This is a genomic window from Delftia acidovorans SPH-1 (assembly GCF_000018665.1).
In the GTDB taxonomy this organism is placed as follows: Bacteria; Pseudomonadota; Gammaproteobacteria; order Burkholderiales; family Burkholderiaceae_C; genus Comamonas; species Comamonas acidovorans.
In genome coordinates this window covers 167449-280050 of record NC_010002.1, presented here as the reverse complement: position 1 = coordinate 280050, position 112602 = coordinate 167449, and the positions used below count along the sequence as shown (strand labels likewise).

Here is a 112602-nt window from a genome sequence, read left to right as displayed (position 1 = left end):
AAGACCAAAGCGGCACCGACGACTGGACGCAGGTGCGCCACATGACCGCCATGGACCCGGCCGCCATCGTGCGCCAGGCCGAGGCGGCGCACGCGCGCTACGGCTTCAACGACTTCAAGCTCAAGGGCGGCGTGCTGGCCGGCGAGCAGGAGGTGGAGGCCGTCACCGCGCTGGCCAGGCGCTTCCCGCAGGCGCGCGTCACGCTGGACCCCAACGGTGGCTGGCTGCTCAAGGACGCCATCCGCCTCATGCGCGACATGCACGGCGTGCTCGCCTATGCCGAAGATCCCTGCGGCGCCGAGAACGGCTTCTCGGGCCGCGAAGTCATGGCCGAATTCCGCCGCGCCACCGGCCTGCCCACGGCCACCAACATGATCGCCACCGACTGGCGCCAGATGGTGCATGCGCTGTCGCTGCAGTCCGTGGACATCCCCCTTGCCGACCCGCATTTCTGGACCATGGCCGGCTCCGTGCGCGTGGGCCAGACCTGCCGCGACTGGGGCCTGACCTGGGGCTCGCACTCCAACAACCACTTCGACATCTCGCTGGCCATGTTCACCCACGTGGCCGCCGCCGTGCCCGGCAAGGTCACGGCCATCGACACGCACTGGATCTGGCAGGACGGCCAGTACCTCACCCAGAACCCGCTGCAGATCAAGGGCGGCTTCGTCGAGGTGCCCAAGACCCCGGGCCTGGGCGTCACCGTGGACCGCGCCGCGCTGCAGCGCGCCAACGCCCTGTACCTGGAGCACGGCCTGGGCGCGCGCAATGACGCCATGGCCATGCAGTACCTGATTCCCGGCTGGACCTTCGACAACAAGCGCCCCTGCATGGTCCGCTGACCCCTTCCTTCCGTTACCCCTTTCCCGGAGCACCTCATGTCCCGCTACGACAACCTCATCAACGGCCAATGGAAGGCCGCCGACGGCTACAGCGCCAACACCAACCCCAGCGACCTGTCCGATGTGATCGGCGAGTACGCCCAGGGCAATGCCGCCGATGTGGAAGCCGCCATCGCCGCGGCAGCCGCGGCCTTTCCCGCCTGGAGCACCTCGGGCATCCAGGCCCGCCACGACGCCCTGGACAGGATCGGCAACGAAATCCTGGCCCGCAAGGAAGAGCTGGGCGACCTGCTGGCGCGCGAGGAAGGCAAGACCCGCCCCGAAGCCATTGGCGAAGTCGGCCGCGCAGGCCAGATCTTCAAGTTCTTCGCGGGTGAATGCCTGCGCCTGGCCGGCGAGACCCTGCCATCCGTGCGCCCCGGCATCGGCGTGGAAATCACGCGCGAGCCCGTCGGCGTGGTGGGCCTGATCACGCCGTGGAACTTCCCCATCGCCATTCCCGCCTGGAAGATCGCCCCGGCCCTGGCCTTCGGCAACTGCGTGGTCCTGAAGCCCGCCGACCTCGTGCCCGGCAGCGCCTGGGCGCTGGCCGACATCATTCACCGCTCGGGCATTCCGGCCGGCGTCTTCAACCTCGTCATGGGCCCGGGCCGCGTCATCGGTGATGCCCTGGTGCGCCACAGCGACGTGGCCGCCATCAGCTTCACCGGCTCCGTCGGCGTGGGCCGCGGCATTGCCCGCGCCTGCGTGGAAAGCGGCAAGAAGGTGCAGCTGGAGATGGGCGGCAAGAACCCGCAGATCGTGCTGGACGACGCCGACCTCACCCAGGCCGTGGAGCTGTCCGCGCAAAGCGGCTTCTACTCCACGGGCCAGCGCTGCACGGCATCGAGCCGCCTCATCGTCACCGACAGGATCTACCCCGCCTTCATCGAGGCCCTGCAGGCCCGCATGGCCAGGATCAAGGTGGGCGACGCCCGCGCCGCAGGCACCGACATGGGCCCCGTGGTCAGCCAGGCCCAGCTGGAGCAGGACCTGAGCTACGTGGAAATCGCCAAGGCCGAAGGCGCCGTGCTGGCTGCCGGCGGCGCTGCCGCCGCCTGCCACACCGGCAGCGGCAACAAGGGCTACTACATGGCGCCCACCCTGTTCGTGGACACCGCCGCCGCCATGCGCATCAACCGCGAGGAAGTCTTCGGCCCCGTGGCCAGCGTCATCCGCGTCAAGGACTACGAGGAAGCCCTGGCCGTGGCCAACGACACGCCCTTCGGCCTGGCCGCAGGCATTGCCACCACCAGCCTCAAGCACGCCACCCACTTCAAGCGCCACAGCCAGGCCGGCATGGTCATGGTCAACCTGCCCACGGCCGGCGTGGACTACCACGTGCCCTTCGGCGGCCGCAAGGGCAGCAGCTACGGCCCGCGCGAACAGGGCCGCTATGCGCAGGAGTTCTATACGACGGTGAAGACCGCCTACACGCTGGCCTGAACAGCATCCGGCTGACGAGAAAAAAGCACCTTTCGAGGTGCTTTTTCATTGGGCGGATTCCGGGTGTCAGCAGCCCGGGGCGCCCTGGCAAGCGGACCAGCGAATCAGCGCTGGAACGCCGCCGCAGCAGCCGCCATTCGCCGCAGATACGCCGGGTCTTCCTGCAGGCAATGCACGTGGTTGACCTCATCCTCCACCAGTTCCTCCATCCGCTGCGCAGCCCCGCAAATGGCCTGCAGCGCATTGGCCACCACCTCCAGATTGCGGTAGCCCTCGGGCCGCTCCAGCCAGGCCAGCGCCAGCTGGCCCAGCGAGTACACCTCGCTGCTGCCCTGCAGCGTCAGCCGGCCGATTTCGGTCACGGCATGGCTCAACTGCTGCGGCGTGGGCTGGGTCAGGGTTGTGGAAGCGGTACTCATGGCGCGACCCCTCCCATGGCAGGGACGCCTGGACGGCGCGCACACTGGATGGAGAAGGCCGAGAGAAAAACGGCGTACATGGTTTCGTGCTCCTTGCTGAGATCGAACCCACCGACCCGTGTTCTTACGCACAGACAGGTGGACGGGATGTTAAGAACACAGAGCAAGCCGTGCGGACGCCCTTGCGGGTAGCCCCATCCCGCCCAAAACCGCATGGACGAGCGGGCGCTATGCCCACTCTTTCCGAGTGATCAGACGTGACAAGGCCTCGCTAACGGGGAGGCAGCGCCGCTTACTCTAAAGGTGTTCTTACGCACCAGCCCCTGAACAGGGGGCCGCCGCAATGATAGAGGCATTCAGGACCGCAAGCGCCCCGAAGCCCCAGGCCGAGCGCAGCGAAGGCCCGCACCCACTCCCCGTATGTCCGCGCCTGCGCCGTGGCGGTTGCGGGGTTGCAGTCCTGCCGAAGGACAGGACTGCTTCGTCATCTGACTCGCCGTGATTGTTTGAACGTAGCGCGCAGCGCGAAGTGAGTTTCACGGCGAACCCCGCAACCGCCACGGCGCAGGTGGCCCCGCAGCGAAGCGAAGGGGTCGCGGACATCCGGGTCGCCTTCTTTGATCTGACCTTTCTTGGCGAATCAAGAAAGGGCAGTCGGCTGCCGGGCCGAGACCCGGCCTCGAAAAACAACCACCCGGCAGGGGCAAAAAATGCACCTAAGCCAAAAGCAAACAAGGTGGGCGGGAGTCAAGACCATGTGCAAGGCATGCGGACGCCCTCACGGGCAGCCCCATCCCGCCCCAAACCCAAAGACAGCCAGGCCCCCAAAAGCCCCAGCCATCAAACCCCGGCCAAGGATGGCAGCTCCCGCATCACTTCAGAAAATCACTTCAGAAAAACAGCACCCTCACCCAAGGCGCCACCACCACATTCAACGCCCCCGCAATCATCATCACCAACGAAGCAACCACCGCCTGCACATCCCCGAACTGCCGCGCCTTCGCCACCCCGCTGCCATGCGCGGCACCCCCCAGAATGGCGCCCGCAGCCAGCTTGCTGCGCACGTGCGGCAGCAGCCGCAGGATGGTCTCGCCCATGAGCATGCCGCTGACGCCCGTGAGCAGCACGAACAGCGCGGCCAGGTCGGTGGGCCCGCCCAGCACGCGCTCGGCCTCGATGGCGAAGGGGGTGGTCACCGAGCGCACGGCCAGGCCCTTTTGCAGGTCCACGGGCAGTCCGAAGGCCTGTGCGAACCAGATGGTGGTGGCAATGGACACGCCACTGGCCACGAGCACGCCGGTGGCGATCGACATCCAGTGCTTGCGCAGCAAGTGGCGGTTTTCGTGCAGGGGCAGCGCAAAGGCCACCGTGGTGGGGCCCAGCAGCCAGACCAGCCAGTGCGTCTGGGCGATGTACTGCGGGTAGCGCACATGGGTCGGCAGCGCCAGCGCGATCAGCACCATGGGCGTGGCGACGATGGGCATGAGCAGCGGATGCGGATGGCGGCGGTACACGCGCTTGTTGGCCGCATAGCAGGCCAGCGTGGCCAGCAGCGACAGCAGGCCGATGGCCTGGTCGGACATGGCGTTCACTCCTGCTCCCTGTGCAGCCCGGCGCGCGTGGAGCGGCGCCGGGCCAGCCACAGCTCCAGCCGGTAGACGCGGTCCACGGCCAGCGCCGTGGCGGCCATCACGCAGGCCGTGCTGGCCACGATGACGCCCAGGATGCGCAGGCCCTGGTGCTGGATCAGGTCGGTGTATTCGGTGACGACCAGCATGGCGGGCACGAAGAACAGCAGCATCTCGGCCAGCAGCCAGTTGGTGCCGCCCTGCAGCCAGCGCGCCTTGACCAGCCCGCTGAACAGGCCCGTGGCCAGCAGCGCGAAGCCGATCAGCCCGGCCGGCATGCCCCAGCCGAAATGGGCGCGCACGGCCTCCATGGCCACCCACAGCGCACTGAGCAGCCCCACCTGCAGCACGCCGCGCAGCAGCGGCCAGCAGCGGTGCAGCAGACCCTGAAACACCTGCGGCCGCAGGACGGGCATGGCGGAAATCTTTGACATGGGGCAATCCTAGGGTTTGCACTCAGATTCGTAAAATGAATAATCTCCATTTTTCCCATGCATAAAAGGAATCCTCATGGACCTGCGCGCGCTGCGCTACTTTGTCGAGGTGGTGCGCTGCAACAGCTTCACGCGTGCGGCCGAGGCGCTGCATGTGACCCAGCCCACCATCAGCAAGATGGTGCGGGCGCTGGAGGAGGAGCTGGGCGGCCCGCTGCTGCTGCGCGAGGGGCGCGGTGTGCAACTGACCGACGCGGGCCAGGTGGTCCATGCGCGCGGCCTGCAGGTGCTGGAGCAGTCACGCCAGCTGCTGCAGGAAGTGGCCGAGGTGGACGGCATTGCGCGCGGCAGCCTGAGCGTGGGCATCATGCCCACGGCCGGGCACTACATGGCGCCCGTGATCGCGCGCTTTCAGCAACTGCATCCGGGCGTGGAACTGCATGTGCAGGAGCAGGGCGCACGCGCCCAGCGCCAGCTGCTGCTGGACGGCAAGCTGGACATGGCGCTGGGCCTGCACGGCGCGGGCGAGGCGGGTGGCGACCTGGCCGGAGAGGGCCTGGAGTACTGCACCATCGCCCACCAGAAGACACGCGTGGCCTTTGCCGCGCACGAGGTGCCCGACCCGGACGCCCCCGTGCACTGGAGCGAGCTGGCCCGGCGGCCCTTTGTGTTCTACACCTCGGACTTCGCCCTGCACCAGGCCGTGCTGGAGCATTGCGCGGCGGCAGGCTTCAGCCCACAGGTGCGGCTGCAGACGCGCTACTGGGACTTCATCGGCGACCTGGTGGCAGAAGGCGTGGGCGTGGCCGTGATGTTCGAGCATGTGATCGCGCGGTTCGACCCCCGGCGCGTGTCCAGCCGCCCGCTGGTGGGGCCTGAACTGCACTGGGACGTGGTGCAGCTGTGGCGCAGCGGCTATCTGTCACGCGCGGCGAGGGCCTGGCTGGAGTGCGTGCGCGCGGTCTATCCCGACGACAATCGCTGAGTCCATGCAACCCAGAAAACGCCCTCCCTCGCGCTCCTTTGCGGGCCCATCCCGGCGCCTGCAGACCGCCTTCGCCGACAGGCCCGACACCGGCCCCTCACGCCTGCTGTGCTTCAACAAGCCCTACGGCGTACTCAGCCAGTTCACCCCCGAGGGCCGCTGGCGTGGCCTCAAGGAATACATCGACGTGCCGGGCGTGCATGCGGCAGGCCGGCTCGACGCCGACAGCGAAGGACTGCTGCTGCTGACCAATGACGGCCCGCTGCAGGCGCGCATCGCCGATCCGCGCTTCAAGATGGAGAAGACCTACTGGGTACAGGTCGAGGGCCTGCCCGACGAGGCCGCGCTGCAGGCCCTGCGCCAGGGCGTGCAGCTCAACGACGGCATGACGCTGCCCGCGCAGGCGCGCCGGCTGGAGCCGCCGCCCGTGCTGTGGCAGCGCGACCCGCCCATCCGCGTGCGCCAGAACATTCCCGATTGCTGGATCGAACTGGTCATCCGCGAAGGCCGCAACCGCCAGGTGCGCCGCATGACGGCGGCCATTGGCCACCCCACGCTGCGGCTGGTGCGCGCAGCCATCGGGCCCTACACGCTGGACGGCCTGGAGCCCGGCCAGTGGAAGGACGTGGAGCCCGCCTAAGGCTCCGGATTGTCGGTAGGTGCCACAGCCTGCCAGCGCTGCAGGCCGAGCCACGGACGAAAGCGCCGCGCCTCGCCCACTTCCACCCGCTCCACACTGCCGGCCAGCAGCGGCCACAGGCGCTGCAATTGCGCCGAGCGCTGCTGCGTGCAGCGCCGCGCGCGGGCCAGCAGCTCGCTGCCCTGGCCCAGCAGGCGCGACAGCTCGCGCAGGCGTGGCGGCGGCAGGCATTGGGCGCTGGCCAGCATCAGCCAGGACGGTGCCTGGCCCGCCTGGGCGGGGCCGCTGGCGGCGAACTGCTCCAGCAAAGCGACATGGGCACTGAGCAGGGGCGCGGGCGGCTTCTCGGCCAGCATGATCTCCAGCAGCCTGCCCTCGATGCGCCAGCGGGCGGGCACCACGGCATGCTCTACCGAGTTGCCGAAGCGCGTGGACTGGCGATGGCGGACGGCACGGCTGCCCTGCTCCAGCAAGGGCTGCAGCAGTTCGGCCAGGGCCTGCTCGCGCTGCGCCGTGGGCGCTTCGGCCAGCGTGATGCGCAGCGGCACGGCCTCGTAGCCGCGCAGCTGGTCGCGCCAGGCCATCCAGCCCGCCGTGTCGGGGCCGCCCAGCAGCAGGGCGAGGAAGGCGCCCAGGCCGGCCATGGCCGAGCCGGTCCACCAGGACACCGGCACAGGCTGCCGCCCGGCGATCAGCCAGCCCGTCAACCAGACCAGCGCCCCCGCGCAGGTGGCCGCCAGCAGGCCCATGCCGAAGGCGAGGAAGGGCGCGCCGTCGAGCCGGTCGGGCAGCAGCACCAGCATGGCCACGCAGGCCGCGCCGGCGCACAGCGCAACGGCCCACCAGCCCGCCACGGGCAGGGTGCGCGCGGTGCGGCCCATGAGACCCGAGAGACCCGTACGGCCAGCCAGTGTCAGTAGCAGCAGGGCCACCACCGCGCCAGCGGTCAGCGCAATGAACAGGGGCGCAAACACCCACAGCGCCAGCAGCCCGAGGACCGCCGATACCGCAAGCGACAGCGCCAGCATGCTCAGGCCTTCTTGAGGAACTCCGACTTGAGCAGCATGGAGCCCAGTTCGGTCTTGCAGTCCACGTTGTGGCCGTCGGCGCCATCGACCAGGCGGATGCCCTTGATCTTGCTGCCCTTCTTGAGCACGGTGGACGAGCCCTTGACCTTGAGGTCCTTGACCAGGATCACGGCATCGCCGTCGGCCAGCGCATTGCCGTTGGCGTCGCGCACGATGCCGTCGCCAGCGGCGGCTTCGCCGGCCTCTTCTTCGGCCTGCATGGGCCATTCGAAGGCGCAGTCGGGGCAGATGTAGCTGGTGGCGTCGGGATAGGTGTTTTCAAGGCCGCACTGGGGGCAGGCGGGAGTAGTCTGGGGCATGGGATGGACAGATTCGGTGAAGACAAAGGGGCGCGGCGGGCGCGCCGTACCTGGCAATTGTCGCCCCTGCCCCCACGCGCTGGCCTTGGCAAACCCGAGCGGGTTGCTGCGCCGAGCGCTGCGCGCCCAGCCCTGGTTCAGAGCGACGTGCCCATCTTGCGCAGGAAGCGTTCGCAGGCATCGAGCTGGGCCAGCTCGACGAACTCGTCGGGCTTGTGCGCCTGCTCGATGGAGCCGGGGCCGCAAACCACGGTGGGGATGCCGGCGTTGTGGAACAGGCCGGCCTCGGTGCCGTAGGCCACCTTGCGCTTTTCCTGGTCGGCGGTCAGCGCGCGCACCAGCTGGGTGATGGCGGCTTCTTCCGAGGCTTCCAGCGCGGGCGCGCTGGCGCCGGTCTCGATCTCGATGCGCGCGTCGGCGAACTCGGCGCGCATGCGCGGCAGCAGTTCGTCGCGCACATAGGACTCGACCTGGGCCTGGATGCCATCCACCGACATGCCGGGCAGGTTGCGGAATTCATAGGCGAATTCGCACAGCTCGGGGATGGTGTTGACCGCGATGCCACCCTGGATCTGGTTGGTGGTCATGGTGGTGAACGGCACGTCGAAGAATTCGTCGTAGGGGCCGTGCGCCTTGAAGTGGTCGGCGATGTCGCGGATGCGGCAGATCAGCCGCGCCGCGTATTCGATGGCATTGCTACCGCGCGGCGTGAGCGACGAGTGCGCTGCCTTGCCGTGCACGCGGCAGCGGTAGAGGTTGATGCCCTTGTGCGCCACCACCACCTGCATGCTGGTGGGCTCGCCGACCACGCAGCCGTCGAAGCGCGCGCCCTCGGCCTTGAGCTGGTTGATCATCACGGGTGCGCCCGCGCAGCCGATTTCCTCGTCGTACGAGAAGGCCAGGTGCACGGGCCTGGCGCGCTGCGTGGCCAGGAATTCGGGCACCAGCGCCAGCGAGGCGGCGATGAAGCCCTTCATGTCGCAGCTGCCGCGACCATACAGGCGCCCGCCCTTTTCGGTGAGCGCAAAGGGGTTGGTGCTCCACTGCTGGCCATCGACCGGGACCACGTCGGTATGGCCGGACAGCACGATGCCACCCTGCGTTTCGCCGTTGTGGGCCGGCAAAGTGGCGAAGAGATTGGCCTTGGCGCCGTCCGGAGAGTGGAACAATCGGGCACTCACGCCCAGCGTGGCCAACTCATCGCGTACACACTCGATCAGCGCCAGGTTGGAGTTGCGGCTGGTGGTGTCGAATGCGACCAGTGTTTCCAGCCAGTCGCGGGTGTTTTTCCAGGTAGTCATGTGGTTCCATCTGCGCCATGGCCTGCGCCGCCCTTCGTGGACGACGCAGGCCATGGCATAGGCATTGCATATGGCGAAGCAGTGTACGCCCGGGTTGCGGCCCGGGCAGGCACGCCGACCCATGCCCCGGGCGTGACTGCCGTCTTTTCAATCCCTTTTCGGAAATGGACCCTGCTTTGACCAAGCAAACCGTCTCGACCCGCAACATCGTGGCTGCCGTCATCGGCAACGCGCTGGAGTGGTATGACTTCCTGGTGTTCGCCTTCATGACACCCATCGTCGCCAAGCTGTTCTTTCCCAGCAATCCCGACAATCCGGACGACAACATCAACCGCATCCTGATGACCACGGCCGTGTTCGGCGTGGGCTTCTTCATGCGGCCCGTGGGCGGCATCCTGCTGGGCCTGTACGGGGACCGCAAGGGCCGCAAGGCGGCCATGGTGATGGTGACGGGCCTGATGGCGGTGGCGATCGCGCTGATCACGCTGGCGCCCACCTATGCAGCGGTGGGCATCCTGGCGCCGCTGTTCATCGTGCTGGCACGGCTGCTGCAGGGCTTTGCGGCCGGCGGCGAGTTCGGCACGTCCACGGCACTGCTGATCGAGCTGGCACCGCCCGGCAAGCGCGGCTTCTATGGCTCCTGGCAGATGGCCGGCCAGATGCTGGCCCTGCTGATCGGCGCGGCCACGGGCACGCTGATCACCGAGATCTTCACCGAGGAGGAGCTGATGGCCTGGGCCTGGCGCGTGCCCTTCGCCGTGGGCCTGCTGATCGTTCCCGTGGCGCTGTACATCCGCCGCCATGTGGAGGAGCCCGAGGTCTTCAAGGAAATGCAGGCCGCTCAGGCCAGCGGCAAGGCGCGCCAGATCGGCATCATGGAGATGCTGCGCACGCATGCGCGCGAGACGCTGGTGGGCATGGGCCTGGTGGTCACGGCCACGGTGTCCATCTACATCACCTTCACCTATCTGGTGACCTATGCCACGGTGACGCTGAAGCTGCCCATGCGCGATGCCTTCATGGTGCAGATGGCCGGCGCCGCGCTGATGGTGGTGATCATGCCGTTCTTCGGCGCCCTGTCGGACCGCGTGGGCCGCCGCATGCTGACCATCGGCTCGCTGATCGGCTACCTGGTGGTGCTCTACCCGCTGTATGCCTGGCTGACGGACGGCCCCACGGTGCAGAAGCTGCTGATCACCCAGCTGGTGGTCTGCGTGTTCGTGGCCGTGTTCTTCGGCGTGTTCAGCACGGTGATGGCCGAGCTGTTCCCGCCCCAGGTGCGTTCGGCCGGCATGTCCATGGCCTACAACGTGGCGGTGATGATCTTCGGCGGCTTCGCGCAGTTCATCGTGACCTGGCTGATCCGCTCCACGGGCTCGCCCATGGCGCCGGCCTTCTATGTGATGTTCGGCGTGACGCTGGGCCTGTTCGCGGCCTTCTTCATCAAGGACCGCGCGATGGAGCGCAACCTGCGCTGATCCCGGTGCGGTGCGCAAGGCACCGCGCCCGCGCATGCCGCGCATACCCCGCATGCCCCGCCACGGGGCCTGCGCCCCGCACGCGCACCCGCCTGCGCACCATGCGCGGGCATGACGGCCACCCGCCCTGCACCACGGCGGGGAGGCCCGCCCGCATCGGCGGATTTCATGCAGAAAAAGTCAGGGCTGATGCTCTCTGGAGTGCCGCAAATCTGCAGGGAATACCCTCTGCTGGCACGCGTTTCGCTTGTCTACATTCTTGCATGCAAGTTGTAAATCCACTTGCATACAAGATTCCACAACTTGCGAAAGACGACTATGCGCCGCTTTGCCAGATCACTGTTCGGACAGGTGGTGATCGCACTCATCCTGGGTGTGCTCGCCGGAATATTGGCCCCTGAATGGGCCGTGAAGCTCAAGCCCCTGGGCGATGGCTTCATCAAGCTCATCAAGATGATCATTCCCGTGCTGGTGTTCTGCGTGGTGGTGCACGGCATCGCGGGCGCAGGCGACCTCAAGCGCGTGGGCCGGGTCGGCGTCAAGTCGCTGATCTACTTCGAGGTGCTGACCACCATCGCCCTGGTGCTGGGCCTGGTGCTGGCCTTCGTGTTCCAGCCCGGCGCGGGCATGAACGTGGACCCGAGCAAGCTCGACGCCTCGGCCATGAGCGCCTACGCCAGCAACGCCGACAAGCTGACCAGTGGCGGCACGGTGGACTTCCTGATGAAGCTCATCCCCACCACCGTGGTGCAGGCCTTTGCCACGGGCGACGTGCTGCAGGTGCTGCTGTTCGCCGTGCTGTTCGGCTGCGCGCTGACCATGCTGGGCGAGCGCGGCGCGCCCGTGCATGCGCTGATCGACACGCTGTCGAACGTGCTGTTCAAGATCATGGGCATCCTCATCAAGCTGGCGCCGCTGGGCGTGCTGGGTGCGATCTCGTTCACCGTGGGCCAGTACGGCATAGGCTCGCTCAAGCAGCTGGGCATGCTGGTGCTGCTGTTCTACGTGGCGGTGATCTTCTTCGTCTTCGTGGTGCTGGGGCTGGTGATGCGCTTTTCGGGCTTCAGCCTGATCAAGCTGCTGCGCTACCTGCGCGAGGAGCTGATGGTGGTCTTCGCCACCACCTCCTCGGACAGCGTGCTGCCCCAGATCATGGCCAAGCTGCGCAACATGGGCGTGCGCGACTCCACCGTGGGCCTGGTGATTCCCACGGGCTACTCGTTCAACCTGGACGCCTTTTCCATCTACATCACGCTGGCGGCCGTGTTCATCGCCCAGGCCACGAACACGCCCATCGGCATGGCCGACCTGCTGACCATCCTGGCGATTGCGCTGGTGACCTCCAAGGGCGCCCACGGCGTGCCGGGCTCGGCCATCGTGGTGCTGGCGGCCACGCTGCATGCGATTCCGGCCATCCCCGCCATCGGCCTGGTGCTGGTGCTGTCGGTGGACTGGTTCATGGGCATTGCCCGCGCGCTGGGCAACCTGATCGGCAACTGCGTGGCCACCGTGGCCATCGCCGCCTGGGAAGGTGACATCGACCGCGAGCGCGCCCATGCCGTGCTCAACGGCCTGGCCGACAATCAGGGGCCCGACGCCGAGCCCTCCGGCGCCGCCGCCGTCCCCGCAACCGTGACTTCTGCCCACCCTGCAACGCAATGACACCTGTAAGCCCCCAGCACATTGCCGAGCGCGTCGTCGAAGCCATCCTGGCCCAGAAACTGGCGCCCGGCGAACGGCTGGGGGAGCAGGAGCTGGCCGACAACTTCGCGGTCAGCCGCACCATGGTGCGCGAGGCGCTGATGCAGCTGCAGGCGCGCGGCTTCGTGCAGGTGCAGCCCCGGCGCGGCTGGTACGTGGTCCAGCCCTCGGCCGAGGAGGCGCAGGACGCCTTCGCGGCGCGCCGCATCATCGAGACCGGCATCCTGGGCGAGGCCGGCCGCCCGATGCAAAGCGTGATCGGCCAGCTGCGCCGCCACATCGCCCAGGAGCAGGACGCCATTGCCGGCGCCGACGCGGCCACGCGCGCCTTCCTGCTGGCCGACTTCCACGTCTGCCTGGCCGAGCAGATGGGCCACCGCCTGCTGGCGCTCACCCTGCGCGACCTCACGGCGCGCACCACGCTGGCGGCCACATTGTTCCAGTCCACGCACAGCGCCAGCCAGTCCTGCGCCGAGCACGAGCGCATCGTCGAGGCGCTGGAGCGCGGCGACACCGAGGGCGCCAAGGCCCTGCTGCTGGAGCACATCGGCACGGTGGAGCGCTCGCTGGAGATCCGCCCGCCCGAGGCGCCCGACGCCAGCGACCGCCTGCGCGCCACGCTGGCGCCCCTGTTCGGGGGATAACCCTGTGTCGGAGGGTCGGCAAATTTCCACCGACCGTCGCTAAAACGCCAATCTGGGTCATACGGGACGCACTGTCATGGTGCCGACACGGCTGACTGCATACGCTGCTGAGTTGGCGCATTGCGCGCCGTTCATCAACCCACCACTGCTTCGGATATGACCCAACGTCCTATGTCCTTTTCCCGCACTCCCCTGCTCGCGTCCCTGTGCGCGGCTGCAGTCCTCACGGCCTGCGGCGGTGACGGCGGCTCGTTCTACCTCACGCTCGACGGAAAGCAGCCCCAGGTGATCGCCCACCGCGGCTTCTCGGGCAAGTTCCCGGAGCAGACGCGCATGGCCTACGAGGCCGCCGCCGATGCAGGCGCGGACATGCTTGAACTCGACATGCACATGACGAAGGACTGCCAGCTGGTCGCCCGCCACAACGCCTGGCTCAGCGACAGCACCAACGTGGCCGACGTGGCCAAGACCAATGCCGAAGTGGCACGCCGCCAGCGCACTGCGGCCGGCGTGCTGGTCAACGTGAAGTACCCGGCCATCCCAGCCAACGGCCCGGCCCAGTACCTGAGCGACCAGTTGGACGCCAACGATCCCAAGTCCGTGCTCAAGGCCCTGGTGGTCGATGGCGAGGACCACCGCAACGACTGGTCCATCAGCGACTTCACGCTGCAGGAGCTGCGCAGCTGGCTGACCGGCACCATCCTGGACAACCGCAGCGAGCGCCCCACCGAGTGGAACGGCAAGCTGCCCCTGATCAGCGCCCAGGACGTGCTGGACATCGCCGCCGCCAAGAGCAAGGCCCTGGGCCGCACCATCCCCGTCTACGCCGAGACCAAGAACCCCTACTGGAACAACCAGCAGGCGATCGCCAACGGCTGCGGCGCGCCCGGTTCGCGCCCGTTTGAAGACGCGGTGATCAAGCTGCTGGACCAGAACAAGCTCAACGCCAAGGATTCGCCCATCTACATCCAGAGCTTCGACCCGGCCAGCCTCAAGTACCTGCGCCAGGCCGGCATGAAGGCCAAGGGCGTGCAGCTGATCGACGGCAACGACTTCAGCCTGCGCGACGGCTCCATGGTCTACATCACCAACGATGAGTGGACCTTCATCAGCGGCCGCCCCTACAGCTGGACCCTGGCCGGCGACGCCCGCACCTTCGCCGCCATGCTCACGCCCGCAGGCCTGGCCGACATCAAGACCTATGCCGACGGCATCGGCCCCTGGAAGCCCCAGGTCCTGGCCCACTCCGTCGTGCCCTACAAGGACGGCGCCGGCCTCAAGGACGTGAACACCGTCAAGGACACGGGCCTGATCCGCGACGCCCACAAGGCCGGCCTGATCGTGCACAGCTTCACCTTCCGCAACGAGCCGGGCCGCCTGGCCGGCCTGTACAAGGGCGACCCCGTGCAGGAATACCTGACCTACTACCGCCTGGGCATCGACGGCGTGTTCACCGACTTCACGGACACGGCCGTTGCGGCGCGCAAGGCGTACAACAAGGAAATCGGGCTCTGAAACTCCCATCCCGCTGACCCATGACAAGGCGCCTCGTGCGCCTTGTTTTTTTGGACTCTGGCAGTGGGCATATTCAGGCGATCTCATCCATGGCAATCAGGTATACCTGAATGCGATTGCAGCGAATTGGTATACAAGATCGTTACAGCATGTCGCAAAAACACTTTCCCTCCAACTTGCCTCCGAGGCAATAAGCGCATTAAGCTGCCCCGATCTCTGATCCAGATGAAGCTTATGAATCTGGATGGCATCAAACCGTGGCTACCGAGAAACTCGATTGATGCGACTTTAGAAAATTGGAGGGACCGTTTGTGATACCAGATATGGAGTTTGATGGGCAGAAGCTGACATGGAATGGCTCCGGTAGCTTCAAGGCAACAACAGGACTTCCAGGTTTTCAGATGCCAGAAAATCAGTGCATCAAAGACAGCGGACCAATTCCGGAGGGGGTGTACAAGGTGCTCGTCACCGATCGTGGGGCGGCGAAGGACGACGGTGCGGGAAGATGCAACCTGTCTCCCGGATGGGGAGTCCAGACGATTCCACGCGGAGCTGCCGCCGGAAGCTGCGAAGCCTATTGGGCAAACTGGGGGCAGAACCGGGCGCGGATGGAGCCCGCCGACACTCAAACGCGCATCGCTTGCAACCCCGTCCGCAGCGGCTTTTATCTGCATGATTCAACCAAAGGCTTCAGCCACGGATGTATTGAGGTTGAGCATAGATTCTTCCCGATTCTTCGGTCGAAGGCGAAGTCCAGTTCACGTAGCTATTTCATCCTGAAAGTCAATTACGTCCCGGCAAGAGTGACAAACGGAGGCACACGTGCATAGCATGGCTCGATTTTTAATATGGTCTGCCTTGTTTGGCGGATCCGCCTTTGCCGCCCATGCCGACCAGATAACGTTTCAGAACGATCTTTCAGCCTGCGTGTCGATCACGGCGACGAAGACTTCCACAGAGTCCAATGTGGTGTGGGCGAACACCCGTGTTCAACTGCGCAAATCGATTGGCGAGTGCGGATGCCTTTCGGCTCTGGCGACCTACACGAGCAGCGTGAACCGAGGGGGCGTCCGGCAGGTACTGCAGGAAGGCCTGATCGACCTGGGCAGCGGGGGAGAGAGAAAACTCGTCCTTGCGACCGATCCGGCCCTGGTCGCCAACAAGGAGGTGCGGGTTCGGCTGGCGTGCACCGGGCCCTTGTAGGGCATCCTGGCTCCTGCAGCATCGGCGCGCTTGAACGCTCAGCCGGATCACATCTTCTGATCGACTGCCTGCGCCGCTGGCGCGCCCTGTCCGCTATTCCAGTCAAAGATGAATGCCTTTGTCCAAAATAGCGAAAAATCGCACGCCTGACCGGCGTAGCCAAGCCAGCGGTCAACCCAATATCAGGCGAGATTCGGCGCCAACAGCCTGCGCAGCTCCTCGATGTCCATGCCCCGGCGCGCGGCCATGTCGGCGAGCTGGTCCTCGCCGATCTCGCCGACGTTGAAGTAGACGGAGTCGGGGTGGCCGATGTAGAAGCCGCTGACGCTGGAGGCCGGGTTCATGGCCAGGCTTTCGGTCAGCGTCATGCCGATCTCGTCGGCCTTGAGCACGGCGAACAGGTCGGTCTTGGCGCTGTGGTCGGGGCAGGCCGGGTAGCCGGGCGCGGGGCGCACGCCCTTGTACTGTTCCTTGATCAGCGCTTCGTTGCTGAGGTCCTCGTCGGGCGCATAGCCCCATAGGTCCTTGCGCACGCGCTGGTGCAGGCATTCGGCGAAGGCCTCGGCCAGGCGGTCGGCCAGGGCCTTGAACATGATGCCGGAGTAGTCGTCCAGCGCGTCTTCGAACTCCTTGTCCTTCTTCTCGGCGCCGATGCCGGCCGTGACGGCGAACAGGCCCGCGTAGTCCTGGATGCCCGATTCCTTGGTGGCCACGAAGTCGGACAGGCAGCGGCTGGGGCGCATCACGGGCTGGCCATCCGGGCCTTCCACCATCTGCTTTTCGGTCTGCTGGCGCATGCCGTACCAGGTCATCAGCACCTGGCTGCGGGACTCGTCGGCATAGAACTCGATGTCATCGCCCACGCGGTTGGCAGGGAACAGGCCGATGGCGCCGTTGGCCTGCAGCCAGCGGCCTTCGATGATCTTCTTGAGCATGGCCTGGCCGTCGGCCAGCACCTGGCGGGCCTGCACGCCCACGATCTCGTCGTCGAGGATGGCCGGGTAGGGGCCTGCCAGGTCCCAGGTCTGGAAGAACGGGCCCCAGTCGATGTATTCGGCGATCTCGGCCAGGTCGAAGTTGCGGAACACGCGGCGGCCCAGGGCGCGCGGCGCCACGGGAGCCTGGGAAAAGTCCACGGGCGTGGCGTTGGCGCGGGCCTTTGCCAGAGGCCACAGCGGTGTCTTCTTCTTGTTGGCGTGCTGGGTGCGGACCTTGTCGTAGTCGGCCTGGATCTCGGCCAGGTAGTTGCCCTTGTTCTCGCCCAGCAGGCTCTGGGCCACGCTGACGCTGCGCGAGGCATCGGGCACGTAGACCACGGGGCCTTCGTACTTGGGCGCGATCTTGACGGCGGTGTGCACGCGCGAGCAGGTGGCACCGCCGATCAGCAGCGGAATCTTCTTGATGCGGAAGTAGTCGTCCTTGTGCATCTCGCCGGCGACGTATTGCATCTCTTCGAGGCTGGGCGTGATCAGGCCCGACAGGCCGATGATGTCCGCGCCCTCGGCCTTGGCCCGGGCCAGGATCTCATGGCAGGGCACCATCACGCCCATGTTGATGACCTCGAAGTTGTTGCACTGCAGGACCACGGTGACGATGTTCTTGCCGATGTCGTGCACGTCGCCCTTGACGGTGGCGATGACGATCTTGCCCTTGCTGGACACGTCCAGACCCGCCGCTTCCTGCTGGCGCTTTTCCTCTTCGATGTAGGGCACGAGGTGGGCCACGGCCTGCTTCATCACGCGCGCCGACTTGACCACCTGGGGCAGGAACATCTTGCCGGCGCCGAACAGGTCGCCCACGATGTTCATGCCGTCCATGAGCGGGCCTTCGATCACGTGCAGCGGGCGACCACCGCCCTGCACCACGATCTGCTGGTAGGCCTCTTCGGTGTCGGTGACGATGAAGTCGGTGATGCCGTGCACCAGGGCGTGCGACAGGCGCTCGCCCACGGTCTTCGGGTTCTCGGGCGTGCCGCGCCATTCGAGCTTCTTGCTGTCGTCCTTGGCAGCGCCCTTGGCGGCGTCGGCAATCTCCAGCAGGCGCTCGGCGGCGTCAGGGCGGCGGTTGAGCACCACGTCTTCCACGCGCTCGCGCAGCTGGGGCTCCAGGTCGTCATAGACGCCGACCATGCCGGCGTTGACGATGCCCATGTCCATGCCCGCCGAGATGGCGTGGTACAGGAACACGGTGTGGATGGCCTCGCGCACAGGGTCGTTGCCGCGGAAGCTGAAGCTCACGTTGGAGACACCGCCCGAGACCTTGGCGCCGGGCAGATTCTTCTTGATCCAGCGCACGGCCTCGATGAAGTCCACGGCGTAGTTGTCGTGCTCCTCGATGCCGGTGGCCACGGCGAAGATGTTGGGGTCGAAGACGATGTCCTCGGGCGGGAAGCCCACCTCGTCCACCAGGATGCGGTAGGCGCGCTCGCAGATCTCGATCTTGCGCTGGTAGGTGTCGGCCTGGCCCTTCTCGTCGAAGGCCATGACCACGGCGGCCGCGCCGTAGCGCCTGATCAGCCGGGCCTGGCGCTTGAATTCATCCAGGCCTTCCTTCATGGAGATGGAGTTGACGATGCCCTTGCCCTGCAGGCAGCGCAGTCCGGCCTCGATAACTTCCCACTTGGAGCTGTCCACCATGACCGGCACCTTGGCGATGTCGGGCTCGGAGGCGATGAGGTTCAGGAAGCGCACCATGGCGGCCTTGCTGTCCAGCATGGCCTCGTCCATGTTCACGTCGATGACCTGGGCGCCGTTTTCCACCTGCTGGCGTGCCACGGACAGCGCTTCCTCGTACTGCTCGTTGAGGATCATGCGCGCAAAGGCCTTGGAGCCCGTGACGTTGGTGCGCTCGCCCACGTTGACGAACAGCGTGCCCTCGCCGATGGAGACAGGCTCCAGGCCCGACAGACGCATGGGAGGGGGAGTGAAAGAGGACGACATCAAGCTCACCTGCAAAAACGGCATGGCAACAGGTGAGCGTCGTTGGCACCGTGGGCGCGGTCCGGCCGGGAACCTGCACCTGGCCCAAGCCTGACGCGGCACGCGATCCGGTGTACGGATGGGCGGGTGCCGCGCTGCAACGCTCCTCGGGCCAAAGCCCGGGATTCTACGGCGGCTGGCGGCGGCCTGCAGTGCGGGTTTTACGCCCGCATTCGGGGCAGGCCTGCACAAAGCCATGCGGCACTGCACCAAAGCGCGGCAGCGCGGGCCGCCGGCGCTGCCTTCGGGGCGGATTGTCGATACCCCATCGCCCCGGATTCTTTGCAGCGCCTGAGGACAACGCTCCTTTTTTTGCATCTGGCACGCAATTCGCTATCTGCTGGATACGTGGTCTGACCAGTCAGGCCAAAACCCTCCACCCGCGCCAGCCCATGCAAAGCATTCCGATCTCGATGGCCCAGACGCTGCAGCAGCACATCCTGAGCGGCCACTATCCCGGCGGCAGCCAGCTGCCGCCGCAGCGCGAGCTGGCCCGGCAGCTGGGCATCAGCCGCGCTTCGCTGCGCGAGGCGCTGTCCATGCTGGAGGCCCTGGGCCTGGTCGAGATCCAGCCGGGCAAGGGCGTGCGCATCAACGGCCCGCACAGCGGCCGTGCACGCATGCACCGCGCCTACGCCACCCCGGCGCTGGGCACGCTTTCGCCGCGCCAGCTGATCGAGCTGCGCCTGGTGCTGGAGCCGGGCTGGGCCGCGCTGGCGGCCGTGCGCGCCGACGACAGCGGCCTGCGCCAGCTGCAATGGACCCAGTCCCAGCTGGCCCACGCCCTCGCCCGCAGCGACCTGCTGGCCGCCGCCGACGCCGACCTGCAGTTCCACCTGCTGCTGGCCCAGCTGTCGGGCAACCCGGGCCTGGTGGCCATGGCGCGTCAGCTGGAGCTGGCCATCAGCCACAGCCTGCGCCTGCCCTTTGCCTGGAGCGGCGCCGACGACCAGCCCGTGCGCGAGCACGACGCCATCGTGCAGGCCGTCTGCGCGGGCGATGCGCCGGGTGCCGCGGGCGCCATGCGCGCCCACCTGCTGTCGGCCGCCAGGCGCAGCGGCATCGATCTCGACACGCCGGACAACGCGGCGGCGTCCGACGCGACGGCGCCCGACGCAACGGCGCCCGATACATCTGCGCCCGACCCTGACCCGCTTTCCTTTCGCCTCACCCCACCTTCCGAAGGAGCTTTCGCATGACTTCCCCCCTGACAACCCGCCGCGCATTCATCCGCACCGCCCTGGCGGCCGCCACCCTGGCCGCTGCCGGCCTGGGCGGCGCAGCCCATGCCGACATGCTGGCCAACATCCAGAAGGCCGGCGTGCTGCGCGTGGCGATTCCGCAGGACTTCCCGCCCTTCGGCTCGCTGGGCACCGACCTGAAGCTGCAGGGCTATGACATCGACATGGCGGCCCTGGTCGCCCAGGAGTTGGGCGTGAAGGTGGAGCTGGTGCCCGTGACCAGCACCAACCGCATTCCCTTCCTGACCACGGGCAAGGCCGACATCGTCATCTCCAGCCTGGGCAAGAACGCCGAGCGCGCCAAGGTGATCGACTTCACCCAGGCCTATGCGCCCTTCCCCAAGAGCGTCTACGGCCCCAAGGACGTGAGCATCAAGGCCCCTGCCGACCTGGCCGGCAAGACCGTGGGCGTGACGCGCGGCTCCACCGAGGACCTGGCCCTCACGCAGGTGGCGCCGGCCTCGGCCACCATCAAGCGCTACGAGGACAACAACGCCACCGCGCAAAGCTATCTGACGGGCCAGGTGCAGTTGGTGACGCTGGGCAACATCGTGGCCAACGCCGTCAACGAGCGCACCAGGCTGCGCCAGCTGGACGTGAAGTTCGCGGTCGAGGACACGCCCTGCTACATCGGCGTGGCCAAGGGCGAGCCGGCGCTGCTGCAGAAGGTGGACGCCATCATCACCAAGCTCAAGGCCGACGGCCGCCTGACCGGCCTGTCCCAGCGCTGGATGAAGATGCCGCTGCCCGCCACCCTGTAACCGCTGCGCCCCTGTTCCCGGAAATCCTTCCATGGCCTATCAATTCGACTTCGGCGCCGTGTTCGACTACAGCGGCCTGCTGGCACAGGGCGCAGGCTTCACGCTGGCGCTGACGGCGGCGGGCGCCGTGCTGGGCGGCGCCATCGGCGTGGCCGGCGGCGTCAGCCGCGCCTGGCGCATTGCGCCGCTGCACTGGCTGTTCAAGGTGTACGTGGAGGGCATACGCAACACGCCCTTCCTGGTGCAGCTGATGTTCGTGTTCTTCGGCCTGCCTTCGCTGGGCGTGCAGATCAACGAATGGCAGGCCTGCCTGCTGACCACGGTGATCAACCTGGGCGCCTACATCACAGAGATCGTGCGCGCCGGCATCCAGGAGACGCAGCGCGGCCAGCTGGAAGCCGCTGGCGCGCTGGGCATGGGCCGCTGGGCGCTCTTCCGCCATGTGGTGCTGCGCCCTGCGCTGCAGCGGGTCTGGCCCTCGCTGAGCAGCCAGATCGTGATCGTGATGCTGGGCACCTCGGTGGTCTCGCAGATCGCCGCCCAGGACCTGACGTTTGCGGCCAACTTCATCCAGTCGCGCAACTTCCGCGCGTTCGAGACCTACCTGGTGGTGACGGCGGCGTACTTCGTGTTGGCCCTGGCACTGCGCCAGTTGCTGGCCTGGATAGGCCAGCGCTTCGTGGTGGGCCGCCGCACGCCACGTGCAGCCCGGCCCGCTGCACCCGCTGCACCTGCGACCACTGCCGGAGACGCCGCATGATTGCCGACATTCCCCTGCTGCCCATCCTGGCCAAGCTGGCCGAGGGCCTGCTGGCCACGCTGGCGCTGTCGCTGCTGGCCTTCGTGCTGGGCGGCGCCACCGGATTGCTGGTGCTGTTCGCCCGCGTGGGCCGCAGCCAGAACCTGCGCCGCCTGGCCAAGGCCTATATCCAGGCCTTCCAGAACACGCCGCTGCTGATGCAGATGTTCATCGTGTTCTTCGGCTCGTCCATGGCCGGCCTGGACATCTCGCCCTGGACGGCGGCCGCCATCGGCCTGACGCTGTACACCAGCGCCTACCTGGCCGAGGTCTGGCGCGGCTGCGTGGAGTCCATCCCCAGCGGCCAGTGGGAAGCCTCGTCCAGCCTGGCCATGGGCTACCTGCAGCAGATGCGCCATGTGGTGCTGCCGCAGGCGCTGCGCCTGTCGATAGCGCCCACGGTCGGCTTCTCGGTACAGATCATCAAGGGCACGGCGGTGGCCTCGATCATCGGCTTCAGCGAGCTGACCAAGCTCGGCTCCATGCTGGCCAACGCCACCTTCCAGCCCTTCCTCATCTACGGCCTGGTCGCCGCAGGCTACTTCCTGCTGTGCTGGCCCCTGTCCCTCTACGCATCCCATCTGGAGAAGAAACTCTATGCCGCTCGTTGATGTGCGCGCCGTTCACAAGCATTACGGCAACAACCATGTGCTCAAGGGCGTGGACCTGAGCGTGGACAGCGGCCAGGTGGTCGCCATCATCGGCCGCAGCGGCTCGGGCAAGAGCACGCTGCTGCGCTCCATCAACGGGCTGGAGGCCATCCAGTCCGGCCAGATCGTGGTGGACGACGCCGTGCTCAAGGGCTCGGAGGGCAGCGCGCCCTCGCCCGCCCAGCTGCGCGCGCTGCGCCTGAACGTGGGCATGGTGTTCCAGCAGTTCAACCTGTTCCCCCACCTGACGGCGGGCGAGAACGTGGCCCTGTCGCCCACCGTGGTCAAGGGCGTGAAAAAACCCGAGGCGGCGGCGCTGGCGCGCCAGATGCTGGCCAAGGTCGGCCTGGGCGACAAGTACGACAGCTACCCCGACCAGCTCAGCGGCGGCCAGCAGCAGCGCGTGGCGATTGCTCGCGCGCTGGCCATGCAGCCCAAGGTGCTGCTGTGCGACGAGATCACCTCGGCCCTGGACCCGGAGCTGGTCAACGAGGTGCTGGCCGTGGTCAAGCAGCTCGCCGCCGAGGGCATGACGCTGATCATGGTCACGCACGAGATGCGCTTTGCCCGCGACGTGGGCGACCAGCTGGTGTTCATGCACCAGGGCCTGATCCACGAAAGCGGCCCGGCCAAGCAGCTGTTCGCCAACCCGCAGACGCCGGAGCTGGCCGGCTTCATCGGCGCCGTGCACTGAGCGGTACGCCCAGGCAGGACAAAGGCCCGCATCGCGGGCCTTTGTCATTGGTGCGGCGCAGGGTCCGCTGTCAGTGGCTGATCATCCAGGGCCGCTTGGTCGGGAAGGTCTTGGCGCCGTTGGGCGCCGTGACCGTGGAGCCGCGCTTGCTGGCGCCGCTGCAGCAGCCGCAGCCCGAAGGGTGGCGCATGCGCGCGTAGCTGCCCTCGGCCACATCGCGTGAGCGCCTGGGCTCGTGCCGGGCGCGCTCGTTGGTGTCATGGGCGCGGCGCTGTTCGGGGCTGGTGCAGGCCAGGCGCGGCGCGCTGACGAAGACGCGGGGCGAGGCCGCCTCGCAGCTGGGGCAGGGCGCGGGCTCGTTGCGCTGCGAGAGGCTGCGCAGCGCGTCGAAGCCGCCGCATGCGGTGCAGTGGTAGTCATAGGTGGGCATGGGCGGCCTCTGGCGGATGGTGGATGGCGGGTGTCGTATGCCGGGCTTACTTGTCCTGGGCGATGGGCAGATCCACCCCGCCCGTGATGATCTTCTGTGGTCCCTCGGCCGTGGGATTGATGTCGAAGTCGAAGATCTCCGTGGGCAGCCACAGCGTGGCGCAGGCATTGGGCACGTCCACCACGCCGCTGATGTGGCCCTGCACGGGCGCCGTGCCCAGCAGCGAGTAGGCCTGGGCGCCGCTGTAGCCGAATTTCTTCAGGTACTCGATGGCGTTCAGGCAGGCCTGGCGGTAGGCCACGGTCACGTCCAGGTAGTGCTGCTTGCCCTTTTCGTCCACCGAGATGCCTTCGAAGATCAGGTAGTCCTTGTAGTTGGGCGTCATGGGGCTGGGCTTGAAGATGGGGTTCTTGATGCCGTACTTGGCCATGCCGCCCTTGATCAGCGAGACCTTCATGTGCACCCAGCCGGCCATCTCGATGGCGCCGCAGAAGGTGATCTCGCCATCGCCCTGGCTGAAGTGCAGGTCGCCCACGCTCAGGCCCGCGCCGTCCACGTAGACGGGGAAGAACACGCGCGAGCCGCGCGAGAGGTCCTTGATGTCGCAGTTGCCGCCGTGCTCGCGCGGCGGCACGGTGCGTGCGCCTTCGGCGGCGGCCTTGTCGCGGGCCTCGCCCTGCATCTGGCCCATGTGGGCGGTGGTGGCGTTGGGCGGGTTGGCCAGGCCGGGAATGCGGTCGGGGTCGGTGGCGATGAGGCCGGTCTCGCGCTCGTTCCAGCTGGCCAGCATCTTGGGGTCGGGCAGGCAGCCGATCAGGCCCGGGTGGATGAGGCCTGCGAAGTTGACGCCGGGGATGTGGCGGCTCTTGGTGAACATGCCGTGGAAGTCCCAGATGGACTTCTGGGCCAGCGGGAAATGCTCGTCCAGGAAGCCGCCGCCATTTTGCTTGGAGAAAAAGCCGTTGAAGCCCCAGAGGCTGTCGTCGCGCGCGCCGATGTCCAGCAGGTCCACCACCAGCAGGTCGCCGGGCTCGGCGCCCTTGACGCCCACGGGGCCGGACAGGAAGTGGACGGTGGACAGGTCCACGTCGCGCACGTCTTCGGCGCTGTCGTCGTTCTTGATGGCGCCGCCGGTCCAGTCATAGGTCTCCAGCTTGAACTCCGCGCCCGGCTCCACCCAGACCGCCATGGGGATGTCGGGATGCCAGCGGTTGTGCACCTGCGGGTTGTCGTAGGGGGACTGGTTGAGATCGACCTTGATCAGGGTTTCGGCCATGGTGTGCTCCTTGCGATGGCAGTGGGAAAAAATGGATCAGACGGAGAGGTAGGACTTGATGCGCTGCTCGTCGGTATCGGCACGCGCGGTTTCATGTACCAATCTCCCGCCCTCGATGACGAACAGCCGGTCGGCCACATCCATGGCGAAGGAAAGCACCTGCTCGCTGACCACGATGGTGATGCGGCGCAGCTTGCGGATCTCGTTGAGCGCCTTGGCGATGTCCTTGATGATGGAAGGCTGGATGCCCTCGGTGGGCTCGTCCAGCAGCAGCACCTTGGGGTCGGTGACCAGGGCGCGCGCAATGGCCAGCTGCTGCTGCTGCCCGCCCGAAAGGTTGCCGCCCTTGCGCCGGCGCATGTCCCAGAGCACGGGGAACAGGGCGTAGATGTCGTCGGGCACCTGGCGCGTCTTCGCGTTCTCCAGGCCCGTCTGTATGTTCTCTTCCACGGTCAGCGTGGGGAAGATCATGCGGCCCTGGGGCACGTAGGCAATGCCCTTGGCCACGCGCCGGAAGCTCTCGTCCTTCGTGACGTCCTGGCCGGCCACGGTGATCTGGCCGCTCTTGGCGGGCATGACGCCCATCAGGCTTTTGAACAGCGTGGTCTTGCCCATGCCGTTGCGGCCCATGATGGCCACGGTTTCGTTCTCGCGGCCCTCGAAGCTGATGCCGTGCAGCGCCTCGCTCTGGCCATAGGCCACGTACAGATCCTTGACTTGCAGCATGTGAATTCCTTGTGCGTGCCTCAGTGGCCGAGGTAGACGTCGATGACCTTGGGGTCGGCCTGCACCTTGTCCATGGGACCCTCGGCGAGGATCTTTCCCTGGTGCATGACGGTGACCTTGTGCGCGATGCGTGCCACGAACTCCATGTCGTGCTCGATGACGATGACGGAGCGGTTCTTGCAGATGCGCTGCAGCAGCTCGGCCGTCAGTTCGCGCTCGCGGGCGCTCATGCCGGCGATGGGCTCGTCCAGCATCAGCAACTCGGGCTCCTGCATGAGCAGCATGCCGATCTCCAGCCACTGCTTCTGGCCGTGGCTGAGCAGGCCGGCCTCGGTGTCCAGGCGCTCGTCCAGGCCGATGTCGGCGGCCACGGCCTGCACGCGATCGCGCACCGCCTCCGTGCACTTGAAGGCCAGCGCGCCGAAGACCGAGCGGCCTTGCGGGTAGGAGACCTCCAGGTTCTGGAAGACCGACAGGTTCTCGTAGATGGACGGTGTCTGGAACTTGCGCCCGATCCCCAGGCGCACGCGCTTGTGCTCGGCCATGCGCGTGAGTTCCTCGTTCTTGAACTTGATGCTGCCGGCCGTGGCGCGGGTCTTGCCGCAGATCAGGTCCAGCAGCGTGGTCTTGCCCGCGCCGTTGGGACCGATGATGACGCGCAGCTCGTTCTTGTCGATGTACAGGTTCAGCGCGTCGATGGCCTTGAAGCCGTCGAAGGAGACCGTCAGGTCTTCCACGGCCAGCGTGAAGTCGGTATTGCTCATGGTGTGCTCCCGCTGTGGTTCAGGCGCCCTGGCGGCCCATGCCTTCGGACAGGGCGGACGTGGGCTTGGTGGCGGCCGGGGCCGGGGCAGGTGCTGCCTGGGCTCCCTGCGCTGCGGCAGGTGCCGTGCCCTTGCGGCGGCTGTTCCACCACGGAACGATGCGGCTTTCCCACAGGCCGGCCAGCCCCATCGGGAAGGCCATGGTCACGCCGATGAACAGGCCCGCCATGAGGAACAGCCACAGGTCCGGGAAGCTCTCCGAGAAATAGGTCTTGCCCGCGTTGACCAGCAGCGTGCCGTACACGGCGCCCACCAGGCTCATGCGCCCGCCCACGGCGGCGTAGATGACCATCTCGATGGAGGGCACGATACCCACGAAGCTGGGCGACATGAAGCCCACCTGCAGCGTGAACATGGCGCCGCCTATGCCCGACAGCGCAGCGGCCAGGCAGAACACGAAGACCTTGAAGTTGGCCACGTCGTAGCCGGAAAAGCGCACGCGGTCTTCCTTGTCGCGCATGGCCAGCAGCAGGGTGCCCACCTTGCCCGTCTGTATCCAGCGGCACAGCACGATGGCGCCGATCAGCAGGGCCACGCAGACGTAGTAGAGGATGTACTTGGCGCTGTCCGTGCGCGTGTCCCAGCCCCACAGGGTCTTGAGGTCGGTCATGCCGTTGACGCCGCCCGTGTAGCCCTGCTGGCCGATGATGAGCACGGTGACGATCAGCGCCACGGCCTGCGTGATGATGGCGAAGTACACCCCGCCCACGCGGCGCTTGAACATGGCGAAGCTGATGAGCCAGGCCAGCAGCGTGGGCACGGCGATGACGGCGGCCAGCGAGAACGGCAGGCTCTTGAAGGGCAGCCAGAACGAGGGCAGCTCGGTCAGCTGGTTCCAGTCCATGAAGTCGGGGATGCCGGGCGTGGACTGGATCTTGGTGCTGATGGGGTCGGACGCCTCCAGCTTCAGGAACATGGCCATGGCGTAGCCGCCCAGGCCGAAGAACACGCCCTGGCCCAGGCTGAGCACGCCGCCATAGCCCCAGACCATGACCAGGCCGATGGCGACGAAGGCATAGGTCAGGTACTTGCCGACCAGGTTGAGGCGGAAGATGTCCAGCGCCAGGGGCAGCACCACCGCCAGCAGGACGGTGAGCAGCACCAGGCTGGCGAGCTGGTAGCGCTGTATCCAGGCTTTGAGGGCTTGCATGGAATGACTCCGGTGAACTCAGGGGAAATCGGGGGAACGCGGGGAATTCGTGGACAGGGCCGGCGCCGGGATCAGCGCCGCACCTTGGAAGCGAACAGGCCCTGGGGACGCAGCATCAGGATGAAGACGATCAGCGACAGCGTGATCACCTTGGCCATGGAGCCCGCGAGGAAGAACTCGGTGATGGACTGCGTCTGCGCAATGCCGAAGGCCGAGACCACGGTGCCCAGCAGGCTGGCCGCGCCGCCGAAGGTGACCACCAGGAAGGCGTCCACGATGTACAGCGAGCCCGAGGTGGGGCCGGTGGATCCGATGGTGGTGAAGGCCGCGCCCGCCACGCCTGCGATGCCGCAGCCGATGGCAAAGGTCAGGCGGTCGGTCTTCTTGGTGTCGATGCCGATGGCATTGGCCATCACGCGGTTGCTGACCGTGGCACGCACGCGCAGGCCCCAGCGGCTCTTGTGCAGCGCGATCAGCACGCCGGCCGTGACCACTGCGGTCAGCGCCAGCACGAACAGGCCGTTGATGGGAATGTCCAGCCCCTCGGCCGGCGCCCACGAGCCCATCAGCCAGTCAGGCAGGGTGGGGCTGACTTCCTTGGGGCCGATGAAGGTGCGAAAGCACTGCTGCAGCGCCAGGCTCACGCCCCAGGTGGCCAGCAGCGTGTCCAGCGGGCGCTTGTAGAGGTGGCGGATCAGCCCCCACTCCACCAGCCAGCCGGCCGCGAAGGCGAACAAGAAGGCGGCCACGATGGCCAGCGGGAAGTAGTAGGGCATGAGCTCGGGCGCGTGCTGCGCCGTGAGCGTGGAGCCCAGGTAGATGGTATAGGCGCCAATGGTCATGAACTCGCCATGCGCCATGTTGATCACGCCCATCTGGCCAAAGATGATGGCCAGGCCCAGGCCCATCAGCAGCAGCACGGCGAACAGGCTCAGCCCCGCGAAGCCCTGCATCAGGCCGATGTTCATCATGTCGGAAAAACTCATGGTGCTGCTCCTGCGCGCAAGCCAATCGGGAGAGGGGGAAACGGTTCACGCGGCGGCCCGCCCACCAGGCCGCAGGCCGCCACGCATCACCTGCCTGAACGGATCAGGACTTACTGGTAACCCTTGGGGAAGGGATCGGGTTTGATCAATTCCGGAGATTCCGAGACCACCTTGAACGTGCCGTCCGGCTGCCCCACGGCAATGCGCGACTTGCTCCACAGGTGGTGGTTGGCGTCCACCTTCACGTAGCCTTCGGGCGCGGTCTTGAGCTCCAGCCCCGGCGATGCGGCCACCACCTTGTCCACGTCGAAGCTCTTGGCCTTTTCCACGGCGGCCTTCCACAGCCAGGGGCCCAGGTAGCCGGCCTGGGTGACGTCGCCGATGACGGCATTGGGGCCGTACTTGGCCTTGAAGGCGGCCACGAACTTCTTGTTGTTCTCGTTGTCCAGCGTCTGGAAGTACTTCATCGAGGAGTAGAAACCCGTGAAGTTCTCGCCGCCCACGCCGGTCATCTCGTCCTCGGTCACCGACAGCGTGACCAGCAATTGCTTGTCACCCGTGATGCCCGCGGCTTTGAGCGCCTTGTAGAAGGCCACGTTGGAGCCGCCCACCACGGCCACGAAGATGCAGTCCGGCTTTTGCAGCTTGATCTTGTTGACCAGCGAGCCGAAGTTGGTGCTGCCCAGCGGGTAGTACTCCTCGCCGACGACCTTGCCCTTCTGGAAGTTCTCGATGTGCTTGCGCGCGATCTTCATGGAGGTGCGCGGCCAGATGTAGTCCGAGCCGATCAGGAAGAAGGTCTTGGCCTTCTTCTCGGCCTTGGCCCAGTCCAGGCTGTACAGGATCTGCTGCGTGGCTTCCTGGCCCGTGTAGATCACGTTCTTGGACTGCTCCAGGCCTTCGTAGAAGGTGGGGTAGTACAGCAGGCCGTTTTCCTTCTCGAACACGGGCAGCACGGCCTTGCGCGAGGCGCTGGTCCAGCAGCCGAAGACGGCGGCGCAGCGGTCGTTGATGAGCAGTTTCTTGGACTTCTCGGCGAAGGTGGGCCAGTCGGAGGCGCCGTCTTCCTTGATCACGCGGATCTTGCGGCCCAGGATGCCGCCCATGGCGTTGATCTGGTCGATGGCCAGTTGCTCGGCCTGGATGGAGCCGGTCTCGGAGATCGCCATGGTGCCCGTGGCCGAGTGCAGCTGGCCCACGACGACTTCGGTGTCGGTCACGGCCAGCTTGGTGGTGTTGACCTGGGCCGTGGGCTGGGCGAAGGACCAGGCCGGCAGCCCGGCCACCGAGGCGGCGCCAAGCGCCTGCAGGACGCGGCGGCGGCCCATTTCCGTGCCGGGGGAACCAGGTGTGCGGGGGTCGGAGGGGTGGCTCATGGTGACTCTCCTGTAAGGATCGGTTGGGTGATCTGCAAGTGGCTGAAAACTGGCGTTGCGGTTACGGCTTGTTTCCGCGCTGGGTCCAAGATTAGGAAGAACCCTTGAAACCGCCCATACGTCAATTGACGTAGCCATCTGCGTACGCACCCCGCGCACTCCTCTTGAAAGCCGCGCCAGCATTGGCCCCGCACGTTTCTTGCTAGACCTGGGAATGCACTCCGCACCCCCGCCCGACAGCCCCGCCAGCACCTCGCCCGCGCCGCAGACCATCTTCCGGTTCCGGCGCGAATACAACGCCTGGGTGGCCGACGAGACCATGGAGGACTACGCGCTGCGCTACACGCCGCGCAGCTTCCGGCGCTGGAGCGAGTTCCGCGTGGCCAACACGGCCTTCGGCTCGCTGTCCTTCCTGGCGCTGGAGGCGATCGGCGGCGCCATTGCGCTGAACTACGGCTTTGCCAACGCCATGTGGGCCATCGTCACCGTGGGCCTGGTGATCTTCCTGACGGGGCTGCCCATCGCCGTCTGCGCCGCGCGCTACGGGCTGGACATGGACCTGCTGACGCGGGGCGCGGGCTTCGGCTACCTGGGCTCGACCATCACCTCGCTGATCTACGCCGTCTTCACCTTCATCTTCTTCGCGCTGGAGGCGGCCATCATGGCGCTGGCCCTGCAGCTGGTGGTGGACTGGCCGCTGCAGTGGTGCTATGCGCTGTCGGCCCTGGTGGTGCTGCCGCTGGCCATGCGCGGCATCACGCTGATCTCGCGCCTGCAGGCCTGGACGCAGCCGCTGTGGCTGTTCCTGCTGGTGCTGCCCTTCGTGTGGATGGCGCTGTCCCAGCCCCAGCTGTACCGCGACTTCGCCAGCCTCACCGGCCTGCGCTCGGGCAGCAGCCAGTTCGATCCGCTGATGTTCGGCGCGGCGGCGGCCGTGATCTTCGCGCTGGTGGTGCAGATCGGCGAGCAGGTGGACTTCCTGCGCTTTCTGCCGCCGCGCACCCGGGCCAACCGCCTGCGCTGGTGGGGCGCGGTGCTGGTGGCCGGGCCGGGCTGGGCCGTGATGGGCATGCTCAAGATGGCGGGCGGCGCGTTTCTCGCCTTCGCGGCCATGCAGCTGGAGGGGGTGGACGCCTCGCGCGCGGCCGAGCCCACGCAGATGTTCCTGGTGGGCTTCCAGCAGGTGCTGCAGGCCCTGGGCCTGCCGGGGCTGGCCGTGGCGGTGACCGTGGTCTTCGTGGTCATCTCGCAGGTCAAGATCAACGTGACCAATGCCTACGCGGGGTCGCTTGCCTGGTCCAACTTCTTCGCGCGCATCACGCGCAGCCATCCGGGGCGCGTGGTCTGGATGGTGTTCAACGTGGTCATCGCCACCTTGCTGATGACGCTGGGCGTGTTCGGCGCGCTGGAGAAGGTGCTGACCATCTACAGCAACGTGGCCATCGCCTGGGTGGGCGCGCTGGTGGCCGACCTGGTCATCAACAAGCCGCTGGGACTGAGCCCGCCGGGCATCGAGTTCCGCCGCGCCCATCTGTACGACTTCAATCCCGTGGGCCCGGGCGCCATGCTGCTGGCCGCCGCCGTGGCCTGCTGCGCCTATGCGGGCCTGCTGGGCGAGACGGCGGCCGCGTTCTCGCCCTTCATCGCGCTGGCGCTGTCCATGCTGCTGTCGCCGCTGCTGGCCTGGCTGACGGGCGGGCGCTACTACCTGGCGCGGCCCGCAGGCAACCTGTGGAAGCCCGGCGAGACCGTGCGCTGCGCCGTCTGCCAGAAGCATTTCGAATCCGAGGACATGGCGCACTGCCCCGCCTACGGCGCGCCCATCTGCTCGCTGTGCTGCTCGCTGGAGTCGCGCTGCCATGACCGCTGCAAGACCGGATCGCGCGCGGGCGAGCAATTGCATGCGCTGGCCTCGGCCCTGCTGCCGCCGCGCTGGGCGACCAAGGTGAACTTCCGCGCGGGCCAGTACCTGGTGGTGATGCTGTCGCTGTGCGCGGTGACGGCCTTCATGGTGGGCGTGGTCTACATGCAGGAAAGCCTGCAGGCAGGCAGCGTCGATGGCGGCGCGCTGCGCATCCCCTTCCTCAAGGTCTTCGCGCTGCTGGCCCTGCTGTGCGCCGTGGCCGCCTGGTGGGTGGTGCTGAGCACGGACAGCCGGCGCATGGCCCAGGACGAGTCCGAGCGCCAGAACCAGCTGCTGCTGCAGGAGATCGCCGCCCACAAGCGCACCGATGCCGAGCTGCAGGCCGCCAAGGACCATGCCGAGCAGGCCAGCCAGGCCAAGACGCGCTATGTGGCCGGCATGACGCACGAGCTGCGCTCGCCGCTCAACAGCCTGCTGGGCTATACGCAGATCCTGCTCAAGAGCCCGCAGGTCGACGGCTGGGTGCGCGAGACCCTGTCCACCATGCAGCACAGCGGCCAGCACCTGCGCGCGCTGATCGACGAATCGCTGGAGCTGGCCAGCATCGAGGCCGGCCGCCTGCGCCTGGACCTCGCCCCCCTGCCCCTGCCCGCGCTGATCGACGGCATCGAGGCCATGATGCGGCCCCAGGCACAGGCCAGGGGGCTGCAGTTCTCGGTCGAGACGCTGGGCACCATGCCGCGCTGGGTGCGGGCCGACGCCAAGCGGCTGCGCCAGATCCTGATCAACCTGCTGTCCAACGCCGTGCGCTTCACCCAACGCGGCGAGGTGCGGCTGCGCATGGACTTCAGGCCCCATGTCTCGCGCATCGAGGTCATCGATACCGGCATCGGGATCGAACCGCAGGACATGGAGCGCATCTTCGTGCCTTTCGAGCGCGGCAGCGCGGGGCGGCGCGTCAGCGAGGCGGGCACGGGCCTGGGGCTGACCATCACCCACCTGCTGACCGAGCTGATGGGCGGGCAGCTCACCCTGAGCAGCACGCCCGGCGAGGGCAGCTGCTTCACCGTGCGCCTGTACCTGCCCGAGATGGCGCCCGACGCGTCCTGGGTCCCTCCGGGCGCCGCCGCCACGCTGCACACCGTCATCGGCTATCTGCCGCCCCGGCGCACCCTGCTGGTGGTGGACGACCAGCCGCTGCAGCGCCAGCTGCTGGCCGGCCTGCTGCTGCCGCTGGGCTTCGAGATCCGCGAGGCCGCCAGCGGCCGGGAGTGCCTGGAGATCGTGGAGCAAAGCCCGCCCGACCTGGTGCTGCTGGACATCAGCATGGACGACCTGGACGGCTGGCAGACCGCCGCCCTGCTGCGCGCGCGCTGGGATGCGCAGCAGCTGCCCGTGGTCTTCGTCTCGGCCAACCTGTTCGACAACGACCCGCCGCGCCTGGCCGATGCGCGCTGCCAGGGCTTCGTCGCCAAGCCCGTGACCGAGTCCGAGCTGCTGCAGGTGCTCGAGCGCGTGCTGCGGCTGGAATGGGTGCATGACAACCGCCCGCTGCTGCTGCCGGCGCCGCGTGCAGAGCAGGCAGAGGCCAAGGCAGAGGAGGCGCCGTCAGCCGCCCCCTTCCCGCCCGACCTTCGTGAAGACCTGGCCCGGCTGGCGCGCTCGGGCCAGGCCACGGCCCTGCGCGAGCGCCTGCGCCAGGCGCGCCAGCAGGCGCCCGCGCATGCCGCGCTGCTCGATGCGCTGCAGGCCTGCGCGAACCGCTTCGACTTCGATGCGCTGGCGCGCATGCTGCCGCGGCCCGAGCAAGAGGATGAAGAAGACGAAGAAAGAGAGGAGACCGATGAATGAGAACCCGCAAAGGCCACAGATGACGACCGCCGACAGCAGCAGACACCCCAGCCACCCCCCTCACAACGCCCACGTCATCCTTGTGGTGGACGACGCGCTGGACAGCCTGCGCATGCTGTGCGACGCGCTGGCCGCCGAAGGCTACGTGGTGCTCGCCGCCCGCGACGCCGACGAGGCCCTGCAGCGCTTCGCCCTCACCGTGCCCGACGGCGTGCTGCTGGACGCCGTCATGCCCGGCATGGACGGCTTCACGCTGTGCCGCACGCTCAAGGCCACGCCGGCCTGGGCCCATGTGCCCGTGGTGTTCATGACCGGCCTGTCGGACACGGACCAGATCATCCGCGGCTTTGCCAGCGGTGGCGTGGACTACGTGGTCAAGCCGCTGCGCATCCCCGAGGTGCTGGTGCGCCTGGCCACCCATGTGCGCAACGCCCGCGCCACGCGCCAGGCGCAGGAGGCCGTGGACGTGGCGGGGCTGGGCGTGGTGGTGCTCGACGGCCAGGGCCGCGTGGCCTGGCGCTCGCCCCAGGCATCGCGCTGGCTGGAGGAGGCCTTTGCGGACCAGCCCTTCCCGCTGGAGGCGGCCGGGGACTGGCTGGCCGGCGCCCGCCAGCCGGATCAGCACGGCAAAGCGGATCAGCCCGGCCAGGCGGATCAGGAGGGCCAGCCCGCCCCCCAGGATCTGGCGCTGGCCCTGGCCGATGGCCGCCAGCTGCTGGCGCGCCACATGGGCGCCAGCGGCCTGGGGGAGTCGATGGTGCTGCTCAGCCACGAGGCGCCGCAGACGCCTGCCGCGCGCCGGCTGCAGCAGGTGGCGCTCACCCCGCGCGAGACCGAGGTGCTGTCATGGCTGAGCAAGGGCAAGACCAACCGTGACATCGCCGACATCCTGGGCATGAGCCCGCGCACGGTGAACAAGCACCTGGAGCACATCTTCGAGAAACTCGGCGTGGAGACCCGCACGGCCGCCGCCGCCGTGGCCGGTCAGTTGCTGCAGGCCGGCTCGCCCTGAGCACGCGGGGCCACCGCAGCGGACGCCGAGGCCGAGGCCGGCAGGCCGAACACATGGTCGAAGCACCAGTTGAAGACATAGGTGTAGACCAGGAAGAAGACCAGCAGGCCAGCCTCCATCACCGTGGCCTCCCACAGCGTGACGCCGAACCACCAGGCCATCAGCGGGATCAGCACCATGGCCAGCCCGCCCTCGAAGCCCAGGGCGTGCACCACGCGGCGCATCACCGAGCGGCCCTTGACGCTCTGGCGCGCCTCCCATTGCTCGAACAGGTGGTTGAAGGTCAGGTTCCAGACGATGGCCAGCGTGGAGGCGGCAATCGCCATGCCGCCCGAATGCCCGGCGCTCTGGCCGATGGCCATGAACAGCAGGCTGGAGGCCGCGATGGCGATCAGTTCATACAGGGTCACGAAGACCACTTTGCGCTTGGGCCCCTGGAGGCCCTTTTTGTGTGTCTGCAAGGTCATAGGGGGCGCAGTTTATTTGTCCGGAATTGAACGTTAAAGTCAGATTCTTTCAATAAAACTGACAGGTTCCCGCCATGTCCTTCCCCGCTGACCAGGTGCCGCTGTTCCTTGCCGTGCTGGACCACGGCTCCTTTTCTGCCGCCGCACGCCGGCTGGGGCGGGTGCCCTCGGCCGTGAGCATGGCCATCGCCCAGCTGGAGGCGGAGCTGGACCTGCAGCTGTTCGACCGCAGCGGCCGCGAGCCCCGGCCCACGGCGGCGGCGCGCGCACTGGAGCCCCAGGCCCGGCTGCTGGCCGCCCAGCTGCAGCAGCTCAACCACCAGGCGCTGGCCCTGCACCAGGGACTGGAGGAGCGGCTGACCCTGGTGATCGCGCCCGAGCTGCTGTCCACGGCCTGGGCCGCGCCGCTGCAGCCGCTGGTCGAGGAATTCCCGGGGCTGGAGGTGGAGGTGCTGGTGGCCGCCCAGGTCGATGCGCTCAAGGAACTGCATTCGGGCCGCGCGCATCTGGCCCTGGTCTTCGAGCGCCCGGCCATCGACGGCCGCGAGGATTTCCAGGAGATGGGCCAGGAAACCATGGTCGCCGTGATGGCGGCCAGGCACCCGCTGGCCCGGCAACTGGGCGTGGACGGTCAGCAGCGCCTGGACGTGGGCCAGTTGGCCGGCGCGCGCCAGATCCTGCTGGCCAGCCGCGACCTGGCCCACACCGATCCGCGCTTCGTGTTCTCGCACCAGCTGTGGCGCACGGACAGCCACCTGGCAGCCCTGTCCCTGGTCTCGGCCGGCCTGGGCTGGGGGTGGCTGCCCTTCAGCGTCGCCGAGCCCCTGCTGCAAACGGGCGCGCTGCTGCGCATCCCGCTGTGCAACATCAGCAACGGCACCCAGCTGTTCGTCGACTGGGTGTGGTCCAAGGAGCGCCCGCTGGGGCTGGCGGCGCGGCGGTTCGTGGAGCAGCTGCAGGTGCCGGTGCAGTTGGAGCCCAGGTGAGGCCTGCGGCTTTCGACCTGCAGGCAAGCCCTGCGCCTACACGCGGGAAACCGGCCGGTGCTTGCCGCCTGCAGGCAGGCCTGGGATAGTTGCGCAAGCGTCCGGCCGCCTCCTTCTTCTTCTGGCTGGACATGGACCATCGAGAGGAACCCATGTTTCAAGATCACTTTGGGGGCAAGGCCCTTGTTGCACTGGCACTGGGTGCGGGACTGGCAGGCTGCGGCGGCGGGGGCGGCGGCTCCACGCCGGGCGACTCCATCACGACACAGCTGAGCCCCGCCTGCACGGGCGCCTCGTGCGGCGCGACCGACGCCACCACCTATTCCGGCCAGGGCGTCGGCGTCTGGAGCTACACCAACGCCACCGCCGCAGAGCAGCCCGTTGCCGTAGGCCTGCGCAATCTGGGCACCCGGCCCGTGACGCTGATCTATACCAACACCGGCGATGCCGCCGTGGCCCTGCCGCCCATCACGCTCACGCCGCCAGCCGCAGCGGCGCAGGGCATTGCGGCGCAACAGTCGCTGAGCGCTGCGCAGCTGGTCAACCAGATCCCCCAGCGCGTACGTGACTTCAAGCCGAGCCTGCCCGCCCCGGTTGCAGGGCAAAGCGTGCAGCCCTCGCGCGCGGTGTCGGCGGCCGTGCTGCCTGTGGGCAGCCAGCGCAGCTGGTTCGTCAACACGGAAAGCCCCACGGTCGAGACGCGCAGCGCCACGCTGCGGCGCCAGACCACCGCGCCCACGCCCACGGGCACCCGCACCATCAATCTGTGGCTGGAAGACAGCGAGTACGGCGGCGCCAAGGTCAGCGACGCCCTGCTGGACACCGTGATACAGCGCTTCGCCAGCGGGCCGGATTCCGTGCACGCCCTGGTCACGGGGCTGGCGGGCCAGCCCTGGGGACCCCAGGCCCACAGCGAGCTGATCGCGGCCGACCAGCCGATCGACATCGTGTTCGTGAACTTCACGCCCGACAGCCAGCCCTACGGCTTGCTGGGCTACTTCTGGGCCGTGAACAACTTCAAGCGCACGGCCGGCAACTCGCAGTTCCAGTACAGCAACGAATCGCTGTCGTTCTACATGGATACGGAAACGCTGTACCTGGGCGGCGCCAACGGGCTGACCACGCAGATCAGCACGCTGTCGCACGAGTTCATCCACATGATCAACTTCTACCAGCGCGGCGCGCTCAAGGGTTCGGACTACATGTTCGACACCTTCCTGGAAGAGATGTCGGCCCTGATGTCCGAGGACATCCTGGCCGAAAGACTCACACCCGGCACCAATCCCATGCGTGACGGCCGCATTACCGGCTGGATGTCCAAGCCCGGCTTCAACTGCGACCTGGCCAGTTGGGCCTCGGATGTCAACGCCACCTGCTTCGGCTACAACGTCACGGGCAGCCTGGGCGCCTATCTGCTGCGCCAGCACGGCGTGGGCTTCTACCAGCAGATGCTGAGGAACACCTCCTCGCCCGACTCGCTGCAGGTGCTCGGCAACGCCATTGCACAGGCCGGTGGCCCCTCTTTGCCCGTCACGCTGCAGCGATGGGGTGCCAACATCGCCCTGCTGCCTTCCAGCGGCCCGGCCGGCTACGGCTGGCCCGCACGCACGGACCAGGGCTTCACCCTGGTGGGCATCGACGGCCAGCGCTATGCGGCTGCACGCCGCCTGCCCGCCACCGTGCCCGCCCAGCTCGCGGCGCGCGGCCACTTCCCCTTCGTACGCCAGCCGGACGCCCAGGGCCTGTACCAGGAGCAGTTGCGCGTTCCCGCCGGCACCACCCTCACCGCCATCGTGCAATGACCGCCATGACCCAGACATCCCATACCGCAGTCGCCCGGGCCCTGCCCCTGCTGCTGGCCGGCAGCCTGTCGCTGCTGGCCACGGCCTGCGCCGCGCCACCTCCACCTCCTGCAACCGCACCGGCGCCCGCTTCGGCATCGGCCGCGCCCGCCGCGCCGGATGCCGGCCAGCCCCTGACCCTGCAAGGCCGTCTGGTGCTGCGTGGCAATGCGCCCCATGAGCAGCCCGTGCTGCAGACCGCCTCCGGCGAGACCTGGCAGCTCAAGGGCCTGAGCGCCGAGCAGGTCACGCAGTGGCAGCGGCAGAACGTGGAGGTCCGGGGCCAGCCCGGCCCCAGGCCCGCCGCTGGCGCCGCGCCTTCGATGGTGCCGCCGCAACTGCAGGTGCAGTCCATTCGCGCCCAGCCCTGACCTTCCCCGCTCACCCACCGCTCAAGCCATGGACGCCTTCAACCCTTTCTCCAGCCGCGATGCGGCCGTGCAAAAGCTCTGGGAGCAGTGGCAGCCGCGCTCCGCCAAGTCCGACAAGGACAAGCCGATCGCCCTGGCCGACTTCGACCCGGGCGCCAAGCCCTTTTCCAACGGCAACGGCAAGACCGAGGACAAGGCCGCCGTCGAGGCCCTGGCCGAAGAGATCGACGCGCTGCAGAACCTGCTGTACGCCGACCGCCGCTACAAGCTGCTGGTCGTGCTGCAGGGCACGGACACGGCGGGCAAGGACGGCACCATCCGTGGCGTCTTCGGCCGCACCAGCGCCCTGGGCGTGAACGCCGTGGGCTGGAAGGCGCCAACCGATGCGGAGCGCGCGCACGACTACCTGTGGCGCATCCACCAGCGCGTGCCGGGCGCAGGCGAGATCACGGTCTTCAACCGCAGCCACTATGAGGATGTGCTGGTGCCCGTGGTCAACGGCTGGATCACGCCCGAGCAGCAGCGCCAGCGCTTTGCCCACATCAACGACTTCGAGCGCATGCTCAGCGAGACGGGCACCGTGGTCGTCAAGTTCCTGCTGCACATCAGCGCCGACGAGCAGCGCGCGCGCCTGCAGGAGCGCCTGGACGACCCGGCCAAGCACTGGAAGTTCGACGAGAACGACATGAAGGTGCGCACGCAGTGGAAGGACTACCAGCAGGCCTACGGCCAGCTGCTGGGCGCCACGCACACGCCCTGGGCGCCCTGGACCATCGTGCCCGCGGATTCCAAGACGCACCGCAACCTCATGATCGCCACCTTGCTGCGCGAGGTGATGCGCAACCTGGACCTGCGCTTTCCCGAGGGCGATCCGGCCCTCAAGGACTACAAGATCACCTGATCACTCGATGGCCTGCCTGAAGCCTCACAGCTGCAGGCGGGCCTCGGCGATGCCGTCCAGCTCGGCCACCACCAGGTCACCGGCCTGCGCAAAGGCCAGGCCATTCCACGTGCCCGTAGTCACCACCGTGCCTGCGGGCACGCTGCCATAGCGGCGCACCAGTTCCTGCAGCCAGCCGGCCAGCAGCCACAGCGGGTCGCCCAGCGGATGCGTTCCGGTGAACGCCTGCAGAGGCGCCGCGCCCACGCGCAGCCGGCAGACCTGGGCAGACCAGTCCCGCGGCGACTCGCGTGGCAGCAGCCGCGAAGCGTCCTGCCAAGGTCCCAGCACCAGGGCGCCATGGCACAGGCCGTCGGCGGCCAGCAGCAGCGGCGGTGCCTTCAGGTGCTGGCGCCAGCGCGTATCCACCACCTCGATGGCGGCGGTGATGCCGTCGATCAGCTCCAGGCCCTCGCCGGGCTGCAGGGCGGCGGCCATCTCGGCCGTGACATCGCGGCCCAGGCGCAGGGCGATCTCGGCTTCGATGCCGCGCAGGTGCAGCGGCGCGCCGCCAGCGACCGAGGGGCTGGCCCAGACGCCTTCTTCGGGCAGCGGCGCATGGGTCAGCGGGGCATCGCGGCGCGGCGCGCCAGACTTCCAATAGCCCGGAACGCGGCCCGGTCCCTGCTGGCTGCCGGCCACGCGCCAGCCCAGGGCGGGCGCCATGGCGGCCTGCACGGCCTGTGCATCTGCGGGCGTGCGCACCACGTCGGCCCAATCGTCGGCGTCCAGCAATTCGCCGCTGTGGCGTGCCTGGAGCAGCGCATGGGCCAAGGCTGTGGGAGTGCGGGGCGTGTTCATCATGGAGCGGCTTTCCTGGAGTGCGTCGGTGGGTCTCAAGCGGCCCCGATTGTCCGCTGGACAAGGCGCTCCCAGGGTTATGCATTAAATGCATAAGGCTCTCGCTCATAAGGCGTTGGACAGCGCATAGCCCCGGGAATAAGCTCAAAACCCTCAGACAACTCTTGTGTGGAACCACCATGCAGCAACCCGCTTCGGCCGGCGTTACCAACCACGCCATCCCTTCCTACCTGCAGGCCGATCACCTCGGCCCCTGGGGCAACTACCTGCAGCAGGTCGATCGCGTCACGCCCTACCTGGGCCATCTCGCCCGCTGGGTCGAAACCCTCAAGCGCCCCAAGCGCATCCTGATCGTCGATGTGCCGATCGAGCTGGACAACGGCACCATCGCCCACTACGAAGGCTACCGCGTGCAGCACAACCTGAGCCGCGGTCCCGGCAAGGGCGGCGTGCGTTTCCACCAGGACGTGACCCTGTCCGAAGTCATGGCCCTGTCGGCCTGGATGTCGGTCAAGAACGCGGCCGTCAACGTGCCCTATGGTGGCGCCAAGGGCGGCATCCGTGTCGATCCCAAGACGCTGTCGCGCGGTGAGCTGGAGCGCCTGACGCGCCGCTACACCAGCGAGATCGGCCTGCTGATCGGCCCCTCCAAGGACATCCCCGCGCCTGACGTCAACACCAATGGCCAGATCATGGCCTGGATGATGGACACGTACTCCATGAACACCGGCGCCACCGCCACCGGCGTGGTCACGGGCAAGCCCGTGGACCTGGGCGGCTCGCTGGGCCGCGTCGAGGCCACCGGCCGCGGCGTGTTCACCGTGGGCGTGGAAGCGGCCAAGCTGACCGGCCTGTCGGTCCAGGGCGCGCGCATCGCCGTGCAGGGCTTCGGCAACGTGGGCGGCACGGCGGGCAAGCTGTTCGCCGACGTGGGCGCCAAGGTCGTGGCCGTGCAGGACCACACCGGCACCATCCACAACGCCAATGGCCTGGACGTGCCGGCCCTGCTGGCCCACGTGGCTGCCAAGGGCGGCGTGGGCGGCTTTGACGGCGCCGAGGCCATGGACGCTGCCGACTTCTGGAGCGTGGACTGCGACATCCTGATCCCCGCCGCACTGGAAGGCCAGATCACCAAGGAAAACGCCGGCAAGATCAAGGCCAAGATGGTGATCGAGGGCGCCAACGGCCCCACCACCACCGAGGCCGACGACATCCTGACCGAAAAGGGCGTGCTGGTGCTGCCCGATGTGCTGGCCAATGCCGGCGGCGTGACGGTGAGCTACTTCGAATGGGTGCAGGACTTCTCCAGCTTCTTCTGGAGCGAGGACGAGATCAACGCCCGCCTGGTGCGCATCATGCAGGACGCCTTCGCGGCCATCTGGCAGGTCGCCCAGCAGCACGGCGTGACGCTGCGCACCGCCACCTTCATCGTGGCCTGCCAGCGCATCCTGCATGCGCGCGAGATGCGGGGACTGTATCCCTGATCACCCCCTGAGGCGCTGACGCGCCTTCCCCCTCTCTGCTTGCTTCGCAAGGGAGGGGGACGACACCCTCGCTGCGGGGCGGCCCTTGCTCGGTGTCCCTGACTTGGGCCGCGCCAGTTTCATGCGCTGTGCATTCTGCGAAAAAGAAAAGGCGCTTCGGCGCCTTTTTTCTTGTGGCCGCCTTTTCGGCAACGGGTTAGCACGCGTTCCAGTGGGCCTAAGCGCGGGTTTCCGAATGGCGAAGCGGATCTCCAGTCAAACCCTGGTGCCCTGGGGCCCAGGGTTTTCTATCGTTGCGGGCAGTGAACTGGAGACTGCCCATGACCGTCCGCCGCAGCCTGCTGGCCTTGCTGGCCGCTTTGCCTTTTTTCTCCCTGGCTCCTGCCGCCGCGCTGGCGGCGGCCTGGCCTGAACGCCCCATCACCATCGTGGTGCCGGCCGCCGCAGGCGGCACCACGGACATTGCCGCGCGCGTGCTGGCCGAGAAGATGGGCAAGGACCTGGGCACCTCGGTGGTGGTGGAGAACAAGGGCGGGGGCGGCGGCAGCATCGGCACGGCCCAGGTGGCGCGCGCCAGGCCCGATGGCTACACGCTGCTCATGGGCAACATCGGCCCGGTGGCCATCAATTTCAGCCTGTACAAGCAGCTCAGCTACAAGGAAAGCGATCTGCGCGGCATCACCAATGTGATCTCCGTGCCCAACATCCTCGTGGTCCATGCCGATTCGCCCGTGCGCAGCGTGCGCGAGCTGGTGGAGCTGGCCAGGACCCGGCGCCTGAACGTGTCCACCTCGGGCGTGGGCCAGTCGCCGCACATGTCCTCGGAGATGTTCCGCCAGAAGGCCGGCATCGAGGTCACGCTCGTGCCCTTTCCCGGGGCCGCGCCTGCGGTCACGGCGCTGCTGGGCCAGCAGGTGGACTACATGATCGACAACCTGCCCAGCTCCATGCCGCACATCAGGAGCGGCAAGTTCCGCGCGCTGGCCATCACCAGCGCCACGCGCTCGGCCCAGTTGCCCGAGGTGCCCACCATGACCGAGGCCGGCGTGCCCATGCAGGTCACGGCCTGGTTCGGGCTGCTGGCCCCTGCCGGCACGCCCGATGCCGTGGTCGAGCGCATCCAGCAGTCGGCCCGGCGCGCCATGCAGACGGCCGAAGTGCGCCAGCGCTTTGCCGACCTGGGCGGCGTGCCCGGTGGCGAGACACCGGCCGAGTACGACGCCTTCATCGCCCAGGAACGCAAGAGCTGGGCCCAGATCGTCAAGGCCGCAGGCCTGTCGCTGGAATAGTTCTCCCCTCCCGTCCGTCCCCCCCTCCCATGCAAGAAGACATCGCCGCCCTGCTGCGCCAGCCCTTTGGCTCGCTGCCCGAACTCGTCGCGCTGCAGGCCAGCCAGCGCCCCCGCCACACCGCCCTGGCCATGGACGGCCGCAGCCTCGACTACGCCGCGCTGCGCCTGGGCATGGACCGCGTGGCCCTGCGCCTGCAACGCCAGGGCCTGGGCCCCGGCGACGTGGTGGCCATCTGCGCGGGCAGCTCGCCCGAGTACGTGCTGGCCTTCCTGGGCGCGCTGCGCGCGGGCGTGGCCGTGGCGCCGCTGGCCCCGTCGGCCACGGCCGGCCACCTGAGCGCCATGCTGGACAACTGCGGCGCCCGGCTGGTGCTGCGCGACGCGGACACCGCCGCGCAATGGCCGCTGCAGGGCGGACAGGATCTGCAATGCGTGGCCCTGGACGGCGCTGTCGAAGCCGGCATGCCGTGGTCGCAATGGCTGGCTGCGGACGAAGCGGACCATGGCACGGCACCCACGCCCATCCACCCCCAGCCCGACTGGCCCTTCAACGTCATCTACTCCTCGGGCACCACGGGTGTGCCCAAGGGCATCGTCCAGTCCTGGGCCATGCGCTGGGCCCACGTGCAGCGCGCCATCCACAACGGCTACGGGCCCGATGCCGTCTCGCTGTGCGCCACGCCGCTGTACTCCAACACCACCCTGGTCGCGGCCCTGCCCACCCTGGGGCTGGGCGGCACCCTGGTGCTGATGCGCAAGTTCGACGCGGCGCACTACCTGGAACTGGCCGAGCGCCACCATGCCACCCACACCATGCTCGTGCCCGTGCAGTACCAGCGGCTGATGCAGTGCCCGGGGTTCGACGGCGCCGACCTGAGCCGCCTGCAGCACAAGTTCTGCACCAGCGCGCCGTTCCATCCCGCGCTCAAGGCCGAGGTGCTGCGCCGCTGGCCTGGACGGCTCATCGAGTACTACGGCATGACCGAAGGCGGCGTGCGCTGCGAGCTGCACTGCCATGACTTCCCCGACAAGCTGCACACCGTGGGCAGGCCGGGGCCGGGCGCCGACATCCGCTTCATCGACGAGCAGGGCCGCGAACTGCCGCCCGGCGAGCAGGGCGAGATCGTGGGCCGCTCGGCCGGGATGATGAGCGGCTACCACCGCCTGCCCGACAAGACGCAGGAGGCCGAATGGTTCGATGCCCAGGGCCTGCGCTTCATCCGCAGCGGCGACGTGGGCCGCCTGGACGAGGACGGCTTCATCGTGCTGGGTGACCGCAAGAAGGACATGATCATCACGGGCGGCTTCAACGTCTACCCGAGCGACATCGAGTCCGTGCTGCTGCAGCACCCGCAGGTGGCCGAATGCGCGGTGATCGGCGTGCCCTCCGATGCATGGGGCGAGACTCCCGTGGCCTACGCCGTGGCGCGCCCCGATGCCACGCCCTCGGCCGCCGAGCTGCGCGAATGGCTGAACGCCCGCGTGGGAAAGACCCAGCGCGTGGCCGAGCTGCGGCTGGCCGCCAGCCTGCCGCGCAGCGAGATCGGCAAAGTGCTCAAGCGCGCGCTGCGCGAGCAGTACCAGGCCGGCGCCCTGTCCTCTTCATGAAACGGAGTCCTCCCATGCCCATGCACCCACTCCCGCGCCGCCGCCTGCTGTCCTGCCTGGCCCTGGCGACCTGCGCCCTGCTGGCCCCGGCCGCCCATGCTGCCGAGGCCTGGCCTGCCAAGCCCATACAGCTGGTCATTCCCTACCCGCCCGGCGGCAGTGCCGACCTGCTGGGCCGCCCGCTGGCCGTGCAACTGCAGCAGCAGCTGGGCCAGCCCGTGGTGCTGGAATACAAGCCCGGTGCGGGCGGCACGCTGGCCTCGCAATACGTGGCGCGCGCCAGGCCCGATGGCTACACCGTGCTCATGGTGCTGGCTGCCCATGCCATCAACGACAGCCTCTATCCCAAGCTGCCCTACGACACCCGCCGCGACTTCGCGCCCGTGTCTTTGGTGGCCAACCTGCCCATGGTGGTTGCGGCCAGCAGCAAGCTGCCGGCAAAGAACATCCAGGAACTCATCCAGGCCGCCAAGGCCAACCCCGGCAAGCTCACCTTCGGCTCGGCGGGCAACGGCAACACGGGGCATCTTGCGGCCGAGTACTTCGGCTCCATGGCAGGCGTGCGCATGACCCATGTGCCCTACAAGGGCAGCGCGGGCGTGGTCAACGCCATGCTGGCCGGCGACATCGACCTGACCTTCGACAGCATCTCCACCTCCATGCCCCACATCCGCAGCGGGCGCATGCACGCGCTGGCCGTCACCAGCCCGCAGCGCTCGGCGCTGGCGCCCGAGGTGGCCACCATCCAGGAGCAGGGCATCGCAGGCTTCGACGTGACCGGCTGGTACGCCGTCATCGCGCCGGCCGGCACGCCCGCCGAAGCCACCCAGCGCCTGAGCCGCGAGATCGCCTCCGCCCTGCGCCAGCCCGCGCTGCAGGCCCAGCTGGCCGCCGGCGGCTACGAGCCCGTGGGCTCCACGCCCGAGGCGCTGCAGGCGCATATCGACAAGGAAATCACGCGCTGGGCCACTGTCGTCAAATCGACAGGTGCACGTGTGGATTGAGTCATGCCGATGCGATGATTGCCCGCATGAACACACCCATCAAAGACCACCCGGCCAACCCCTTCGAAGGCGAGGCGCCCGGCATCCTCTTCGGCCTGCCCATGCCCATGGCCCGCGCCATGAAGCTCAGCGGTGAACGCATCGGCGAGGACCGCGCCCAGATCCGCATGGGCTTTCAACCGGATCAGGCCAACAGCCGCGGCGACGTGCACGGCGGCGCCATCGCCTCGCTGCTGGACTGCGCCCTGGCCTCGGCCTGCCGCTCGCATGACCCCACGGCCTTCGGCGTGGCCACCATCGATCTCACGCTGCACTACGTCTCGGCCGGCAGCGGTGATCTCATCGCCACCGCCCACTGCGAGCGGCGCGGCCGCTCCATCAGCTTCGCGCGCGGCGAAGTTCGTTCCGAGGATGGCACCCTGGTGGCCCTGGCCACCGGCACCTTCAAGCTGATGGCGCGTGGCGGGGCTCAGGCCTGAGGCGCAAGGTGTCAGTCCCTGACCAGAGCGTTTTGGCCATGACCTGCATCCGTGCCATGGTCTTGCGGCCCATTTCCGTGCTTTGTTTGGCATGGGGTCTCGGCACATCGGTCTGTGCGCACGCCGACACCCGGTTGACACGCCCGACGGCAGACTCTCAGCGGTTGATCATCGAGAACAACAACCTGACGGCGCAGGCATTCTTTTCGGCTTACATGAGCAAGGAAGTGCCGGAAAGAAGGTATGCAGAGATGTACCTGCTCGGCGTTCTCGACGCCACGGAAGGCCGGGCCTGGTGTGACTACCGGCACCTCAAGACCATCACTCTGGCAGAGGTGCTGCACAGCAGTTTGCGAAGCATGGATGCCAGACAGCGCGCAACTCGGGCTGCCCACGTCATCACCGATATTCTTGCCAAACAGTTTCCCTGCCAAGCTGGGCCTCAATGAAACCCTCCCGCGTGAGGCCGAAAATCCGGCGCTTGGTGCTGACCATCGGCCTGACAGGCGCAGCACTGGCGCAGGCAGCCGCTGACGCAGGGCTTGTGGGCCTGCTGGATGCACGCCGACCCGATTCCGCCAACCTGTCATCGGAAGAACCACGGCCATCAACAGCCCCACGGCCTTACATCCGTCTCTTGCCCGAGCCCAGCCAGACACCCGAATGCTGCGTCACCGCAGGCCAACCGGCGGAAAGCGGCATCCTGCGCTACCAGGGCAAAAAGGACACGGAGGCCGTTGCAGCGGCTGCACGTGCGGCGTTGTTCATGCCGCCCGTCGCCGAGGGATTCATTGGCCTGCAACTGGCCGAGGGTGCGAGAGTCCGGGTGCTGGGTCCGCAGCGCCTGCTTGTCTGGTGGCCGGATCGGCCGAGGCTGACGCGGGTGGATCACTGCCTATCCCGCGAAGGCCTGCATGTGCAGTGGCGTGAGCAGGTGGCGAGTGGAAGATGGGCAAGCGCGCAGCACTACTACCTGCCGCTGGGCATGGACGTGGAGCCCAACTGCTCCCCATCTGCCCAATAGCGCGCGCCGGGTCTTGCCCCCAGATCGCGGCGCGCACAAGGAAAGCGCATGCCGCGCTTTCCTTTTCACTCAAGCGGTCAGAGCCGCTTTTCCTTGGCCTCGATCAGCTTTTGCATCAGTTCGCAGACCTGCCTGGCCTGCTCCTGCGTGATGTCGATGTTCTCGATCACCGAGCGCTTGAACTGGATGCCGTTGACTGCGCCGCTGTTCTCGATGAAGCCCAGCGTCAGGGTGCGGTTCAGGAAGTAGATGACGGCGGCGATGCCCCAGCCGATCAGCATGACCACCAGGCCTGCAAAGAAGCTCTGGGCCATCATGGACCCGCCCATGAACAGGGACAGGGCACCGATGCCCAGCGCCGTCTTCCAGGGCTTGTGATAGCCGTAGTAGGTGGAGCAGATGCCCTGCAGCGGGATCAGGCGCGACTGGGTGCCCGACAGCGAGGCGCTGCTGAACTCCAGGCGCTCGCTGCCCACGCGGATGGTGGTGGTGGGATCGATGTTGACCTTGGACAGGATCCAGGCGACCAGGCCGCCTTCGCGGCCTGTGATGGCAATGTGGTTGCCCTTGTCGTCTATGGGTTGCTCGCTGGCCTTCCAGGCCTTGATGACCAATGCACTCACGGTAATACCCTCTCTTGAATGTTTGAGAAACCACGGGCTGTCCCGTCATGGCATTGCACCACCGGGGCCGCCTGAGGAGGGGCGATTACAGCACAGGGCATGAGTGCAGCCTTGGGCAACCAAGGCCGCTGTGCGCCATCAACCGGGTTGCACCCCCGCCGCCTGCAGCAGCCGCCCCCAGACCGGAGCCTCTTGCGCCCAGGCCTTGCCGAAGCGCTGAGGGCTGTCGTCATCGACAGGGACGAAACCGGCGGCGATGATGCGGGCCGTGCCTTCGCGGCTGGCCACGGCGCGGTTGGAGATCTCGCCCCATTGCCGCGTGAGGTCGGCCGGCAGGCCCCTGGGGCCGGCGATGGCCAGCCAGCCGGACAGTTCCATGGCCTCGTGGCGGTAGCCGGCCTCGGCAAAGGTGGGCACCTCGGGCAGCAGGGGCACGCGGCGCGTGCCGGTGACGGCCAGGGCGCGCAGCTTGCCTGCATCGATGTGGGGCTTGAGCGTGAGCAGGCTGCCCATGCCGATGGGGATGCGTCCGCCCAGCATGTCCTGCACCATCAGCGCCTCGCCCCGGTAGGCCGCATGCGCCATGCCGGCACCGGCCATGTCGCTGAGCACGGCGCAGGCCAGGTGGCCGTGCGAGCCTATGCCGTAGGAGCCATATGAGAGCTTGCCCGCGTTGGCCTGGGCCCAGGCCATGAATTCGCGCAGGTTGGTGGCGGGCACGTCGGCCGTGACCACCAGGGCGATGGGCGCCATGCACACGCGCGACAGGGGCGTGAGGTCGGTCAGCGGGTCGTAGGCGGTCTTCTTGTAGAGGTATTTGTTGGTGAGCATGGTGGAGGTGGTGCCCAGCAGCAGGGTGAGCCCGTCGGGCGCGGAGCGGACCACCATCTCGCCGCCGATCAGTCCAGCCGCGCCGGGCTTGTTGTCCACCACCACGGTCTGGCCCAGCTGCTGGGCCATGCGCTCGCCCAGGATGCGCGCAATCACGTCGGTGGCGCCGCCCGCCGCAAAGGGCACGACGATGCGCACGGGCCGCGTGGCAAAGCCGGCCTGCGCCAGCACGCTGGCGGGCCCTGCCGCCGCGGCGCCGGCCGCCAGGGCCAGCGCCTGGCGCCGATTCAATCGGTTGTTCAGTCTGTCATTCAGTCGGTCATTCAATTGGCCGTTGAATCCGCTGTTCGATGCCGTCCCCGAGATCACTGCCATCACACGCTCCTTTGCCTGGGTGCCTCCATGGGTGGAGACACCGGATCAAGAAACCGCCGTCTCGAAATCAATCGAGTTGGCCAAGCGTATTCGAGGCGAATGGATTCACCATCAGGGAAATCATTGGACTGCTTGCACAATAATCAGAAAACTCCGAGTGCAAAACGGACTTTTCGTCTCATTTTATCAAGATCGTGCTGCAGATCTCTGTTGCGCCCAGGCATGGCGCAGCAGCACCTGTTCGGCCTGCTTGAGCACAGGCGCATCGACCATGCGGCCGTCCAGCACGCAGACGCCGCCTCCGGCCTCGGCCAGGGCCTGGCGCAGGCGCTGCGCGTGGGCCACGGCCGCTGCATCGGGGTCGAATACGGCGTGCAGGGGCTGGACCTGGGCCGGGTGGATGCACAGCTTGCCGCCAAAGCCCATGCGCCGCGCGCGTGCCGCGTCCTGGGCCAGGCGTTCAGGGTTGCGCGTGTCCACCGTCACGCCGTCCACGGCCGCGCCGATGCCGGCGCGGCGCGAGGCCAGGACCAGGGCCATGCGCATGGGTAGCAGCTCTTCCTCGCCCTGCTCGCAGGCCATGCCCGCATCGACCTGGAAGTCCAGGTGGCCGAAGGCCAGGCGCACCACCTGGGGCGCGGCAGCCAGGGCGTCGGCCGCGTCCAGGCCGGCTACGCTTTCGATGAGGGGCAGCACGGCTGCCCGTGCGCCGGCAGCCTGGGCCACCGCATGCAGGGTCTGGGCGCGCTCGGCCTTGGAGACCATGGCGCCGGCCACGCCCTGCTCCACCAGCTGCGCCAGCGCGCGCAGGTCATCCGCATGCCAGGGCGTGCCTTCGGCGTTGATGCGCACCAGCAGGCGGGCACGGGCCGGGCCTTCCAGCGCACCCACGGCCTGGGCCAGCGCCTGGCGGGCGCCGTCCTTGTCGGCCGGGGCCACGGCGTCCTCCCAGTCGGCGATGACCATGTCGGCGCCGCTGTCCAGGGCCTTGCCCAGGCGCTCGGGCCGCGTGGCGGGGACGAAGAGAAAGGAAGTGGCCTGTCGCGCCAGATCGTGCATGCGGATGTCCTTGGGAGAGCGGTTTATTCGGCCGAGACGCCTGCGGCCTTGATGACCTTGTCCCAGCGCGCCACCTCGGCCTGCAGGTGGGTGCGCAGGCCTTCCGGCGTGGCCTTGTCGGGCGTGACCAGGTCGGAGCTGAGTTCGGCGATGCGTTTCTTGACGTTCTCGTCCTTGATGGCCACGTTCAGCGCCTTGTTGATGGCCATGACCACGTCCTTGGGCGTGCCCTTGGGCGCGTACATGCCGTGCCAGACCTTGACGTCGAAGCCCTTGAGGCCCTGCTCGTCCAGCGTGGGGATGTCGGGCAGCGAGGACAGGCGCTTGGGCGTGGTCACGCCGAAGACCTTGGCGCGCTGGCCGTCCTTGATCACGGGCACGGTCTGCGTGGTCTGGTCGCACAGCAGGTCCACCTGGCCGCCCATGAGGTCGTTCATGGCCGGGCCTGCGCCCTTGTAGGGCACGGTGGTGAGCTTGACGCCCGCCTGGTGCATGAACAGCATGCCGCACAGCTGGGAGACGGCGCCGATGCCGGCATTGGCCAGCGAGACCTTCTCCTGGTTCTTCTTCACGTAGTCCAGCAGCTCGGCGAAGTTGTTGGCCGGGAAGTCCTTGCGCGACAGCAGGGTCATGGGCACGTCCAGCACCTGGCCGATGTACTCGAAGTCCTTGAGCGGGTCATAGGGCAGCTTCTTGTACAGCGCAGGCGCCGTGGCCATGCCCATGTGGTGGATGAGGATGGTGTAGCCGTCGGCCTTGGCCTTGGCCACGCGGTTGGGCGCAATGGTGCCGCCCGCTCCCACGGTGTTCTCGACCAGCACGCTCTGGCCCAGCACCTGGCCCATGGGCACGGCCAGCAGGCGCGCCACCACATCGGTGGGGCCGCCAGCGCTGTAGGGCACGACAAGGACGACGGGCTTCTCGGGCCAGGCCGCGGCCAGGGCGCCGGTGGTCGCCCCGCCGGCGGCAAGGGCGCAGGCGGCGGCCGCTGCGTAAACGAGGCGGCGGCGGAAAGAAGTGGTGCGTTGCATGGTTTGTCTCCTGTGCACTTTGGTGGAAGCGGGAGGCGCTCTGTGGCGGCGCCTTTCCCATGGATTCGCCGGCCGGGGCCGGCGCGAAAACTCAGTCAAGAACTCAGTCAAGCAGGCGCTGCACGCGCGGCCAGTGCGCGATCTGCCACAGCCGCGCTACGGCGGCCTGTGCGGGGTCGTCCTGCAGGGCACCGCCATAGGCGATCAGGCGCAGCGCCTTGGCCGTGATCTCCTCGCGCGACAGCGTGTTGCCCGGATCGCCCTTGGGCTCTTCCACGCGGCCGTGCAGCGTGCGGCCATCGGTGGTGAGCACGGTGACCTTGCCGATCCAGCGCTGCGGGTAGGCGGCATCGACCTCGGGGTCCAGCACCATGCCCACCTTCTCGCGCAGGGCCACGGTGGTGGCGGCCAGGTATTCGTTGTCGAACTCGTCCAGGCCCGCATGGCCGTGGCGCGCGGCCAGCGCCAGCACCGTGCCCATGGAGAACTTGCTCTGGTGCACCGTGCCGGGATCGACCACGGGGCCCAGCACGTCGATGGCGCCCTGGTGCACGTGGCAGGTGACCTGCGCCAGGTCGGCGGGGGCCAGGCCGTGGTCCTGCATGACCTGCAGCAGCGCGTCGGCGGCCGGGTGCGTGTGGCGGCAGGAGGCATGCCATTTGAACGAGGTCTCGGCCGTGGCCCAGCGCGTGCCGATGCCGTCCGTGAGGCGCGTGGGATCGGCGTCCGTGGACATGCCTGCCGCCAGGCCCTGCGGCCCGGTGAAGATGTCCTGCGCACCGGTGAATCCGTCCCGGGCCAGGTAGGCCGACATCAGGCCCGCAGCGGCCGCATGCGCCGTGTGCAGCTGCTTGCTGTCGGCGCCCGTGCGCAGGAACTCCCACAGCCCTGCCGACTGCGTGCCGGCCGAGCCGAAGGCATGCTGCATCTGCGCAGGCGTGAGGCCCAGCAGCCGGCCCACGGCGGCCGCAGCGGCCAGGGTGCCGGCCGTGGCCGTGGTGTGGAAGATGCGGTAGTGGCTGCGGCCCAGGAACTCGCCCACGCGGATGCCGACCTCATAGCCGGCCACGCAGGCGGCCATGAGCTCGGCGCCGCTGGCGCCGATGCTCTGTGCCACGGCCAGCGCGGGCGGGAAGACCACGGCGGCGGGGTGGAAGACCGAGCCGTTGTGCACATCGTCCTGCTCGGCCACATGCGAGGCCGCGGCATTGGCCAGGGCCGCCATCATGGGCGAGGTGGTGTCGGCACTGCCCAGGATCTCGCTAGGCCCCTGCGCCGGTCCCTGGGACAGCGCAAAGCGCGTGATGCTCTGCACGGGGCGCGCGCCCTGGCCTGCCAGCACGGAGCCGAACCAGTCCACCCAGAGGTCTTCGGCGCGCTGCTGAACGGCGGCGGGAACGTCGTCCCAGCGCAGCGAGGCAGCGAATTGGGCCAGCGGATGGATGCTCACTTGGGTGTCGTTTTTCATGGGTTGGGTCTCCGGCGCATTCTTGGGCATGCGCCCTGGTTTCAGGGGGCGGTTTTTCCCGGGGTCGGGCACAGGGCGGCTATGCGCTCGGCGCTCCAGCCCAGCTCGGCCAGGATGGCGGCGCTGTGCTCGCCCACGGCGGGCACGGCCTCCATGCGGTAGTCGAAGGCGCTGTTGGCGCCGGGCGGCAGCAGGGCCTGCACCGGACCGGCCGGCGTGTCCACGCTGCACCAACGCTGGCGTGCGGCCAGCTGGGGATGGGCCCACAGGCCGGCCATGTCGTTGACGCGCGCATTGGCAATGCCGGCCGCATCCAGCCGCTGCACCACCTGTGCGGCATCGAGCGCGTTGAACACGCCCAGGATCAGCGCGCGCAGCTCCTCGCGGTTGGCGTTGCGGCGCGCGTTGCTGTCGAAGCGCGCGTCTGCAGCCAGCGCGGGCTGCAGCAGCACCTGTTCACAAAAGAGCTTCCACTCGCGTTCGTTTTGCAGGCCCAGCATCACCGTCCCACCGTCACCGGCCTCGAAAGGCCCGTAGGGATAGATGCTGGCGTGCGAGGCGCCGGTGCGCGGCGGCGGCGGCGCGCCGTCGAAGGCGTAGTACATGGGGTAACCCATCCACTCGCCCAGCGCCTCCAGCATGGACACGTCGATGTGGCTGCCCTCGCCCGTGCGCCCGCGCAGCAGCAGGGCCGACAGGATGTTGGTGTAGGCGTACATTCCGGCCGCGATGTCGGCCACCGAGATGCCGGCCTTGGACGGCACCTCGGGCGTGCCCGTGACCGAGAGAAAGCCCGCCTCGCTCTGGATCAGCAGGTCGTAGGCCTTCTTGTCGCGGTAGGGGCCGTCAGCGCCGTAGCCGCTGATGTCGCAGACGATGAGGCGCGGAAAGCGCTCGCGCAGCGCCGCGTAGGACAGGCCCATGCGCGCGGCCGCGCCGGGCGCCAGGTTCTGCACCAGCACGTCGGCACCCTCCAGCAGCTGCAGCAGCGCCTGCATGGCCTCGTCCTGCTTAAGGTCCAGAGCCAGGCTCTGCTTGCTGCGGTTGATCCAGGTGAAGTGCGAGGACTGGCCCTGCACGCGCTGGTCATAGCCGCGCGCAAAGTCGCCGCTGCCGGGCCGCTCGACCTTGATCACGCGCGCGCCCAGGTCGGCCAGCTGGCGCGTGCAAAACGGTGCGGCCACCGCATGTTCCAGCGAGACGACGGTGGTGCCGTCCAGGGGCCTCAGGCGTTGCTGTGTCATGCGCGAGCCTTCAGAAAGAACGCGGCAGACCAAGGATGTGCTCGGCCACGTAGGAATAGATCAGGTTCGTGGAGATCGGCGCCACCTGGTACAGGCGCGTCTCGCGGAACTTGCGCTCCACGTCGTATTCGCAGGCAAAGCCGAAGCCGCCGTGGAACTGGATGCAGGCATTGGCCGCCTCCCAGCTGGCCTTGGCCGCCAGGTACTTGGCCATGTTGGCCTGGGCGCCCATGGCCTGGTTGGCGTCGAACATCTCGCAGGCCTTCCAGCGCATGAGGTTGGCGGCCTCGACCTCGATGAAGGCATCGGCAATCGGGAACTGCACGCCCTGGTTCTGGCCGATGGGGCGGCCGAACACATTGCGGTCGCGCACGTAGTTGGTCACGCGGTCCAGGAACCAGTAGCCGTCGCCAATGCATTCGGCCGCAATCAGCGTGCGCTCGGCATTGAGGCCGTCCAGGATGTACTTGAAGCCCTTGCCTTCCTCGCCGATCAGGTTCTCCTCGGGGATTTCCAGGTTCTCGAAGAACAGCTCGTTGGTCTCGTGGTTGACCATGTTGGGGATGGGGCGTACGGTCAGGCCGCTCTTCTGGGCCTCGGCCAGGTCCACCATGAAGATGGACATGCCCTCGCTCTTTTTCTTCACCTCGGCCAGCGGCGTGGTGCGCGCCAGCAGGATCATCCAGTCACTGTGCTGCACGCGGCTGATCCAGACCTTCTGGCCGTTGACCACGTAGCGGCCATCCTTCTTGACGGCGCTGGTCTTGATCTTGGTGGTGTCCGTGCCCGTGGTGGGCTCGGTCACGCCCATGGACTGCAGGCGCCATTCGCCCGAGGCGATGCGCGGCAGGTACTTCTCCTTTTGCGCCTGCGAGCCGTGGCGCAGCAGCGTGCCCATGTTGTACATCTGGCCGTGGCAGGCGCCCGAGTTGCCGCCGCAGCGGTTGATCTCTTCCATGATCACGCTGGCCTCGGTCAGGCCCAGGCCCGAGCCGCCGTACTCCTGCGGGATCAGCGCGGCCAGCCAGCCGGCCTTGGTCAGCGCGTCCACGAAGGTCTCGGGATAGGCGCGCTGCTCGTCGATCTTGCGGAAATACTCGTCAGGGAACTCGGCGCACAGCGCACGGATGGCGTCGCGGATTTCGGGGAAATTGTTGGAAAGCGTGTGTTCGATCATGGTGGTCTCAAGGCTCGGTGTTCAGGGGTCTCAGGCCAGGGTGGCTTTTCCGGTCATGGTCAGCCAGCCTTCGTGGTCCTGGGCCCAGAGTTCAATGGTCTTGCCGTCCGCAGAAGGCTTGCCGTGCACGCTGAAGGCATGCAGGTCGAAGGTGGGGCGCACGGCCTTGAACTCGAAGGACAGCACCTGCGCCTGGGGCAGCTCGCGGCGCAGCAGGTCCAGCAGCAGCGTGGCGATCAGCGGGCCGTGCACGATCAGGCCCGGATAGCCCTCCACGCCCGTGACGTAGCGGCGGTCGTAGTGGATGCGGTGGCCGTTGAAGGTCAGGGCCGAGTAGCGGAACAGCAGCACGTCGTCGGGAACGATGGTGCGCGACCAGGTTTGCTGGCCGTCCAGCGGCGGCTTCTGGGGCGTGGGCGCGGGATCGCCGGGCTGGGCAGCGGCGCGGTAGACGATGTCGTGCTCCTCGGTCAGCGCCAGGCCCTGGTCGTTGCTGTAGGCATGCTCGACCAGCACGAACAGCAGCTCGCCCGAGCGGCCGCTCTTGTGGCTGACCGAGCCGATGGTGGAGCGGCGCTGCACCTTCTGGCCCACCTGCAGCGCGTTGCCTGCCTCCCAGCGCAGGCGCCCGCCGGCCCACATGCGGCGCGGCAGCGGCACGGGCGGCAGAAAGCCGCCACGGCGCGGGTGGCCGTCGGGGCCGAGCTCGCTTTGGCGTGCATGGGGCAGGAAGTACATCCAGTGCCACAGCGGCGGCAGCGCCGTGCCGTCGGCGGGCTCAGGGTCTTCCCGGTCCAGCGTGGCCGACAGCGCGGCCACGGGCGCGGCCGTGATGCTGTCTGCCAGGGTTTCGCTGCGGCCCTGCCAGGACTGAAGGTGCGCCAGCGCGGCGGCGTCGAGGGTGTCGGTAGCTTGCTTGTCTGTCATGGCCGCCATGGTCGGTGCAAGCGCGGCGGCCCGCAATCCGCGTTTTCTTAAGCAAGCCTTTGGCCGCGCTGAAGGCTGGGCCGGCGCGGCCTGCCCGCCCCTGCTTTCATTCCCGCGAAGTCCGCCCTTGTGATTGGCGAATGGCGCGGTGCGGCGTTTGCCGGCATCCTTGGTCCCGACTTCTTTCCAACGAACACTGAACGGGGACGACAGGCCATGGCGCAGAAAATGATGCAGGACAAGGTAGTGGTGGTGACGGGTGCCGGCGGCGGCATCGGGCGCGACATGGCGCTGGCCATGGCGGCCGAGGGCGCCAAGGTGGTGGTCAACGACATAGGCACCTCCACCACGGGCGAGGGCACGGACGCCGGCCCGGCGCAGAAGGTGGTCGATGAGATCAAGGCCGCAGGCGGCCAGGCCGTGGCCAACACCGACAGCGTGGCCGAGGCCGCCAGCGCGGGCCGCATCGTGCAGTGCGCCGTGGACAGCTTCGGCCGCATCGACGGCGTGGTCAACAACGCCGGCATCCTGCGCGACCGGTTCTTCCACAAGATGAGCCTGGACGAGTGGGACGCCGTCATCAAGGTCCACCTGTACGGCAGCTACTACATGAGCCGCGCGGCCGCCAACCATTTCAAGGAGCAGGAAAGCGGCGCCTTCGTGCACATGACCTCGACCTCGGGCCTGATCGGCAACCTGGGCCAGGCCAACTACAGCGCGGCCAAGCTGGGGCTGACGGCCCTGTCCAAGTCCATTGCGCTGGACATGCAGAAGTTCAACGTGCGCTCCAACTGCATCGCGCCGTTCGCCTGGAGCCGCATGATCGGCTCCATCCCCACCGACACGCCCGAGCAGCAGGCGCGCGTGGCCAAGATCCAGCAGATGACGCCCAACAAGATCGCCCCGCTGGCCGTCTACCTGCTGTCCGACGCGGCCCGCGACGTGAACGCCCAGGTCTTCGCCGTGCGCAACAACGAGATCTTCGTCATGAGCCAGCCGCGCCCGCTGCGCTCGGTGCACCGCAGCGAGGGCTGGTCGCCCCAGTTCATTGCCGAGCACGGCATGCCTGCGCTCAAGGCATCGTTCGTCCCCCTGGACCGCTCGGCAGATGTCTTCAGCTGGGATCCTGTCTAGAAAAGCACCCCCTGAGCGGCTGCGCCGCTTCCCCCTCTCTCGCTTCGCGGGAGGGGGACGGCGCCCTCGCCGCGAGGCGGCTCTTGCTCGGCGCCCCTGGGTTGGGGTGCGCCGGTTTTGAAGGCTGTTGGTATTGCGCCAGCGCAATCAATTACCGAGATGACCCGTTCCATGACCATTCGCTATGACCACCTGAAACAGCGCCCCTTCGAGCCCGTGCGCCAGCACTATGGCGAGCGCGACACCATGCTCTATGCATTGAGCCTGGGCCTGGGCAGCGATCCGCTGTGCGCCGACGCCCTGCCCTTTTTCTACGAAGGGGCGCCCGGCGGGCTGCGCGCCCTGCCCTCGCAGGCCGTGGTGCTGGGCTACCCGGGCTTCTGGGCGCGCGAGGCCGATACGGGCATCGACTGGGTGAAGCTGCTGCATGGCGAGCAGCGCATGCGGCTGCACCGCCCGCTGCCGGCCAGCGCCGACGTGGTGGGCCACAACCGCATCACGCACCTGACGGACAAGGGTGAGGGCAAGGGCGCCATCATGGTCACCGAGCGGCGCCTGGAGACCGCCGGCGGCGAGCTGCTGGCCACCGTGCAGCAGGTCAGCTTTCTGCGCGGCGATGGCGGCTACAGCCTGCTGGACGGCGGCCAGCCAAGCGACGCGCCCCTGGCGCCGCTGCGCCCCACGCCGGAGGACCGCGCGCCCGACTTCACCGACACCCAGGCCATACGCCCTGAGGCCGCGCTGCTGTACCGCCTGATGGGCGACTACAACCCGCTGCATGCCGACCCGGCCGTGGCGCGCAAGGCCGGCTTCGAGCGGCCCATCCTGCATGGCCTGGCCAGCTACGGTCTGGTGGCCCATGCCGTGCTGCGCCAATGCGGCGACCGCAATCCCGCGCGCCTGAAGGCGCTGGATGTGCGCTTCACCGCGCCCGTCTATCCTGGCGAAACCCTGGTCACCGAGATCTGGCGCACGCCCGATCAGCCCTGCCAGCTGCAACTGCGCGCCCGCGTGCTCGAACGTGACAAGGTCGTTCTGAGCCACGGCTACGCCGAACTCGCCTGATGCACGGCGGCCTCGCAAGAGGCCGCTCCTTCCCCCTGCCCTGGAGTTCCCATGAACACCTCCCCCGTATTGACCTCCGTCCAGGACGGCATAGGCACGATCACGCTGAACCGGCCCGAGGCCCGCAACGCGCTCAACCAGGCCATGCGCCCGGCCCTGGCCGCCGCCGTGGCGCAGATGCGCGATGACGCGCAGGTGCACACCGTCATCCTCACGGGCGCGGGCGGCGCCTTCTGCTCGGGCGGCGACATCAGCCAGATGATGGATGCCAGCCAGGCCGGCCTGCCCTGGCGCCAGCGCATGCGCAGCCTGCACCAGTGGTTCCCCGAGCTGGTCAACCTCGAAAAACCCGTGATCGCCGCCGTGGACGGCCCGGCCTTCGGCGCGGGCCTGAGCCTGGCGCTGGCCGCCGACTTCGTGCTGTGCACGCGGCGCGCGAAGTTCTGCGCCGTGTTCGGCCGCATCGGCCTGGTGCCCGACCTGGGCGCCATGCACATGCTGCCGCGCATCGTGGGCCTGCAAAAGGCCAAGGAGCTGGTCTTCACCGCGCGCACCGTGCAGGCCGAGGAAGCCAGGTCGCTGGGCATGGTCTACGAGATCGTGGAAGACGGCGAGGCCCTGCAGGCCGCCGCCGTGGCGCTGGCGCGGCGCTTCGGCGAGGCATCCACGGCCGCCATCGGCATGGCCAAGACGGCCATGAACCAGGCCTTCGAGCTGGACGCACGCGCCATGGCCGAGCTGGAAGCCTATGCCCAGACGATGTGCCGTGGCTCCGACTACCACCAGGAGGCGGTGCAGCGCTTCAAGGACAAGCAGCCCACGCGCTTCGACTGGGACCGCGCGCCATGAGCGTGCTGTCGCCGGACGCCCTGCAAGAAAGGCTGCAGGCCCTGATCCGCCCCGGCGACACCCTGTGGTGGGGCCAGGCCACGGCCGAGCCGCTGACGCTCACGCGCGCCGTGGTCGCGCACCGCCATGCACTGGCCCGGCACGGTGGCCAGGGCCGGCTGCGCGTCTTCGTGGGCATGGGCGCATCGGACACGCTGCAACCGGCGCATGCCGACGCCATCGACTTCTTCGGCTACGCGGCCGGCGGCCCCCACCGCGCGCTAGCCCAGGCCGGCGTGCTGGACATCCTGCCCAGTCACTACTCCCACCTGCCCGGCCTGATCGACGAGGGCCTGCTGCCTGCCGACGTGGTGCTGCTCCAGGTCTCGCCACCCGATGCACAAGGCCGCTACAGCCTGGGCCTGGTCCATGAATACCTGCCGGCCGCCATACGCAAGGCGCGCGTGCTGATCGGCGAGGTCAACCCCGCCATTCCGTGGACGCACGGCAGCCTGCACCTGCAGGCCGGCGACTTCGCCCTGCTGGTCGATGCCGAACACCCTCCGCTGGACCAGGCGCGCAGCGCGCCCGGCCCTGCCGAGCAGGCCATTGCCGGCCATGTGGCCGCCCTCATCGAAGACGGCGCCACGCTGCAGGTGGGCGTGGGCAACCTGCCCGAGGCCGTGCTCGCCGCCCTGCACGGCCACCGCGACCTGGGCCTGCACAGCGGCGCCGTGGGCGACGGCATTGCAGCCCTGGCCGAAGCCGGCGTGCTGACCCACGCGCGCAAGAGCCAGGACCGCGGCGTGGGCATCGGCGGCATCCTCATGGGCGGCGAATCGCTCAGGCGCTGGGCACACCGCAACCCCGCCCTGCAACTGCGCGAGACGCGCTACACGCACGATCCCGAGGTGCTGGCCGCCAGCCACAGGCTGGCCGCCATCAATTCGGCGGTGGAGGTGGACCTCACGGGCCAGATCAACTCCGAGGTGGCGGGCGGCGTCTACGTGGGCGCCGTGGGGGGCGCCGTGGACTTTCTGCGCGGCGCGGCACGCAGCCGCGGCGGCCTGCCCATCATCGCCCTGTCCGCCACGGCCAGGGGGGCCACGCGCATCGTTGCGCGGCTGTCCGGCCCCGTCAGCACGCCGCGCAGCGATGCCGGCCTCATCGTCACCGAACACGGCGTGGCCGACCTGCGCGGCCAGACGCTGTCGCGCCGCGTGAAACGGCTGATCGACATCGCGGCGCCGGAGCACCGCGCCGACCTGGAACAACAGGCACACACCCTGCTGCGCCAATGCGGCGCAGCCTTTTCCTGATCCACTGATCCACTGATTCCCAAGGAGACAACACCATGCGCAGAGCCGCCATCGTCACCCCCCTTCGCACGCCCGTGGGCACCTTCGGCGGCAGCCTGCGGCCGGTATCGGTCGAGGAGCTGGCCGCCACCACGGTGCGCGCCGTGGTCGAGAAAAGCGGCATCGACCCCGCACGCATCGACGACGTGGTCTTCGCCCAGTCCTACGCCAGCAGCGAGACGCCCTGCGTGGGCCGCTGGGCCGCGCTGCAGGCCGGCCTGCCGGTGACGGTGCCGGGCATGCAGCTGGACCGGCGCTGCGGCGGCGGCCTGCAGGCCGTGGCCACGGCGGCCATGATGGTGCAAAGCGGCGCCGCCGACGTGGTGATCGCAGGCGGCGTGGAGAGCATGAGCAACATCGAGTACTACAGCACCGACATGCGCTGGGGTGCGCGCTCGGGCAATGTGCGCTTCTACGACCGCCTGGACCGCGGCCGCGAGCGCTCCCAGCCCGTGGAGCGCTTCGGCAAGATCTCGGGAATGATCGAGACCGCCGAGAACCTGGCGCGCGACTACGGCATCAGCCGCGAGGCAGCCGACGCCTATGCCGTGCGCAGCCACCAGCGCGCCGCCGCCGCCTGGGAGGCGGGCCGCTTCGCCGACGAGATCGTCCCCGTCAAGGTGCCCCAGCGCAAGGGCGACCCCGTGCTGTTCACGCGCGACGAGGGCTTTCGCGCCGACGCCACCACCGACAGCATGGGCAAGCTGCGCGTGCTCATGCCCAATGGAACGGTCACGGCCGGCAACGCCAGCCAGCAGAACGACGCCAGCGCCGCCTGCCTGATCGTGGCCGAGGACAAGCTGGCCGAACTGGGCCTCACCCCCATGGCCACCCTGGTGGGCTGGGCCGCCGCAGGCTGCGAGCCCTCGCACATGGGCATAGGCCCCGTGCCCGCCGTCAAGAAACTGCTGGCACGCCTGAACCTCACGCTGGACCAGATGGACCTGGTCGAACTCAACGAAGCCTTTGCCTGCCAGGTGCTGTCCGTGCTCAAGGGCTGGGAGTGGAACGACCAGGGCGCCATCGACCACAAGCTCAACGTCAACGGCTCTGGCATCTCCCTGGGCCACCCCATCGGCGCCACCGGCGTGCGCATCCTGGCCACCCTGCTGCACGAACTGGAGCGCCGCAAGGGCCGCTATGGGCTGGAGACCATGTGCATAGGCGGCGGCCAGGGGATTGCGGCGGTGTTCGAGCGGGTGTGAGGAACCAGTCATGTCGACACGTCCAGTGAATCTGAGCCAGCAACAACATCGAATCGTTGAAGCTCAGACCCAAGCGACCAAGCTGGAAGCGCTACGGCAAGCGGCTATGCGGGGGTGGGCGGATGTCGCCTCGGGTCACTACGTTGACGTGCCGCATGAAGACTTTGACCTCTTTATCGCGGATCTGGGAAGGCAGGCAGCCAGCCGAATCAAGGCTGGTGCCTGACGGCGGTCTCCTCAATCCGCCCGCGCCCCCGAAGCCTTCACGATCTCTTCCCACTTGCGGGCTTCGGCCTGGATGTAGCGCGCGAACTCGGCGGGCGTGGAGCCCACGGGCTCGGCGCCCAGGCGGCGGTATTGCGCGGCGATCTGGGGTTCGGCAAGCACGCGGCGGGACTCGGTCCACAGTTTCTGCACCACGTCCTGGGGCGTGTTCTTCGGCGCCCACAGTCCGTACCAGGTGCTGGTGCGAAAGCCCGGCATGCCGGCCTCTTCCATGGTGGGCACATCGGGCAGGGAGGACGAGCGACTGGCCGAGGTGACGGCCAGCGCACGCAGCCGGCCCGAGGCGATGAAGGGCATGGCCGAGGGCATGGAGTCGAACATGAGCTGGATCTGCCCGCCCATCAGGTCGGTCAGGGCCGGCGAGCTGCCCTTGTAGGGCACATGCTGCATCTGCGCGCCGGTCTTCAGGCGGAACAGCTCGCCCGACAGGTGCTGTGACGACGCATTGCCGGCCGAGCCGAAGTTCACCTGCCCGGGATGGGCCTTGGCCCAGGCGATCAGCTCCTGCACATTGCGCACCGGAAGCTGGCTGCCCACGACCAGCACCAGGGGCACATCGACCAGCTGCGTGACCGGCTCGAAATCGCGGAAGGCGTCGTAGGGCGCGCTGGCATAGACGTAGGGGTTGATGACGTGGATGGAGGCGTTGACCAGCAGCGTGTAGCCGTCGGCCGGCGCCTTGGCCACCAGGGCCGCGCCGACCATGCCGCTGGCGCCGGCCTTGTTGTCCACGACCAGCGGCTGGCCCAGCGCCTCGCCCAGCCGCGTGGTGACCACGCGCCCGACCACGTCGGTAGGCCCGCCCGGTGGATAGGGCACGACGACGCGGATGGGCGCCTTGGGATAGCCCTGGGCCCCGGCGGATGGCTGCGCGCCTGCGGTTCTCCATGCGGCCAGCGCCGCCGCGGCGCCCAGCAGGGTGCGGCGGGAAAGCGCGGGGCCTGTGCGTTGCGTTGTCATACCTTGTCTCCTTGAATGGCGAGTGCGAGCTTGCCGGTCACGTTGCGGCCGTGCAGCGCATCCAGCGCAGCCGGCAGTTCATGCATTTCATAGACCTGGCTGACCTGGGGATGGATGCATCCCCGGGCAGCCCAGTCGAGCAGCGTGGCAATGACGGGCTGCAGCTGCGCCGCGAAGGCCTGGCGCTCATCGGCCGGCGTCCAGCCGATGTAGCGGCCGTAGAAGAAGCCGTGCAGCGTGAGGTTCTTGACCAGGGCCAGGTTCATGGGCACGGCGGGAATGGCGCCGCTGGCAAAGCCCACGCTCAGCAGTTGCGCGTTCTGCGCGGCCGCGCGCAGTGCCTGCAGCAAGAGATCGCCCCCCACGGGGTCGAAGACCAGGGAGGCGCCCCGGCCCTGGGTTGCCTGCTTGACCTGGGCGGCCAGGTCCTGCGGGGTGACTGCCTGGTGCGCGCCACGGCGCAGCGCATCGGCGCGCTTGGCCTCGGTGCTGGCGCAGGCGATGACCTGCACGCCGGGCGTCTGCCGGGCCACTTCCACCGCCGCGGCGCCCACGCCGGACCCGGCGCCCAGCACCAGCACCACATCGCCTTCCTGCAGGCGCGCGCGCCAGTGCAGGGCCGTGTAGGCCGTGCCGTAGGACAGGGGAATGGGCAGGGCCTGCAGCCAGGGCGTGCCCGCAGGCAGGCGGTAGACGGTGGATGCATGCACCACCGTCTCCTGCGCAAAGGCACCCCAGTCGGCAATGAAGGCCACGGCATCGCCGGGCTGCAGGTGCTGCACCGCGCTGCCGCATTCCAGCACGCGCCCCACGCCTTCGGTGCCGGGCACGAAGGGCAGCGGCGGGCGCCGCTGGTAGCGGCCCTCGATCAGCAGGCCCGTGGCGTGGCTGACGTTGGCGTAGGCCACGGCAATCCGCGCCTGGTGCGCGCCCAGGGGCTGGCCGGGCCGGTCCATGGACTGCAGGCTGACCACCTCGTGCGGCGCGCCGAATTGATGGCAGACCAGGGCCTGCATGGAGGTGTCCAGGGATGTGTCCGGAGAGGGGGGTGTGAACGTGGATGTGGAAGCGCTCATGCCATGACCTCCTGCGCGCACTGGTGAACCACGCCGCTGGCCATCCATTGCTCCATCTCCTGCGGCGTGCAGCCGGCCTCGGCCAGGATCTGGCGCGTGTGCTCGCCCGTGCGCGGCGCGGCGCCAAGGGATGCACCGCAGGCTGCTGCGTCTGCCGGCCAGGGTGATGCCGCATACAGCAGCGGCCCGAACCCGGGCTGCGCCAGCGTGGCGAACGATGCGCGGTGCACGGCCTGGGGATGCGCCACCACGTCGGCCAGCGTGCGCACGCCCGCATGCAGGGCGCCCTGCGCCGCCAGGCGCTGCTCCCAGTGGGCGCGCGGCTGCTGCGCCAGCAAGGCCTGCAGCCCGGCATGCAGGACATGGCGGTGGGCCATGCGGCCCGCATTGGAGGCAAAGCGCTCGTCCTGCAGCCAGTGCGGCAGGTCCAGCGCGCGGCACAGCCGCTCGAACTGGTCGTTGTTCAGGGCCAGCACGGTGATGAAGCCATCGGCCGTGGCGAACACGCCGTTGGGGGCGCTCACGCCTTCGGCGGGCAGGCCGCCGCGCAGCGTGTCTTCGGCCAGCACCGTGGATTGCAGGGCACAGCAGACCTCGAACAGGTTCAGCTCCACATGGCGTCCGCGCCCGCTGCGCGCCTTGCCCAGCAGGGCCGCCGTGCAGGCCTGTGCGGCGTAGACGCCGGCCGCGATGTCGGCCAGCAGCAGGCCCACGCGCTGGGGCTGGCCCTGCGCGTCGCGGTTGCTGGTCATCAGCCCCGTGTCCGCCTGCATGACGGAGTCGGTGGCGGGCCGGTCCGCATACGGCCCCGTGGGTCCGTAGCCGCTGATGGAGACGTACACCGGGTCCAGGCCGGCCGCGCGCAGGCTGTCGTAGTCCACGCCCATGCGCTGCACGACCTGGGGGCGGAAGTTCTGCACCACGATGTCGGCCTCGCGCGCCAGCCGCAGCAGCAGCGCGCGCCCCTGGGCCTGGCGCGCATCGACGGCAATGCTGCGCTTGCCCGCGTTGTAGGTGGCAGACAGGCTGCTGTGCCCGTTTCGCGAGATGCCCACGTGGCGCGCCCAGTCGCCTTCGGGCGGATCGACCTTGATCACCTCGGCGCCCTGGCGCGACAGCAGGTGGGTGCAGTAGGGGCCGGCCACGCCCTGGCTCAGATCGAGCACACGGTAGTGCGCCAGGGGCGCCGGCGGCGCGGTTTGCAAAGCTTCTTGGTTCACGGTCTGCGGCCTTTCGCCATGGTTTCCTCCATGCTAGGGAGGCAGGGCAGGCGCCACAATCCTCGCCAGCAGGCCAGGCCTGGTGACTCCCGATCAACAATGGCCGGCCCCGGCCCCGCAAAGAATGCCGAGATGGACCTGAACCTGTGCCGCGTCTTCATCGACATCGCCGAGGCCAAGAGCCTCACGCGGGCGGCCGAGCGCGGCGGCATGACGCGCTCCAACGTCTCGCGCCGGCTGCGTGCGCTGGAGACCGAGATGGGTGCGCAGCTGCTGCGCCGCACCACGCGCAATGTGGAGCTCACCCAGGCCGGCCAGCTGCTGTACCGGCGCTGCCTGGCCATGATGGAGGAGCTGCAGCGCGCCCGCGATGCCATCCACCAGTTGCGCTCCACCGTGAGCGGCGAGGTGGGCGTGCGCGTGCCCACCGGCTTCGGGCATTTCTATCTCAAGCCGCTGATCCTGGGCTTTTGCCGGGAGCATCCCGACATCCGCCTGCGCCTGCTGATCAACGACCAGATGGCCGACCTCGTGGCCTCCAAGGTCGATCTGGCGGTGCAGATCACCTCCGCGCCGCTGGACGATCTGGTGGCCACGCGGCTGTGCGATGTGCGCTGGAACTTCGTGGCCACGCCCGCCTGCCTGCAGGCGCTGGAGCAGTCGCTGGGCCGGCCCCTGCGCGCGCCTGCCGACCTGCTGCAGGCCCGCCTCATCCTGCCGCTGGCCATGGGCGGCAGGCTGGCCTGGCTTACAGGCAGCGGCGACGATGGCGTCTCCGCTGCCCTCGATGTGCTGCCCTCGCTGCAATCGGGCGACTACCGCCTGCTGTACGACGCCGTGCTGGACGGCCTGGGCCTGGCCCTGCTCCCGGACTACGTGACCTCGGCCGCACTGGCCGGCGGCACCCTGGTGGCCGTGCTGGACCAGGTGGTGTTCTCCGGCCTGGGCAATGCCATGTACCTGGTGCGCATGCCCGACCGCCAGCCCACCATGGCGGCCCGCGCCTTCCAGCAGTTCCTGCGCGAGGCCATCGTCACCGCCGCGCCCAGCTGGCAGGCGGGCGCCGAAGAGGCGGGCGCGGACCTGTCTTCCTAGGACGTCCTAACAGCCGGCAAACCCCGGCTTAGGCAAAAGCAGATTCCCAAGAAGCGCCTGCGTGCGCACCATTGCCTGCATGTCCGGCGCAGACCGGGCGCGCCGCCGTGCAGGCCACGGCAGCGCTTCATTCATTTTTTGCAGGAGACATGCACATGCCCGCCCAACACCGCCGCAAGGCCCTGGCCACCCTGGCCCATGCCCCGCTTCTGGCGTCCCTGGTGGCCGCCCTAGCCACCCTCCCCGCCGCCGCGCAGGACGCGCAGCCCGTGCGCCTCATCGTGGGCTACTCGGCCGGCGGCCCCGTGGACCAGGGCGCCCGCCTGCTCAGCGTGGCGCTGACCAAGGAGCTGGGCGCCTCGGTGGTGGTGGAGAACAAGCCCGGCGCCAACGCCACCATGGCCGGCAGCGAGGTCGTGCGCGCCAGGCCCGATGGCCTCACGCTGTGGTTCGCGGCCAGCCCCACCATCACCATCAGCCCCAACGTGATGAGCAAGATGTCCTTCGACCCGGCCCGTGACCTCACGCCCGTGGCGCCCGTGCTCAGCTACTACAACGTGCTGGTGGTCAACAACAACGAGCCCTACAAGACCACGGCCGAGCTCGTGGCCTATGCCAAGGCCCATCCGCAAAAGCTCAACTACGGCTCGGCCGGCGTGGGCGGCTCCAACCACCTGGGCGCGCTGCTGTTCGCGCGGCGCAGCGGCATCGAGATGAACCACATCCCCTACAAGGGCAACGCACCGGCCATGACCGACGTGATCGGCGGCCAGCTGAGCATGATGCTGGACATCATCAGCACCGCCAGCACCTACATCCAGAGCGGCAAGGTGCGCGCCGTGGCCGTGACCTCGCCGCAGCGCAATGCCTCGCTGCCCGATGTGCCCACCTTTGCCGAGTCCGGCATCGAAGGCCTCAAGGGCTTCGACGTGGGCGGCTGGTATGGCGTCTACGGCCCCAAGGGCATGTCGCCCGAACTCGTGGCCCGCCTGAACAAGTCCATCAACGCCGCCCTGGCCCAGCCGGAGCTGCGCAAGCGCCTCAAGGAACTGGGCTACGAAGAGTGGACCGGCGCCCCCCAGAAACTGGCCGAGCGCGGTGCCAAGGAGCGCGCGATGTGGGCCACCGTCACGCAAGGCATTGTGGTGGACTGAGGGATACGCGGAGCATGAATCAACGAATACACCATCTGCTGGACCGCTGGCTGGCCGAAGCGCCGCAGCGTCCCTTCATCCACCTGCCCGACGGCAGCAGCCTGAGCTTTGCCGACCTGGGCGCGCTGGCGGACACGGCCGAGGCCGAGTTGCGCGCGCTGCAGGTGCGGCCCGGCGACCGCGTGCTGGTCGTGGCCGAGAACTGCCCCGAGCATGCGGCGCTGATCCTGGCCTGCAGCCGCGTGGGCGCCTGGTCCTGCGGCGTGAACGCGCGCATGGCGCCTGGCGAGATCGATGCCTTTGCGGCCAAGGCCGATGCGCGCGTGGTGTATTTCACCTCGGCCGCATCGGACAGCGCCAGCGGCCACGCACGGCGCTTTGGCGCAGGCGACTCGGCCCTGGCCGGCATGCAGCACAGCCCCGTGCGCGCGCAGGCCGTGGCCGAATCCGGCGCGCTGCAGGACGAGGTGGCAGCGCTGATCTTCACCTCGGGCACCACGGGCACGCCCAAGGGCGTGATGGTGGGGCATGACGCGCTGACGCTGTTCGCGCGCGTCTCGGCCGCATCGCGCGGCCTGGGTCCGCAGGACCGCAGCTACGCCTTCGTGCCCATGACCCACATCTTCGGGCTGGGCACGGTGCTGCTGGCCTCGCTGCATGCGGGCGCGCAGATGGTGATGCGCCCGCAGTTCGACCCCGCCGATCTTCTGGGAGCGCTGGCCCGCCACGGCATCTCCCAGCTGCAGGGGCCGCCTGCGCTGTACGCGCGCCTGCTGGCCTATCTGCAGGAGCAGGGCATTGCCCACCCGCAGGCGCCTGCGCTGCGCTATGTCTATACCGGCGCCGGCCCGCTGGACCTGACGCTGAAAAAGCGCGTGGAGGCCGCCTTCGGCCGGGCGCTGCACCATGGCTACGGCCTGTCGGAATACGCAGGGTCGGTCCACCTCACACGACAGGGCGAGCAGCGGCCCGACACCAGCGCGGGCTACGTGGTGGAAGGCGCCGAGGTGCGCGCCGTGGACCCGGCCACGGGCCGCAGCCTGCCGGTGGGCGAGCGCGGCGAGCTGTGGATACGCGGGCGCGGCCTGATGCACGGCTACTTCCGCGATGACCAGGCCACGGCCGCCGTGATGCGCGAGGGCGGCTGGTACGCCAGCGGCGACCTGGGCGAGCTGCATGCCGACGGCGCGCTCTTCGTGGTGGGGCGGCTCAAGGAAATGATCATCCGCTCGGGCTTCAACGTCTATCCGGCAGAGGTGGAACTGGCGCTCAACGAGCTGCCCGGCGTGCAGCGCAGCGCCGTGGTCGGGCGGCCCGAGGGCGATGGCAACGAGGAGGTCATCGCCTTTGTCGAGCTGCAGCCCGGCGCCACGCTGGACAGCGCCGCAGCACGCTCCCACCTGCGCGAACGGCTGGCGCCCTACAAGCTGCCCGCCCGCATCGTGCCCCTGTCCGAGCTGCCCACCAGCCCCAACGGCAAGGTGCTCAAGCGCCTGCTGCAGGAACAGGCGCTGCGCGTTTCCTGAGCCCGGGCCGCCCAGCAGTTGCGCCGGCCACCGCTGCCGGTGCAACCTTTGCCTTGCCCTGCCCCTTCCCTGCCCCAAGCCCGGATGTGCGCACGCGCCACTGCCTTCCGGAACCGGCCTCTGCAGCATGGATGCAACACCCCTACATTGCGCATCCGCAGGCCTTGCACCCCATTCATCATGATGTAAAACTATGGCACTCAATGTTTCAATAGTTTTGACAAATTCCGTATTTTTTCGCCTGCCTTGGCCTTGGCTGCAGTTACCGGATCCATCGTGAGATGCATCCCGGCGTGTCGGCCCGGATCTGCACAGGGCATGCATCCTCTCCCCCGCAACCCTATGAATCAAGCCCATGAAAAGAATCCTCAGCCTGTTTCTCGGAGGTATTTTCCTGGTCGCTGCCAGCCTGGTTCATGCGGCCTGGCCAGACCGGCAGATCACGCTGGTTGTACCTTTCCCGGCAGGCGGTGGCACTGATGTCGTGGGGCGCATCATCGCCAAGGAGCTTGCACAACGCCTGCGCGTCAACGTGGTGGTGGAAAACCGCCCTGGCGCCTCGGGCAACATCGGCGCGCGCCAGGTCTCCAAGGCCCGTCCCGATGGATATACGCTGCTGATCTGCACCACGGCCCAGACCATCTCGGGCGCGCTGTACACGCAGGCCGGGTATGACGTGGTCAACGACCTGGAAGCCATCTCCACCATCAACGACAGTCCCCTGGTGCTCATCACACGCCCGGGCCTGCAGCTGTCGTCGGTGCAGGACCTGATCGAGCTGGCGCGGCGCAGCCCCGGCAAGCTGACCTATGCCACGCCGGGCTATGGCAGCGCGGGCCACATGGCGGCCGAGGCCCTGAGCCTGGCCGCCGACATACGCATGCTGCACATCCCCTACCAGGGCGCCGCGCCCATGATGGCCGACCTGGTCAGCGGCCAGGTCGATATCGCCTTCGACCTGCTGATCACGGCCAAGCAGTATGTGAGCCAGGGCAAGGTCAATCGCGTGGGCGTGGCCACGCGCGAGCGCTCGCCCCTCATGCCCGACTGGCAGACGCTCAGCGAGCAAAGCCCGGCCCGGCTCGGCAATTTCAACGAGACCGCATGGAATGTGCTCATGGCACCCAAGGGCACGCCGGCCGCGATAGTGAACGCCATCAATGCACAGATGAAAAATATCCTGGCCGATGAAAAGGTGCAGCGCAAATTCATGGAGCTTGGCAGCATTCCCCTTTGGAAATCCGTGGGCGGCACCAAGGCATTCGTATCCGACGACGCCAGAAAATGGAGAAAGGTGGTCAGTGATGCCGGCATCGCGAAAATCTGAAATACCCCCTTCGCCGCAGAAACTGGCAGGGCCCGATGTCAATGCGCTGCACGAATTGCTCAATGCGCTGAAAAAGCACGGCATCGACATCCCCTTCGAGCGGCTGGGCCCCATCCTGGCGGAGCACCAGCTGCTGATGGAGCACCGCGGCCTCGTCAACGAACTGGCGCATGAGGCGGGTCCCTCGCACATCCACACCACCATTTCCCGTCAGAGCAACCATGCGCGGCAGTCCTGAACTTTCCATACGGCAGATGGCCAGCGCGCTGCGCGCCGGCAAGACCACCTCGGAGCTGCTGACCCGGTCGGCGCTGGGACGCATCCGCGCCATGGACATCGACATCCATGCCTTCACCAATCTCGATGCCAGCGGTGCCATGGAGGCTGCGCGCAGCGCAGACATGGCACGCGCCGAAAGCGCCGACCTGCCGCTGCTCCACGGCATTGCCGTGGCCATCAAGGACGTCTACGACGTGGCCGGCCTGCCGACCACCTGCCAGTCCTGGCTGAGCCTGGACTATGTGCCCGAGGAGGATTCCACGCCGGTGCGGCGCCTGCGCGATGCCGGCGCCGTCATCCTGGGCAAGCTGGCAACGCACGAGTTCGCCATCGGCGCGCCCAGCCCCGACCTGCCCTTTCCCGCGGCCCGCAATCCCTGGGACCTGGCCCATATCCCGGGCGGATCGTCATCGGGCTCGGGCGCCGCCATTGCGGCGGGCTTCACGCGGCTGGCCCTGGGCACCTGCACGGGCGGCTCCATCCTCATACCGGCCGCATGGTGCGGCGCCGTGGGGCTGAAACCCACCTACGGCCGCGTCTCCAAGCACGGCGTGTTTCCGCTGGCCTGGACGCTGGACCACTGCGGCCCGCTGTCGCGCAGCGTGGAGGATGCGGCCATCGCGCTGCAGGTGCTGGCCGGTCACGACCCGCTGGACCCGGCCAGCTCCACCGAACCCGTGGACGACTACTGCACGGGGCTTGAGCAGGGCGTGAAGGGCCTGACCATCGGCGTGCCGCAGGACCACTTCCAGTCGTCGCCCCAGGCGTCGCCCACGTTCCTGTCGGCCTTCGACCGCACGGCCGCGCTGCTGGCCGAGGCCGGCGCCCGTCCCATCCACGTGAGCCTGCCCCACAGCCAGCAGTTCCTGGCGGCCGGCCGCGTCATCCTCAGTGCCGAGATGTTCACCATCCATGCGCAGGACCTGCGCTCGCGCCCGCTGGACTATGGCGAGCTCACGGCGGCGCGGCTGCTGCTGGGCGCCACCGTGTCCTCGGAGGACTACCTGAACGCCCTGCGCGTGCGCCGCATGCTGGCGGCCCGCGTGGACGCGGCACTGGACCGCTGCGACGTGCTGCTGACCGCCATCACCCTGGATACGGCGCCGCGCTTCGATCCCATGCCGCATTTCCGCCACTGGCCGGTGCAGACCCATGCCTTCAACGTGACCGGGCACCCGGCCATCAGCGTGCCGGTCGGCCTGTCGCCGCAAGGCCTGCCGCTGGCCGTGCAGGTGGTGGGTCGCTACTTCGACGAGGCCCGCATCCTGCAGGTGGCCCGTGCCATCGAGCGGCTGACCGGCTGGGAAAACCAGCTGCTGCCCGACGGCACCTGACCGCCGTGCTTGGCTTGGACACAGCCGCAGCAGCAGCCCCGGTCCGCGCTGATCAGCCTGACCTCAGGCATCCATGCGGATGATCTGGCGTATGGCCTCGCCACGCGCCAGGCGGTCGAAGCCCTCGTTGATCTGGTCCAGCGTCAGGTGGCCGGTGACCAGGCGGTCCACGGGCAGCCTGCCGGCCGCATGCAGGGCCAGGTAGCGGTCGATGTCGCGGCGCGGCACGCAGCTGCCCATGTAGCAGCCCTTGAGCGTGCGCTCCTCGGCCACCAGGTGCCAGACCGGCAGGCTGATCGCCTGGGCGCTGGAAGGCAGGCCCGCCGTCACGGTCTGGCCGCCGCGCCGCGTGATGCGGTAGGCCATCTCCAGTGCCTTGGCCGATCCCACCATCTCGAAGGCATGGTCCACGCCGCCGCCTGTCAGCTCGCGCACCTGCTTGACGGCATCCTCGTCGCCAGCGTTGACGATATCGGTGGCGCCGAATTCGCGCGCCATGGCCAGCTTGTCGGCATTGAGGTCCACGGCCACCACGCGGGCCGCGCCCGCCGCCGCCGCGCCCATCACCGAGGACAGGCCCACGCCGCCCAGCCCCACCACGGCCACGCTCTGGCCGGGGCTCACTCTGGCGGTATTGGCCACCGCGCCCACGCCGGTCATCACGGCGCAGCCGAACAGCGCGGCCAGCTCCAGCGGCACCGACTTGTCGATGCGGTGCACGCCGCGGCGCGAGAGCACGGCATGCTCGGCAAAGGCCGAGACGCCGACGAAGTGCGAGATGGGCTGGCCATTGCGCGACAGCCGCCTGGCGCCCGACAGCAGGGTGCCCGCCACGCCGGCCTGGCCTGCGGGCTCGCACAGCACGGGCCGGCCTTCGGCGCAGGGCTGGCAGTTGCCGCAGCCGGGCACGAAGAGCATGACCACGTGGTCGCCCACCTCCAGGTCGGTCACACCCTCGCCCAGCGCCTGGATCACGCCTGCGGCCTCGTGGCCGAGCACGATGGGCGTGTCGCGCGGACGGTCGCCGTTGATGATGGACAGGTCGGAGTGGCACACGCCTGCGGCGGCCACCTTGACCAGCACCTCGCCGGGGCCGGGCGGCGCCAGGTCCACCTCCCAGATCTCCAGCGGGCGGCTGTCGGCATAGGGCGCGGCTGCGCCCGTTCTCGTGAGTACGGCGGCGCGTGTCTTCATGATGTCTTCACCAGCTTGCAGCTGCTCTTGGACAGCGGGCGGAAGGCCTCGTCACCGGGGATGGTGGAGAGCACCTTGTAGTAGTCCCAGGGGTATCTGGATTCCTCGGGCTTCTTGATATGCACAAGGTACATGTCGTGCACCATGCGGCCGTCCTCGCGCACCTTGCCGTTCTGGGCGAAGAAGTCCTCGATGGGCATCTGCTTGAGCTGGCGCGCCACCGCGTTGCCGTCGTCGCCCCTGGTGGCCTGCACGGCCTTGAGGTAGTTGGTGACGGCCGAGTAGGCGCCCGCATGGATCATGGAGGGCATCTTCTTCATCTTCTCGAAGAAGCGCCGCGACCAGGCGCGCGTGGCCTCGGTGCGGTCCCAGTAAAAGCCCGTGGTCAGCACCATGCCCTGGCCGTAGCGCAGGCCCAGCGCATGCACGTCGTTGATGAACAGCAGGCTGGGCACCAGGGTCTGCCTGGGCGCGATGCCGAACTCGTGCGCGGCCTTGATCGCGTTGACCGTGTCGCTGGTGGCATTGGCCAGGTTGATCACCGAGGCCTTGGACGCCTGGGCCTGCAGCAGGAAGGACGAGAAATCACTGGCGTTGAGCGGATGGAAGGTGGTGCCCACCAGCTTGCCACCGCCTTCCTTGAGGAAGTCGGTCACGTTGGCCGTCATGGCCTTGCCGAAGGCATAGTCCACGCCCAGGATGAACCAGTCCTTCTTGCCCTGGGCCAGGATGCCGCGCACCGCGCCATTGGCCAGCGCATAGCTGTCGTAGGTGTAGTGGATGGCCGTGGGCGCGCAGTGCTCGTTGGTGAGGATGTCCGAGGCGCCGCCGGTGTTGATCACCATCTTGCCGCGCTCGCGCGCCAGGTTGTTGACGGCGATGGCGACGGCCGTGTTGTTGATGTCCACGATCAGGTCCACGCCGTCGCGGTCGAACCAGGTGCGCGCATGGGTGGCGCCCACGTCGGCCTTGTTCTGGTGGTCGGCCCAGACCACCTCGATCTTCTTGCCCAGCACCTGGCCGCCGAAGTCGGCCACGGCCATCTTCGCGGCCTCGACGGAGCCGCGCCCCGCCGTGTCCGCGTACAGGCCCGACATGTCGCTGAGCACTCCGATGCGCACCACATCGTCCGATATCTGCTGCGCCTGCGCCGCCGCCGTCCACAGCAGGCCGGCGCCCAGCGCGCAGCCGGCAGCGCGCGCCTTGGTCAAGCCGCCTCGCATCAAGCCTTTCCGCATATCCGTCTCCTTGTCTCGGGGTTGTTTTTCTGGATACCGGAGGCAAGCCTAAGCAGGCCATAGCGGCCCGGCTATGCGCGATTGCGAAAGGCGGGGTTGCAGCGCTGCGAAGCCGGGTTTGTCCCGACTCCGGCCCGCCGCCGCGCTCAGTCCGCCTGGATGCCGGCCACCTTGACCACCTGGGCCCATTTGCGCAGCTCGCTGCTCAGGCGCTCGCGCATCTGCTGCTGGGTGCCGGGGTCGGCCTCGGCGCCCGCCGTCAGCAGGCGCTGGCGCACGGCGGCATCGCGCAGCGCGGTGTTGAAGTCGGCGTTGATGCGCGCCAGCACGGCGGGCGGTGTGCGGGCCGGCGCAAACAGCGCGGCCCAGGAATAGGCCTCGTACTCGGGCAGGCCCGACTCGGCAATGGTGGGCACCTCGGGCAGCATGGCCGAGCGCTGGCGGCTGGCCACGCCCAGCACCTTGATGCGGCCGGACTTGATGTGCTGCAGCGCGCTGGGCGCATCGGCAAACATCAGCTGCACCTGGCCGCCCAGCAGGTCGTTCATGGCCGGCGCGCTGCCCTTGTAGGGAATGTGCTGCAGCTTGATGCCTGCATGCATGTTGAAAAGCTCGCCAGCCAGGTGCGTGCCGCCGCCATTGCCCGAGGAGCCGAAGCTCAGGCCATTGCCGGACTTGGCCAGCGCGATCAGCTCGCGCACATTGCTGGCGGGCACCGAGGGATGGGCCACCAGGAAGACCGGGAACATGGCCGCAAAGCTCACGGGCGCGAAGTCGCGCTCTATGTCGTAGGTCATCTTCGGCTGCAGCGCCGGGTTCACCGCATGGTGGATGGAGCCCACGAACAGCGTGTAGCCGTCGGCAGGCTCCTTGGCCGCAAGGGCCGCGCCCACCATGCCGCCGGCGCCCGCACGGTTGTCCACCAGGTTGGGCTGCTGCCAGATCTCGCCCAGCTTCTGGGTGAAGGCGCGCGCCGTGGTGTCCACGGGACCGCCGGGCGGAAAGGGCACGATGAAGCGCACGGGCCGCGTGGGCCAGGCATCGGCCGCATGGGCCACCCGGGCTGCGGGAAGCAGGCTGCTGGCAGCCAGCGCGCCGCCGGCGGACAGCAGGCGGCGGCGCTGCGACGAAAAGGAAGACGGGCAAGAGGATGGGAGGGAAGACGGGGGCATGGCGAAACTCCGGGCAACGGGCGGCGGCTTGCCGCGCGGCCCATTCTGGGCAAGCCGGCCTGCGCCGTGTTTCGCGAATGTGGAAGGCGCGCTTCCAGGGCTCCCAAGCGGTGGAAACCCTGGGAAGCGGCCCACTCCGATGCAGCCTAGTGGCTGATCATCCAGGGCCGCCGCGAGGGCGCGGACTTTGCGCCGTTGGGTGCCGTCACCGTGGCGCTGCGCCGCCCCGATCCGCAGCAGCCGCAGCCTGCCGGGTGCTTGAAGCGCGCATAGCCATGGTCATAGTCGCGCGAGCTGGCGGGCTCGTGGCGCGCGCGCTCGTTGGTGTCCATGGCGCGGCGCGTGCCGTCGGCCATCAGCGCCAGCCGGGGCGCGGCGGCCAGCACGCGCGCGGACGCCGTGCCGCAGCCGGGGCAGGCCGCGGGCTCGTCGCGCAGGCGCAGCGGCCGCAGGGCCTCGAAGCCGCCGCATTGCACGCAGTCATAGTCGTAGGTGGGCATGGGCGGACTCCTTGGCGTCAGCGCAGGTCGGGGGACAGGGGCATGTCGATGCTGCCGTCGAACTGGACGACCGGCCCTGCGGCGTTGGGGTTGATGTCGAAGTCGAAGATGCCCGTGGGCAGCCACAGCGTGGCGCAGGAGTTGGGCACGTCCACCACGCCGCTGATATGGCCCTGCACGGGCGCCGTGCCCAGGATGGAATACGCCTGGGCGCCGCTGTAGCCGAATTTCTTCAGGTATTCGATGGCGTTCAGGCAGGCCTGGCGGTAGGCCACGTTGACATCCAGGTAGTGCTGCCTGCCGCTCTCGTCCACCGAGATGCCCTCGAAGATCAGGTAGTCGTCATAGCGCGGCGTGATGGGGCTGGGCTTGAAGATGGGGTTCTTGATGCCGTACTTGGCCATGCCGCCCTTGATCAGCGAGACCTTCATGTGCACCCAGCCCGCCATCTCGATGGCGCCGCAGAAGGTGATCTCGCCATCGCCCTGGCTGAAGTGCAGGTCGCCCACGCTCAGGCCGGCGCCATCCACATAGACGGGGAAGAACACCTTGGCGCCGCGCGACAGATCCTTGATGTCGCAGTTGCCGCCGTGCTCGCGCGGCGGCACGGTGCGCGCGCCTTCGGCGGCGGCCTTGTCGCGGGCCTCGCCGCGCATCTGGCCCATGTGGGCCGTGCCGGCCGACGGCGGGTTGGCCAGGCCGGGCACGCGGTCGGGGTCGGTGGCGATGAGGGCGCGCTCGCGCTCGTTCCACATCTCCAGCATGGGCCGGTCAGGCAGGCAGCCGATGAGGCCGGGATGGATGAGGCCGGGGAAGTTCACGCCCGGGATATGGCGCGAGCTGGTGAACATGCCCTTGAAGTCCCAGATCGATTTCTGGGCCGAGGGGAAATGGTCGGTCAGGAAGCCGCCGCCATTGTTTTTGGAGAAAAAGCCGTTGAAGCCCCAGAGGCTGTCGGGCTTGGCGCCTATGTCCAGCAGGTCCACCACCAGCAGGTCGCCGGGCTGGGCGCCCTTCACGCCCACGGGTCCGGACAGGTAGTGCACCGTGGTCAGGTCGATGTCGCGCACATCGTCGGCGCTGTCGTTGTTCTTGATGAAGCCGCCGGTCCAGTCGTAGGTCTCCAGGATGAAGTCGTCGCCGGGCTGGACCCAGCAGGCCATGGGAATGTCCGGGTGCCAGCGGTTGTGGACTCTTTCGTTGTCGGTGGGCGGGCGGTTCAGGTCCACCTTGATCAGCGTATCCGTCATGTGCAAAAACCTCCTGGGTGGGTGGGGATCGACAGCGGAGAACGGGCCGGGGTGCGGCGCGCCATTGCCGGCCTTCCTGTGGCGCCACGCTGTGCCAAAGCAGCGGCGCGCCCTCGGTGCGCCGGCAGGCGGCGCAGGGCGGGTATGAAGAAAAGGCCGGGAATGCATAAACACCATAGCAGCCGTGCCCGCCGGCCCGCCTAGGCAGCAACCCTGGGTTGACAGCCGGGCGCCGGCACTGGTGAAGCCACCCTTCCAGATTGGCGAATTGAAGCGGCCCCGCGATGCGGGCATGCTGGCGGACAGCCGCTGCGCCCGCGTGCCGGGTGCAGCGCCAAGAACACCGAGAACGGAGACACCGCCCATGCACCTGAGCGCACAGACCCACTACCAGGCCGAACTCGATGCCGGCCGCTTCTGCATACAGCAGTGCACGCAATGCACGCGCCATGTCTTCACCCCGCGCGAGCTGTGCCCGCACTGCGGCGCCAGCCCGCTGCGCTGGGTGCGCGCCAGCGGCCAGGGCACGGTCTACTCCACCAGCACCGTCGCGCGCAAGAGCGATGCCGGTGGCGACTACAACGTGGCCCTGATCGACCTGGACGAAGGCGTGCGCATGATGGGCCGCGTCGAAGGCATTGCGCCGGCCGACGTGCGCATAGGCCAGCGCGTGAGCGCCCATGTGGCGAGCAAGGACGGACGCGGCCTGGTGCTGTTCCAGCCCGCGCTCGGACAGGCGGCACAGGGATCGCAGGGAGGTGCAGCATGAGCGCCCGCATCCCCCAATCCACCCTGGACGCCGCCGCCGTGAACCGCCCGCTGCGCGGGCGCGTGGCCATTGCCGGCGCCGCCACCTATGGCTGCGGCGAGGCACCCGGCATGGACGACATGACCCTGCTGGTGCGCGCCGCCCATGCGGCCGTGGCCGATGCGGGCCTGACCATGCAGGACATCGACGGCCTGGCCACCTGCAGCGTCAACGCCAGCATGTGGACCATGCCCGTGATCGAGCACCTGGGCATCAACCCCACCTATGTGGACGGCACGATGATCGGCGGCAGCAGCTTCATCGCCCACCTGCTGCCCGCCATCCGCGCGCTGGAGGCCGGCCAGTGCAAGGCCGTGCTGGTGTGCTACGGCAGCGCCCAGCGCTCGGCCACCTTCGGCCGCAAGGAAGGCCAGGCGGCGCGGCGTTTCCTGGACCCGCAGCCCTACGAGTTCCCCTACGAGCCCGTGCTGCCCGTGACCGCCTATGCGCTGGCGGCCGCGCGCCACATGCACGAGTTCGGCACCACGCGCGAGCAACTGGCCGAGGTGGCCGTGGCCGCGCGTGCCTGGGCCCAGCTCAACCCCGAAGCCTTCATGCGCGACCCGCTGACCATCGAGGACGTGCTCTCGGCCCGCCCCATCGCCAGCCCCTTGAGCGTGCGCGACTGCTGCCTGGTGACGGACGGCGCGGGCGCCATCGTGCTGGTGCGCGGCGAGCGCGCCCGCGACCTGCCGCGCCCCCCCGTCTACGTGCTGGGCAATGCCACCGCCATCTGGAACCGCCAGATCTCCTGCATGCCCGACCTGACCACCACGGCCGCCGCGCAGTCTGGCGCCCAGGCCTTTGCCATGGCCGGGCTCACCGCTGCCGACATGGACATGGCCCAGGTCTACGACGCCTTCACCATCAACACCCTGCTGTTCCTGGAGGACCTGGGCTTTTGCGCCAAGGGCGAGGGCGGCGCCTTCGTGTCCAAGGGCGGCATCGCGCCCGGCGGGCGGCTGGCCGTCAACACCAACGGCGGCGGCCTGTCCTGCGTGCACCCGGGCATGTACGGCATCTTTGCGCTGATCGAGGCCGTGCGCCAGCTGCGCGGCGAGGCCGGCCAGCGCCAGCTGGGACGCCACCGCACGGCCGTGGTCCATGGCAATGGCGGCACGCTATCCAGCCAATCCACGGCGGTGCTGGGAACCGCCGAAACCCTCTGAACCGCACAGGAAGCACACCGCAATGATCCGCGACCAAGAAACCCTCGAAGCCCTGCTGGACAGCGTGCGCCGATTTGTGCGCGAGCGCCTGGTGCCCGCCGAGAACGAAGTGGCCGAGACCGACGAAATTCCCGAGTCCATCGTGCAGGAGATGCGCAACCTGGGCCTGTTCGGCATGACCATCCCCGAGCAGTTCGGCGGGCTGGAGCTGACCATGGAGGAAGAGGTGCGCGTGCTCTTCGAGCTGTGCCAGACCGCGCCGGCCTTCCGCTCGGTGATCGGCACGACCGTGGGCATAGGCTCGCAGGGCATCCTCATCGACGGCACGCCCGAGCAGCAGGCGGCCTGGCTGCCCAAGCTGGCCACGGGCGAGATCATGGCCTCGTTCGCGCTGACCGAGCCCGAGGCGGGCTCGGACGCGGCCTCGCTGCGCACCACCGCCATCAGGGATGGGGACCACTACGTGGTCAACGGCAACAAGCGCTTCATCACCAACGCGCCGCATGCGGGCATGTTCACGCTGATGGCGCGCACCGACCCGGCCAACAAGGGCGCGGGCGGCGTCTCGGCCTTCATCGTGGATGCGAAGTCGCCAGGCATCAGCTTCGGCAAGAACGACGTGAAGATGGGCCAGAAGGGCGCTCACACCTGCGACGTGTTCTTCGACAACGTGCGCGTGCCGGCGGCCAACCTCATCGGCCTGAAGGAAGGCCAGGGCTTCAAGACCGCCATGAAGGTGCTGGACAAGGGCCGCATCCACATCGCGGCCGTGAGCGTGGGCGTGGCGCAGCGCATCCTGCGCGACGCGCTGAACTATGCGCTGGAGCGCAAGCAGTTCGGCCAGCCCATCTGCGAGTTCCAGCTGGTGCAGGCCATGCTGGCCGACAGCCAGGCCGAGCTGTATGCGGCCGAGTGCATGGTGATCGACGCCGCGCGCCGCCGCGACGAGGGCCGCAACGTCTCCACCGAGGCCTCGTGCTGCAAGATGTTCGCCACCGAGATGGTGGGCCGCGTGGCCGACCGCGCCGTGCAGATCCTGGGCGGCTCGGGCTACCTGGCCGAGTTCGGCATCGAGCGCTTCTACCGCGACGTGCGGCTGTTCCGCCTGTACGAAGGCACGACACGGATCCAGCAGGTCATCATCGCGCGCAACATGGTGCGCGAGGCGCGCGCCGCATGAGCGCACCGGCCCCCGACCGCAATGCCTTCATGCGGCTGATCGGCGCCTCGCAGGTGCCCGCGCCGCCCGGCAAGGTCCATGTGCGCCTGCCCCACATGCGCGAGGAACTGCTCAACCAGCTGCCCGCCGCGCATGGCGGCGTGCTCATGACGCTGCTGGACTCCGTGATGTCGCGCGCCGCGGGCGAGCTGCCCGGTGCGCCATCGCAGACCGCCGTGACGGTGGAGATGAGCAGCCGCTTCCACCGCCCGGGCAAGGGCGCGCTGCTGGCCGAAGGCTGGGTGGTGCACGCCAGCCGCAGCCTGTGCAGCTGCGCGGCGCAATTGCTGGACGAGGACGGCAAGCTGGTGGCCACGGCCACCGGCACCTTCAAATACTGGCTGGCACCGACCACGCTGGACCGGGACACGGCCCAGGCCGACTGAACGGGCGGCTGTCGGCGGGCTGCTGTTGGCCGGCCGCTACTCCAGCGTGAGCCGGCCCTGTGCGTCGGCCACCAGCAGCTCCACCAGCTCCTGGGCGAAGGACGGCAGGGCCTCCAGGCTGCGCACGCAGATCTGCATCTCGCGCACCGACCAGGCATCGGACAGCGGCACGATGGCGATGTCCATGGAATGCGCATGGCGGCTGGCGGCCGATTCGGGCAGCACGCCCACGCCCACGCCGGACTCGATCATGCGGCAGGCCGTCTCGAAGTTGCCCACCTGGATGCGCTGCTTGATGGGCCGGTGCAACTGGTCGCTGGCCTGGCGCAGGAAGGCATGGATGGCGCTGGATTCGTGCAGGCCCACATGGTCCAGGTCCAGCGTGTCGGCAAAGGCCATCTGCATCTCGCCATCGAGCGCATGGCCGCGCGGCACGACCAGCACCAGGCGGTCGCGGCGGTAGGGCAGGGTCTCCAGGTTCTCGGTGCGCACCAGGCCGGCGACGATGCCGATGTCGGTCTGCCCCTCGGTCACGGCACGCACGATGTCGTGCGACAGGCGCTCGCGCAGGTCGATGTTCACGTCGGGATTGCGGCGCAGGTAGTGGCGCAGCACGGGCGGCAGGAACTCGCCCAGCGAGGTGGTGTTGGCAAACACCCGCACATGGCCCTTGATGCCGCGCACGTACTCCTGCATGTCGCCGCGCAGGTGCTCGATCTGGCCCAGCACCATGCGCGCATGGGTGACGAAGGCCTGGCCCGGCGGCGTCAGCGTCACGCCCTGGCTGGTGCGGTACAGCAGCTTGGTGCCGATGCTCTCTTCCAGGTTCTTGATGCGGGTGCTGGCCGCCGGCAGGGAGATGAAGGAAAGTTCCGCGCCACGCGTCATGCTGTTGGCGTCGGCGATGTGCACCATAAGGCGCAGATCCACAAGATCGAAATGCATGGCCATCCGGCATTGTAGAAAGCCGCAGGCTCCGGCACTGAGCCGCGCGCGTCAGTACAAACCGCAGTGCCGGCCCGTGCGCGAACGCGCGCTTTCACAAATGCGAAGCCGCAGCAGGCCCGCGCGCCGTAGCATGGGCCCATCTGCCCGGGATAGCCGCCTCAGTCCATGAACCACACAGAAACCCCCTCCCCCAGCCCCATCCACAACACGGCCACCCAGACCGCAGGAGCGCTGGGCCATCTGCGCGTGCTCGACCTCTCGCGCGTGCTGGCCGGCCCCTGGTGCACCCAGAACCTGGCCGACATGGGGGCCGACGTGATCAAGATCGAAAAGCCCGGCGAGGGCGACGACACGCGCCACTGGGGCCCGCCCTTCTTCCCCGATGCGCAAGGCAATCCCTCGGACAACGCCGTGTACTTCGCGGCCTGCAACCGTAACAAGCGATCGATCACCGTGGACATGTCCACGGCCGAGGGCCAGCAGCTGATCCGCGAGCTGGCCATGCAAAGCGATGTGGTGGTGGAGAACTTCAAGACCGGAGGCCTCAAGCGCTACGGCCTGGACTACGCCTCGCTGAGCGCGCTGAACCCGCGCCTGATCTACTGCTCGGTCACGGGCTTCGGACAGACCGGGCCCTATGCGCCGCGCGCCGGCTACGACCTGCTGGTGCAGGCCATGAGCGGCCTCATGAGCATCACGGGCCGCGCCGACAGCGAGCCCGGCGGCGGCCCGCTGCGCGTGGGCGTGGCCGTGATCGACCTGTTCACCGGCATGTATGCGACCACGGCCATCCTGGGCGCCGTGGAGGCGCGCCACCACACGGGGCGGGGCCAGCACATCGACATGGCCTTGCTGGACGTAGCCATGGCCGTGCTGGCCAACCAGGGCGCGGGCTTCCTGAACACCGGCCATGTGCCGGGCCGCCAGGGCAACACCCACCCCAGCGTCGTGCCCTACCAGGACTTCCCCACGGCCGACGGCCGCATGCTGCTGGCCATCGGCAACGACGGCCAGTTCGCGCGCTTTTGCGGGGCGGCCGGCGTGGACTGGGCGCGCGACGAGCGCTTTGCCACCAATGCCGGCCGCGTCATCCACCGCGACGCGCTGATCCCGCTGATGTCCGATCTCACGCGCGGCCGGCCCACGGCCGAGTGGATCGCGCTGCTGGAGGACAAGGCCGTGCCCTGCGGCCCCATCAACCACATCGGCCAGGCCTTCGACGATGCCCAGGTGCGCGCGCGCGGCCTGCGCGTGGAGCAGGAGCGCTATCCGGGCGCCACGCCGCCTGCGGGCGAGACCATCAACCGCGTGGTGACCACGGCCAGCCCGCTGCGCCTGTCGGACACGCCCACCACGCTGCGCCATGCGCCGCCGGCCCTGGGCCAGCACACGGACGAGGTGCTGCGCGAGCGCCTGGGCCTGGATGCGCAGCAGCTGCAGGCCCTGCGCGTCAAGGGCGTGGTCTGAGCGACTGGCGACAGGCCCAGGGCGCCTTGGTGCGCTGAAGTTTCCGATGCCTTGAAACCGGCCGTCCGCAGACGCGGATGGCTGGGCTGCGGGCCTGCAAACGGCTTTTAGGACACGTCCTATCCAAAATCAGATGGCGGGCATCCTCATCCTCAGACGGTGCGGAAATAATTCCCACCACAGATGCAGATAGCCACTTTTTCCCTGTCCGAAGTCCCTAGGACAACTACCCGCAATGCCCGCCCCCAGCGCGCGGCAGCCGCCGCCGAACGCCTGGCTGCAGCGGGTATCCGCGTGCCAAACGGTGCAGGCGGACGGTTCGCAATCCCCTGCATCTTCCCCGCTGCTGCGGCATGCCCGCGAAGCGCCCGCCGCAGCGCAGGCGCACGGACAGGGCCTGCGCCATGAGGCCCCGCATCAAGGGCCGCATCTGCCGGACCTCGGGCTGGTTCCCCCCCTGAGCGGGCACTGCGGGCCTCGTTTTCTCTTTCGCTGATACCCGTTCCACCTTGCTCTGCACGGCAGGCAAGGTGCGCCCTGCTGCACGCCTTTTTCCCCCTTGCCGTTCAAGGGACACGCCTACAGGACTTCGCCATGCAAGCCTTTCGCAATCTCAAGATCTCCTCCAAGCTGCTGCTGGCCTTCGTGGCCGTCCTGGCGCTGACCACCTTCGTGGGCCTCTATGCCGTGCTGCAGCTCAGCCGGATCAACCAGGCGTCCATCGATATCGCCACGCGCTGGATGCCTTCATCACGCATGTTGCTCGACATCCGCGCCACCACGGCCCGCTACCGCGTCAACGAGCTGCAGTACCTGATATCCACCAGCGAGCAGGACATCGGTGCCTTCGACAGGATCATGGGCGAGCTGTGGAAGAAGACCCAGACCAGCTACGACAACTACGCCAGCTTCATCAGCTCCGCGCCGGAGAAGGCCGCCTACGACGAACTGGGCCGGCTGCGCAACGAGTACGCCAAGGAGCACGCCATGGTCATGGCCCTGGCGCGCAATGGCCGCAAGGACGAAGCCCTGGTGCTGGCCCAGGGCGAATCGCTGGAGCTGAGCCGACGCCTGTATGACCAGATCGACCGCATGGTGCAGATCGACCATGAAGGCGGACAGCAGGCCAACGACCATGCCAACGCCCTCTACCGCAGCGCACGCATCTGGGTGGTCGGCCTGCTGGGAGCCAGCATTTTGCTGGGGCTGGCCCTGGCGCTCACGCTGGCGCGCATCGTGGCGCGTCCGCTGAACGAGGCCCTGGGCGTGGCCCAGGCCGTGGCCGAAGGCGACCTGACGCGCCGCATCCAGGCCACCACCACCGACGAAACAGGCCAGCTGCTGCACGCACTGCACCGCATGGACCAGAGCCTCATCCACATCGTCCGGCAGGTGCGCAATGGCACGGACTCGATCGCCACGGCCTCCTGCCAGATCGCCTCGGGCAACAACGATCTATCGGTGCGCACCGAGCACCAGGCCAGCTCGCTGGAAGAAACCGCTGCCTCCATGGAGCAGCTCACCGTCACGGTGCGTCAGAACACCGACAACGCGCGCCAGGCCAACCAGCTGGCGGCCTCGGCCTCGGCCGTCGCCCAGCAAGGCGGCGAGGTGGTCTCCCAGGTGGTGGACACCATGGGCGCCATCCATGCCTCCTCGCGCAAGATCGCCGACATCATCGGCGTGATCGACGCCATCGCCTTTCAGACCAACATCCTCGCGCTCAACGCGGCCGTGGAAGCCGCGCGTGCCGGCGAGCAGGGCCGTGGGTTTGCCGTGGTGGCTGCCGAAGTGCGCGCCCTGGCGCGGCGCTGCGCCGATGCGGCCAAGGAGATCAAGCTGCTCATCGAGGACTCCAACGGCAAGGTCAGCACCGGATCGGCCCTGGTGGCGCAGGCCGGCCAGACCATGCAGAACATCGTCAGCAGCGTGCGCAACGTGACCGACATCATGGGAGAGATCACGGCCGCCAGCGTCGAGCAGACGGCGGGCCTGGAGCAGATCAACCAGGCCATCTCGCAGATGGACCAGGTCACCCAGCAGAACGCCGCCCTGGTCGAGGAAGCCGCCGCCGCCGCCCATTCCCTGCAGGAGCAGGCCTATGGCCTGCAGCAGGCCGTGAGCGTCTTCAAGCTGGAGCAAGGCCTGGAACTCACCGCCCTGCCCGCCACCCCTCAGCCCATGCCGGCTCCAGGCCTGGCCAGGATCGCCAGCGCTGCCCAGTCAGGCCGCTGGGAAGCGCATTGATCAGAAGGAATGGGCCATGCCCACGCCGAAGGCCGTGCGCGAGCTCTGGTTCTCGTAGCGCTGGTGTCCCAGGCTGGTGTAGAGCATGGTGCGCTTGGACAGCGCGTACTCGGCGCCCAGCGACAGCATGTTGTTGGTATCGCGGTCCAGCCGCTGGCGTGCATAGCTGGCCTTGAGCGTGGTCGCCCCGATGCCGTAGGTGGCGCCCAGCGAGACCATGCGCGACTTGTCGGGCCCCGTGCCGGGCGTGCCCGACTTGCTGCGGTCATAGGCCAGCATCACCGCTGCCGTGCCGATGCGGTACTTGCCGCCCATGTACAGGTCGGTGTCGCCGCTGCCGTTGCGCTCGTGCGCCAGCATGGCCGCCACTGCGCCCTGGTCGTAGTTGACCGACACCGAGCGCGCACGGCCCTGGCGGCCCGGCGCCTCGGTGCGCTCGGGCGAGGCGCTCAGGTGCAGCGAAAAGCCGCCGAACTTGGGCGAATCGTAGAACACGCCGTTGGACATGCGGCCGTACTCGGGCGAGCCGTTGTTGCTGGCGCGGTCGGTCGGCGTCAGGTAGTGGGCCATGTGCCAGGCGGGCGAGGCGATGCGGTTGAAGTTGCCCCAGGGGTCGAACTGCCACTCCTGGCTCCACATGGCGCTGAGCGCGCGGCCCAGGCGCAGATGGCCCCAGCTGCCCTGCAGGCCCACGGTGGACTCGTCATGCCAGAAGGGCTTCTTCGGATAGTCCTCGGTCAGGCCCGTGTCCAGGTCGAAGCGCGTGCTCAGCCGGAAGGTGGCCTTCAGGCCACCGCCCAGGTCCTCGAAACCGGCAATCGCCAGGTTGCTGCGCTGAATCGTGCCCAGCTTGCTGGTCTTGTCGAAATCCCGGAACACGCCAGCGTCGAGATAACCGCTGATGGTGACGTTGGAGCCTGTGGCAGATGACTGGGCAGCCACCGGCAGGGCAGCCGCAACGGCGAGAGAAGCAAGGGTCAAGCGGGAGGTACAACGCATCCTGAACGGGTTCCTGGAAATGAAAGATGGCACAACACCGGCGCGGCCCGGGGGCATGCGCAAACGGCGACGGGGGTTGCCACGACAGAGGTGGCTGGAAGGTGCGCGGCGGGCTGGTGGCTTGCAGCGACTTGGAGGCAGCCAGGATGCAGATCGCAGCATGATCGCTGCACATTCATTGCACATCCCGGCCAAAGACGTCATCCGCGCAGATGGCGAACGACAGCCGGCATTATGAAAGCTGGGGCCGGCGATGGCCACGCCACCGTCAGGCCCGGTCAGTTTCGTAGCGTGGCGGCCCCGGGACGGGGTCAGGTCGTCAGCGGCTGCGCTCGGTGCGCGACACGTCCCAGAGACGGTTCATCTCGCTGCAAAAAGGCTGGGCGCAGGGTGCGCGGCCCTCGTACTGGCAGCCTTCGGTGGTGCAGAAATGCGACTGGTGCTCGAAGGCGCGGCGCTCGCGCGGCAAGGCGCCCGAGGCCTGGGCCGCCGCCATGTGCAGCCAGGGATCGTTGCGCTGCTGCAGCATCTGCTGCACCTCCTGCGCAAGCGCAGGCGACAGCGAAGCCACCGAGGCCAGGCCGGCCGGCGTCGCCATGGCGCCACCCGGCTGGCGCAGCGGCTGCAGCTCCAGCAGCAGCAGGGCGCTGGTGCGCAGCGCATCGGCGCCACGCGGCTGCACCACCACGGCCACCGGCCCCGAGGCCAGCGATTGCAGCGAGGCATCCAGCGGCAGGCGCAGGCCCGGCTCCGCGGCCTGGGCGCCCGCCAAGGGCAGCGCAGCGCCCGCAGGCAGGGCCGCAGCCGCCGTGAAAAGGGCCGCACCCGGCGCGGAAGCCGATGCGGCCGCCAGCGCCATGGCCGCGCCCTGCGCCTGGGCCCAGGCCTGGGGCACCTGCAGGCTCAGCGTGAAGCCGCGCTCGCCCTGGGGCGTCAGCAGCGTGCCCTGCTGCACCCACCAGCTTTGCAGCGCGGGCAGGGTCTGGGTTGGGCCGCCTGCAACACCTCCAGGCGCGCTGGCACCGGCCTGCGGCGCCAGCCCCGATCCGGCCAGCAGCGCATCCACCACCTTGGCCTTGGCGGCTGCCACGGCCAGCGTCACTGCGGCAGCAGAGGGCTGCAGGGAGGCTGCGGCCTGCAGTGCAGGCGAGGAAGATGTCGCCTGCGGCGCAGCGCCGGCCTGGGCAGAGGCCGATGTCCCCGTCTGCGGACTCTGGGACGACTGCGCTTGCCCTCCGGCCGCCGCTGTACCTGCCGCTGTACCTGCCGCTGCACCAGCTGTCGTGCCGGCGGCCAGCGCCTGCAGCAAGGCCGCCGAACCCGGCTGGGCTGCCAGCAGCTGCAGGGCCTGGCCCTGCTGAGTACCTACCTGGGCCAGCAAGGCCTCCAGCAGCCGGCCCAGCGCCTCGGACACGCCGCTGGCCGGCCACTGCGGCGCGGGCGCGCCGGGGCTGGACTGGACCTGGCGCGCCAGCTGGGCCACCAATTGCTCGAAGGCCTGCAGGCGCAGGCTTTGCAGCATCTCGGGCGACCAGCGCACGGCCGTGGCCGCTGGCGGCGTGACGGGAATGGAGGGTGACGCGGATGACGCGGGTGGAGCGGGGGAAGTGGGTGACGCGGGGGAAGCCGGCGCCACCGCAGCGGACGGAGCCTGTGGCGCCACCGGCGCACCAGCGGCCGGGCCGGGCACAGGCGCCGCCACTGGCAGCGGCAGCCCTGCGGCAGGGGACGGGACGGGCGGCAGCGGCGAACTCATGTCAGAGGCTCCGCCCGGGCCATCAGGCCGATTCCGGGTAGAACAGGCGGCGCGTGGGCGTGCTGCCCACGGCCTTGGCGATGGCGCCGATGTGGTCCGGCGTGGTGCCGCAGCAGCCGCCCACGATGTTGACCAGGCCTTCGGACGCGAATTCGTGCACCAGGCGGCTGGTGACCTCGGGCGTCTCGTCAAAGCCCGTGTCGCTCATGGGATTGGGCAGGCCGGCGTTGGGGTAGCAGCTGATGAAGGTCTCGGGCGCGGCCTTGTTCAGTTCCTGGACGTAGGGGCGCATCAGCGCCGCGCCCAGCGCGCAGTTCAGGCCGATGGACAGCGGGTTGGCATGGCGCACGCTGTGCCAGAAGGCCGTCACCGTCTGCCCGGACAGGATGCGGCCCGAGGCATCGGTCACCGTGCCGCTGATCATGATGGGCAGGCATTCGCCGCTTTGCTCGAAGGCCTCGTCCACCGCGAACAGCGCGGCCTTGGCGTTGAGCGTGTCGAAGATGGTCTCGACCAGGATGACGTCGGCGCCGCCCTCGATCAGCGCCAGCGTCTGCTCCAGGTAGGCCTGGCGCAGCTGCTCGAAATTCACGTTGCGCGCGCCCGGATCGTTCACGTCGGGGCTGATGCTGGCCGTCTTGGGCGTGGGGCCCAGGGCACCGGCCACGTAGCGCGGATGGCCGGGCGTGCTGTACTTGTCGCAGGCCGCGCGGGCCAGCTGGGCGCTCTTGAGATTCATCTCGCGCGCCAGATCGGCCATGTGGTAGTCGTCCTGCGCAATCGTGGTCGCGCCGAAGGTATTGGTCTCGATCAGGTCGGCGCCGGCGGCCAGGTACTTGTCGTGGATGTCGCGGATCACGTCGGGGCGGGTGAGCGACAGCAGCTCGTTGTTGCCCTTGACGTCATGCGGGAAGTCCTTGAAGCGGTCGCCCACGCTGCCGGGGCCCGTGTAGCCCTGGCCCCGGTACTGGGCCTCTCCCAGCTTGAAGCGCTGGATCATGGTGCCCATGGCGCCGTCAAGAATGACGAGGCGCTTGGCAAGGATGGCGGGAAGCTCTTTGGCGCGGGTGTACTGGGGCAGGCTCATGGGCAGCGATTGTAGGAACTCCGGGGCGGCCGTGCCGGGCACGAGGATTCCCCCAGAAAAACGGCCTGCGCCCCAAACAAGAGGCGCGACCTATGAAACTAGCGCACCCCCACGCCAGAGACACCGAGGAAGGGCCTATGCCGGCCGCGCCGCCCCGCACCGAGGGTGTCGTCCCCCTCCCGCGTAGCGAGAGAGGGGGAAGCGGCGCAGCCGCTCAGGGGGTGCTAACCATTTCAGGTGCAGACAGAGACGACTTGCGCCGGCTGGCGGCTCAGGCTCACATACACATGGCCCACGCCGCTGTCGAAATATGCGGCCTCGTGGCGGCCCAGCTCCACCGATTCGCCGTTCTCGAACAGGATGCGCACCCGGCCCGAGAGCACCATCACGAACTCCTGGCCCGCATGGCGGATGGTCTCCGAGAATTCCCCGGCCTCGCGCGCATTGATCACGGCCACCAGGGGCTGCATCTTCTTGCCCGGGAAGGCGCCGCACAGCACGCTGTAGAGGTACTGGTCGGTCTCGTAGCGCTGCACGTCCTCGAAGCAGTCCTTGACCACGGTGGGCGTATCGCCGGCCGCCTGCTGGGCGTCCCCGACCATGAACAGCCGCGTCATGTCGATGTCCAGCGCGTTGCCCAGCATGAGCACCTTCTCGTAACTCAGCGCGATCTGGCCGCGCTCGGCCTTGGAGATGGTGGACACGGCCAGCCCGCTGCTTTCGGCCACCTGCTGCAGCGTCAGGCCGCGCTCCTTGCGCGCCTTGCGCAGCTTGGCGCCCACTTCGTGCTTGCCCGCAGGCATGGCGGCGGCCGTGCGGGCGCCCGGCAGCACGGCGGCGAGGACCTGGTCCGGCGTGGGGAGAGTGCTGGACCTGGGGCTGGACCTGGGGCTGGATCTGGTGCGGGGGCTGGGCATGAAGCGGGCGATCGGGGCTGGCGACCGCCCGATTCTAGGGTCAGGCCCGGCCGTCAGGCGCCGCGCAGGCCGGCCCCGGGCGCCTGCCTGCGGCCCATGCGCAGCCAGCCCACCAGCGCGCAGGCCATGAGGGCGAAGCCGATGTAGCCATAGACCGGGTAGACCATGCCCACCAGCGTGATGAAGCCCGCGAAGCTGCCGCCCAGGGCCAGCACGCCCGCCACGCCCGTTCCCCAGCGAAAACGCGGCGTGCCGGCCGGCAGGATGCGGGCCACGAAGGCATAGAGCATGCCCACGGCCGTGTTGAGGATCATGCCGAAGATGACCAGCGACATCAGGTGCCCCAGCCAGGGCGAGATCTGCGTGGCCAGCGAGAGCATGGGCATGGACAGACCGCCCAGCGTGTCCATGCGCCAGTACATCGCGGCCGCGATCATCAGCATCAGCAGGCCCAGCAGCAGCCCGCCCGCCACGCCGCCCCACAGCGCCACGCGGCGCGAGCTGGCCTGCCCGCCCATGATCACCAGGAAGGGCATGCCTGCCACCACGTTGTAGGAAACATAGAGCAGCGCGGCCACCAGCCAGTGGCCGGCGCCCCGGGGCTGGGAGGCGGCGGCGGCTTCCAGCGCGGCCATGTCGCCGTGGGGAGTCAGCAGCACGTAGCCGGCGACCACCACGGTCATGAACACCAGCAGCGGCGTGACGGCGCCGATGAAGGCGATCACCCGGCCCACGTCCAGGCAGACGATGAGCACCGTGGCCACGGTGGCCAGCACGCTGCCCCAGACCTCGGGCAGGCCCAGCCACTGGTGCAGCAGCGAGCCTGCGCCCGCCAGCATGACCACCGTGATGGCAAACAGGAAGAAGGTGATCAGCACATCGAACACCATGCCCACATGCCGGCCCAGAAGGGCCTGCACCACCTCCTTGTGCGAGCCGGCCTGCAGGCGCTGGCCCATGGTGGAGAACGCCATGGACAGGAAGACGAAGGCCAGGGCCGCCACCAGGCAGCCCGCCAGGCCGATGGCGCCAAAGCCCGCGAAGAACTGCAATATCTCCTGCCCCGAGGCGAAGCCCGCCCCGACGATGACGCCGACGAAGGCGCCGGCAATCCTGCTCACTTCCTTGAATGCACCCATGCCTGTCTCCTTGGATTGTTGTGTGTTGCGGGGGCTGAAAAGGTGAAAAAGGGATGACGGGTCAGGCCGCGAAGCGCGCCGGACTCAGCCGCAGGGCATCGACGCCCTGCGCCAGCAGCTCGGCGGGCAGCGGCTCGCGCATCAGCAGTGCGGCCGCGGCGGCCGAGGCGCCGGCCGCCGTCTGTATGCCGTAGCCGCCCTGCCCGGCCAGCCAGAAAAATCCCTCGCGCTGCGCATCCCAGCCGATCACGAAGTCGTCGTCGGGCGCAAAGCTGCGCAGCCCGGCCCAGACATGGCGCGGCCGGCGTATGCGCAGGCGGGTCAGTGTCTCGATGCGGTCTATGCCCATGGCCACGTCCAGTTCCTCGGCCACCACGTCGTGCGGCGGCACGGGATCGGCATTGGCGGGCGAGCCCAGCAGCTGGCCCGCATCGGGCTTGAAGTAGAAGCTCTCGTCCACGCCGATCACGGCAGGCCAGCCGTGGATGTCCTCGCCCTCGGGCGCGGCAAAGGTGAAGGCCGAGCGGCGCCGGGGCTCGATGCCCAGCGGCCGCGCGCCGCACAGCCGGGCCACGGCATCGGCCCAGGCGCCTGCGGCATTGACCACGGCGCGGGCGCGGACCTGTGACCCGTCCTGCAGCACCAGGGTCCACAGGCCCTGGCCATCACCATCCACCTCACGCTCGGCGCCCGACAGTTCGGCGCCGCAGCGCAGCCGCGCACCGGCACGCGCCATGCCGCGCAGAAAGCCCTGGTGCAGTTCGGCCACGTCGATGTCCATGGCGTCCAGGTCATGCACGGCGCCCACGAGCAGGCTCTCCTGCAGGCAGGGCACCAGGGCGCAGGCCTGGCGCGCGTCGATGCGCTCGGCGCGCAGGCCGTCGCGGCGGTACATGGCCAGGGCCTCGTCCAGCTGGGGTTCCTGGCCGGCCGTCCCTATGTAGAGCACGCTGCGCGGCTGCAGCAGCGCGTGTTCGCAAAAACCTTCCGGAGGCGCGCTGTAGAAGCCACGGCTGGCGCGTGTCAGCGCGCGTATCTGCGCAGTGCCGTAGCTCTCCATGAACATGGCGGCCGAGCGGCCCGTGGCGTGGTATCCGGGCTGCGGCTCGCGTTCCAGCACCAGCACCGAGGCGCCACCCCCGGCCAGCCGCCAGGCCACGGAGGCGCCGGCCATGCCGGCACCGATCACGGCGAAATCCAGAACCTGGCTTTCCATCATCCATTGCTCCATTTTTTTTCCAATGAGAAAATTATCCGATAAGAAAAAAATGAGGCAAGCCCCTGGTCCTCGTGGTTTTCACCGGGTGCGCCGGACAAGAAAAAAGGGACGGCGCCTGGCCGTCCCTTGTGGCAATGCGCGCCGCACGCTCAGGCCGGCGGCAGCTTTCCGTCCCAGCCGCCGGCCAGGGCCTGGTACAGCGCCACGGCGGCGCGCAGGCCGCGCGCACGGCTGTCGGCGGCCGCGTCCTGGGCCGCATACAGGTCGCGCTGCGCATCCAGCACTTCGTACAGGCCCACGCTGCCCAGCTGGTAGCGGCGCTGCGCCAGTTGCTCGGCACGCTGGCGCTGCTCGGCGGCCTGGGCCAGGTGGGCGTCTTCGCTGCGCGTGCGCTGCAGGCGCACAAGGGCGTTCTCCGTGTCCTCCAGCGCCAGCAGCACGGTCTGCTGGTACTGGGCCAGCGCGGCCTGGGCGCCGGCCTCGCTGGCCGCGATGCGCGCCCGCACGCGGCCCACGTCGAGAAAGGACCAGTCCACGCCCAGGAACACGCTGCTGCGGGCGCTGGCGCCCTCGAACAGCGAGCCGCCGTGCAACGCCGTGCTGCCCAGCAGGCCGCCCAGCGACAGGCGCGGGAACAGGTCGGCCGTGGCCACGCCGATGCGTGCCGTGGCCGCATGCAGCCGTGCCTCGGCCACGGCCACGTCCGGGCGCCGGCGCAGCAGGCCGGCCGGCGTGCCGGGGTCGATGGCCGGCGGCAGCTGCGGCAGGGCGGCAGGCACATCCAGCACGGCAATCAGCGCCTCGGGCACCTGGCCCGTGAGCACGGCCAACCGGTGCTGCGCCATGGCGATCTGCGCCTGCAGCGCGGGAATGCGCGAGCGCGTGGCCTCCAGCTGGGCCTGGGCGCGCGCCAGGTCGAACTCGGTGCCGCTGCCGTGCGCCAGGCGCAGCTGCACCAGGCGCAGCGTGTCCTGCTGGTTGGCCGCATTGGCCTGCGCCAAGGCCAGGCGCTGCTGCCAGCCGCGCAGGTCGGCGTAGCTGCCCGCCACCTGGGCCGCAATGGCCACCTGCAGGGCCGCCAGGTCGGCCGCATCGGCGCGCAGGTCGGCATGCCGCGCCTCGATGCTGCGCCGCACGCGGCCGAACACGTCGATCTCCCAGCTGGCGGCCAATCCGGCCGTGTAGCTGCGCTGGCTGCGCGGGCCATAGAAGGCCTCGCTCTCGCTGAGCTTTTGCTGCGTGGCCCGGCCCGACATCGTGACCGTGGGCAGCTGGTCGAAGCGGCTTTCGCGCAGCAGCGCCTGGGCACCGTCCAGCCGCGCCAGCGCCACCTGCAGGTCCTGGTTGTCGCCCAGCGCGCGCTCCACCAGTTGCGTCAGCTGCGGGTCCTGGAACTGGCGCCAGAAGGCGGCATCGGGCTCGGCCTGCGGGGTGGCCGGTGCAGGCTCGGCCCGCGCGAACTGCGCTGCGGCCCGCGGCGCCGCAGGCGCCTTGAAGTCGGGGCCGACCGCGCAGCCGCCCACCAGGGCGGCGGATGCCAGCGCCAGCGCGTGGCGGCTCAGGGACTTGCGTATCTCAGGCATGTGGGGACTCCAGGGAGGCGGGCTGGGCAGGCCCGGTGGAATGCGCAGGCGCATGCCCCGTCAGCGCGCGGCCCGAAAGCCGGCGCAGCGTGACGTAGAACACCGGCGTGAGGAACAGGCCGAACAGGGTCACGCCCAGCATTCCCGAGAACACGGTCACGCCCGTGGCCGCGCGCACCTCGCTGCCCGCGCCGCCACCGATGAGCAAAGGCACGGCCCCCGCGATGAAGGCGATCGAGGTCATGACGATGGGGCGCAGCCGCAGGCGGCAGGCCTGCAGCGCGGCATCGACGATGCCCACGCCGCGCAGCTCCAGCTCGCGCGCGAATTCCACGATCAGGATGGCGTTCTTGCAGGCCAGCCCCATCAGCACAACCAGGCCCACCTGCACGAAGACGTTGTTGTCCCCCCCGGCCAGCCAGACGCCGAACAGCGCCGCGCAGATGCACACGGGCACGATGAGGATCACGGCCAGCGGCAGCGTCCAGCTTTCGTAGAGCGCGGCCAGCACCAGGAAGACCAGCATCACGGCAATGGCGAAGACCACGGCCGCGGCGTTGCTCTGCTCCACCTGCTGGTAGCTCAGGTCGGTCCAGGCCAGCTCGATGCCGCGCGGCAGCGTGCGCTGCGCGATCTCCTGGAGCTTGGCCAGCACCTCGCCCGAGGACAGCACGCGCGGGTCGGAGTCGCCGATCAGATCGGCCGCCGGGAAGCCGTTGTAGCGCAGCACCGGGTCGGGGCCGAAGCTGGGCACCACGGTGACCATGGAGCCTATGGGCACCATCTCGCCGCGCGCATTGCGCGTGCGCAGACTGGCGATGTCCTCCACGGTCTGGCGGTGGTCCGCGTCGGCCTGCAGCATCACGCGCCAGACGCGGCCGAAGGCGTTGAAGTCGTTGACGTAGACCGATCCCAGGTAGGCCTGCAGCGTCTGGAACAGGTCGGTCAGCGCCAGGCCCTGGGCCTTGGCCTTGGTGCGGTCCACCTTGACTTCCAGCTGCGGGATGTTGGACTGGTAGCTGCTGACCGGGTAGGTCATGCCCGGCGTTTTGGCGATCTCGGCCTGGAAGGCCTGCAGCGCCTGCTGCAGCGCCGCGTAGCCCAGGCCCGCGCGGTCCTGCAGGAATAGCGAGTAGCCCGAGCCGTTGCCCAGGCCCTGGATGGGCGGGGGCATCAGCGCATAGGCGAAGCCGCCCTCGATCTGCGAGAACTTGGCGCCCAGCTCGGCATTGATGGCCTCGGCGCTGCGCGTGCGCTCGCCGAAGGGCTTGAGCATGATGTAGGCGCTGGTCAGGTTGGGCGTGGTCGTGGACTGCAGCGCGTTGAAGCCCGCGAAGGCGGCGACCATGTCCACGCCTTCCACGCTTTTGGCGGCATCGACCATCTGGCGCGTGACCGCATCCGTGCGGTTCAGCGAAGCCCCCTCGGGCAGCTTGGCGCCGCCGAACAGGTACAGCTTGTCCTGCAGCGGGATGAAGCCGCCCGGCACGGCCTGGAACAGCACGGCCGTGCCCGCCAGCAGCGCCGCATAGACCGCGAACACCAGGCCCCGGCGGCGCAGCGAATGCCCCACAGAGTTCTGGTAGCCGTGGGCGCTGCGGTCGAAGAAGCGGTTGAAGGGCCGGAAGAGCCAGCCCAGACTGCGGTCCAGCCCGCGCGCCAGCGGATCGCGCGGCGCGCCGCGCGGCTGCAGCAGCTTGGCCGCCAGCGCGGGCGACAGCGTCAGCGAGTTGATGGCCGAGATCACCGTGGAGATGGCAATCGTCACGGCGAACTGCTTGTAGAACTGCCCCGTCACGCCGCTGAGAAAGGCCATGGGCACGAAGACCGCGCACAGCACCAGGGCGATGGCGATGATGGGGCCCGAGACCTCCTTCATCGCCAGGTGGGCCGCCTCCAGGGGCGTGTGCCCTTCCTCGATATAGCGCTCCACGTTCTCCACCACCACGATGGCGTCGTCCACCACGATGCCGATGGCCAGCACCAGGCCGAACAGGGTCAGCGTGTTGATGGAGTAGCCCAGCAGGTACAGCCCCGCGAAGGTGCCGACGATGGACACGGGCACGGCCAGCAGCGGAATGATGGAGGCGCGCCAGGTCTGCAGGAAGACGATGACCACCAGCACCACGAGGATGACGGCCTCGATCAGCGTGCTCTGCACCGCCTTGATGGAGTCGCGCACGAAGACCGTGGGGTCCCAGACCGTCTCGAAGGCCACGCCCTCGGGCAGGTCCTGCGAGAGCTTGTCCATGGCCGCGTAGACCTGCTCGGCCACGCCCAGCGCATTGGCGCCGGGCGACAGGAAGATGCCCACGGCCGCCATGTTCTTCTTGTCGCTCCACGAGCGCAGCGTGTAGTCGCTGGCGCCCAGCTCGATGCGGGCCACGTCGGCCAGGCGCACGACCTGGCCGTCCGCACCGCCCTTGAGCACGATGCTGCCGAATTCCTCGGGCGTCTTCAGCCGCCCGCGCACGTTGATGGACAGCAGCTTGTCCGCGCTCTGCGGACTGGGCTGCGCGCCCAATTGCCCGGCCGAGACCTGGATGTTCTGCTCGCGGATGGCGGCAATCACCTCGGGCGCCGTGAGCTGGCGCGCGGCCACCTTGTCCGGGTCCAGCCACACGCGCATGGCGTAGTCGCCCGCGCCGTAGATGCCCACGTCGCCAATGCCCGGAATGCGTGCCAGCACGTCCTTGATCTTGAGCGTGACGTAGTTGCGCAGGTACAGCGCGTCATGCTGGCCATCCTGGGACACCAGGCCCACGTACATCAGCGGCGTGGACGACTGCTTTTGCGTGGTCACGCCGAACTGGCGCACCTCCTCGGGCAGACGGCTCTGGGCCTGGCTGACGCGGTTTTGCACGCGCACGGCGGCCGTGTCGGGATCGACGTCGGGGCGGAAGGTGGAGACCACCTGCAGGCTGCCGTCGGACGCCGCGACCGACTTCATGTACATCAGGCCTTCGACGCCGTTGATGGCCTCCTCCAGCGGCACGGCCACCGACTCGGCGACCTCCTTGGGATTGGCGCCCGGATAGGTGGCGCGCACCACCACGCTGGGCGGCACGACCTCGGGATACTCGCCCACGGGCAGCTGCGGAATCGCGACCAGCCCCACGGCGAACAGGATGATGGAGAGCACGACCGCGAAGATCGGCCGGTCTATGAAGAATTTGGAGAAGTCCATGGTGCTTCCCGGTTCACTGCGCGGCCACGGCCGGCGCCTTGGCCACCGCCGCCTGCCCATCGCCGGGCGCAGGCTTGGGGCTGATCGGCATGCCGGGGTAGTAGATGCGCTGCAGGCCGCCGACCACCAGGCTGTCGCCCGCCGCCAGCCCCTTGTCCACCACGCGCCGGCCATCGACCATGCGGCCCAGCTCCAGGTCGCGGCGCTCGGCCTTGTTGCCCTCGCCCACCACATAGACGTACTTGCGGTCCTGGTCGGTGAGCACGGCCTTGTCGTCGATCAGCAGTGTCTGCCGCTCGCCGCCCGCGCCCTGCGCGTCTTGCAGTTGCACGCGCGCGAACAGGCCCGGCGTCAGCAGGCGGTCGGGATTGGGCAGGCGGGCGCGCATGCGCACCGTGCCCGTGCCCGCGTTGAGCTGGTTGTCGGTGAAGTCCAGGCTGCCCGCATGCGGAAAGCCTTCGTCGCCGGCCAGCCCCACACGCACGGGCCGCTGCACGCCGGGCCGCCCCTTGGTGTCCTTGGCGGCCTGCTGCTGCCGCAGGAAGCTGTGCTCGTCCGCATCGAAGTAGACATACACCGGGTCCTGCGAAACCACGGTGGTCAGCACGCTCTGGTCGGCCTGGGCCAGGTTGCCCACGGTGAGCAGGGCGCGGCCCGCGCGGCCGGAGACCGGCGCGCGCACCTCGGTGAAATCCAGGTTGAGCCGGGCTGCCGCCAGCGCGGCCTCGGCAGCACGCACCTGGGCGGCGCTCTGGGCCAGGGCGCCGGCACGCGTATCGGCCTCCTCGCGCGAGACGGCATGCTCGGCCACCAGCTGGCGGGCACGCTGGTCCTGGGTGCGGGCCAGCGCGGCGCCTGCGCGCGTGCGCTCCAGCTCGGCCTCGGCGCTGGCCAGGGCGGCGCGATAGGGCCGCTGGTCGATCACGAACAGCAGCTGGCCCTTCCTGACCTCCTGCCCCTCGCTGAAGGCAATGCGCTCGATATAGCCCGACACGCGCGGGCGCAGCTGCACGGACTCCACGGCATCGATGCGGCCGTTGAACTCGTCCCAGACACGCACGCTGGCCGGCACGACCTCGCTCACCAGCACCTCGGGCGCAGGCGGCGGGCCGTCGCTGGCGTGGGCATCGCCCACGGCCTGCGGTCGGCAGCCGGCAAGCAGGGCCAGCGCCGCCAGGGCGCCTCCGAACAGGGCACGCCGCAACGGCGGCGGTGGAAGAACGGGCATGGATCGACTCTCCTTGAGGGGGATGGGCAAGGCCCTGCTGCCGGGGCTGCGGCGGGGCCGGAAAAAGGGGCGGGACCGCGGGCTCTGGAGGCCTTCCAGGCGGTTGCTCACAATGGGTTGCATTCTTCAAGTTCAAGTGAACTTGAAGTCAAGATCCGCGCGCAAAGACACCACGAAAATTGAGGACGGTTTGCCGGGGACATCGCTGGCCGGATCGGACAAGCGCAGCGGCAATTGACCAGGAACGACCTGAGAAGACCTGGACACGCGCGCACAGACGGACACACGCGCGTTGCCGTACCTGCAGGACGCCACCACTACACTGCAAGGCCATCTGACCCAGGGTGGCGGCCAGGTTTCACCAGGAACCGCCAGGTACCGCCAAAAGCCGCCGACTACCGCCGACGAACGCCGACACCCTCCATGGAAAAGCACTGGATGCCTGCCGCATGAATCTGCTTGCTCACGCCACACTGTCCCGGCCACAGGGACGCAACGAACGCATCAGCACCGTGAGGGTGCTGGCCCTGGAGATGCCGGGCGGCGACACCACGGCCACCGCCGCGCGCCATGTCGTGACCTTGCAGGTCACGCAATTGAAGGCCGGCGTCGTCGCGCAGGTCGATGACAGCACGCTCACCCCCTTGCCCCAGGCGCTGGAGCCTGCACGCCAGCGCGCGCTGGCCTACCTGCGCCAGCGCCTGGGCGCGGGCGATGTGCTGCAGTCCCATGAGGGCTTTGCGGAGCTGGATGCTGAAGCAGGCCCGGCGCCCTCCCCCGGCCCGGCCCCGGGACAGGCCACGGTGCCGCCAGGCCTGCCGGAGTCGGCCCTGCAGGCCGGCGCCATTTCCGCCCTGTGCAAACGCCTGGACGGCAGCGCCTGGCGGCTGATGCCCTCGGGCCAGCAGGCCCGGCTGGTGTGGCGGCTGGCCGAGTATGCGGACCCCGCGCGCGGCGGCGCCGCCCAGCGCCTGCTGCATGCCCAGGTTCCACGCCTGGTGGCACTGCTGGGCACGGGGGACGATCTGCTCGACTACTGCCTGGCCTACCTCATCGGGCGCCTGGGCGATGGTGGCGCGGCGGTGGCTCTGCAGGCGCTCTCGCAACGCGGCACCAGCGAGGCCACGCGCGATCTGGCGCACCAGGCCTGGCTGGCCCTGCTGGAGCCGCAGGAGCGCCAGGCGGCGCTGCAGGAGTACCAGGCGCAGTGGGCCGGAATCCCCCCACAGGAAAACGGCCCGAAAGAGGAGGGACCGCAGGCCGAACAGGCCTTCTTCCAGGCACTTGGGCCACAGGCGCTGCTGGCGGCCGATGCGCTGGGCGCCTACGACGGCGCCGTCCACCAGCAGCTGCTGGCCTGGATGGAGCGCATCCCCTTCACGCGCGCATGGTGGCCGGCCCTGCGGCGCATCCACAAGCGTGCCGAGTGGCGGCGCGACCACGCCCTGCTGGCCGTGCTGCATGCGCGCTTCGATGGCCCGCGCGACGAGGGTGCCGTCTTCAGCCGCGACACCTCGCTGTACCTGCGCCTGCGCGGCTGGCGCCAGCTGCGGCGCATGGCCTCGGCCGACCACAGCGAAAGCGCCGCCCATGCCGCAGCCCTGCTCCAGGCCATGGACCGCTGCTGCGCGGGCCTGCCTGCCTCGCGCTCCGGCCGCCTGCCCGAATCGCGCTGGCTCATCGCCGCCCGGCTGCTGCTGCCGCGCTGGCCGCAACTGCATGCCTCGGCCCGCGCCCACACCTGGTACACCGACGAGCCGCTGGACCTGCAGCAGCTGCCCGCGCAGCGCGTGGAAGGGCTTTCGTCCATGTGGGACGCCCACCCCGGGCAACTGCTGCAACTGGTGGGCCGTTCGCAGTCCACGCTGCTGCTGTGGTCGCTCACGCGCGCCCTGCAGGACCAGAAGGCCTTTCTGGACGGCCTCGATGCAGCGGCCACCGCGCCGCTGCTGCACAAAACCTATGCACCGGCGGCTGCGCTGGGCCTTCAGATCGCCCAGCAGCGCATGGTCTCGCTGACCGACGATGCGGCACGCCGGCCCTGGCTGCTGGCGCTTGCGCAATGCGGCGACGGGCCTGCCGCCAGCTACCTGGGCGCCTGGCTGTCGCGTGACCGCGCAGGCGCCGCACGCGATGCCGAACTGGTGGCCGCCCTGCTGCTGTCACCGGCCGCCAGCTCGCGCACCCAGGGCCTGGCCCTGCTGTTTTATGCCGATGGTGCAGCCGTGGCCCTGGCCTTGCTGGCGGCGCTGCCCACGCTGGACGCAGAAAGCCCCGCGCTGGCCGATATCCGCGATGCCGTGCAGGCGCTGTTCGATGGCAACGGCCCGCTGGCTGCGCAGGCCGCCAGCGTCCCGGCCCCGCCGCTGCACCGCCTGCTGGCGCACTCGGTGACGGCGCTGGTGGAAATGGCCACCGCCTGGCTGCTGGCACACCCGCTGGGCCTGCAGACCCTGCCCCCGGCGGCGTTGCGCGGGCTGCTGGAATCCGGGGAACCTGCGCGCATGGCCTGCGGCATCCGGCTCATGGGCAGCCTGGCCGATGACCTGCTGTGCGAGCAGGCCGCCATGCTGGCCGAATTCGCCGTATCGCCGCATGCCGCCTTGCGCGCAGCGGCAGCGCCCCTGGTCGAGCGCCTGGCCGGCATACCCCTCTACAACACGCGCTGCAACGCCCAGATCGCCGAACGCCTGCACGAAGTGCTGTTCCGCGCGGAAAAGGCCGAAGGCGTGCACGACGCGGCGCTGCGGCTGCTCACCGGCCCGCTGGCCGCCGTGGCCCCGGCCCGCGATGCCTCGGGCATCTGGCGCGCCCTGCAGGCGCAGGCCAAGGGCGCACAGCGCTACGGCGCCTGGGGCCTGAAGGCGCTGGACCTGCAGGCCTACACGCTGCGCCAGTGGTCCACGCTGGCCCGGCATGCCGATGCCGACGTGCGCGCCTTGAGCCGCCAGAGCATCGATGCGCGGCTCACCCCCATGGACCGGACCCTGCCCGAGCAGGCCGAACAGCTGCTGCCGCTGGCCGACGCCCTGTTTGCCGACACGCAGCAGTACGCACGCGAGATGTTCGGCCAGCGGCTGCCGGACGGCGCCCTGTCGCCGCAGCTGCTGCTCGGCTGGGTCGATCACGCCCAGCCCTGGGTGCAGGCCCTGGGCCGCCAGCGGCTCGCGCAGCACATGAGCGCGCCCGAGGCCAGCCTCTTCCTCACGCGCCTGGCCCAGCACCCCGCCACCAGCGTGCAGCTGTTCGTCACGCAATGGCTGCTCGCCCTGCCCGACGAGCCCGCGCCGCAGCGCGCGGCGCGCCTGCAGGAGCTGCAGCCCTACTTCCTGGCCGTGCTCAGCCAGGTGCACCGCGCGCGCGCCAGCAAGACGCGCGTGCTGCATTTCCTGCGCAGCCAGGTGCAGGCGCCCGAGACCGCCGCCGTGGTGGCGGCCATCTTTGCGCGGCAGGTGGTCAGCGCCAGCCATGCCGACCAGCCCGACTATGTGGCCGGGCTGCGCGACATCGTGCAACGCCATCCCCAGCTGGCGCAAAGCTTCATGCAGCCCCTGGCGGCGGAGCGGCGCGGCCAGGCCCCGTCTTCAACCTGAGCGACGCAACAAGGCACGGAGTCGATCGGACATGGAATTTCGCTATCAGTACTACGGCAGCACGCAGGTCAACGACACGGCGGCCGAGCAGGCCTTCTCCTTCGCGCCCGACCTGCTGCGCCCACCCACACGCTTCGACGGCCTGCTCCGGCGCGACGGCCCGGCCTACCTGCAGGTGCGCGAAGGGCTGTCCGCGCTGCACAGCGTGGTGGTCAGCGACCTGCGCACGCGCGGCCGCGACAAGACGGCCTACCGCGAATGGCTGCAGGAGCACGAAGCGCAAATGCTGGCCACCTTCATGGCCGACACCGGCGGCGCCCAGGCGCGCGCCAAGGAAATCAGCGCCGAACTCAAGGACCTGCGCGAGACCCGCAACCAGGTGCTCTCCCCCTTCTACAAGGCCCAGCGCAAGTACTTCGACTGGCTGTTCGTGGCCAACCGCGATGCCTGGTATGTGCTGGATCCCGTGATCACCGTGCACCCGGACCGGCTGCTGTTCGAGGCCTTCAGCCAGGACGAGTCGAGCTACTGCGCGGTCAGCATCCGGCACGAGGCCTTCGAGCATGCGGGCGAGCGCATCTGCGGCACGACCAACATCGATTACTCGGCCAGCCTCTACGAAGAATTCCAGAAGATCCGCAACTACCGGGACACGCGGCTGACGCTGGACCCGGCCGGCTTTGCCGTGCAGGTGGGCGGCGACCCCGCGCTGCGCGAGGAAAAGATCGACCTGCCCGACAGCTGGCTGCGCGGCTTCGTGCAGGTCTCCAGCGCCATGGCCCTGCCTGCCACCGTGCTGGAGCTGCACCCCATGGACCTGTTCAACATCTGCGCGCGGCTGCGTGCCCGGCGCGAGCGCCACGGCCCGCGCGCGCTGCGCTTCGAGCTGGCGCCGGGACAGCCGCCCGCCGTGGTCTTCGAGCCCTGGGAGGAGCGCCTGGCCACCCGGCGCTCGCACGTCGTCAGCGATGCCATGGGCACGGGCGGCGGCACCATCCGCCTGTGGGGGCGCCGCCGCCTGCTCACGCTGGAGCGGCTGATCTCCCAGGCCACGCGCGTGCGCGTGCACCTGCTGGGCAGCGGCATGCCCAGCTTCTGGGTGATCGAGCTGGGCCTGGTCACGGTCACGCTGGGCCTGTCGGGCTGGAGCGCCAACGACTGGGCCGCCAGCGCACGCTTTCACCTGATGGCGCCGCAGGCCGAGGTCACGCCCGCCCAGGTCGAGGCCGTGGGCCGGCAACTGCAGTCGTGCTGGCAGGCCGGCGCGCAGGATCTGGCCCAGGCCACGGGCCTGTCCCCGGCCCAGGTGCACACGGCCATGACACGCTGGATGCAGGCCGGGCGTGCGGTCTACGACCTGGACGCCGGGCGCTACGCATGGCGCGAACTGCTGCGCGAGCCGCTGACGGCGCAGCAATTGCAGCCCGCCAACCCCGAGGAGGACAAGGCGCTGGCCCTGGTGCGCGGCAAGGCCATTGCCCCGCCGCGCATCGACCGCAAGGACGGGTTCAGCCGCATCACCGGCCAGATCCCGCGCGCCGACGGCAAGCGCCTGTTCGACACCCAGCTCGAACTCGATGCCGACGAACGCCTGACCGATGCGCGCTGCAGCTGCAACCACTACCAGCAGTACCGGCTGCGCCAGGGGCCCTGCGAGCACATGATTGCGCTGCGCCTGGTGGCGCAGCCCCAGCTCGATGCCGCCCGCCAGCCGACCGGCCCGCAGATGAAGGCCGCAGGACAAGGAGAAATCGCGTGAACCGCTTCAATTGCTCTACACTGCCACGCGGAGCGACGCGCAGGCTCTTGCAATCCGGGTGGTGTTTCGCCACCCTTGTGAACTGCCGTTTCATGCACCACGGGCGCCGTTTTCACTGTGCCACCCCAGCGACGGTATGCGTTTTCCTGAGTGGCTTGCCACAAGCGAAACACGCATACCGTCGCGGGGTGGCGTCGAGCGAACAGCTCCCGTCCCGTGAGCCCTGCGGGCTCTTCGACGAGAAGCGCGTCGCTCCATTTCTTTGCCCGCCGCACAGCGGCCGGGCCCGCCTTGCCGGGGTGGCCGCATGAGCCAGCCGCAACCCACACGCGCCGAGATCTACGAGCGCATCAAGGCCTCCAGCAAACAGGAAGTCATCCTCGACGAGATGCAGCGCCTGGGCTTCTGGCCCAAGGGCGAGGGACAGCCGCAGCTGGCCGCAGCCCACATCCAGCGCGAAGGCGAGCTGCAGCGCGAACTGGCCGAGCTGCGCCAGCAGATCGCCGTGCGCCAGAACCCCGAGCGCGCATTGCGCCAGATGCGCAAGGAGCGCATGCAAAAGGCGCTGGCCCAGCGCGAGGAAACCAAACGCCGCCAGGCCCAGGAGCGCCACGACAAGGCGCTGGCCTGGCATGCGAAGCGGGCCACGCACGTGGGCTATCTGGGCCCCGGCGTCTCCGCTGCCCTGCAGGGGCCGCAGGCCGGTGAGGCACCGCCTGCTGCCGGGGAACGCCGGCAGGCCGACCCGCAAAGGCTGGCCCGGCATGGCCTGCCGGAACTTGCCGATGCGGCGCAGCTGGCCGATGCCATGGGCATCAACGTGGCCGAGCTGCGTTTCCTGGGCTTCCACCGCGAGGTGGCCCGCACCCACCACTACCACTCGTTCACCCTGCCCAAGAAGACCGGCGGCGAGCGGCTGATCTCCGCGCCCATGCCGCGCCTCAAGCGCGCGCAGTACTGGGTGCTGGACAACATCCTCGCCAAGGTGCCCGCGCACGATGCCGCGCACGGCTTCCTGGCCGGCCGCTCCATCGTGAGCAATGCCGCGCCGCATGCGGGCCACGACGTGGTCATCAACCTGGATGTGAAGGACTTCTTTCCCAGCATTGCCTTCGGCCGCATCAAGGGCGTGTTCCGGCATCTGGGCTATGGCGAGGCCATCGCCACCCTCCTGGCCCTGCTGTGCAGCGAAAACCGCGCCCAGGCCTGGCAGGTGGATGGCGAGAAGCTCTTCGTCGGCGGCAAGGCGCGCGAGCGCGTGCTGCCCCAGGGCGCGCCCACCAGCCCCATGCTCACCAACCTGCTGTGCCGCCGCCTGGACCGCCGCCTGCTGGGCCTGGCCAGGCAGCTGGGCTTTGTGTACACGCGCTATGCGGACGACCTGACCTTCTCGGCCTCGGGCGAGGCCGCGCGCGACAACGTGGGCCGGCTGCTGGGCCGCGTGCGCTGGATACTGCGCGACGAAGGCTTCACGCCCCACCCCGACAAGGAGCGCGTGATGCGCAAGGGCCGCCGCCAGGAGGTCACGGGGCTGGTGGTGAACGCGGACAAGCCCGGCGTATCGCGCGAAACGCGCAGGCGCCTGCGCGCCGCCCTGCACCGCGCCACGCAGGCCAGCGCCGGCAAGCCGGCGCACTGGCAGGGGCAGGCAGCCCAGCCCTCGCAATTGCTGGGACTGGCGCAGTTCGTGTACCAGGTCGACCCCGTGCAGGGCGGCCCGCTGCTGGGCCAGGCCCGCCAGCTCACGCGCAGCCCCATCGACCGCGCCAACGATGCCCTTCTGCAGGCCAGCCGGCAGGACCGCGCGGCAGCGCGTGCGCAGCCGCCCGCAAGCGCACAGTTCCGGCGTCTGGCCGCCAGCGGGCAGGCTCCCGCGCTGGCCAGCGGCAAGACGTGGTGGCAGCCGGCCGAGCCGGCGGCACCCGTGGTCGAGAAAACCGACCAGCAGCGGCGCGAACAGCGGCTGCAAGAGCGCGAGGCCGCACGCGCCCAGGCAGCGGCGGCCGCCCGGCCGGCCGTGGACACGCAGCAGCAGCAGCCCGCACAGGCGCCGGGCCCCGACGCACAGGCCCCTGGCCCATCGCCGATGCCCGGCCTGCTGACCTACTGGGCGCAGATCGTGATCTGCTTCTTGCTGGGCACGGTGTTCCAGGCACGCCTGATCACGCTGATCGGCATCGTGCTGGTCCTGCTCCTGCGCTACCGGCGCATACGGCGCTGGGATGTCTTTGCCGCTGCGATGGTGGTGGCCGTGCTGCTGGGCCTGGGGTTGCGGCTGTCGTGATGTTCGCGGGCCCGCAGGCCTCAGAGGCCTGCGCCGCCGCCCGCCACGGGTGCGCTGCGCAGCGCCAGGAAGCGGCGCGGCGAGGTGCCCACCGCCTTGCGGAACATGGTCACGAAGGCGGGTGCGCTCTCATAGCCCAGGGCATCTGCCACGGTCTGTATGCGCAGTCCCTCGGACAGCTTTTGCAGTGCGGTGAGCACATGCAGCTGGCGGCGCCACTGGTTGACCGTAAGCCCGGTCTCGGCCAGGAACAGCCGCGTCATGCTGCGCTCGCTCATGCCGATGCGCTGGGCCCAGTCGGCCAGCCGTGCCTGCAGCTGCGGCTGCTCGCACAGGGCGTTGGTCATGCGGCGCAGGCGCCGGTCGTGCGGCAGGGGCAGGTGCAGTCCTTCGGGCTGCGCCGCCTGGATCTCGTCGAGCAGCACCTGCATGAGCCGGCCATCGCCGCTGTCGGGCTCGTAGTCCTGCGGCAGGCCCTGCACGCGGTCCAGCAGCGCACTGAGAAAGGGCGAGACGGCCAGCGCATGGCAGGGTCCGGGCACGGGGCGCACGGCCCCTGCCTCGACAAAGACCACGTAGCCGCTGGCCGCACCGCTGCAGCTGACGCGGTGCAGCGTGCCGCCCGGAATCCAGGCGGCGCTGCGCGGCGGCACCACGCAGACGCCCGCATCGGTCTCCAGCGTGATCAGCCCCGCATGGGTGACCATGAGCTGGCTCTTGCGGTGGGCATGGAAGTTCATCCCCCAGTCGCCGGGGCCCGACCGCATGGGCAGGACGATCACGGGACGGTCCACATGGTCGGGGTCCCACCTCTCGGGCAGGACTTTGAGCAGGGCTGAATCCACGGCATTCATGGTGTTTCTCTCAGTTCATGTCAATCGGTCATCAATCGGACCCGAGCAGCTCCCGTGCACGCTGCTGCGCCTCCTCGGGGGAGGCCACCAGCAGCATGGGATAGCCCCAGGCCTTGCCGAACATCTGTGCGAAGGCCTCGGCCTCGGCGCGCTTGTGCGCATCGGGCTCGGCGTGGACCAGGGCGCGCACCAGGCTTTTGAGCTCGGGGCGGCGGGCCTTCATCCACAGCACGACCTGCTTGCGCTCCTCAGGTGAGCGCTCCTCCTGGGACATGTCGCCGTCGCTGAAGAAGACAAAGGCCTGGCCGCGGGCCAGCAGGGCCGAGAAGTCCTCCAGCAAGCGGTCCACGGGCACGGCCTTGTCGCGCTCGTAGCCCATGCGGACCAGGGGAAAGCTGCTGCTGTCGATGTACATGGAAACCTCCGGCCGATGCCATTCAATACAAATGAGACCCATTACTGTATGAATGAACGGCAGCTGCGTCATTGCAGCACTCAGCCAAAGAATTTCGCAGTCCGGCCAGGACGCTCGCATGGGCGGTACAGACCCGGTTGCCCTGTTCCTGTGCTTTCGCTCAGAATGGCCGCATTCTTCGAGTTCAAGTGAACTTGAAGTCAAGCCACAAAGGAAAGCCACCATGAAAACCGAGGATGATCCGCTGCTCAGCATCGGCGACGTGGCGCAGCGCAGCGGGGTCAAGGCCTCGGCGCTGCGCTTTTACGAGTCGCTGAACCTGATCGAGTCCGTGCGCAGCGCCAGCGGCCATCGGCGCTACCACCGCTCGTCGCTGCGGCGCATCGCCTTCGTGGTGTTCGCCCAGCGCATCGGCTTCACGCTGGAGGAGATCGCCGAGCAGCTGGCCAAGCTGCCCAGCCGCCATGTCCCCACGGGCGGGGACTGGCAGAAGATGTCGCGGGTCTGGAAGCAGCGGCTGGACGACCGCATAGGCGAGCTGCAGCGGCTCAGCGAGAGCCTGGACCAGTGCATTGGCTGCGGTTGCCTGTCACTGCGCCACTGCGTGCTGCACAACCCCGGCGACCTGTGCGCACAGAACGGCCCGGGGCCGCGCCGCTGGCTGGGCGACCCGCCGCCCGTGGCCATGGGCGGGCCCTGCCCGGGCCACTGCCACGACGAAGGCTGATCAGGACACGCGCCGTGTCGTGACGAAGTCCAGCACCGCCTGCAGCATGCGCTGCAGCGTGGGCTGGATCTGTTCGGCGCGCTCGGGAAGGTAGTCGAAGGGCAGGGCTTCCTGCATGTAGCTGCACTGCGTCATCTCCAGCTGCACGGCGTGGATGCCGGCCTCGGGCTGGCCGTAGTGGCGCGTGATGTAGCCGCCCGTGAAGCGGCCGTTGAGTATGGCGGTGTGGCCCGGCGTGGTCTGCGCAATGGCCAGCAGATGCTCGGCCAGCTCCAGCGCGCAGCTCGTGCCCTTGCCGGTGCCCAGGTTCAGGTCGGGCAGCTTGCCTTCGAAGAAGCGCGGCAGCACCGAGCGGATGGAGTGCGCATCCCACAGCGCCACGGTGCCGTGCACGGCCTTGAGGCGGTCCAGCTCGGCGCGCAGCTGTGCGTGGTACGGGCCCCAGATGGCTTCGCGGCGCGCGGCGATCTCGGCGTCCGTGGGCACATCGGCCGGGTCGGCGTACAGCGGCGTGTCGTCGAAGGTGTCCACGGGGCACAGGCCGGTGACGCTCTGGCCCGGGTAGAGGCTGGCGCCATCGGGCGGACGGTTCAGGTCCACCACATAGCGCGAATGCGTGGCCACGAGGATGGAGGCGCCCATGGCCTTGGCGAACTCGTACAGGCGCGGCAGGTGCCAGTCGGTGTCGGGCACGTGGCGGGCTTCCTCGGTCAGGCGCGCGGCGATGTCGGGCGGCACATGGGTGCCCGCATGCGGCATGGAGATCAGCAGCGGCGCCGTGCCCTGGTGGAAGACGAAGGGAGGGGGAGCGGTATCGGTCATGGTGTGATTCTGGAACGTTTCTGGCGGATTTTGCGGGCCCATGGCATGCGGGTGCCTCAGGATTGCAGGGTGGCCGCGCGGGCCGCGACAAAGCCATGGGCTGCCGCCTCGTGCAGCGCATGCCGGCCGGCCTGCACGCGGCGCTCGCCGCCCACCCACAGGCTGTGCAGGGCGCTGCTGCGGTGGCTGCCGAAGACATGGGCTGAGACCATGGCCTGCACGGGCAGGCCGGCCAGCGCCACATGGCCTGCGTCCAGCGCCAGGAAGTCGGCCTGCTGGCCCACGGCCAGCCCGGCCACGGAGCGGCCTGCGGCCTGGGCGCCGCCCTGCACGGCGGCGGTCCACAGCGCGGTGCCCACCTGCGGGTCGGAGCCGGCCAGCACGTTGCGCTGGCGCAGCGACAGGCGCTGGCTGTATTCGAGCATCAGCAGTTCCTCGGCCGCATTGACGCAGGCATGGCTGTCCGAGCCCACGCCCCAGGCGCCGCCGTGGCCCAGCCATTGCGGCATGTCGAAGATGCCATCGCCCAGGTTGGCCTCGGTGGTGGGGCAGATGCCGGCCACGGCGCCGCTGCGCGCGGCGCCCGCGTATTCACCGGGCGTCATGTGGGTGGCGTGGACCAGGCACCAGCGCGCGTCCACGGGGGCATGCTCCAGCAGCCATTGCACGGGGCGCTGGCCGCTCCAGGCCAGGCAGTCGTCCACCTCCTGGGTCTGCTCGGCAATGTGGATGTGGACGGGCGCGCGCGCGTCCAGCGCCGCAAGGCCCTCCACGGCCACGCGCAGGCTGTCGGGCGGCACGGCGCGCAGCGAGTGCGGCGCCAGGCCCAGGGCCGCGCCTTGTGCGCGCGCCTCGGGCAGCAGGCGCTGCAGCAGAGCCAGCATGTTGTCGGTGCTGCGGATGAAGCGCGCCTGGTCGGCGCGCGGCGGCTTGCCGCCGAAGCCGCTGGTCTGGTAGAGCACGGGCAGCAGGGTGATGCCCATGCCGGCCTTGCGCGCGGCGCGCAGCAGGGCCAGGGACAGCGTGGCGTCGTCGGCATAGGGCCGGCCATCCCGGTCGTGGTGCACGTAGTGGAATTCGCAGACCGAGGTGTAGCCGGCCTCCAGCATCTCCACGTACAGCCAGGTGGCGATGGCCTCCAGCGACTCGGGCGTGATGCGCGCGGCAAAGCGGTACATGAGGTCGCGCCAGCTCCAGAAGCTGTCCTGGGCCTCGGCGCGGTATTCGGTCAGGCCCGCAAAGGCGCGCTGGAAGGCATGCGAGTGCAGGTTGGGCATGCCGGGCAGCACGGGGCCGGGCGCGCGCGGCGCGCTGCCGGGCGGGGCGTCGGCCTGTACGGCCAGCAGGCGCCCTGCGCCATCCCAGCGCAGCAGCACATTGCGCGCCCAGCCCGTGGGCAGCAGCGCGTGCTCGGCGAACAGCGTGCGGCTGTCGGGTGTCGGGTCGATGCCGCTCATTGCCCGGCCTCCAGGATCTCGGCCAGCGCGCGCACGAAGCGTTCGTTGTCGGCCTCCGTACCCACGGAGACGCGGATGAAGTGCTCGAAGCCCGGCTCCTTCCAGGGCTTGGTGATGATGCCCCGGGCCAGCAGCGCCTCGTTCACGGGACCGTTGGGACGGCCGATGTCGATGAACAGGAAGTTGGCGGCCGAAGGCGCCATCCGAAGCGCGGGCAGTGCAGGCAGGGCGGCCAGCCGCTGCGCCAGCACATCGCGCAGGCGCACGGTCTCGGCCACGCCGCGCTGCATGAAGCCCTCATCGCCCCAGGCCGCCAGCGCCGCCGCCTGGGCGGCCTGGTTGACGTTGAAGGGCGTGCGCACGCGGTCCAGCAGTTGCACCAGGGCCGCGTCGCTGGCCAGGCCGTAGCCCACGCGCAGGCCTGCGAGGCCCCAGGCCTTGGAGAAGGTGCGCAGCACGATCCAGGGCATGGCGCGGCCGCGCAGCAGGGCCAGCACGTCGGGGTAGCCGTCGGCGTGCAGGGCGTACTCGTAGTAGGCCTCGTCCACCACCATCAGGGTCTGCGGCGGCGTGGCGTCCAGCAGGCGCGCGAAATCGCCGGCGCTGAACATGCAGCCCACGGGATTGGAGGGATTGGCCAGCATGGCGATCTTGGGGCCGCGCGCCAGCGCCTGGCACCAGGCATCGACATCGAAGCCCAGCGCGGGCGTCAGCTCCAGCAGCTCGACGCGGGCGCCCATCATGCGCGGGTAGATCTCGTGCAGGCCGAAGGCCGGGCGCTGGGTGAGCACGCGGTCGCCGGGCGAGAGAAACGCCTGGCACAGCATCTGCAGGATGTCCTCGGAGCCGTTGCCCACGGCAATGGCCTCGGCCGGCACGCCGGTGCGCACTGCGATGGCCGCGCGCAGCGCCGTGCATTGCGCATCGGGATAGGTGCCCACATGCAGGGCCAGGTCGGCCAGGGCGCGGGCCACGGCAGGGCTGGCGCCAAAGGGGTTCTCGTTGCTCGCCAGCCGCGCGATCTCGGTGACGCCGTAGCGCGCCCGCACGGCCTCGGAGGACAGGCCTGCGTTGTAGGGCGGCAGCGGCGGCACTTCGGGGCGTGCCAGGGTGTGGATTGCGTGGATGGCGGGAGCGTTCATAGGTCGAATACCTTGCCGGGGTTGAACAGATGCAGGGGGTCCAGCGCCTGCTTGATGGCGCGCATCACGGCCAGTTCAGCCGGCGTGCGGCTGGCGCCGAGATAGGGCTTCTTGTGCAGGCCGATGCCGTGCTCGGCCGAGACGCTGCCGCCGAACTCGCCGACCAGGTGGTACAGCGCGGCCTCGACGCCGTCGCAATCACCGTTGGCGGTGGCACCGTCCACCGAGACATGCAGGTTGCCGTCGCCCACATGGCCGAAGAACAGCGAGTGGTGGCCGGGCCAGCGCGCGTCGAACGCGGCGCGGCAGGCATCGGCGAAGCGGCCGATGTCGGCCTGGGGCAGGCTGACGTCGAAGTTGACGGGCGGATGCATGTTCGTGTTGAGCTCGGCCGGCGCCTCGCGAAGCTTCCACAGCTGGCGCGCCTGTGCCACGGACTGGGCGATGACGGCATCGGCCACCTCGCCGGCCTCCATGGCCTCGCCCAGGGCCTCTTCCACGTCGGCGCGCAGCGTGGCCTCGTCCTTGCCGTCCACATCGATCAGGGCCAGCAGCGCATGCGCCTGGCCAAAGGGCGGCTGCAGCTTCTGCCAGCGGATGGAGGCCTGGATGAAGCTGTCCCACATCAGCTCGAAGGCCGCCACGCCGTTGCCGAAGCGCGACTGCATGCGCGCGAGCACGGACAGCGCCGCATCGAAGTCCGGCACGGCCACCAGGGCCGTGGCGCGGGCCTGGGGCGCGGGGCGCAGGCGCAGCAGCACGCGCGTGACGATGCCCAGCGTGCCCTCCGAGCCGATGAAGAACTGCTTGAGGTCGTAGCCCGTGTTGTTCTTGAGCATGGGGCGCAGCATGGGCAGCACCGTGCCGTCGGCCAGCACCACCTCCAGGCCCAGCACCTGCTCGCGCATCATGCCGTGCTGCAGCACGCCGTTGCCGCCCGCATTGGTGGCCACGTTGCCGCCGATCTGGCAGCTGCCGCGCGCGCCCAGGTCCACGCCGAAGACCATGCCTGCGGCCACGGCCGCCTCCTGCACGGCCTGCAGCGTGGCGCCGGCCTGCACGGTCATCAGCGCGGTGCGCGCGTTCACGTCCTCAATGGCGTTCATGCGCTCCATGGAGACGGCCACGGCGCCCGCCACGGGCACGGCCGCCCCGGCCAGGCCCGTGAGCCCGCCCTGGGGCACGACAGGCACGCGGTGGGCCGTGCACAGGCGCATGAGCGCGCTGACCTCGTCGGTGCTGCGCGGGCGCACCAGGGCCAGCGGGCGCTGGGGCGGCGTGCCGCTCCAGTCGGTGTGGTAGCGCGCGGGCACATCGTCGCCGCGCTGCGCCACTTCGGCGCCCAGGGTGGAAATCAATTCATCGAGAAACAGTGCATGGGGCATGAGCAGGCTTTCAGTGGCTCCCCTGCCTGCGGGTCCGCACGATGCGGCCCTGGCGCACGATGGTGCAGTCCGGCTTGCTGCCGAACCAGTAGGCCAGCTCGGCCACATGGCGCACGGGCCAGAGCACGAAGTGGGCAGGACGGCCGGCCGCGATCAGGCCATGCTCGTCCTGCAGGCCCAGGGCGCGCGCGGCATGGCGGGTGATGCCCGCCAGGGCCTCGGGCACGGTGAGCCGGAACAGGGTGCAGGCCATGTTGGCCATGAGCAAAAGGCTCAGGCAGGGGGAGGTGCCCG

99 protein-coding genes and 1 riboswitch (2 of these 100 cut by a window edge) are annotated in these 112602 nt (G+C 68.9%); of the genes, 50 read left to right on the top strand and 49 right to left on the bottom strand.

The window, feature by feature from the left end:
* Both DACI_RS01240 and DACI_RS01235 read left to right on the top strand, forming a co-directional pair.
* A protein-coding gene (locus DACI_RS01240) for an enolase C-terminal domain-like protein (RefSeq protein WP_012202187.1) crosses the window boundary here: on the top strand, positions 1-842 show its 3' portion. Its footprint begins 496 nt before the window's first position; 842 of the gene's 1338 nt are visible here — the last part of the coding sequence; its start codon lies off the left edge, out of view; its stop codon occupies positions 840-842.
* A 36-nt stretch (positions 843-878) separates the two neighbouring features.
* Positions 879-2327, top strand: coding sequence for an aldehyde dehydrogenase family protein (locus DACI_RS01235; protein ID WP_012202186.1), 1449 nt, complete (start codon positions 879-881; stop codon positions 2325-2327).
* A 104-nt stretch (positions 2328-2431) separates the two neighbouring features.
* Here DACI_RS01235 and DACI_RS01230 read toward each other — a convergent pair whose 3' ends face one another.
* The 3 genes from DACI_RS01230 to DACI_RS01220 form a co-directional block, all read right to left on the bottom strand.
* A complete protein-coding gene (locus DACI_RS01230) occupies positions 2432-2746 on the bottom strand; it encodes a hypothetical protein (protein ID WP_012202185.1) in 315 nt (104 codons plus the stop codon).
* Positions 2747-3636: 890 nt separating this feature from the next.
* Positions 3637-4329, bottom strand: a complete 693-nt coding sequence (locus DACI_RS01225; RefSeq protein ID WP_012202184.1) for an LrgB family protein — start codon at positions 4327-4329, stop codon at positions 3637-3639.
* A gap of 5 nt (positions 4330-4334) precedes the next feature.
* Complete coding sequence (locus tag DACI_RS01220; protein WP_012202183.1) at positions 4335-4808, bottom strand: CidA/LrgA family protein; 474 nt, start codon at positions 4806-4808, stop codon at positions 4335-4337.
* Positions 4809-4884: 76 nt separating this feature from the next.
* Here DACI_RS01220 and DACI_RS01215 point away from each other — a divergent pair, with 76 nt between their 5' ends.
* Together DACI_RS01215 and DACI_RS01210 are read left to right on the top strand one after the other, a co-directional pair.
* Positions 4885-5793, top strand: a complete 909-nt coding sequence (locus DACI_RS01215; RefSeq protein ID WP_012202182.1) for a LysR family transcriptional regulator — start codon at positions 4885-4887, stop codon at positions 5791-5793.
* Positions 5794-5797: 4 nt separating this feature from the next.
* A complete protein-coding gene (locus DACI_RS01210) occupies positions 5798-6433 on the top strand; it encodes a pseudouridine synthase (RefSeq protein WP_012202181.1) in 636 nt (211 codons plus the stop codon).
* Here DACI_RS01210 and DACI_RS01205 read toward each other — a convergent pair.
* From DACI_RS01205 to argE, 3 genes are all read right to left on the bottom strand, one after another.
* Entirely contained in the window at positions 6430-7461 is a 1032-nt protein-coding gene (locus tag DACI_RS01205) for a hypothetical protein (RefSeq protein ID WP_012202180.1), read from the bottom strand. The genes DACI_RS01210 and DACI_RS01205 overlap by 4 nt on opposite strands.
* 2 nt (positions 7462-7463) lie before the next feature.
* Positions 7464-7820, bottom strand: coding sequence for a zinc ribbon domain-containing protein YjdM (locus tag DACI_RS01200; protein ID WP_043783113.1), 357 nt, complete (start codon positions 7818-7820; stop codon positions 7464-7466).
* Between the two features lie 137 nt (positions 7821-7957).
* A complete protein-coding gene (argE, locus tag DACI_RS01195) occupies positions 7958-9121 on the bottom strand; it encodes an acetylornithine deacetylase (protein WP_043780289.1) in 1164 nt (387 codons plus the stop codon).
* A gap of 164 nt (positions 9122-9285) precedes the next feature.
* On the opposite strand from argE, the gene DACI_RS01190 reads away from it, so the two are divergent.
* The 6 genes from DACI_RS01190 to DACI_RS01170 all read left to right on the top strand — a co-directional run bounded on the left by DACI_RS01190 (position 9286) and on the right by DACI_RS01170 (position 15662).
* Positions 9286-10599 (top strand): MFS transporter, encoded by a 1314-nt coding sequence (locus DACI_RS01190; RefSeq protein ID WP_012202177.1) that lies wholly within the window; start codon positions 9286-9288, stop codon positions 10597-10599.
* A 318-nt stretch (positions 10600-10917) separates the two neighbouring features.
* Positions 10918-12261, top strand: coding sequence for a C4-dicarboxylate transporter DctA (locus DACI_RS01185; RefSeq protein WP_012202176.1), 1344 nt, complete (start codon positions 10918-10920; stop codon positions 12259-12261).
* Complete coding sequence (locus DACI_RS01180) at positions 12258-12944, top strand: GntR family transcriptional regulator (RefSeq protein ID WP_012202175.1); 687 nt, start codon at positions 12258-12260, stop codon at positions 12942-12944. The genes DACI_RS01185 and DACI_RS01180 overlap by 4 nt, the downstream gene beginning before the upstream one ends.
* Before the next feature lie 171 nt (positions 12945-13115).
* Positions 13116-14459, top strand: coding sequence for a glycerophosphodiester phosphodiesterase family protein (locus tag DACI_RS01175; protein WP_043780287.1), 1344 nt, complete (start codon positions 13116-13118; stop codon positions 14457-14459).
* Positions 14460-14782: 323 nt separating this feature from the next.
* Positions 14783-15289, top strand: coding sequence for a tlde1 domain-containing protein (locus tag DACI_RS30855; protein ID WP_012202173.1), 507 nt, complete (start codon positions 14783-14785; stop codon positions 15287-15289).
* 1 nt (position 15290) lies between these two features.
* Entirely contained in the window at positions 15291-15662 is a 372-nt protein-coding gene (locus DACI_RS01170; RefSeq protein ID WP_026062624.1) for a DUF2195 family protein, read from the top strand.
* 182 nt (positions 15663-15844) lie between these two features.
* Here DACI_RS01170 and metH read toward each other — a convergent pair whose 3' ends face one another.
* Positions 15845-18601, bottom strand: coding sequence for a methionine synthase (gene metH / locus DACI_RS01165; RefSeq protein ID WP_012202171.1), 2757 nt, complete (start codon positions 18599-18601; stop codon positions 15845-15847).
* 27 nt (positions 18602-18628) lie between these two features.
* A riboswitch (S-adenosyl-L-homocysteine riboswitch) is annotated at positions 18629-18755 on the bottom strand.
* 277 nt (positions 18756-19032) lie between these two features.
* Here metH and DACI_RS01160 point away from each other — a divergent pair.
* The 5 genes from DACI_RS01160 to DACI_RS01140 are packed head-to-tail and all read left to right on the top strand — an operon-like array spanning position 19033 to position 22785.
* Positions 19033-19839, top strand: a complete 807-nt coding sequence (locus DACI_RS01160; protein WP_012202170.1) for a FadR/GntR family transcriptional regulator — start codon at positions 19033-19035, stop codon at positions 19837-19839.
* Complete coding sequence (locus DACI_RS01155; protein ID WP_012202169.1) at positions 19836-20642, top strand: transporter substrate-binding domain-containing protein; 807 nt, start codon at positions 19836-19838, stop codon at positions 20640-20642. Before DACI_RS01160 ends, DACI_RS01155 begins: the two co-directional genes overlap by 4 nt.
* 31 nt (positions 20643-20673) lie before the next feature.
* On the top strand, positions 20674-21402 hold the full coding sequence (locus DACI_RS01150) for an amino acid ABC transporter permease (protein ID WP_012202168.1): 729 nt from the start codon (positions 20674-20676) through the stop codon (positions 21400-21402).
* Positions 21399-22052, top strand: a complete 654-nt coding sequence (locus DACI_RS01145) for an amino acid ABC transporter permease (protein ID WP_012202167.1) — start codon at positions 21399-21401, stop codon at positions 22050-22052. The genes DACI_RS01150 and DACI_RS01145 overlap by 4 nt, the downstream gene beginning before the upstream one ends.
* A complete protein-coding gene (locus DACI_RS01140; protein ID WP_012202166.1) occupies positions 22039-22785 on the top strand; it encodes an amino acid ABC transporter ATP-binding protein in 747 nt (248 codons plus the stop codon). Before DACI_RS01145 ends, DACI_RS01140 begins: the two co-directional genes overlap by 14 nt.
* Before the next feature lie 70 nt (positions 22786-22855).
* Here the strand turns inward: DACI_RS01140 and DACI_RS01135 are convergent, their stop codons facing one another.
* From DACI_RS01135 to urtA, 7 genes are all read right to left on the bottom strand, one after another.
* The gene (locus DACI_RS01135; RefSeq protein ID WP_012202165.1) at positions 22856-23215 is read right to left on the bottom strand and encodes an FmdB family zinc ribbon protein; all 360 of its coding nucleotides are present in this window, start codon (positions 23213-23215) and stop codon (positions 22856-22858) included.
* Positions 23216-23261: 46 nt separating this feature from the next.
* Positions 23262-24491 (bottom strand): formamidase, encoded by a 1230-nt coding sequence (gene fmdA / locus DACI_RS01130; protein WP_012202164.1) that lies wholly within the window; start codon positions 24489-24491, stop codon positions 23262-23264.
* A 36-nt stretch (positions 24492-24527) separates the two neighbouring features.
* The gene (gene urtE, locus DACI_RS01125; RefSeq protein WP_012202163.1) at positions 24528-25217 is read right to left on the bottom strand and encodes an urea ABC transporter ATP-binding subunit UrtE; all 690 of its coding nucleotides are present in this window, start codon (positions 25215-25217) and stop codon (positions 24528-24530) included.
* 20 nt (positions 25218-25237) lie between these two features.
* Positions 25238-25981, bottom strand: a complete 744-nt coding sequence (gene urtD, locus DACI_RS01120) for an urea ABC transporter ATP-binding protein UrtD (RefSeq protein WP_012202162.1) — start codon at positions 25979-25981, stop codon at positions 25238-25240.
* Positions 25982-26000: 19 nt separating this feature from the next.
* Positions 26001-27191, bottom strand: a complete 1191-nt coding sequence (gene urtC, locus DACI_RS01115; RefSeq protein WP_012202161.1) for an urea ABC transporter permease subunit UrtC — start codon at positions 27189-27191, stop codon at positions 26001-26003.
* A gap of 71 nt (positions 27192-27262) precedes the next feature.
* Entirely contained in the window at positions 27263-28177 is a 915-nt protein-coding gene (gene urtB / locus DACI_RS01110) for an urea ABC transporter permease subunit UrtB (protein ID WP_012202160.1), read from the bottom strand.
* 110 nt (positions 28178-28287) lie between these two features.
* Positions 28288-29553: an urea ABC transporter substrate-binding protein gene (urtA, locus tag DACI_RS01105; RefSeq protein WP_012202159.1), complete on the bottom strand. Its 1266-nt coding sequence runs from the start codon at positions 29551-29553 to the stop codon at positions 28288-28290.
* Between the two features lie 214 nt (positions 29554-29767).
* On the opposite strand from urtA, the gene DACI_RS01100 reads away from it, so the two are divergent.
* Together DACI_RS01100 and DACI_RS01095 are read left to right on the top strand one after the other, a co-directional pair.
* Entirely contained in the window at positions 29768-33268 is a 3501-nt protein-coding gene (locus DACI_RS01100) for a hybrid sensor histidine kinase/response regulator (RefSeq protein ID WP_012202158.1), read from the top strand.
* A gap of 19 nt (positions 33269-33287) precedes the next feature.
* The gene (locus tag DACI_RS01095; RefSeq protein ID WP_034365577.1) at positions 33288-34280 is read left to right on the top strand and encodes a response regulator transcription factor; all 993 of its coding nucleotides are present in this window, start codon (positions 33288-33290) and stop codon (positions 34278-34280) included.
* Here DACI_RS01095 and DACI_RS01090 read toward each other — a convergent pair.
* On the bottom strand, positions 34253-34747 hold the full coding sequence (locus tag DACI_RS01090; RefSeq protein WP_012202156.1) for a PACE efflux transporter: 495 nt from the start codon (positions 34745-34747) through the stop codon (positions 34253-34255). The two genes, DACI_RS01095 and DACI_RS01090, sit on opposite strands and share 28 nt — an antisense overlap.
* 74 nt (positions 34748-34821) lie before the next feature.
* On the opposite strand from DACI_RS01090, the gene DACI_RS01085 reads away from it, so the two are divergent.
* The 4 genes from DACI_RS01085 (at position 34822) to DACI_RS01070 (ending at position 38846) form a co-directional block, all read left to right on the top strand.
* A complete protein-coding gene (locus tag DACI_RS01085; RefSeq protein WP_012202155.1) occupies positions 34822-35733 on the top strand; it encodes a LysR family transcriptional regulator in 912 nt (303 codons plus the stop codon).
* A gap of 152 nt (positions 35734-35885) precedes the next feature.
* Entirely contained in the window at positions 35886-37535 is a 1650-nt protein-coding gene (locus DACI_RS01080) for a M30 family zinc metallopeptidase (protein ID WP_012202154.1), read from the top strand.
* 5 nt (positions 37536-37540) lie between these two features.
* On the top strand, positions 37541-37945 hold the full coding sequence (locus tag DACI_RS01075) for a hypothetical protein (RefSeq protein WP_043780279.1): 405 nt from the start codon (positions 37541-37543) through the stop codon (positions 37943-37945).
* A 28-nt stretch (positions 37946-37973) separates the two neighbouring features.
* The gene (locus DACI_RS01070; protein WP_012202152.1) at positions 37974-38846 is read left to right on the top strand and encodes a PPK2 family polyphosphate kinase; all 873 of its coding nucleotides are present in this window, start codon (positions 37974-37976) and stop codon (positions 38844-38846) included.
* A gap of 24 nt (positions 38847-38870) precedes the next feature.
* Here the strand turns inward: DACI_RS01070 and DACI_RS01065 are convergent, their stop codons facing one another.
* Entirely contained in the window at positions 38871-39689 is an 819-nt protein-coding gene (locus DACI_RS01065; protein WP_012202151.1) for a fumarylacetoacetate hydrolase family protein, read from the bottom strand.
* Between the two features lie 176 nt (positions 39690-39865).
* Between DACI_RS01065 and DACI_RS01060 the strand changes: the two genes are divergently transcribed.
* From DACI_RS01060 to DACI_RS01030, 7 genes are all read left to right on the top strand, one after another.
* Positions 39866-41170 carry a Glu/Leu/Phe/Val family dehydrogenase gene (locus tag DACI_RS01060; RefSeq protein WP_012202150.1) on the top strand — a complete coding sequence of 435 codons (1305 nt, stop codon included), beginning with the start codon at positions 39866-39868 and terminating at the stop codon, positions 41168-41170.
* A gap of 320 nt (positions 41171-41490) precedes the next feature.
* Positions 41491-42459 (top strand): Bug family tripartite tricarboxylate transporter substrate binding protein, encoded by a 969-nt coding sequence (locus DACI_RS01055; protein WP_012202149.1) that lies wholly within the window; start codon positions 41491-41493, stop codon positions 42457-42459.
* Positions 42460-42488: 29 nt separating this feature from the next.
* Positions 42489-44069, top strand: a complete 1581-nt coding sequence (locus DACI_RS01050; protein ID WP_012202148.1) for a class I adenylate-forming enzyme family protein — start codon at positions 42489-42491, stop codon at positions 44067-44069.
* Between the two features lie 14 nt (positions 44070-44083).
* Positions 44084-45073, top strand: a complete 990-nt coding sequence (locus tag DACI_RS01045; RefSeq protein ID WP_043780271.1) for a tripartite tricarboxylate transporter substrate binding protein — start codon at positions 44084-44086, stop codon at positions 45071-45073.
* A gap of 26 nt (positions 45074-45099) precedes the next feature.
* Positions 45100-45552, top strand: coding sequence for a PaaI family thioesterase (locus DACI_RS01040; RefSeq protein WP_043783107.1), 453 nt, complete (start codon positions 45100-45102; stop codon positions 45550-45552).
* Positions 45553-45590: 38 nt separating this feature from the next.
* The gene (locus DACI_RS01035) at positions 45591-46001 is read left to right on the top strand and encodes a Rap1a/Tai family immunity protein (protein WP_012202145.1); all 411 of its coding nucleotides are present in this window, start codon (positions 45591-45593) and stop codon (positions 45999-46001) included.
* A gap of 32 nt (positions 46002-46033) precedes the next feature.
* On the top strand, positions 46034-46576 hold the full coding sequence (locus DACI_RS01030) for a hypothetical protein (RefSeq protein WP_012202144.1): 543 nt from the start codon (positions 46034-46036) through the stop codon (positions 46574-46576).
* A 77-nt stretch (positions 46577-46653) separates the two neighbouring features.
* Here the strand turns inward: DACI_RS01030 and DACI_RS01025 are convergent, their stop codons facing one another.
* From DACI_RS01025 to DACI_RS00990, 8 genes are all read right to left on the bottom strand, one after another.
* The gene (locus DACI_RS01025; protein ID WP_012202143.1) at positions 46654-47199 is read right to left on the bottom strand and encodes a hypothetical protein; all 546 of its coding nucleotides are present in this window, start codon (positions 47197-47199) and stop codon (positions 46654-46656) included.
* Between the two features lie 138 nt (positions 47200-47337).
* On the bottom strand, positions 47338-48405 hold the full coding sequence (locus DACI_RS01020; protein ID WP_012202142.1) for a Bug family tripartite tricarboxylate transporter substrate binding protein: 1068 nt from the start codon (positions 48403-48405) through the stop codon (positions 47338-47340).
* 186 nt (positions 48406-48591) lie between these two features.
* Positions 48592-49464 carry an HpcH/HpaI aldolase/citrate lyase family protein gene (locus DACI_RS01015; protein ID WP_012202141.1) on the bottom strand — a complete coding sequence of 291 codons (873 nt, stop codon included), beginning with the start codon at positions 49462-49464 and terminating at the stop codon, positions 48592-48594.
* Positions 49465-49487: 23 nt separating this feature from the next.
* A complete protein-coding gene (locus DACI_RS01010) occupies positions 49488-50495 on the bottom strand; it encodes a tripartite tricarboxylate transporter substrate binding protein BugD (protein ID WP_012202140.1) in 1008 nt (335 codons plus the stop codon).
* 103 nt (positions 50496-50598) lie between these two features.
* A complete protein-coding gene (locus tag DACI_RS01005; RefSeq protein ID WP_012202139.1) occupies positions 50599-51963 on the bottom strand; it encodes an MmgE/PrpD family protein in 1365 nt (454 codons plus the stop codon).
* Positions 51964-52004: 41 nt separating this feature from the next.
* The gene (locus tag DACI_RS01000; RefSeq protein WP_012202138.1) at positions 52005-53207 is read right to left on the bottom strand and encodes a CaiB/BaiF CoA transferase family protein; all 1203 of its coding nucleotides are present in this window, start codon (positions 53205-53207) and stop codon (positions 52005-52007) included.
* Between the two features lie 10 nt (positions 53208-53217).
* Positions 53218-54384, bottom strand: coding sequence for an acyl-CoA dehydrogenase family protein (locus DACI_RS00995; protein ID WP_012202137.1), 1167 nt, complete (start codon positions 54382-54384; stop codon positions 53218-53220).
* A gap of 30 nt (positions 54385-54414) precedes the next feature.
* Positions 54415-55320 (bottom strand): FAS1-like dehydratase domain-containing protein, encoded by a 906-nt coding sequence (locus tag DACI_RS00990; protein WP_012202136.1) that lies wholly within the window; start codon positions 55318-55320, stop codon positions 54415-54417.
* A 207-nt stretch (positions 55321-55527) separates the two neighbouring features.
* Between DACI_RS00990 and DACI_RS00985 the strand changes: the two genes are divergently transcribed.
* The 6 genes from DACI_RS00985 to DACI_RS00960 all read left to right on the top strand — a co-directional run bounded on the left by DACI_RS00985 (position 55528) and on the right by DACI_RS00960 (position 61127).
* Positions 55528-56445: an SDR family NAD(P)-dependent oxidoreductase gene (locus tag DACI_RS00985; protein ID WP_016452187.1), complete on the top strand. Its 918-nt coding sequence runs from the start codon at positions 55528-55530 to the stop codon at positions 56443-56445.
* Positions 56446-56616: 171 nt separating this feature from the next.
* Positions 56617-57510, top strand: a complete 894-nt coding sequence (locus DACI_RS00980; protein ID WP_043783102.1) for a MaoC family dehydratase — start codon at positions 56617-56619, stop codon at positions 57508-57510.
* A gap of 51 nt (positions 57511-57561) precedes the next feature.
* A complete protein-coding gene (locus DACI_RS00975) occupies positions 57562-58359 on the top strand; it encodes an enoyl-CoA hydratase/isomerase family protein (protein WP_012202133.1) in 798 nt (265 codons plus the stop codon).
* Positions 58356-59657 (top strand): acetyl-CoA hydrolase/transferase family protein, encoded by a 1302-nt coding sequence (locus tag DACI_RS00970; RefSeq protein ID WP_012202132.1) that lies wholly within the window; start codon positions 58356-58358, stop codon positions 59655-59657. The genes DACI_RS00975 and DACI_RS00970 overlap by 4 nt, the downstream gene beginning before the upstream one ends.
* A 35-nt stretch (positions 59658-59692) precedes the next feature.
* A complete protein-coding gene (locus DACI_RS00965) occupies positions 59693-60901 on the top strand; it encodes an acetyl-CoA C-acetyltransferase (RefSeq protein ID WP_012202131.1) in 1209 nt (402 codons plus the stop codon).
* Positions 60902-60911: 10 nt separating this feature from the next.
* Entirely contained in the window at positions 60912-61127 is a 216-nt protein-coding gene (locus tag DACI_RS00960; RefSeq protein ID WP_043780263.1) for a hypothetical protein, read from the top strand.
* Positions 61128-61138: 11 nt separating this feature from the next.
* Here the strand turns inward: DACI_RS00960 and DACI_RS00955 are convergent, their stop codons facing one another.
* The 3 genes from DACI_RS00955 to DACI_RS00945 are packed head-to-tail and all read right to left on the bottom strand — an operon-like array spanning position 61139 to position 64442.
* Complete coding sequence (locus DACI_RS00955) at positions 61139-62146, bottom strand: Bug family tripartite tricarboxylate transporter substrate binding protein (RefSeq protein ID WP_012202130.1); 1008 nt, start codon at positions 62144-62146, stop codon at positions 61139-61141.
* The gene (locus DACI_RS00950) at positions 62143-63162 is read right to left on the bottom strand and encodes an NADPH:quinone oxidoreductase family protein (protein ID WP_012202129.1); all 1020 of its coding nucleotides are present in this window, start codon (positions 63160-63162) and stop codon (positions 62143-62145) included. Before DACI_RS00950 ends, DACI_RS00955 begins: the two co-directional genes overlap by 4 nt.
* Before the next feature lie 56 nt (positions 63163-63218).
* Positions 63219-64442 carry a CaiB/BaiF CoA transferase family protein gene (locus tag DACI_RS00945; RefSeq protein ID WP_192812302.1) on the bottom strand — a complete coding sequence of 408 codons (1224 nt, stop codon included), beginning with the start codon at positions 64440-64442 and terminating at the stop codon, positions 63219-63221.
* Positions 64443-64541: 99 nt separating this feature from the next.
* Here DACI_RS00945 and DACI_RS00940 point away from each other — a divergent pair, with 99 nt between their 5' ends.
* From DACI_RS00940 to DACI_RS00915, 6 genes are all read left to right on the top strand, one after another.
* A complete protein-coding gene (locus DACI_RS00940) occupies positions 64542-65537 on the top strand; it encodes a LysR family transcriptional regulator (protein ID WP_043780260.1) in 996 nt (331 codons plus the stop codon).
* Between the two features lie 155 nt (positions 65538-65692).
* Positions 65693-66691, top strand: coding sequence for a Bug family tripartite tricarboxylate transporter substrate binding protein (locus DACI_RS00935; RefSeq protein ID WP_012202126.1), 999 nt, complete (start codon positions 65693-65695; stop codon positions 66689-66691).
* A 14-nt stretch (positions 66692-66705) separates the two neighbouring features.
* Complete coding sequence (locus tag DACI_RS00930) at positions 66706-68217, top strand: class I adenylate-forming enzyme family protein (protein ID WP_012202125.1); 1512 nt, start codon at positions 66706-66708, stop codon at positions 68215-68217.
* Between the two features lie 355 nt (positions 68218-68572).
* The gene (locus DACI_RS00925) at positions 68573-69544 is read left to right on the top strand and encodes a tripartite tricarboxylate transporter substrate binding protein (protein WP_012202124.1); all 972 of its coding nucleotides are present in this window, start codon (positions 68573-68575) and stop codon (positions 69542-69544) included.
* Positions 69522-69782, top strand: coding sequence for a hypothetical protein (locus DACI_RS00920; RefSeq protein ID WP_013800077.1), 261 nt, complete (start codon positions 69522-69524; stop codon positions 69780-69782). The genes DACI_RS00925 and DACI_RS00920 overlap by 23 nt, the downstream gene beginning before the upstream one ends.
* Positions 69766-71157 (top strand): amidase, encoded by a 1392-nt coding sequence (locus tag DACI_RS00915; protein WP_043780257.1) that lies wholly within the window; start codon positions 69766-69768, stop codon positions 71155-71157. Before DACI_RS00920 ends, DACI_RS00915 begins: the two co-directional genes overlap by 17 nt.
* A gap of 63 nt (positions 71158-71220) precedes the next feature.
* Here DACI_RS00915 and DACI_RS00910 read toward each other — a convergent pair whose 3' ends face one another.
* The 5 genes from DACI_RS00910 to fmdA (DACI_RS00890) all read right to left on the bottom strand — a co-directional run bounded on the left by DACI_RS00910 (position 71221) and on the right by fmdA (DACI_RS00890) (position 76511).
* Complete coding sequence (locus DACI_RS00910) at positions 71221-72351, bottom strand: zinc-dependent alcohol dehydrogenase family protein (RefSeq protein WP_012202122.1); 1131 nt, start codon at positions 72349-72351, stop codon at positions 71221-71223.
* A complete protein-coding gene (locus DACI_RS00905; protein WP_012202121.1) occupies positions 72348-73589 on the bottom strand; it encodes an ABC transporter substrate-binding protein in 1242 nt (413 codons plus the stop codon). The genes DACI_RS00910 and DACI_RS00905 overlap by 4 nt, the downstream gene beginning before the upstream one ends.
* 146 nt (positions 73590-73735) lie before the next feature.
* A complete protein-coding gene (locus DACI_RS00900) occupies positions 73736-74761 on the bottom strand; it encodes a tripartite tricarboxylate transporter substrate binding protein (RefSeq protein ID WP_012202120.1) in 1026 nt (341 codons plus the stop codon).
* Between the two features lie 146 nt (positions 74762-74907).
* Positions 74908-75261, bottom strand: a complete 354-nt coding sequence (locus DACI_RS00895; RefSeq protein ID WP_012202119.1) for a zinc ribbon domain-containing protein — start codon at positions 75259-75261, stop codon at positions 74908-74910.
* 17 nt (positions 75262-75278) lie between these two features.
* Positions 75279-76511, bottom strand: coding sequence for a formamidase (gene fmdA / locus DACI_RS00890; protein ID WP_012202118.1), 1233 nt, complete (start codon positions 76509-76511; stop codon positions 75279-75281).
* A 364-nt stretch (positions 76512-76875) separates the two neighbouring features.
* On the opposite strand from fmdA (DACI_RS00890), the gene DACI_RS00885 reads away from it, so the two are divergent.
* Genes DACI_RS00885 through DACI_RS00870 form a run of 4 tightly spaced genes read left to right on the top strand, consistent with a single transcriptional unit; the run spans position 76876 to position 80093 of the window.
* A complete protein-coding gene (locus DACI_RS00885; protein ID WP_012202117.1) occupies positions 76876-77280 on the top strand; it encodes a Zn-ribbon domain-containing OB-fold protein in 405 nt (134 codons plus the stop codon).
* Positions 77277-78488, top strand: a complete 1212-nt coding sequence (locus tag DACI_RS00880; protein ID WP_012202116.1) for a thiolase — start codon at positions 77277-77279, stop codon at positions 78486-78488. The genes DACI_RS00885 and DACI_RS00880 overlap by 4 nt, the downstream gene beginning before the upstream one ends.
* Before the next feature lie 22 nt (positions 78489-78510).
* A complete protein-coding gene (locus DACI_RS00875) occupies positions 78511-79668 on the top strand; it encodes an acyl-CoA dehydrogenase family protein (RefSeq protein ID WP_012202115.1) in 1158 nt (385 codons plus the stop codon).
* Positions 79665-80093 carry a PaaI family thioesterase gene (locus DACI_RS00870; RefSeq protein ID WP_012202114.1) on the top strand — a complete coding sequence of 143 codons (429 nt, stop codon included), beginning with the start codon at positions 79665-79667 and terminating at the stop codon, positions 80091-80093. The genes DACI_RS00875 and DACI_RS00870 overlap by 4 nt, the downstream gene beginning before the upstream one ends.
* 36 nt (positions 80094-80129) lie before the next feature.
* On the opposite strand, the gene DACI_RS00865 is transcribed toward DACI_RS00870, so the two are convergent.
* Positions 80130-81044: a LysR family transcriptional regulator gene (locus DACI_RS00865; protein ID WP_012202113.1), complete on the bottom strand. Its 915-nt coding sequence runs from the start codon at positions 81042-81044 to the stop codon at positions 80130-80132.
* 162 nt (positions 81045-81206) lie between these two features.
* Between DACI_RS00865 and DACI_RS00860 the strand changes: the two genes are divergently transcribed.
* Entirely contained in the window at positions 81207-82508 is a 1302-nt protein-coding gene (locus DACI_RS00860) for a CaiB/BaiF CoA transferase family protein (protein WP_012202112.1), read from the top strand.
* 594 nt (positions 82509-83102) lie between these two features.
* On the top strand, positions 83103-84755 hold the full coding sequence (locus DACI_RS00855; RefSeq protein ID WP_012202111.1) for a methyl-accepting chemotaxis protein: 1653 nt from the start codon (positions 83103-83105) through the stop codon (positions 84753-84755).
* Here the strand turns inward: DACI_RS00855 and DACI_RS00850 are convergent, their stop codons facing one another.
* The 9 genes from DACI_RS00850 to DACI_RS00810 form a co-directional block, all read right to left on the bottom strand.
* A complete protein-coding gene (locus tag DACI_RS00850; protein ID WP_012202110.1) occupies positions 84756-85754 on the bottom strand; it encodes a porin in 999 nt (332 codons plus the stop codon).
* Positions 85755-86073: 319 nt separating this feature from the next.
* Complete coding sequence (locus DACI_RS00845; protein WP_012202109.1) at positions 86074-87510, bottom strand: hypothetical protein; 1437 nt, start codon at positions 87508-87510, stop codon at positions 86074-86076.
* 22 nt (positions 87511-87532) lie between these two features.
* The gene (locus tag DACI_RS00840; RefSeq protein WP_043780244.1) at positions 87533-88597 is read right to left on the bottom strand and encodes a homocysteine S-methyltransferase family protein; all 1065 of its coding nucleotides are present in this window, start codon (positions 88595-88597) and stop codon (positions 87533-87535) included.
* Positions 88598-88830: 233 nt separating this feature from the next.
* On the bottom strand, positions 88831-89514 hold the full coding sequence (locus tag DACI_RS00835; RefSeq protein WP_012202107.1) for a helix-turn-helix domain-containing protein: 684 nt from the start codon (positions 89512-89514) through the stop codon (positions 88831-88833).
* Positions 89515-89567: 53 nt separating this feature from the next.
* A complete protein-coding gene (locus DACI_RS00830; protein ID WP_012202106.1) occupies positions 89568-90653 on the bottom strand; it encodes a YkvI family membrane protein in 1086 nt (361 codons plus the stop codon).
* Positions 90654-90714: 61 nt separating this feature from the next.
* Positions 90715-91869 carry an NAD(P)/FAD-dependent oxidoreductase gene (locus tag DACI_RS00825; protein ID WP_269154267.1) on the bottom strand — a complete coding sequence of 385 codons (1155 nt, stop codon included), beginning with the start codon at positions 91867-91869 and terminating at the stop codon, positions 90715-90717.
* 152 nt (positions 91870-92021) lie between these two features.
* Positions 92022-93455: an efflux transporter outer membrane subunit gene (locus tag DACI_RS00820; protein WP_012202104.1), complete on the bottom strand. Its 1434-nt coding sequence runs from the start codon at positions 93453-93455 to the stop codon at positions 92022-92024.
* Positions 93448-96642: an efflux RND transporter permease subunit gene (locus tag DACI_RS00815; RefSeq protein WP_012202103.1), complete on the bottom strand. Its 3195-nt coding sequence runs from the start codon at positions 96640-96642 to the stop codon at positions 93448-93450. The genes DACI_RS00820 and DACI_RS00815 overlap by 8 nt, the downstream gene beginning before the upstream one ends.
* Before the next feature lie 13 nt (positions 96643-96655).
* Positions 96656-97870 (bottom strand): efflux RND transporter periplasmic adaptor subunit, encoded by a 1215-nt coding sequence (locus DACI_RS00810; RefSeq protein WP_012202102.1) that lies wholly within the window; start codon positions 97868-97870, stop codon positions 96656-96658.
* Between the two features lie 449 nt (positions 97871-98319).
* Here DACI_RS00810 and DACI_RS00800 point away from each other — a divergent pair, with 449 nt between their 5' ends.
* From DACI_RS00800 to DACI_RS00790, 3 genes are all read left to right on the top strand, one after another.
* Positions 98320-101463, top strand: a complete 3144-nt coding sequence (locus DACI_RS00800; protein ID WP_012202101.1) for a hypothetical protein — start codon at positions 98320-98322, stop codon at positions 101461-101463.
* 31 nt (positions 101464-101494) lie between these two features.
* Positions 101495-103222 carry an SWIM zinc finger family protein gene (locus tag DACI_RS00795; protein WP_012202100.1) on the top strand — a complete coding sequence of 576 codons (1728 nt, stop codon included), beginning with the start codon at positions 101495-101497 and terminating at the stop codon, positions 103220-103222.
* 307 nt (positions 103223-103529) lie between these two features.
* Positions 103530-105506: a reverse transcriptase family protein gene (locus DACI_RS00790; protein ID WP_012202099.1), complete on the top strand. Its 1977-nt coding sequence runs from the start codon at positions 103530-103532 to the stop codon at positions 105504-105506.
* A 20-nt stretch (positions 105507-105526) separates the two neighbouring features.
* On the opposite strand, the gene DACI_RS00785 is transcribed toward DACI_RS00790, so the two are convergent.
* Together DACI_RS00785 and DACI_RS00780 are read right to left on the bottom strand one after the other, a co-directional pair.
* Positions 105527-106360, bottom strand: a complete 834-nt coding sequence (locus DACI_RS00785; protein WP_012202098.1) for a helix-turn-helix domain-containing protein — start codon at positions 106358-106360, stop codon at positions 105527-105529.
* A 31-nt stretch (positions 106361-106391) separates the two neighbouring features.
* Positions 106392-106775 carry a hypothetical protein gene (locus tag DACI_RS00780; protein WP_016447388.1) on the bottom strand — a complete coding sequence of 128 codons (384 nt, stop codon included), beginning with the start codon at positions 106773-106775 and terminating at the stop codon, positions 106392-106394.
* Positions 106776-106998: 223 nt separating this feature from the next.
* On the opposite strand from DACI_RS00780, the gene soxR reads away from it, so the two are divergent.
* Positions 106999-107502, top strand: coding sequence for a redox-sensitive transcriptional activator SoxR (gene soxR / locus DACI_RS00775; RefSeq protein ID WP_012202096.1), 504 nt, complete (start codon positions 106999-107001; stop codon positions 107500-107502).
* Here soxR and hutG read toward each other — a convergent pair whose 3' ends face one another.
* The 5 genes in view from hutG to hutI are tightly spaced (at most 14 nt apart) and all read right to left on the bottom strand, a layout consistent with a single transcriptional unit that may run on beyond the window.
* On the bottom strand, positions 107503-108366 hold the full coding sequence (gene hutG, locus DACI_RS00770) for an N-formylglutamate deformylase (RefSeq protein WP_012202095.1): 864 nt from the start codon (positions 108364-108366) through the stop codon (positions 107503-107505).
* A gap of 14 nt (positions 108367-108380) precedes the next feature.
* On the bottom strand, positions 108381-109781 hold the full coding sequence (locus tag DACI_RS00765) for a formimidoylglutamate deiminase (protein WP_012202094.1): 1401 nt from the start codon (positions 109779-109781) through the stop codon (positions 108381-108383).
* Entirely contained in the window at positions 109778-110923 is a 1146-nt protein-coding gene (locus DACI_RS00760; protein ID WP_012202093.1) for a histidinol-phosphate transaminase, read from the bottom strand. The genes DACI_RS00765 and DACI_RS00760 overlap by 4 nt, the downstream gene beginning before the upstream one ends.
* Complete coding sequence (locus DACI_RS00755) at positions 110920-112308, bottom strand: FAD-binding oxidoreductase (protein WP_012202092.1); 1389 nt, start codon at positions 112306-112308, stop codon at positions 110920-110922. The genes DACI_RS00760 and DACI_RS00755 overlap by 4 nt, the downstream gene beginning before the upstream one ends.
* A gap of 10 nt (positions 112309-112318) precedes the next feature.
* Positions 112319-112602: the 3' end of an imidazolonepropionase gene (gene hutI / locus DACI_RS00750; RefSeq protein ID WP_012202091.1), read on the bottom strand. 1012 nt of this gene lie beyond the right edge of the window; the window shows 284 of its 1296 coding nt (coding positions 1013-1296); the start codon falls outside the window, past its right edge — the gene reads right to left on this strand; the stop codon is at positions 112319-112321.

Bases quoted from the DNA above. Each gene is read 5' to 3' on its own strand.
- DACI_RS01235 (WP_012202186.1), top strand. From the start codon at position 879: ATGTCCCGCTACGACAACCTCATCAACGGCCAATGGAAGGCCGCCGAC.
- DACI_RS01230 (WP_012202185.1), bottom strand. From the start codon at position 2,746: ATGAGTACCGCTTCCACAACCCTGACCCAGCCCACGCCGCAGCAGTTG.
- DACI_RS01225 (WP_012202184.1), bottom strand. From the start codon at position 4,329: ATGTCCGACCAGGCCATCGGCCTGCTGTCGCTGCTGGCCACGCTGGCC.
- DACI_RS01220 (WP_012202183.1), bottom strand. From the start codon at position 4,808: ATGTCAAAGATTTCCGCCATGCCCGTCCTGCGGCCGCAGGTGTTTCAG.
- DACI_RS01215 (WP_012202182.1), top strand. From the start codon at position 4,885: ATGGACCTGCGCGCGCTGCGCTACTTTGTCGAGGTGGTGCGCTGCAAC.
- DACI_RS01210 (WP_012202181.1), top strand. From the start codon at position 5,798: ATGCAACCCAGAAAACGCCCTCCCTCGCGCTCCTTTGCGGGCCCATCC.
- DACI_RS01205 (WP_012202180.1), bottom strand. From the start codon at position 7,461: ATGCTGGCGCTGTCGCTTGCGGTATCGGCGGTCCTCGGGCTGCTGGCG.
- DACI_RS01200 (WP_043783113.1), bottom strand. From the start codon at position 7,820: ATGCCCCAGACTACTCCCGCCTGCCCCCAGTGCGGCCTTGAAAACACC.
- argE (WP_043780289.1), bottom strand. From the start codon at position 9,121: ATGACTACCTGGAAAAACACCCGCGACTGGCTGGAAACACTGGTCGCA.
- DACI_RS01190 (WP_012202177.1), top strand. From the start codon at position 9,286: ATGGACCCTGCTTTGACCAAGCAAACCGTCTCGACCCGCAACATCGTG.
- DACI_RS01185 (WP_012202176.1), top strand. From the start codon at position 10,918: ATGCGCCGCTTTGCCAGATCACTGTTCGGACAGGTGGTGATCGCACTC.
- DACI_RS01180 (WP_012202175.1), top strand. From the start codon at position 12,258: ATGACACCTGTAAGCCCCCAGCACATTGCCGAGCGCGTCGTCGAAGCC.
- DACI_RS01175 (WP_043780287.1), top strand. From the start codon at position 13,116: ATGTCCTTTTCCCGCACTCCCCTGCTCGCGTCCCTGTGCGCGGCTGCA.
- DACI_RS30855 (WP_012202173.1), top strand. From the start codon at position 14,783: ATGGAGTTTGATGGGCAGAAGCTGACATGGAATGGCTCCGGTAGCTTC.
- DACI_RS01170 (WP_026062624.1), top strand. From the start codon at position 15,291: ATGGCTCGATTTTTAATATGGTCTGCCTTGTTTGGCGGATCCGCCTTT.
- metH (WP_012202171.1), bottom strand. From the start codon at position 18,601: ATGTCGTCCTCTTTCACTCCCCCTCCCATGCGTCTGTCGGGCCTGGAG.
- DACI_RS01160 (WP_012202170.1), top strand. From the start codon at position 19,033: ATGCAAAGCATTCCGATCTCGATGGCCCAGACGCTGCAGCAGCACATC.
- DACI_RS01155 (WP_012202169.1), top strand. From the start codon at position 19,836: ATGACTTCCCCCCTGACAACCCGCCGCGCATTCATCCGCACCGCCCTG.
- DACI_RS01150 (WP_012202168.1), top strand. From the start codon at position 20,674: ATGGCCTATCAATTCGACTTCGGCGCCGTGTTCGACTACAGCGGCCTG.
- DACI_RS01145 (WP_012202167.1), top strand. From the start codon at position 21,399: ATGATTGCCGACATTCCCCTGCTGCCCATCCTGGCCAAGCTGGCCGAG.
- DACI_RS01140 (WP_012202166.1), top strand. From the start codon at position 22,039: ATGCCGCTCGTTGATGTGCGCGCCGTTCACAAGCATTACGGCAACAAC.
- DACI_RS01135 (WP_012202165.1), bottom strand. From the start codon at position 23,215: ATGCCCACCTATGACTACCACTGCACCGCATGCGGCGGCTTCGACGCG.
- fmdA (WP_012202164.1), bottom strand. From the start codon at position 24,491: ATGGCCGAAACCCTGATCAAGGTCGATCTCAACCAGTCCCCCTACGAC.
- urtE (WP_012202163.1), bottom strand. From the start codon at position 25,217: ATGCTGCAAGTCAAGGATCTGTACGTGGCCTATGGCCAGAGCGAGGCG.
- urtD (WP_012202162.1), bottom strand. From the start codon at position 25,981: ATGAGCAATACCGACTTCACGCTGGCCGTGGAAGACCTGACGGTCTCC.
- urtC (WP_012202161.1), bottom strand. From the start codon at position 27,191: ATGCAAGCCCTCAAAGCCTGGATACAGCGCTACCAGCTCGCCAGCCTG.
- urtB (WP_012202160.1), bottom strand. From the start codon at position 28,177: ATGAGTTTTTCCGACATGATGAACATCGGCCTGATGCAGGGCTTCGCG.
- urtA (WP_012202159.1), bottom strand. From the start codon at position 29,553: ATGAGCCACCCCTCCGACCCCCGCACACCTGGTTCCCCCGGCACGGAA.
- DACI_RS01100 (WP_012202158.1), top strand. From the start codon at position 29,768: ATGCACTCCGCACCCCCGCCCGACAGCCCCGCCAGCACCTCGCCCGCG.
- DACI_RS01095 (WP_034365577.1), top strand. From the start codon at position 33,288: ATGACGACCGCCGACAGCAGCAGACACCCCAGCCACCCCCCTCACAAC.
- DACI_RS01090 (WP_012202156.1), bottom strand. From the start codon at position 34,747: ATGACCTTGCAGACACACAAAAAGGGCCTCCAGGGGCCCAAGCGCAAA.
- DACI_RS01085 (WP_012202155.1), top strand. From the start codon at position 34,822: ATGTCCTTCCCCGCTGACCAGGTGCCGCTGTTCCTTGCCGTGCTGGAC.
- DACI_RS01080 (WP_012202154.1), top strand. From the start codon at position 35,886: ATGTTTCAAGATCACTTTGGGGGCAAGGCCCTTGTTGCACTGGCACTG.
- DACI_RS01075 (WP_043780279.1), top strand. From the start codon at position 37,541: ATGACCCAGACATCCCATACCGCAGTCGCCCGGGCCCTGCCCCTGCTG.
- DACI_RS01070 (WP_012202152.1), top strand. From the start codon at position 37,974: ATGGACGCCTTCAACCCTTTCTCCAGCCGCGATGCGGCCGTGCAAAAG.
- DACI_RS01065 (WP_012202151.1), bottom strand. From the start codon at position 39,689: ATGATGAACACGCCCCGCACTCCCACAGCCTTGGCCCATGCGCTGCTC.
- DACI_RS01060 (WP_012202150.1), top strand. From the start codon at position 39,866: ATGCAGCAACCCGCTTCGGCCGGCGTTACCAACCACGCCATCCCTTCC.
- DACI_RS01055 (WP_012202149.1), top strand. From the start codon at position 41,491: ATGACCGTCCGCCGCAGCCTGCTGGCCTTGCTGGCCGCTTTGCCTTTT.
- DACI_RS01050 (WP_012202148.1), top strand. From the start codon at position 42,489: ATGCAAGAAGACATCGCCGCCCTGCTGCGCCAGCCCTTTGGCTCGCTG.
- DACI_RS01045 (WP_043780271.1), top strand. From the start codon at position 44,084: ATGCCCATGCACCCACTCCCGCGCCGCCGCCTGCTGTCCTGCCTGGCC.
- DACI_RS01040 (WP_043783107.1), top strand. From the start codon at position 45,100: ATGAACACACCCATCAAAGACCACCCGGCCAACCCCTTCGAAGGCGAG.
- DACI_RS01035 (WP_012202145.1), top strand. From the start codon at position 45,591: ATGACCTGCATCCGTGCCATGGTCTTGCGGCCCATTTCCGTGCTTTGT.
- DACI_RS01020 (WP_012202142.1), bottom strand. From the start codon at position 48,405: ATGGCAGTGATCTCGGGGACGGCATCGAACAGCGGATTCAACGGCCAA.
- DACI_RS01015 (WP_012202141.1), bottom strand. From the start codon at position 49,464: ATGCACGATCTGGCGCGACAGGCCACTTCCTTTCTCTTCGTCCCCGCC.
- DACI_RS01010 (WP_012202140.1), bottom strand. From the start codon at position 50,495: ATGCAACGCACCACTTCTTTCCGCCGCCGCCTCGTTTACGCAGCGGCC.
- DACI_RS01005 (WP_012202139.1), bottom strand. From the start codon at position 51,963: ATGAAAAACGACACCCAAGTGAGCATCCATCCGCTGGCCCAATTCGCT.
- DACI_RS01000 (WP_012202138.1), bottom strand. From the start codon at position 53,207: ATGACACAGCAACGCCTGAGGCCCCTGGACGGCACCACCGTCGTCTCG.
- DACI_RS00995 (WP_012202137.1), bottom strand. From the start codon at position 54,384: ATGATCGAACACACGCTTTCCAACAATTTCCCCGAAATCCGCGACGCC.
- DACI_RS00990 (WP_012202136.1), bottom strand. From the start codon at position 55,320: ATGGCGGCCATGACAGACAAGCAAGCTACCGACACCCTCGACGCCGCC.
- DACI_RS00985 (WP_016452187.1), top strand. From the start codon at position 55,528: ATGGCGCAGAAAATGATGCAGGACAAGGTAGTGGTGGTGACGGGTGCC.
- DACI_RS00980 (WP_043783102.1), top strand. From the start codon at position 56,617: ATGACCATTCGCTATGACCACCTGAAACAGCGCCCCTTCGAGCCCGTG.
- DACI_RS00975 (WP_012202133.1), top strand. From the start codon at position 57,562: ATGAACACCTCCCCCGTATTGACCTCCGTCCAGGACGGCATAGGCACG.
- DACI_RS00970 (WP_012202132.1), top strand. From the start codon at position 58,356: ATGAGCGTGCTGTCGCCGGACGCCCTGCAAGAAAGGCTGCAGGCCCTG.
- DACI_RS00965 (WP_012202131.1), top strand. From the start codon at position 59,693: ATGCGCAGAGCCGCCATCGTCACCCCCCTTCGCACGCCCGTGGGCACC.
- DACI_RS00960 (WP_043780263.1), top strand. From the start codon at position 60,912: ATGTCGACACGTCCAGTGAATCTGAGCCAGCAACAACATCGAATCGTT.
- DACI_RS00955 (WP_012202130.1), bottom strand. From the start codon at position 62,146: ATGACAACGCAACGCACAGGCCCCGCGCTTTCCCGCCGCACCCTGCTG.
- DACI_RS00950 (WP_012202129.1), bottom strand. From the start codon at position 63,162: ATGCAGGCCCTGGTCTGCCATCAATTCGGCGCGCCGCACGAGGTGGTC.
- DACI_RS00940 (WP_043780260.1), top strand. From the start codon at position 64,542: ATGGCCGGCCCCGGCCCCGCAAAGAATGCCGAGATGGACCTGAACCTG.
- DACI_RS00935 (WP_012202126.1), top strand. From the start codon at position 65,693: ATGCCCGCCCAACACCGCCGCAAGGCCCTGGCCACCCTGGCCCATGCC.
- DACI_RS00930 (WP_012202125.1), top strand. From the start codon at position 66,706: ATGAATCAACGAATACACCATCTGCTGGACCGCTGGCTGGCCGAAGCG.
- DACI_RS00925 (WP_012202124.1), top strand. From the start codon at position 68,573: ATGAAAAGAATCCTCAGCCTGTTTCTCGGAGGTATTTTCCTGGTCGCT.
- DACI_RS00920 (WP_013800077.1), top strand. From the start codon at position 69,522: ATGCCGGCATCGCGAAAATCTGAAATACCCCCTTCGCCGCAGAAACTG.
- DACI_RS00915 (WP_043780257.1), top strand. From the start codon at position 69,766: ATGCGCGGCAGTCCTGAACTTTCCATACGGCAGATGGCCAGCGCGCTG.
- DACI_RS00910 (WP_012202122.1), bottom strand. From the start codon at position 72,351: ATGAAGACACGCGCCGCCGTACTCACGAGAACGGGCGCAGCCGCGCCC.
- DACI_RS00905 (WP_012202121.1), bottom strand. From the start codon at position 73,589: ATGCGGAAAGGCTTGATGCGAGGCGGCTTGACCAAGGCGCGCGCTGCC.
- DACI_RS00900 (WP_012202120.1), bottom strand. From the start codon at position 74,761: ATGCCCCCGTCTTCCCTCCCATCCTCTTGCCCGTCTTCCTTTTCGTCG.
- DACI_RS00895 (WP_012202119.1), bottom strand. From the start codon at position 75,261: ATGCCCACCTACGACTATGACTGCGTGCAATGCGGCGGCTTCGAGGCC.
- fmdA (WP_012202118.1), bottom strand. From the start codon at position 76,511: ATGACGGATACGCTGATCAAGGTGGACCTGAACCGCCCGCCCACCGAC.
- DACI_RS00885 (WP_012202117.1), top strand. From the start codon at position 76,876: ATGCACCTGAGCGCACAGACCCACTACCAGGCCGAACTCGATGCCGGC.
- DACI_RS00880 (WP_012202116.1), top strand. From the start codon at position 77,277: ATGAGCGCCCGCATCCCCCAATCCACCCTGGACGCCGCCGCCGTGAAC.
- DACI_RS00875 (WP_012202115.1), top strand. From the start codon at position 78,511: ATGATCCGCGACCAAGAAACCCTCGAAGCCCTGCTGGACAGCGTGCGC.
- DACI_RS00870 (WP_012202114.1), top strand. From the start codon at position 79,665: ATGAGCGCACCGGCCCCCGACCGCAATGCCTTCATGCGGCTGATCGGC.
- DACI_RS00865 (WP_012202113.1), bottom strand. From the start codon at position 81,044: ATGGCCATGCATTTCGATCTTGTGGATCTGCGCCTTATGGTGCACATC.
- DACI_RS00860 (WP_012202112.1), top strand. From the start codon at position 81,207: ATGAACCACACAGAAACCCCCTCCCCCAGCCCCATCCACAACACGGCC.
- DACI_RS00855 (WP_012202111.1), top strand. From the start codon at position 83,103: ATGCAAGCCTTTCGCAATCTCAAGATCTCCTCCAAGCTGCTGCTGGCC.
- DACI_RS00850 (WP_012202110.1), bottom strand. From the start codon at position 85,754: ATGCGTTGTACCTCCCGCTTGACCCTTGCTTCTCTCGCCGTTGCGGCT.
- DACI_RS00845 (WP_012202109.1), bottom strand. From the start codon at position 87,510: ATGAGTTCGCCGCTGCCGCCCGTCCCGTCCCCTGCCGCAGGGCTGCCG.
- DACI_RS00840 (WP_043780244.1), bottom strand. From the start codon at position 88,597: ATGAGCCTGCCCCAGTACACCCGCGCCAAAGAGCTTCCCGCCATCCTT.
- DACI_RS00835 (WP_012202107.1), bottom strand. From the start codon at position 89,514: ATGCCCAGCCCCCGCACCAGATCCAGCCCCAGGTCCAGCCCCAGGTCC.
- DACI_RS00830 (WP_012202106.1), bottom strand. From the start codon at position 90,653: ATGGGTGCATTCAAGGAAGTGAGCAGGATTGCCGGCGCCTTCGTCGGC.
- DACI_RS00825 (WP_269154267.1), bottom strand. From the start codon at position 91,869: ATGGAAAGCCAGGTTCTGGATTTCGCCGTGATCGGTGCCGGCATGGCC.
- DACI_RS00820 (WP_012202104.1), bottom strand. From the start codon at position 93,455: ATGCCTGAGATACGCAAGTCCCTGAGCCGCCACGCGCTGGCGCTGGCA.
- DACI_RS00815 (WP_012202103.1), bottom strand. From the start codon at position 96,642: ATGGACTTCTCCAAATTCTTCATAGACCGGCCGATCTTCGCGGTCGTG.
- DACI_RS00810 (WP_012202102.1), bottom strand. From the start codon at position 97,870: ATGCCCGTTCTTCCACCGCCGCCGTTGCGGCGTGCCCTGTTCGGAGGC.
- DACI_RS00800 (WP_012202101.1), top strand. From the start codon at position 98,320: ATGAATCTGCTTGCTCACGCCACACTGTCCCGGCCACAGGGACGCAAC.
- DACI_RS00795 (WP_012202100.1), top strand. From the start codon at position 101,495: ATGGAATTTCGCTATCAGTACTACGGCAGCACGCAGGTCAACGACACG.
- DACI_RS00790 (WP_012202099.1), top strand. From the start codon at position 103,530: ATGAGCCAGCCGCAACCCACACGCGCCGAGATCTACGAGCGCATCAAG.
- DACI_RS00785 (WP_012202098.1), bottom strand. From the start codon at position 106,360: ATGAATGCCGTGGATTCAGCCCTGCTCAAAGTCCTGCCCGAGAGGTGG.
- DACI_RS00780 (WP_016447388.1), bottom strand. From the start codon at position 106,775: ATGTACATCGACAGCAGCAGCTTTCCCCTGGTCCGCATGGGCTACGAG.
- soxR (WP_012202096.1), top strand. From the start codon at position 106,999: ATGAAAACCGAGGATGATCCGCTGCTCAGCATCGGCGACGTGGCGCAG.
- hutG (WP_012202095.1), bottom strand. From the start codon at position 108,366: ATGGGCCCGCAAAATCCGCCAGAAACGTTCCAGAATCACACCATGACC.
- DACI_RS00765 (WP_012202094.1), bottom strand. From the start codon at position 109,781: ATGAGCGGCATCGACCCGACACCCGACAGCCGCACGCTGTTCGCCGAG.
- DACI_RS00760 (WP_012202093.1), bottom strand. From the start codon at position 110,923: ATGAACGCTCCCGCCATCCACGCAATCCACACCCTGGCACGCCCCGAA.
- DACI_RS00755 (WP_012202092.1), bottom strand. From the start codon at position 112,308: ATGCCCCATGCACTGTTTCTCGATGAATTGATTTCCACCCTGGGCGCC.